This window comes from Nocardiopsis sp. CA-288880 (genome assembly GCF_050955985.1).
GTDB classification, from domain to species: Bacteria; Actinomycetota; Actinomycetes; order Streptosporangiales; family Streptosporangiaceae; genus Nocardiopsis; species Nocardiopsis tropica.
Genome location: NZ_CP192105.1, coordinates 6,205,110 through 6,319,390, shown reverse-complemented (window position 1 = coordinate 6,319,390; position 114,281 = coordinate 6,205,110). Strand labels below are relative to the sequence as shown.

The following is a 114,281-nucleotide window of genomic DNA, read 5'->3' as shown; positions in this document are numbered from 1 at the left end:
CTCCAAGCTCGTCCACGGGGGCCTGCGCTACCTGGCCAGGGGGCAGTTCGGCATCGCCTACGAGAGCGCCCGCGAACGCGACCTCCTCATGCGGGTGACCGCGCCCCACCTGGTCCGCCCCATGCCGATGGTCGTGCCCGTGTACAGGGGGAGCGGCCTGGCCAGGGCGCTGTCCGTGCGCGCGGGCATGGGCATGGGCGACCTCCTGCGCGTGATGGCGGGGACCCCGGGGAGCGTGCTGCCCCGCCCGCGGCTGCTGGACGCCCGCCAGACCCTGCGCCTGCTGCCCGGCGCCGCCAGGCGGGACCTGCTCGGCGGCATCCTGTCCTTCGACGGGCAGCTCGTGGACGACGCCCGGCTCGTCGTCGCGCTGGCGCGCACCGCCGCGCGCGAGGGGGCCAGGGTCATCACCCGCTGCTCGGCCGAGAGCGTGGCCGCCGACGGCGCGGTGCTGAGGGACGCGGCCACCGGCAGGATCATCCCCGTGCGCCCGCGCGCCGTCGTCAACGCCACCGGTGTGCACGCGGGGCTCCTGGACCCCCGCGTGCGGCTCCGGCCCAGCAGGGGCAGCCACCTCGTGCTCGACGGCGCGGCCCTGGGCCGCCCCCGGGCCGCGCTCACCGTGCCCGTCGGCGGGGGTGTCGGCCGCTTCGTCTTCGCCCTGCCCCAGCCGGACGGGCGCGTGTTCGCCGGGCTCACCGACGAACCCGTGGACGGCCCCGCGCCGCACGTCCCCGACGTGCCCGAAGGCGACGTGGACTTCCTGCTCGACCGGTTCAACGGGGCGCTGGAGAACCGGATCGGGCGCGATGACGTCATCGGCGCGTTCGCCGGACTGCGCCCGCTGCTGGAGGGCGTCGGCGACAGCGCCGACCTGTCGCGCGAGCACTCCGTCTCCGTCGCGCCCAACGGGACGGTCACCGTGGTCGGCGGGAAGCTCACCACCTACCGGGCGATGGCGGAGGAGGCCGTGGACGCCGCCGTGCGCGCCCGCCGGCTGCCCGCCGGACCGTGCCGGACGCGCTCCCTGGCACTGGTGGGCGCCGCCTCCCGCGAGGAGCTGGACGCGGTGCGGGCCCCGCGCCGCCTGGTCGAACGGTACGGGACCGAGGCCGTCGACGTCCTGGACGGGGCAGGCGGCGACACCGGCCTGCTGGAGCCGGTCGTGCGCGGTGTCACGGGCGCCGAGTTCCGGTTCGGCGTGCGCCACGAGGGGGCCATGGACGCGGACGACCTGCTGGACCGCCGGACCCGGATCGGGCTGGTCCCGGCGGAGCGGGCCGAGGCGCTGGCAGCGGCGGAGGACGCGGTCGACGCGGCGGTCTGAGGCGCGGAGGGGAGGCGGCCCGGGGGAGGGGGCGGGGCAGGGGCGGGCGGGACGGGCATCCGGGTTCTCGCCACACCCGCGTCCCCTGTCCCGCAGGGGTCTGATCGCGTAAGGTCGTAGCCGTTCCGCGCCGGACCTCCCCCGAACGGCCGCCGGACGCTCCCGCAGCCGCCCCCTCCCGCGGTCCGCCCGTCCACGAACCGCCCCGCCGAAGGAGTCACCCATGCCCACGCTCGTTTCCGTGCCCGCCCTGGCCAAGGAGGAGGACTCCTTCCTCGCGGGTGTCCCGGACGAGTACCGGCACTACTTCAACGGCCGGCCTCCGGTCCCCTTCGCCAAGCGCCACTGGGAGTTCGCCGGGGAGCCCGCCTGCATCCCCCTGGCCCGCGCCTTCCTGGACACCTGCGCGGCGACCAGGGACTCCGAGTTCCGGTACGTGTTCGCGCTGCTGGGGACCGAGCTGGCGACCAACGCCATCCGGCACAGCCGCTCGGGGGAGGCCGGCCAGACGTTCGTGCTCAAGGTGACCCGGGGACCCAACGGCCTGACCCTGGCCTGCCGCGACAACGGCAGGCCGACCAGCTCCCCGTCGGGGGAGGCCGGCCCGCTCAGCGCCGGACCGCTGGCGGGCGACCGGCTCACCGCCGAGAACGGCCGCGGGCTGGCCCTGGTCGACAGCTTCGCCACCGCGTGGGGCGACAACGGGCACCCGAGCATCCGCAAGGTGTGGTTCCACCTGGCCTACGACCTCACCGGCAGCTCCTGGCCCGCGGCCTGACCACGGCCCGGGGGCGGGACCGCGCCGGGCCCCGCCCCCGGAACCCGTGTCGGGGGTCCCGCCCGCCGGGGGGCCTTGCCAGGGCCGTCGCGGGCGTGCCAACATACCGACGAGTAGCGATGGTGGCGCAGATCACGGGACGGCGCGATCCCGGTCCGCCCGGGCCTCCCCGCCCGGAACACCCCAGGCGAGCTCACGTCGGCACCGACACCGAACGCGGTCCGCGACGGCCGGCGCCCCGCGCCGGTCAGTGCCCCCCGACCGCCGAGCCGCCTCCCCCCGCGCGGCCCGATCCCGAGGTGTCCCATGGATTCCGCCATCGCCACGATCGCGCTCCCGGCCGCGCTCGCCGTCATCATGCTGGGCCTCGGACTGAGCCTGACCGTCGGAGACTTCGTCCGCCTCGCCGCACTGCCCGGCACGGTCGCGCTCGTCCTGGGCTGCCAGATCCTCCTCCTGCCCCTGTTCGCCCTCGGCCTGGTCCTGCTCTTCCAGCCGCCCCCGGCCCTGGCGGTCGGCATGATGCTGTTGGCGGCCTCCCCCGGAGGCACCACGGCCAGCCTGTACAGCTACCTGTTCCGCGGCAACGTCGCGCTCAACATCTCCCTCACGGCGCTCAACTCCGTCACGGCGATGGTGAGCCTCCCGCTGATCACCAACCTGTCGATCGCCCACTTCATGGGCGACGGGGACGCGCTCGGGCTCCAGGCCGACAAGGTCCTCCAGGTCTTCGCGATCATCCTGGTCCCGGTCGCCGCGGGCATGCTCGTCCGGGCCCGCGCCGCGTCCTTCGCCCGGCGCATGGAGCGGCCGGTCAAGGCGGCGTCGGTCGTGGTGCTGTTCGGCGTCATCGCCGTCGCGGTCTTCCAGGAGCGCGCCGACCTCGTCGACTACCTCGTCGCCGTGGGCCCGATGGTGCTGCTGTTCAACGTCGCCGGCCTCCTCGCCGGCTACTGGGCGCCGCGCGCCATCGGGACGGGACGGCCCGAGGCGATCGCCTCGTGCATGGAGATCGGCCTGCACAACACGACCCTCTCCCTGGCCATCGCGCTCAGCCCCGCGCTGCTCGACAGCACGGAGATGGCGATCCCCTCGGCCGTGTACGGCGTGCTCATGTTCTTCACCGCCGCCGCCACCGGCATCCTGCTCAACCGGCGGGGCGTCCGCGAGGACGCACGGGCCGCCGGGGGCTGAGGCGCGGACCCGCCGGGCGCGCGGCCCTCACCTGCCGTCGAGGTAGGCGAGCACCGCGCGCACCCGGCGGTGCCCGCTGTCGGACGGCGACAGTCCCAGCTTCGCGAAGATGTTGCCGACGTGCTTGTGCACCGCGTTCTCGGTCACGACGATCCGCTCGGCGATCTCCCCGTTGCCCAGGCCCTCCGCCATCAGCCCCAGCACCTCGCTCTCGCGCCGGGTGAGGGACTCCAGGGGATCCCGGGAGCGCCGTGCCAGGAGCTGCTGGACCACGGCCGGATCCATCACCGTGCCCCCCTCCGCGACCCTGTGCAGGGCGTCCACGAACTCGCTCACCCGGCCCACCCGGTCCTTGAGCAGGTAGCCCACCCCGCCCCGGCCGTCGGCCAGCAGTTCACCGGCGTAGTCGCGCTCCACGTACTGCGACAGCACCAGCACCGGCAGCGCCTCGTGGCGCCGCCGGGCCGCGATCGCCGCGTGGATGCCCTCGTCCCGGAAGTTCGGCGGCAGCCGCACGTCGACGATCGCCAGGTCGGGCCGGTGCCGCTCCACCGCGTCGGCGAAGGCCGGCGCGTCCACGGCGATCTCCACCACCTCGAACCCGCGCGTGGACAGCAGCAGTTCCAGGCCCGCGGACAGCAGTACGTTGTCCTCGGCGATCACGATCCGCACGGCAGCTCCACCTCGACCACGGTCGGCCCGCCCGCCGGGCTCTCCACGCGCACGGTACCGTCCAGGGCGGCCACCCGGCGCCGGATGCCGGTCACCCCGGTGCCGCGGGACTCGTCCACCCCGCCCGTGCCGTCGTCGCGCACCGACACGCGCAGGACGCCGCCGACACGGTCCAGGCGCACGAGGATCTCCTCGGCGGCGCCGTGCCGCACCGCGTTGGTGACCGCCTCGGTGACCACGAAGTACGCGGCGGTCTCCGCCGCCACCAGCAGCGTGCCCAGGTCGCCCACGTCCAGCCGGGTGGTGACCGTGGTGCGGGCGACCAGCGCGCTCAGCGCCCCGGCCAGCCCCCGGTCGGCGAGGATGGGCGGATAGATGCCGCGGATCACCTCGCGCAGCTCCGTCATCGCCTCCTCGGCGCCCTCGTGGGCGTTCTTCAGCAGTGCGGCGAGCCTCGGGTCCTCGGCGAGGGCCTCGCGGGCCACGCCCAGCTGCATCGCGATCGAGACGAGCCGCGCCTGGGTGCCGTCGTGCAGGTCGCGCTCGATCCTGCGCAGCTCCGCACCGTGGGCGTCCACCACCTCGGCGCGGGTCCGGCTCAGCTCGTCCACCCGGGCGGCCAGCAGCTCGGCCCCGGTGGGGGCGAGCAGCCGCAGGTTGAGGCGGGCGTGCGCCTTGGCCGCCGGGACCACGGCCCACCGGAGCAGGACGAACCCGAGCGCCAGCTGCGCGGCCATGAGGAGCAGGGCCGAACCCCAGCCGTCGGCCGGGATCCCCAGGAACTGGAACTCCATGCCCTCGGGGAGCGCCCACCAGAACGGGAACTGCACCGAGGTGACGGGCAGGGAGAGCGCGGCCACGCCCAGGAGGCCGGCGAGCATGCTCACCGCCGTGAACACGGGCATCCACAGCAGCACCCTGCGGGTGGACGGTTCGCGCCACAGCGCGCGGAAACCGGGGGGCCCGGGGTCCGGGAGCTCCGGCACCGGGACCCGGAGCAGGTCCGAGGCCCGCCCCTGGTGCCACGCGGCGAACCTCCCCACGGCGCCCAGCCAGGGCGGCAGCAGCACGAACCCGAGGCCGCCGATCGGCACGGTGAGCACCACGGCCAGGGTCAGCGGCAGAGCCACCAGCACGGCCAGGCCGGAGGCGAAGGCCACCAGGAGGTAGCCGCCCGCCCTCAACGCCCGAGCCCAGACCTCGTTCATCCTCGTTACTCCCCGTTCACGTCGCAACCCCTCGGCAACGATCAGTCTGGGGCATTCCGGAGGCGCCCGGCACTACAGCCAGCCACCCTGTTCCCCCTCCGGGCGCCGGCGGGCGGGCAGGACGCGGCCGGGGTCCGGAGGGGCCGGCCCGGACAACCGATCGACAACGCATGGGCATCTTCGGGGCGAAGACCGGGAAGGACTCCTGAACCGCCGCACCCACGCAGGAAGGAGAGGCCGGTGCCCTTCCCGAACCGCACGTCACTGCCCCGCCCCGTCCACGGGATCTATGTCCGCAACGTCCTCCAGAGCTGCGGCGGCCACTTCGCCGCGGCGTGGGCCGAGGCGGAGCCCCTGCCAGACGGGCACCCCGACGGCTTCGAGTTCGTCAACGCGGTCCCGCCCGTCGGACCCCGGGGTGAGCGCCTCCCCGAGGAGCTGGCGGCGGCCTTCGCCCAGGGCCTGCGGCTGGCATGGCACGCCGGGGACGGCGCCCGACCGGGTATCGTCGCCCTGGTGCGCCTGGTCGACGCCCGCTGGCACCGGGAGGACTCCACGCCCCGGGCCTTCCGGATGACCGGGGAGCTCGCGGCCCTGGAGATCTCCCGCTGCGTGTCCGAGGACCGGGATCCGCGTCCGGTGCTGCGCAGCAGCAGACAGCCCTACCTCCCCTGGGAGCGGAGCATGCTCGGTGTCCTCAGCGACTGACGTCCCCCCGGCCGGTCCGGCCGCCCCCCTCACCGCGCCCGACGCCCCCGTGCCCCCGGCCCCCCGGCGGCCCTGGCCCTCCCTCCGGGCGGAGGGAGGCCCCACCCCCCGGAGGTTCGCGACCGACGCCGCGGCCTCGCTGGTCCACCTGGCCCTCTCCGGCGGCTTGCCCGACCCCCGCGACCTGGGCGCCGACGACCCGCTCCCCTGGGCCCGCCTCGCCCTGGCCGCCCTGATCACGGCCGGGATCCTGCTGCGCTGGCGGCTGCCCGCGGCGTCCTTCTGCACGGTGCTCGCCGCCACGCTCGCCGCCCTGGCCGCCGGATGGACCGCGGAGCCGTTCACCGCGGCCGCGTGGACGCTGTACCCGCTGGCGCTGACCTCGCGGCACGGCTCCTTCCGGCCCCGGCACTGGGCCTACCTCCTGGGGGCGCTCCTCGTGCTGGCGGCCGCGGGCGTGGACCCGGTGCCGCTGGAGGAGCAGGTCCGGGCCCTCGCCGTCGGAGCGGTCCTCCTCGCGCTCTCGTGGCTGCTGGGGCGCTCCGTCCGGGAGCTCCGCGAGCAGGAGGAGCGCGCGGTGGCGGCCGTCGAGCGCGAGGCCCGCACCCGGGAGAGGCTGCGGGTGGCCAGGGAGGTGCACGACGTCGTCTCCCACACCCTGGGCGCCATCGGCATGCGCGCGGGGGTGGCCCGGTACGCGGGCGGGGACGCCGAGGAGCTGCGGTCGGCCCTGGCCGACATCGAGGAGGCCGGCCGGGAGGCGTCGAACGAACTCCGCCGGGTCCTGGGCGCACTGCGCGCCGGCGCCGACGCACCGATGGACCCGCAACCGGGGCTGGACGGGTTGGCCGCCCTGGCGGACACGGCCCGCCGCACCGGGATCGACTGCAGGCTGGAGGTCTCGGGTGTGGAGCGGGTGCCGCCCGCCGTGGCCGTCAGCGTGTACAGGATCGTCCGGGAAGCGGTCACGAACGTCATCAGGCACGCCCCCGGCGGCTCCTGCTCGGTGGTCGTCACCGGGGAAGGGGACGCCGTGGAGGCCGAGGTGACCGACACCGGTCCGGCCCGGGGACGCGTCGGCTCACCGGGAGGGGGCGTCGGCGTGGTCGGCATGCGCGAGCGCGTGGCGGTCCACGGCGGAACCCTCACGGCCGGCCCGCTGCCCGGCGGCGGCTTCCGGGTCCGGGCACGCATCCCCTCCGGTCCCGGCGGCTGAGGGAGCGGCGGACGGCAGGAGGAGGGCGGAGGGGCGGCGCCGTTCCGCGGCCGCCCGGCGTCCGGGACACTGGAGGCGGTGCTCCGCGCCGGAGCCGTGCTCCGGGCCGGACCCCGGCCGGGACGTCCCCGCCGCCCCGAAAGGATCCCGCGGGCGCACACGGGCCCCGACCGCGTTCGCGACACGACGGCCGGAGGACTCATGGGGGAGACCGCACCCGTGCGGATCGTGGTGGCCGACGACCAGGACCTCCTGCGCGGCTCGTTGCGCATGCTCATGGACGGTGACCCCCGGTTCACCGTGGTCGGCGAGGCCCGTACCGGGCGGGAGGCGGTGGACCTGGCGGCCCGCCTCCGGCCCGACCTCGTCCTCATGGACGTCCGCATGCCCGAGATGGACGGGCTGGCCGCCACCCGGGAGATCTGCGCGGCCACCCCGCACACCAGGGTGGTCGTGCTGACCATGTTCGACCTGGACGACTACGTGTACGGCGCCCTGCGGGCCGGGGCCAGCGGATTCCTGCTCAAGAACACCGCCCCCGAGGAACTGCTCCGCGCCGTCCACGTGGTCGCCGACGGGCAGTCCCTGCTCGCCCCCGAGGTCACGGGCCGCCTGATCGCCCACGTCGTGCGCGAGAGGGCCGGGACGGCGCCCGCCGCCTGGGCGCGGACGCCGCTCGCCCCGCGCGAGAAGGAGGTCGTCACGCTCATCGCGCGCGGACTGTCCAACGCCGAGATCGCCGACCGCCTCACCCTCAGCCGCGCCACCGTCAAGACGTACGTGAGCCGACTGCTCGCCAAGCTCGGCGCCCGCGACCGCGCCCAGCTGGTGGTGTTCGCCTACGAGAGCGGGCTCGTCAGGGCCGCCGGCACGGGGGGCGACGTCCTCCCGGGGTGACGTCGGGACTGTCCTCCCCGGGCGGACGCGCCCGGGACCCCTCCGGCCCGACGATGGGTCCCATGATCGAGATACGCGGACTCACCAGGCGCTTCGGCGCCCGGACGGCGGTGGACGGGCTCACCTTCACCGCCCGCCGCGGCCAGGTCACGGGCTTCCTCGGACCCAACGGCGCCGGAAAGAGCACCACCCTGCGGGTGCTGCTCGGACTCGACCGCGCCGACGGGGGGACGGCCCTGATCGACGGGAGGCCCTACGCGGAGCTGCGCCGGCCCGCCACCGCCGTCGGCGCCCAGCTCGACGGGGGAGGAGCGCACCCCGCGCGGACGGCCCGGGCCCACCTCGGGTGGATCGCCAGGGCGAACGGCCTGCCCGCGTCCCGGGTGGGGGAGGTGCTGGAGGGCGTCGGCCTGGGCGGGGCCGCCCGGGCCCGGGTGCGCACCTTCTCCCTGGGGATGGGACGGCGGCTCGACCTGGCCGCCGCCCTCCTCGGCGACCCCGGGGTGCTGGTCATGGACGAGCCCGTCAACGGCCTCGACCCGGAGGGCATCCGCTGGGTGCGGGCGTTCACGCGCGCCCTGGCCGAGGAGGGGCGCACCGTCCTCCTGTCCAGCCACTTCATGGGCGAGATCGCGAGGATCGCCGACCACCTGGTGGTGATCGACGGCGGGCGCCTGGTCGCCGAGGGCCGCCCCGACGAGGTGGCCGCGGGCCACGCCTCCCTGGAGGACGCCTTCTTCGCCCTCACCGGGAGCCCCGGCGGCGCGGACACGGGGTTCGGGCGGTGGCCCGGCGGCAGCGGCGCCGCCCGGGGCGGGGGAGAACGATGATCGACACCGTGCGCGCCGAGGCGTTCAAGCTCCGCACGCTCACCTCGGTCCTGGTCACCTGCCTGGCGACGGCCGCCCTGACGGTCGGGCTGGCGTGGCTGTCGGGATGGTCGGTGGGAAGGGCCCTCACGGACAACCCCGGTCTCCTCGTCGGGGAGGTCGTGCCGGAGCAGTCCGGCTTCGACGCGATCTCCTACGGGCAGGCGGGCATGGTGGTCCTGGGCGTGCTCGCGGTCGGCACCGAGTACACGGGAGGGCAGATCCGCGCCTCCCTGCTGGCCGTGCCGCACCGCCCCCGGCTCCTGCTGGCCAAGGCCGCCGTGGTCGCGGCGGCGGCACTGGCGGTCGCCCTGGCCACCGTGCCCGCGGCCTTCGCGGCCACCCAGGTCGGACTGGGGGAGCACGGGTACCCGCTGACCGGCATGCTCGCCAGCCCCGTCCTGGGCGCGTTGGCGGGAGCGGTCGCGTACTGGGTGCTCCTCGCCCTGCTGGCGGCCGGGATCACCGTCGTCCTCCGCAACACGGTGGTGCCGCTGGTCCTCCTGATCAGTCTGGTGCTGGCCCTGTCCTTCTACCTCTCGATGCTGACCGGCCTGGCGGACCTCCTGCCCGACCGGGCGGGCGCGCAGATGTTCCTGAGGGGCGGCCCCAACAGGACGGACCTGTCCGCGATCGAGGGCGGCGCCGTGATGGCGGCCTGGGTGGCGGGTGTGTGGGCGGTCGCCGTGCCGCTCTTCGCGCGCAGGGCCGCCTGACGGGACGCGGCGCCGGAGCGGGCCCGGGGCGGGCCGGTCCCCGGTCCGCGGGGCGGTGCTCCGGCGCAGCCCTTCCGGGGACTGGCCCGGCGGGCGGCGGCGCGGCCCCCCGCGGACGTCGCCCGCGCCGCAGCACACCCGGGGAAGGCGGGTCCGGCCCGGGGCAGGGGGCGGACGCCGCGGGACGCGGTGCTCAGTCCTGCTCCCCGCCCTCCTCCTCGTCGTCGTCCCGGGTGAGGGAGTCCACGGCGACCGCGACGCTGATCACGAGGGCGGCGTCGCCGCCGATGTCGCTCCGGTGGGTGTTGACGTCCACCGCGTAGGTGTCCCTGACGCGGAACCACTTGCGGGACACGTGCGCGACGGTGCCGTGCTCGTCGGCGATGACGTATTCCTTGCCGAGGAAGTCGCCGGTGACCTCCCAGTCCGGAGCGCCCTCCATGTCCACCACGAGCTTGTCGCGCAGGGGGTTGACCAGGCGTTTGCGCACGGTGGCGACGGTGTCGCCGTCGCGCTCGACGCGCATCTGGTCACGGACCTTGAACAGCTTCTTGCGGATGACGGTGAGGACGTTGCCGTCGGTGTCCTTGAGCTCGAAGGTCGTGCGGATCCGCAGGGCCTTGCCGTCGACGAGGAAGACCTTGCGGTCGTCCTCGTCGGTCACCCAGTAGTCGTCACCGATGTCGAAAACGCGTTCGCGTACCAGGAATTTCATGCCTCGAAGCTAGGGCACGGGGATTCCGCGCACCACCCCGGGCCACGGCCTGTGGACGGCCCGGGGGTCCGCGGCGCCGGAGGGGAGCGCGGTGCGCGGGGGCCGTGGGCGGCGCGCACGCCCTCCGGCCTGCGGCTCCGGGACGGGCGGGCCCATCCGGTTCCCCGTCATCCCAGCGCGGCGCGGTCGCGGACGACGGCGGCCCGGTACGCGGCCACCTCCCGTTCCACGTCCGCGTCGTCCCACCCCAGCGGCGGCGCCACCAGCGCCGCCGCCCCGGGCGCCAGGGCCGCGCCGCCGTCGGGCTCCTCGAGCGCCACCCGGGTGCGCCGGGCGAGCACGTCCTCCAGGGTCCGGGCCCCCTCGTGGGTCACCGCGTACCGGAGTTCCGCCGCCAGGTAGCCCGCCACGGTCGCCCCCAGAGCCGGGTCGCGCCGCACGGTCTCCAGCACCAGCGGCGTCTCGTCGCCGTACCGCAGGAGCATGCGCCGTACGTGGTGCTCCGCGACCCCGTGCCCGGCGGCCGGCGAGGCGGTCCGCCCGGCGGCGCCCCGCCGGTCGCGGGCGCCGACCAGCGGGATCCGCGCGGTCGGGGTCGGCGGCAGCCTCCGGCCCAGCACCCGGCCGACCGCGTCCACCGCGTCCCGTGCCATCAGGCGGTAGGTGGTGTACTTGCCGCCCACGACCGTCACCATGCCGTGGCCGCTCAGCACCGCGTGGTCGCGCGAGAGCGCCGACGTGGCCGAGGTGTCCCTGGAAGCGAGCAGCGGCCGCAGCCCGGCGTGGGCGCCCAGCACGTCCGCCCTGGTCAGCGGGCGGGCGAGGTAGCGGTTGACGTTGCGCAGCAGGTAGTCCACGTCCTCGGCGCCCACACCCGGGGCGGCCCGGTCGCCCTCGTACGCGGTGTCGGTGGTGCCCAGCAGCCACCGCCCGTACCAGCGCCGCAGGATGATCACCGAGTCCTCGGCCCGCGCGATGAGCCCCGTCCGTGAGTCGAAGGCCCCGCTCTCCACCAGCAGGTGCACGCCCTTGGCCGGGCGCACGGCGAAGGCCGGCTCGCCCGCCATGGCCTGGACGTCCGCGGCCCACACGCCGGCGGCGTTGACCACCGAGCCCGCCGACACCTCCAGTTCGCCCCCCTCGGCCGTGCGGACGGCCACCGCGCGCACCCGGCCCCCCTCCACGCGCATCCCCGTGACCCGGGTGTGGCTGAGGACGAGCGCGCCGTGGCCGGCGGCGGTCCTCGCCACGGCCAGGGTGTGCCGGGCGTCGTCCATGCGCCCGTCGTGGTACCGGATGCCGCCGGTGACCACGGAGGCGTCCAGCCCCGGGGCGAGCGCGAGCGTGCCGCGCCGGGACAGGTGCCGGTGCCCGGGGACCCCGGCCCCCCGCCGCCGGGTCAGCGCCATGGCGTCGTAGGCGAGCACCCCCGCGCCGAAGTACGGGCGCTCCCACCAGCGGGTGGTCGGGAGCAGGAAGGGCTCGGCGGCCACCAGGTGGGGCGCGGTCACGCCGATCATCAGGTCCCGTTCGCGCAGGGCCTCCGCGACCAGGGAGAAGTTGAGCTGTTCGAGGTAGCGCAGCCCGCCGTGCGCCGTCTTGCCCGAGCGCGACGACGTCCCGCCCGCCAGGTCCCCGGCCTCGACCAGCAGGACCGACAGGCCCCTGGCCGCGGCGTCGAGCGCGCACCCCGACCCGGTGATGCCGCCGCCGACCACGACCACGTCGAAGTGCCCGCTCCCGGCCCGCGACAGCGCCCGGTCACGGTCGGCGGGGGAGAGCCGGTGCGGTTCAGAGCCCACGGGAGACCTCCGCGTCGTCACCGGCGGGAGAGGGCCGCGGGACCCGCCCGGGGGCGGGGCCCGCCGCGAGGGGCCGCCACAGCGGGCGGGCCGCCTCCAGGTGCGCGAGGTAGCGCCCGTAGCCGTCGTCGTAGTGGGCGCGCAGGGCCGGATCCGGTTCCACGGTCGCGGACGGGGCGGTCCACCCGGCCCGGTCCACCGAGTCGCCCACCGCCGAGAGGACGGCGCCGCGGGCGCCGACCTCGGGGGCGCGCGCCGCCTCCAGCGGTATCCCGAGCACGTCGGCGAAGACCTGGAGCCACGGCAGGGACCGGGAACCCCCGCCGCAGACCAGCAGCCGGTCCGGGGACCCCGCCGTGTCGAAGCAGTGCCGGGCCGCGTAGGCCAGCCCCTCGCACACCGCGCGCACGAGGTCGCCCCGCGAGGTCGTCAGTCTGACCCCCGTGAACTGGCCCGCCGCCCGCGGGTCGACGAACGGTGCGCGCTCGCCCGACGTGGCCAGGTACGGCAGCACCTCCACCCCTCCCGCGCCCGGGGCGCTCTCGGCCAGGGACCGGCCGACGCCCTCCACGTCCATCCCGAGCACGGACAGCAGCCAGTCCACGGACGCCGTGCCCACCATCGCCGGCATCGCCCGCAGCCACCGCCCCCGCTCACCCGTGGAGACGTGGAACCCCGCCGGGGTCCCCCCGGTCTCCAGGCGGTCGACGAGCACCATGCACCCGAGGGTGGTGCCGACGATCATCAGGGCGTCGCCCGGGTCGCGCACGCCCGCCCCCACCGCGCAGGCGGGGAAGTCGAACGGGCCCGAGCTGACCGGGGTCCCCTCCGGCAGCCCCAGCAGGCGCGCGCCGTCGGCGTGCAGCCCGGCGCCGGGCGCGGCCGAGACGGGCGCCAGGAGGCCGCGCCGGCCGGAGAGCCCCGTCAGCTCCAGCACGGTGTCGCTGTACCCCTTCCCGGAGCCGTCGCCGAACGGCATCGAGCTGTCGCTCGCGTCGGTGGCCCGCCTGCCGGTCAGCCGGGCGAACACCGCGTCCTTGCAGTACCCGGCCGTCGCCGCCCGGTCCAGGGACCCGGGTTCGTGCTCGTCGAGCCAGGCCAGCAGGGGCGCCGCGGTGCCGGGGAACATGGTCGTGCCGTTCTCGCGGTAGACCCGCTCGGTCACCCCTGTGCCGTTCCACCGCCGGAGGATCTCCGAGGCGCGCCCGTCCAGCCACGACATGGCGGGGCGCACCTGCCTGTGGTCGGCGTCGGTGAGCCAGCACCCGTCGCCCTGCCCGGTCACCGCCACCAGGTCCGGCGGGGCGCCCACCTCGGCGGCCACGGCGCGGACCACCTCCGACACCCCCGCCAGGACGTGCTCCAGGTCCTGTTCGACCGCGCCGCCCGGCCCGTGGGCCACCGCGAGGCCGCGTCCGCGCACGGCCAGCGCCGTGCCCGTCTCGTCGAACACCACGGCCTTGACCACGGACGTGCCCGCGTCCACCCCGAGGAGGGTCCGCCCGCCGCTCACGGAGCGGCCTCCCCCGGGAAGGCCGGCGCCCCGGGGACGGGCGGGGGGCCGACGGCGTCCGGCGGGCGCCCCGCCGCAGCGTCACCCTCGCCGTCCACGCGTTCGGGGAGCCGCCGGCGGACCCTGGACGGGCGGGCGGGCGCACCCTCACGGAAAGCGGTGGCTTCGTCGAGCGGTCGGGACATGGGACGGGTCTCCTCACGCCGTCGGGGGCTGCGGGAAGTGCCGGTGCTCCGGTGGTTGCGGGAAGCTGCGGGGCGGCCGCCGAGGGGCCCGCGTCCGGCGGGCCCCGGCGGCGTCAGGGCGCGGCCCCCAGGGCCGACCGCAGGTAGGCGCGGGCGTCGTCGTGGTCGGCCGCGACGTGCTCGGCGAGGGCGAGCGCGTCCTCGCCGGGCGGGTAGTCGCGGTTGGGGAGGGCGACGACGCGCATGTGCGCCGCGCCTGCCGCGCGGATGCCGTTGGCCGAGTCCTCCACGGCCAGCGGCACGGCGGTGGACGGGGGGACGCCGAGCCGGCGCAGGGCCTCGGTGTAGACGTCGGGCGAGGGCTTGCCGCGCGCGACCTCCTCGCTGGAGACCGTGGCGGCGAACAGGTCCGCCAGCCCCTCGCGCTCCAGGACGGTGTCGATGACGGGGCGGGCCGCGGAGGAGGCCAGGCCGATCACGGTCGCCGCCGCGGTGTCGGTGAGGAGGTCGCGGGCGCCGGGGAGGAGGGGGCCGCGACCGGCCAGGAGGGCGTCGCGCATGTGCGCGACGCAGGACTCGTACACGTGCTCCGGGTCGACCCGGGCGCCGGTGCGGCCGTGGATCCGCCCGGCCACGTCCCGCGACCACTCGGGGCTGCTCATGCCCTGCACCCGGAGGGTGTCCTCGCGGGACCAGGGCGCGCCGTGGCGCCGGCAGTACACCTCCCAGGACTCCTCCCAGAGGTGCTCGGTCCACACGACGACCCCGTCGAGGTCGAAGACCACCACGGGGCGGTCCACCGGGGTCCCGTGCCCGTCCGGGGAGGGGGGCCCGGTCCGGCCGGAGGGGCCCCGCCGGCCGGGTTCAGCCGTCATCGCCCGCCACCTCCACCGGCACGTCGTGTTCGCGGAGTCGGGCGAGGTGTTCGCGGGGGGTCGCGGAGTCGACGATCACGGACGTGAACCCTTCCAGCGGCAGGAGGCGGTGGAGCGCGCTACGGGTGAGCTTGGAGTGGTCGATGAGCAGGTGGCACCTCTCGGCGGCGGCGACCATCTCGCGTTTGACCGCCACGATTCTGTCCTCCTGGTGGAAGGCGTGGCCCGCCGTCACCGCGGAGGTGCTGACGAAGGCGACGTCGAAGCGCATCGAGCGGATGGCCTCCACACAGGTCGTTCCGAGGAACGAGTCGTGCTGCACGTCGTAGGTGCCGCCGAGCGCGACGACTTGCACGTCCCGCAGCCGGGACAGCTCCGTGAGGGCGTGCAGGTAGTTGGTGGCCACGGTGAGCGGGGCCAGCTCCGCCAGGTGGGGGATGAGGTGCGCGGCGGTGGTGGAGTCGTCGACGAGCACCGACATGCCGGGCTCGACCAGCCCGGCCGCCCGCGCCGCGATGGCGCGCTTGGCGTCGGCGTTGACCCGTCTCCGGTACTCGACGTTGGACTCGAAGGTGCCGCTGGGCTGGGCGGTGGCCACCCCCCGCGCCTTGCGGAGCACCCCCTGGCGCTGGAGCTCGTCCAGGTCGCGGTGGATGGTCATGACCGAGACCCCGAAGCGTTCGGCCAGCTCCTGGGCGGACACCGACCCGCTGTCCAGGACGAGGCCCGTGATCAGGGAGCGCCGGTCCCCCGGCCCCGGGGGCCGTTCGTCCTCGACCCGGTCGTGCTCGCTCGGGTCCGCCTTGGCCGCCACGGTGCGTGTCCCCCGTCGTTCGTCGTCCTGTTGCCGAACATCTCAACCGGGCGGCCGTCGTGTGTCAACCCTCGGTGTGAAGATCACTCGTCGCGACGCGACGGGTGTGGAGTGCTATGCCCCGACGAACTGGGGAACCACCGGAAACCGGCGGGGCCGTCCGTGAACATCACCGACAAACGTGTGACGAACACACCTTGACATGAGAAGAGCGCGGTTCTACGTTGGCCGTCACCACGTCCGAAGGTGAAACAGGTCACACCCCTGTGCGCCTCCGAGCAGAGGATCCGCGGTGCGCGCTGCCGGTTCACCACGCGAAGCTCCCCCCGACCCCGCCGACCGGTGCGACGCCCTCTGGCTCGGCGTCGACCTGGGGACCCAGGGCGTCCGCGCCGTCCTCGTCGACGACCACGGCGCCGTCGTCGGCTCCGGAGAGGCCGCCCTGCTCCGCGACCACCGCGACGGGCCCCGCCACGAACAGGACCCCGAGGAGTGGTGGAGCGCCACCTGCCGGGCCACCCGCGCCGCCCTCGCCGCGCGGGACCCCGGGGACGGGCGCCCGGTCGGCGCCGTCAGCGTCGACGGCACCTCCGGCACCCTCCTGCTCCAGACCGCCGACGCGCTGCCCGTCGGACCGGCCCAGATGTACGACGACGCCCGGGCGGCCTCCCGGACCGCGGCGATCCACGCCCTGGGCGCCGACCACGTCCAGCCCACCTGGGCCCTTCCCCGCCTGGTCGGGCTCGCCCGCGAGGGCCGCCTCGCCCCGGGACTGCTCGTCGCCCACCAGGGCGACCACGTCTCCGGGCGCCTCGCCGGAGCGGCCGTGCCCACCGACACCAGCCAGGCCCTCAAGACCGGCTACGACCCGCGGAGCCTGAGCTGGCCGCACACCCTCGTGGACCGCCTCGGGATCGACCCGGCGGTCCTGCCCCCCGTGGTCGCCCCCGGCGCCACGGTCGGCCACGTCACCGCGGCGGCCTCCCGCGCCTCCGGCATCCCCGAGGGCACCCCCGTCCGGGCCGGCATGACCGACGGCTGCGCGGCCCAGGTCGCCACCGCCGCCCTCGCGCCGGGGCTCTGGTGCTCGTCCCTCGGCACCACGCTCGTCCTCAAGGGCGCCAGCCCCCACCCGCTCTGCGACCCCTCCGGCGTGGTCTACAACCACCGCAACCCGGACGGCGGCTGGCTGCCCGGGGGCGCGTCCAGCACCGGTACCGGACGTCTCGACACCGACCTCGGCGGCCACGACCTCGACCTGCTCACCGCGCGAGCGCTCCGCATCGGCGTCCCCGGCGGAGCCACGTACCCGCTCGCGGGCACCGGCGAACGGTTCCCCTTCGCGGCCCCCGGCGCCCGGGGGTTCGACACCGGCCCCGGGAGCGGTCCGGCGGACCCCGCCGCGCGCCTCAACCGGATCGCGCACGGGCTGGCCTACGTCGAACGCCTCTCCCTGGACGCCCTCGCCGCGCTCGGCGCCGACACCGCGGGACCGGTCACCGCCGTCGGCGGCGCGGTCCGCAACCACTGGCTCACCGCCCTGCGGGCCGACGTCCTCGGCCGCACCGTGCTGGTCCCCGCGCACACCGGGTCGGCTTTCGGCTCCGCCGTGATCGCCCGCGCCCCGGCGGGCCGCCTGGCCGAGACCGCGCGCGCCATGGTCCGCGTCGCCCACCGCTACGAACCCGATCCGTCCCGCGCCGACGAACTCGAACACGGGTACCGGCGCCTCGTCGAGGCCCTCCGCGACCGCGGGTGGCTCGGCGGCCCCCGGACCCCGGAGGGGGCCACGGCATGATCCCCGCGCACACCGAGCTGTCCCTGGTCCGCCACGGCCGCACCGTCTGGCACGCCGAGAACCGGTACGCGGGCAGTTCCGACATCCCCCTCGACCGCACCGGCCGCGACCAGGCACGCGCCCTCGCCCTCTGGGTCGGCGAGCACCCCCACGACGCGGTCGCCTGCTCCCCGCTCGGCCGCGCCAGGGCCACGGCCCTCCCCGCCGCCGCGGCGCTCGGCGTCGAGCCCGTCGTCCTGCGGGACCTCTCCGAGGCCGACTTCGGGCTGGCGGAGGGACTGACCCTCGCCGAGACCGACGCGCGCCACCCCGGCGCGGCGCACGCCTTCCGCGCCGACCCCGCGGCCCACCCGCTCCCCGGGGCGGAGGACCCCGCCGCGGTCGCGGACCGCGTGCGCGCGGCCCTGCGGAGCCTCGCCGACGGGCACCCCGGGCGGCGCGTCCTCGTCGTCGCCCACAACACGGCGCTGCGCCTGGCCCTGTGCTCCTGGCTCGGCATCCCCCTGGCCCACTACCGGCGCGTGCTCCCCCGGCTGGACAACGGCGCCGTCACCCGGCTGCGCGTCCCCGCCGACCCCGCCGAGCCGCCCGCCCTGCTGGCGCTCAACCTCCCGACGCGCCGGGAGACCCGCACGGACCCGCGGACACACGCCTCCCCGGCGGCCCCCCGGCGCCCCTCCGACCCGGCGCATCCGCAGACCTCCGCGCCCCCGGCGCGCCCCGGTCCGGACACGCGGCGGGCCCCCGGCCCCTCCGACTGATCCCCGGCGCGGCCGACCGGCGGCCCCGCCGGACGGCGCCACCCCCCACCACCGACTGGAGAGCACCATGAACCCCAGAAGGAACCGCCGCCCCCCGCGAACCCCCGGAACCCCCTTCCCCGGCCCGCCCGGAGCGCCGGACCTGTCCCGGCGCCGTGCCATGGGCCTCCTGGGCGCGGGCGGCGCGGCCGCGGCGGGAGCGGTCCTGCTGCCCGGGTGCGGACTGGGCACCGGCAGCATCGCGGGCGGCGAGAACGGGGCCGGCGAGGTCACCGGGGCGTTCGACTGGCGCAAGGCCGAGGGCGCCGAGATCTCCGTGCTCCAGACCCCGCACCCCTACCAGGTGGCCTTCCAGCCCCTCCTGGCGCAGTTCACGGAGCTGACCGGCATCACCGTCAACGCCGACCTCGTCGCGGAGGCCGACTACTACACGCGCCTCAACACCGAGCTGGCCAGCGGCGCGGGCAACTACGACGCGTTCATGACCGGCGCCTACTTCATCTGGACCTACGGCCCGCCCGGCTGGATGGAGGATCTTCGCCCCTGGATCGACAACGAGTCCGCCACGAGCGACGAGTACGACTTCGACGACATCTACGAGGGCCTGCGCACCTCCACCTCCTGGGACTTCACCACCGGGAGCCCGCTGGGCACCGGAGGGCAGTGGGCCGTCCCGTGGGGCTTCGAGACCAACGTGATCTGCTACAACAAGGCCGAGTTCGACCGGCGCGGCATCCGGCCCGCGGAGACCTTCGACGAACTCCGCGAACTGGCCGTCGACCTCACGGACCGCTCGGAGAACACCTACGGCCTCGCCTTCCGGGGGTCGCGCTCCTGGGCGACCGTCCACCCCGGGTTCATGACCCAGTTCACGAGGGAGGGCTGCGTCGACTACACGCTGGAGGGCGACCGGCTCGTGGCCGCCATGAACTCGGAGGCCGCCGTCGACTTCACCAGGAAGTGGGTCGACCTCGCGCGCGACGCCGGCCCCACCTCCTGGACCACCTACGACTACCCCGACTGCACCGCCGACCTCGGGTCGGGCACGGCCATGATGGTCTACGACGCGGACTCGGCCACCTACCCCCAGAACATCGCGGGCAACAGCGCCGAGGCGGGCAACCTCGCCTGGCACCCGGGACCGGCCGGACCCGACGGCAACTACGACACCAACCTGTGGACGTGGTCGCTGGCCATGAGCTCCGCCTCCCGCAACAAGCTCGCCGCCTGGCTGTTCATCCAGTGGGCCACGGGCAGGGACGCCCAGAGCCAGGCCGTCCAGACCGGCGAGCTGGGGTTCGCCGACCCCACCCGCGAGTCCGTGTTCGAGGACGCGTTCAAGGCGGGCCTCGGCGAGTTCTCCGGCTACCAGGAGACCTTCGAGAGGGTCATCGACTCCACGAGGATCCACTTCACACCGCAGACGCAGTTCTTCGAGAACACCGAGAACTGGGCGGTGGCGCTCCAGGACATCTACGCGGGCGACGACGCCGGGGAACGGCTCGACGCGCTGGCGCGGGCGAGCACCGACGCGCTCGACACCGAGTGAGGGGGACGAGCACGTGAGCACGACCACCGCACCCCCGGAGGCGGCGGGGGACGGGCCCGGGGGCGGCGCCCCCGTCCGCCGGGTGCCCGCCTGGCGGCGCGGGCTCCGGCCCTACCTGCTGTCCGTCCCCGCCGTCCTCGTCATCGCGGGCATCCTGTACCCGTTCGCCCTGGGCGCCTACTACGCCTTCCTCGACTACGCGGCCGTCGTCCCCGAGCCCGTGTTCGTCGGCCTCCGGAACATCACCGGGACCCTCGGCGACCCGGTGTTCTGGTCCAGCGTGCGCGTGACCGCCGCCTACGCCCTCGCCGCCACGGCCGTCGAGACCGTCCTCGGCGTCGGCATCGCGCTGCTGCTCTTCCGCGCCGGCCTCGTGGGCAGGCTCCTGGAACGCCTGCTGATCCTGCCGCTGATGATCGCCCCGGTGATCGCCGGCGTCATCTGGGGGCTGATGTTCAACCCCCAGTTCGGCGTGCTCAACCACATGCTCGGACTCGGCTCCACCTTCGACTGGCTGAGCGAGGACCGGGCCCTGTGGTCGGTGATGCTGGTCGACGTCTGGATCTTCACCCCCTTCGTCGCGGTCCTCGTCCTGGCGGGGCTCCGCTCGCTGCCCCGGGAGCCCTTCGAGGCGTCCGACGTGGACGGCGCGGGCTGGTTCTACATGTTCCGGCGCCTCATGCTGCCGATGATGTGGCCCTACATCCTCGTCGCCGTGATCTTCCGGTTCATGGACTCGCTGAAGGTCTTCGACCACGTGTACGTGCTCACCGCCGGAGGGCCGGGAGGAGCCACCCGCACCCTCCAGATCGGCGCCTTCCAGAACTCGATCACCAACCTGAACTTCTCCCTCGGCAGCACCTACATGCTGCTGCTGTGGGTGATCGTGTTCATCACCGCCCGCTACCTGGTCGCCGTCCTGGGCCGGGCCCAGCGCCGCGCGGCCGGATCGGAGGACTGAACCGTGACCGCCACCCGCCGACCGGGACGGCGCCGCTTCTCCCCGGCCTCCGCCGGGGCCGACCTCCTGCTGGTCCTGTGGTTCGCCTTCTCACTGTTCCCGATCCTGTGGATGGTCCTGCTGTCCCTCAAGTCCAGGGCGGACCAGACCTCCACCTACTTCGTGTTCACCCCGACCCTGGACAACTTCGCCACCGTCCTGAGCGAGGAGGGGGTCCGCCTCACCAGCGTCGACTTCACCGGGGCGCTGCTCACCAGCCTGGTCACCTCGCTGGGCGCGGTCCTGCTGTCCCTCGCCATCGGCGTCCCGGCGGCCTACGCGGCCGGACGCTGGGCCTATCGGGGGTCCGGGGACATCATGTTCACCATCCTGTCGTTCCGGTTCGCGCCGGAGCTGATGGTGATCGTGCCGCTGTTCGTCATCTACAACCAGCTCGGGCTGTTCGACTCCGACGCCGGCACGATCTGGGTGCTCCAGCTGGTCACCCTGCCGCTGATCGTGTGGATCCTGCGGTCCTACTTCCAGGACATGCCGGAGGAGCTCGAACAGGCGGCCCTCCTGGACGGCTACACCCGCACCCGCGCCTTCCTCATGGTGGCGCTCCCGCTGGTGCGGCCCGGCATCGCGGCGTCGGCGCTGCTGGCGTTCGTCTTCGCGTGGAACAACTACGTGTTCCCGCTGATCCTCACCGGCAGCCAGAACCCCACGGTGACCGTGGCCGTGACCCGGTTCCTCGGCGGCGGCGGGCAGGCGTTCTACAACCTCACCGCCGCGGCCGCGCTCATCGCGGCCCTGCCACCGCTCCTGGTGGCCCTGTCCATCCAGCGCTATCTCGTGCGCGGCCTGTCGTTCGGGGCGGTGAAGTCGTGAGTTCCCTGGAACTGCGCGGGCTCGGCGCCCGCTACGGAAGGAAGACCGCCCTGCGCGGCCTGGACGCGGAGATCGCCGACGGCGAGTTCTTCGTCGTCCTCGGCCCCTCGGGGGCGGGCAAGACCACCACCCTCAAGTGCGTCGCCGGACTCGTGGAGGGGGCCACCGGCGCCGTCCTCATCGGCGGTCGCGACATGACCGGGGTGGAGCCCTACGAGCGCAACGTGGCGATGGCCTTCGAGAGCTACGCCCTCTACCCCCAGAAGACCGTGGCGGAGAACCTCGCCTCGCCCCTGCGCTCCGGACGCCTGGGGACCTGGACGCCCGAGCAGCGCAGCGCGCGCGTCGGCGAGGTCACCCGGACCCTGGGCATCGACCACCTGCTCGGCCGCTATCCGCGCGAGCTGTCCAACGGCCAGCGCCAGCGCACCGCCCTGGGCCGCGTGCTGGTCAGGCCGGCCGACGTCTACCTGCTCGACGAGCCCCTCTCCCACCTGGACGCCAAACTGCGCGCCGCCATGCGGGCGGAGCTCAAGCAGCTCAGCGGGATGGCGCGCACCACGACCGTCTACGTCACCCACGACTACCAGGAGGCCCTGGCCCTGGGCGACCGCGTCGGGGTGCTGCGCGAGGGGCGGCTCGTCCAGGTCGGCACCCCGGCCCAGGTGTGGGAGACCCCGGCGGACGCCTTCGTCGCCCGCACCCTGGGACAGCCCGAGACGAACCTGCTGGAGGCCCGCGTGCACCGAGGACTGGCCACCACCCACGGAGGGGGAGCCACCGTCGCCCTCCCGGAGGAGGCGCACGGCGCTGACGGCGTCCTGCTCGGGCTGCGCCCCCGGGACCTGCGGATCGCCGGACCGTCCGTGCCTCCGGACGGCGCGGGGCGGGAGCTCGTCATGCGCGGCCGGGTCGTCCTGGCCGAACGCCTCGGCCGCTCCCGCGAGCTGAGCGTGGACGTGGCCGGCCAAACCGTCATCACGGTCACCGACGACCCGCGCGTCCGGGAGGGGGACGACGTCGCCCTCGCGGTCGAGTGGGGCCGCGTCCACGTCTTCGCGGGGCGGGCGGGGGACGGGTCCCCGTACCCGCCCCGGGTGGGCAGTGCGCTGCCGGTCGGGGGGACGCGATGACGGCCGCGCCGGACACCGCGCCCCGGGTCGCCAGGAGCCTCACCCTGCGCAACCTGCACAAGACCTACACCGCGCGCGGACGCGAGCCGTTCGCGGCCGTGCGCGGCATCGACCTCGCCGTCGAACCGGGGGAGATGGTCGCCCTCCTCGGCCCCTCCGGCTGCGGCAAGACCACCACCCTGCGCATGATCGCCGGCCTGGAGACCGTGACCTCCGGGGAGGTCCTCATCGGCGACCGCGCGGTCACCGGCCTGCCCCCGGGCAGGCGCGACGTCGGCGTCGGCTTCGAGGGCTACGCCCTCTACCCGCCCCTGTCGGTGCGGGAGAACCTGGCGTACGGGCTGCGCGCGCGGAGGGCCCGCGACGTCGGGCCGCGCGTGGCCGCGATCGCCGAGCGCCTGGAGATCACCGACCTGCTGGACCTGCGCCCCGCCGGCCTCTCCAGCGGCCAGAAGCAGCGCGTGGCCCTGGCGCGGGCCCTGGTCCGCAACCCGCCGGTCCTGCTGCTGGACGAGCCCCTGTCCCACCTGGACGCCGGGCAGCGCCAGCGGGTGCGGCGCGAGCTGAAGGTGCTCCAGCGCGAGTTCGGCTACACGACCATCGTGGTCACCCACGACCAGCTGGAGGCGCTCAGCCTCGCGGACCGGATGGCGGTCATGGACGGCGGTGTGATCCGGCAGTTCGGCACCCCCGACGAGGTCTTCGACGACCCCGCCGACCGGTTCGTCGCCGACTTCGTGGGCGAACCCTCGATCAACCTGGTCGGGGGCACGGTCGCGGACGGCGGCGGGGCCGTCCGCATCGGCGGGGCCGGGACCCTGCCCACGGCCTCCCGCGCCCGTGCGGGCACCCGGGTCCAGGTGGGGCTGCGCCCGCAGGACTGCGAGCTCGTCGGGCGGGGGTCGGCGCGTCCCGCGCTGAGCGCGACCGTCGGCGTGTTCGAGTACCTCATGGAGTTCGGACTGGCCACGGTCGATCTCGCCGGGCAGGACCCGCCGGAGGCGGGAGGAGGGGGCCCGGGCCGGTTCGTCGTCCAGACGCCCGGAGGGGCGTCCCTCGACCCGGGCGCCCCCGTCCTGATCGGGGCACGGCCCGAACACGTCCACCTCTTCGACCCCGGAACGGGGGAGCGACTGCGATGACCCACACCCTTCGCCTGGTCTGCGCCGGGGACAGGTTCATCTCCGCCGACCTGCTCGCCGGGGCGCTGGAGGCCGAACTGGCGGGCGGCGCCCGGCGGCACGGCCTCCCCGCCACGATCGACCGCGTCGACTCCGACTGGCCCACGGCGCCCTTCGCCGACGTGGACGGGGTCAGGGAGGCCTCCGGGGACCCCGCCGCGCTGGCCGCCCTGACCCGGGGCGCGCACGCCCTGGTCACCCACCTGGCGCCGGTCACGCGCGAGGTGGTCGAGGCGGGGCGCGGCACCCTGCGGGTCATCGGCGTGACACGGGGCGGCCCCGTCAACGTGGACGTCGCGGCGGCGGCCGAGGCGTCGGTGCCCGTGGTCCACCTGCCCGGGCGCAACCTGGGCGCGGTCGCCGAGTACTGCGTCGGAACGATGATCTGCGCCATGCGGGGCCTGCCCGACGCCGCGGCCGGGCTGGCGCGCGGCCGGTGGGACGCGGAGGGGTTCCGGTACGAGCGCACCGGCACGGAGCTGAGGGCGGCCACGGTGGGACTGGTCGGGCTGGGGGCGGTGGGGGCGCGGGTGGCCGAACTGCTGGGAGCCTTCGGCGCGACGGTGCTCGCCCACGACCCCTACGCCGACGCCGCGACGGCGCGCCGCGCGGGCGCCCGCCTGGTGGGGCTGGACGAGCTGCTGGCCGGGTCGGACGTGGTGAGCCTGCACGCCCGCCTGACGGAGGAGACCCGCCACATCGTGGACGCGTCGGCGCTCGCGGCGATGAGGCCGGGATCACTCCTGGTCAACACCGCGCGCGGTGAACTGGTGGACGCGGCCGCGCTGGACCGGGCCCTGGAGTCGGGGCACCTGCGCGGAGCGGTGCTGGACGTGTTCGACCCCGAGCCCCCGGCGGCGGGCGACCCGCTGCTGCGGCGCCCGGGGGTCTTCGCCACCCCGCACCTGGCGGGCGCGTCCACCCAGGTCGCGGAGGAGTCCGCGGTCCGGATCGCGCGCGAGGTCGCGGCGGTGCTCACGGGGGGAGGAGCCGGCCGGGACACGTGAGCGCGGACACCGGCCGTCCACAGGCCGCGTCCGGCTCTGGCGCCCCGGCGCCCGCTCCGGTTGACTGGAAGACGGGGGGTCCCCAGGGGCCCGCCTGCTCCGGCCTGCCCGCGCCCGGTCGGCCCGCTCCGGCCCGCCCGGTCGCGCGCCCCGCCCGGTCGCCCGACCCGGGCCCCGTCCGCGCCCCGCACCCGGCGGCCCCCCGGCCCCTGAGCCCCGGCCGCCCTCGTCCGACCGGCCCGCCCGGTCGCGCGCCCCGCCCGGTCGCCCGACCCGGGCCCCGTCCGCGCCCCGCACCCGGCGGCCCCCCGGCCCCTGAGCCCCGGCCGCCCTCGTCCGACCGGCCCGTCCGAAGGAGCGCCCCGTGCCGCTCGCGCCCCACACCCGCCCCGGCCGTCCCCGCCCGCCCGGGGAAGACGGTCCCTCGGAGCTGACCGCGTTCGTCCCGCACCGGCCGCCCCCGCCTGTCCGGGGGTGACGGCCCCCGCGTCGGCGGCGCGCGGCGGCGAGTTCTCCCGCGGGCCCCTCCCGGCTCGGGGCGCGGCCCCGGGCCGCTGACCACGGGCGGGCCCTCCCCGGGAGGCGCCGCCCGTCCGGGAGGGCCGGTCGCGGCGGCCGCGGGACCCCCGCGTCCCCGGTGTGGGACGCCAGGTGCGGGAAGGTAGGAACCAGCCGACCCGAAGGACGTCATGACCTGGCACATGCAACCGATGGCCGCCCTGGACTTCGAGTCCACCGGACTGGACCTGGCCGCCGACCGGATCGTCACCGCCGCCCTGTGGCGGATCGACCCCGGCGCCCGCACCAAGGACGCCACCACCTGGCTGGCCGACCCGGGCATCGAGATCCCCGAGGAGGCCGCGGCCATCCACGGGATCACCACAGAGCACGCCCGCGAGCACGGCCGCCCGGCCGCGGAGGTGGTGGCCGAGATCGGCGCCGCCCTGGAGCGGGCCGTCGTGGAGGGGCTGCCCGTGGTGATCTACAACGCCCCCTACGACCTCGGCCTGCTCTCCGCCGAACTGGAACGGCACGGCTCGGGGGTGAGCCTCTTCGGGCAGCTGCGCGTCGTGGACCCCCTGGTGCTGGACAAGCAAATGGACCCCTACCGTAGGGGCGGACGCAAGCTGGTGGACGTGTGCGCGCACCACGGCGTGCCGCTGGACGAACAGCAGGCCCACGGGGCCTCCGCCGACGCGCTCGCCGCGGCCCGCCTGGCCTGGAAGCTCGCCGCCGCCCACCCCGAGCTGGCCGAGATGGGCGTGGACGACCTGCACGCCGCCCAGGTCGGCTGGAAGGCCGACCAGGCGGCGTCCTTCCAGGCCTATCTGCGGAGGGGGCGGGACCCCGAGGCGGTCGTCGACGGCTCGTGGCCGATCGCCAAGGTCTGAACCCGGACAGCGCGCTCGCCGCGGGGGAGGGGACGCTCCCGCGCGGGCGGTCGGCCCGCCCCTCCCCGCCGGAGACCCGGCCCGGTACGCCGGCCCCGGTCGGCCGGGCCGCGGCCGACCGCCGCCGGCGTGCGGGGCGTGTTCCGCGGACGCTCCGGCAGGGCCCGGCGGACGCGGGCCCGGAAGAATCCACAGCACACGACCTAGCCCCGGGGCGGGACGAAGCCCCAGCCGGTCCGCGCCAGGGACAGCGCCCGCGCCTCCACCACGGCCATGCGCGCCGCACGCTCCCCGCGGTCGGTATGCGCCGCCGCGGCGGTCACCTGGCCCGGCCACTTCCGGTACAGCAGGCCGTGCTCCGCCGTGAACCACCCGCGGCTCACGGCGTCCAGCGCCAGCAGCAGCCCGGTGTCCTCCGACGCCGGGAGCGCCATCCACCCGCCCAGGGCCAGGAGCAGGTCGCGGCGCACACAGAGCGTCGCCGGGTGCACCGGCGCCAGGAAGTCGTGCGCCCGCCAGCTCGACAGGACCGACCCGCGCTCGACGGGACCCTCGGCGGGATCCCCCGGGAAACCCTCGGTGGAGCCGTCGGGCAGCAGGTCCAGGACCGCCGATGCCGCCCACGCGGCCCCCGAGCCGCCCGTCAGCGCGGCGAGGTCCCGGGCCAGGGCCCCGGGCGTCAGCTGGTCGTCGGCGTCCAGGACCTTGACGAACTCGCCCTCCGCCCGGGACAGCGCCAGCGTGCGGGCCATGCCCGCCCGGCCGGGCCGCCCCTGCCCGAAGCTCACCCGGGGGTCGTCGGGCAGGAGGGGACGGACCTCGTCGGTCTCACCGTCCTCCTGGACGACCCACCGCCAGTCCCATCCCCCGGGCAGCCGCTGGTCCGCGAGGGAGCGGTACGCCTCGGGCAGGAACCGGGCGCCCGGCGCGTGGACCGCCGTGACGACGGAGACGATCCCGGGCACGGCTACCACCGCTCCAGCCGCGTCGTGAAGACCGCCTCGGCGCGGTCGCCCGGGAGGACGACCTCGGACCAGTCCACGACCCTGCCCCGCGTGTCGGTGGAGGCCTTCCTGAGCACCATCACGGCGACGCCCTCGCCGAGCCCGAGCTCCTCCGCCTCGTCGGGGGTGGGCGGCCTCGCCGTCACCCTCTCCTCCACGCGGTCCACCTCGACGCCGACGGTGCGCAGCTGGCTCTGCGTGCCCCCCGGCCACGGCTCCGCGGACTCGTCGAGCAGCACGGGCTCGGACTCCAGCAGGTCGACCGGGATGTAGGACGAGGTGAGGCCGAACGGCGCGTCCTCGTCGCGGTGGCGGGTCCGGTAGACGCGCTCCAGCAGCGCGGTCCCCTCCGGCACCCCCAACGCCTCCGCCAGGCCGGCGTCGGCCTCCACCCGCGTGTAGCGGGCGCTGAACACCAGGTCGTCCACCACGGATCCCGTGTCGTTCTCGGTCGCGCCGGTGGAGCGCCGCTCCCTGAGGTCCGTACGCGCCCGGTCCTTCTCCCACTGGTGGCGCTCGTCGTTGCGCAGCACCCCGCGCCGCGGTGCGAGCACCACGGGCCCCCGGCCGGGACGGTCCCCGACCAGGCCCTCGGCGCGGAGGATCACCAGTGCCCCGCGCACGGCCGCCGGGTCCGCGCCGTGGCGCCGGGCCAGCTCGGCCCCGGAGGGCAGGGGTTCCCCGGGGGCGGGGTCCCCGGCCCGGATCCGCCGCCGGAGCTCGCCCGCGAGCCGCTCGTTCGCCCTGTGCCCGACCATGTGTCGCTCACCGCTCCCACCGGCCCCGTGAGGACCGTCACCAGGATTCGGGGACCCCGTCCCCCTGCCAGGCGGGTCCGTTCCCCCCGGGATCCGTCGCCTCCGTGCACGGCCCCGGCCCTGCGGAGGGCGGCGCACCGGGTCGGACGACCTCCCGGAAAAGAAAAAGACCAGCTGGGAACAGTGTTCCCGCTGGTCGTCTCCACTACGGCGCTGACGCGCCCGCGTGCCCCCTGCAGGATTCGAACCTGCGCACCCGGCTCCGGAGGCCGATGCTCTATCCCCTGAGCTAAGGGGGCTGGCTTGCGTGAACAACTGTAGCAGGGGACCGGGGCCCTTCGTCCACCGCTTCGGGACGTGCCGGGGAGGGGCGCGCCGATCGGCGGATTCCGGTGGTGCCGCGTCGCCGCGCGGGGGTAGTGTCACGCCCGTGAACGCCCTACCCACACGGGTTCTCGTCGTCGAGGACGACGACGTGATCCGGGAACTGATCCGCCTCAACCTCGAACTGGAGGGGTTCGAGGTGTTCACCGCCGTGGACGGACGCGACTGCCTCGACCGGGCCGCCCACATCGCCCCCCACGTCATCACGATGGATGTGATGATGCCCCGCATGGACGGCTGGACCGCCGCCGAGCGGCTGCGCGCCGACGCGCGCACCAGGCACTGCCCCATCATCCTGGTCACGGCCCGCACCCAGGCCGACGACCAGCGGCGCGGCGAGCGGATCGGCGTCGACGCCTACGTGACCAAGCCGTTCGACCCCGACGCGCTGATCGACGTCGTCCGCGGCCTCGTCGACGGGGCCGGGGGCCCCGAATGAACCCCGGGCGCCTGGAGGCCGTGCTCCGCGAGGCCGCCGCCCGCGCGTTCGACCTCCCGCCGGACGAGGTGCCGTTCGTGTGGCCGCGGCACGACCAGGCGGACGGGGGCGCCGACGCCGCCACCGCGCTGGCGCCGCGCCTGGTCGGGAAGGTCGCCGCACGGCTCCCCCCGGGCGGGGGGCGCGGCCGGCGCCACCACGTGCTGGTCTCCGGCCTTCTGGCCGCGCAGCTGGAGAGCATGCGCGAACAGGGCCTGGCCGACTTCGCCCGGGTCCTCGGCGACGGGCGCGGCTTCCTCAACATCACCTTCACCGGCGGCCAGAGGGACGCCCTCGTCGCCGAGGCCGCCGACGGCCCCCGCTTCCTCACCGGACGCGACTGGGACGGCGAGGGGGAGTGGCCGCGGACCGCCCTGCACGAGGCGGGGCCGGTGGCCCAGGCCCGCAGGCTCGCCCGGGCCGACGCACGGGGGCGCATCGCCCTGGCCACCGGGCCGCGCACCCCGCCGCCGGGCCCCGGCGCCGCCGAGGTGTCCTGGCGCGACCCCTACCTGGACGGCGACCGCAGCGAACTCCTCACCCCCGCGGCGCGCGTCCTCGGCGCCGTCGGGGAGGACAGCGCGCGCGTCGCCTTCTGCCGGTCGGTCCCCGAACGCCCCCGCGACACCGAGACCACCGGCCGCGACCTGCCGGTCCTGCCCTCCGCCGAGTACCCGGGGGCCTGGGTCCGCCTCACCGACGCCAACCCCGCCTTCCGGCTGCGCCACGCCCACGCCCACGCCGTCACACGCGGGCGCTGGACGGCGGAGGGGGCGCCGCCCCCCGCCGCGTGCCCCGAGCACGCGGCGGCCGTGCGCGGACTCCTCTTCGACGGGCCCGGCGTGCTGGACACGGCCGCGCGCCGAGAGGAACCCCATATCCTGGTGAGATACCTGGAAGCGCTGGCCAGTGCCTACGATGAGTGGCGGGCGTGTCCCCACGCGGCCGCCGGACCGGCGGAGCGGGGCGCCCAGGACCCGGACACGGGCACGGCACTGCCCGCCGCCGTCGCCGGGGTCCTCCGCACCGGGCTCTTCCTGCTCGGGGTGTCAGCTCCCACAAGGCTGTAGACGCCCCGTCGTCCCTCCCGGGGCACACCCGTCCCCATCGTTCCGATCGGGTCGGTGGACAATGGGCCCGGGCCCCGCCGCCGACGGCCCGCCGACCCGCACAGACGTACAGTTCCAGCCGAAAGCCCATCATGAGCCGCTACGCCCACCCCGCCGGATCCCGCCACGCGGAGATCCTGCCGGAGGACAACCCGCCCCTGCCGCCGGAGAACCTCAACGACCTCGACCCCCGGGTCTGGCCGGCGACCGCCCGCCGCTCCGGCGGTGAGGTCGTGGTCGGCGGCGTCGGCGTCCGCGAACTCGCCGCCACGTACGGCACGCCCCTCTTCGTCATGGACGAGGAGGACTTCCGCGGCCGTGCGCGCGACTACCGCACGGCGTTCTCCGACGCCGACGTCTACTACGCGGGCAAGGCGCTGCTCAACAAGGCCGTCGCCCGCTGGGTCGTCGAGGAGGGCCTCAAGCTGGACGTGTGCTCGGGCGGCGAGCTCGCCGTGGCCCTGGCCGCGGGCGTTCCCGCCGAGCGCATCGGCATGCACGGCAACAACAAGTCCGTCCACGAGCTGCGCCGCGCCGCCGAGGCCGGCGTGGGACGGATCATCGTCGACTCCTTCGACGAGATCGAGCGGCTGGAGTCCGTCGCCGCCGGTCTCGGCGTCCGCCCGAAGGTGCTCATCCGCGTGACCACGGGCGTCGAGGCGCACACCCACGAGTTCGTGGCCACCGCGCACGACGACCAGAAGTTCGGCTTCGCGCTGAGCACCGGGGCCGCGGGCGAGGCCGTCCGACGCGTCCTCGACGCGTCCCACATCGAACTCGTGGGCCTGCACTCCCACATCGGCTCGCAGATCTTCGACACCTCCGGGTTCGAGGTGGCCGCCCGCCGCGTCGCGCGTTTCCTCACCGGTGTCCACGAGGACCTGGGCGTCACCCTCGCCGAGCTCGACCTGGGCGGCGGTCTGGGCATCGCCTACACCTCCGGCGACGACCCCCTCGACCCGTCGGCCATCGCCGCGGGCCTGACCGCCATCGTGCGCAGGGAGTGCGAGGACGCGGGCCTGCCGATGCCGCGCATCGCCGTCGAGCCGGGGCGCGCACTGGCGGGCCCGGCCGGGATCACCGTCTACGAGGTCGGTACCGTCAAGGACGTCGAGGGGATCCGCACCTACGTGAGCGTCGACGGGGGGATGAGCGACAACATCCGCACCGCCCTGTACGGCTCGGAGTACACCAGCCAGCTGGTGTCCCGGGAGAGCGACGCGGCTCCCATGCTGTCCCGCCTGGTCGGCAAGCACTGCGAGAGCGGCGACATCATCGTGCACGACCTCTACCTCCCGGCGGACCTGCGGCCGGGGGACCTGGTGGCGGTGGCCGCGACGGGCGCCTACTGCTACTCCATGGCGAGCAACTACAACCATCTGCCCAGGCCGGCCATGGTGGCGGTCAGGGACGGGAGCGCACGCGTCATCGTGCGCAGGGAGAGCGAGGAGGACCTGCTCCGCCTCGACGTCGGCTGAACAGTCCACTCCGGGGCGGCGCCGCCGCCCGAGGCAGGGACACGAGAGAAGTGGGAGTCACGCCCAAATGGCGATGAAGGTGGCGCTGCTCGGATGCGGCGTTGTGGGTTCGGAAGTCGTCCGCCTGGTCAACGAGCAGTCCGAGGAGCTGGCCGCGCGGGTGGGCACGCCGATCGAGATCGGCGGGATCGCGGTGCGTCGCATCGACCGCGACCGCGGGGTCGACCCGGCGCTGCTGACCACCGACGCCACGGCCCTGGTGACGCGTCCCGACATCGACCTCGTGGTCGAGGTGATCGGCGGGATCGAACCGGCCCGCTCCCTGATCCTCGCCGCGGTCAAGTCGGGCAAGTCCGTGGTGACGGCCAACAAGGCACTGCTCGCCGAGGACGGCCAGACCCTGCACAGGGCCGCCCGCGAGGCCGGGGTCGACCTGTACTACGAGGCGTCCGTGGCGGGGGCGATCCCGCTGCTGCGCCCGCTGCGGGACTCGCTCGCCGGCGACCGGGTCCACCGCGTGCTGGGCATCGTCAACGGCACCACCAACTACATCCTCGACCGGATGGACTCCCTCGGCGCGGGCTTCACGGAGTCCCTGGAGGAGGCCCAGTCCCTCGGGTACGCGGAGGCCGACCCCACCGCCGACGTGGAGGGCTTCGACGCCGCGGCCAAGGCCGCGATCCTGGCGCGGCTGGCCTTCCACACCCAGCAGGTGACCGCCGCCGACGTGCACCGCGAGGGCATCACGGGCGTGTCCGCCGGCGACATCGCCAGCGCGAGGGCGATGGGCTGCGTGGTCAAGCTCCTGGCGATCTGCCAGCGCTCGGAGGACGGGGAGTCGGTGGGCGTGCGCGTCCACCCGGTGATGCTGCCGGTCGAGCACCCGCTGGCCAGCGTCAAGGAGGCCTACAACGCGGTCTTCGTCGAGGCCGAGTCGGCGGGCCGCCTCATGTTCTACGGGGCGGGCGCGGGCGGCACCCCCACCGCGAGCGCGGTCCTGGGCGACCTGGTCGCGGTGGCGCGCAACCGGCTCGCGCGCACCTCGGTGGCCGAGGGCGCGCACGACACGGGGCTGCCGGTGCACGACATGGGCCACACCATCACCAGCTACCACGTGGCGCTGGACGTGGCCGACCGTCCCGGTGTGCTGTCCAAGGTCGCGGAGATCTTCGCCGACCACGGGGTGTCCATCAAGAACGTCCGGCAGGAGGGGACGGGCGACGACGCGCAGCTGGTGCTCGTCAGCCACCCCGCCCCCGACGCCGCGCTCAGCTCCACCGTCGAGGTGCTGCGCGGGCACGAGATGGTCCGCGAGGTCGCCAGCGTCATGCGCGTGGAGACCTTCTCGGACTGACCCCCGGCCCGGGGCCGCGACCGTGCGGCCCCGGGCGCGGGACCAGGCCGCGCGGAGCATCCGCGCGGCCTCCGTTCCGCGCCCGCAGATTTCACATGATGAGACGCCAACGACCGCGATTCGAGATAGTATGTGGGGGGTCGTAGACTCGTAGCTGGTCGGGGCCCCGGGGCTCCACAGCGTCCCCGTGGCGACCCCACCGCATCCACCGCGCGTCAAGCGAAGCCGCATCCACCCGAAAGGGACTCAGTCGTGAGCATGGCACGGGCGTGGCGAGGCATCGTCGAGGAGTACCGCGACCGCCTCCCCGTCAACGAGAACACCCCCGTCGTCACCCTCCAGGAGGGCGGCACGCCCCTGCTGCCGGCCACGCGCGTCTCCGAGCTCACGGGCTGCGAGGTCTTCCTCAAGGTCGAGGGGCTCAACCCCACGGGCTCCTTCAAGGACCGCGGCATGACGATGGCCATCTCCAAGGCGGCCGAGGACGGCGCCAAGGCCGTCATCTGCGCCTCCACCGGCAACACGAGCGCGAGCGCCGCGGCCTACGCCATCCGCGCGGGCATGACCTGCGCCGTGCTGGTGCCCCAGGGCAAGATCGCCATGGGCAAGCTCGCCCAGGCGCTCGTCCACGGGGCGCGCCTGCTCCAGGTCGACGGCAACTTCGACGACTGCCTCGAACTGGCCCGCAAGCTCAGCGTCGACTACCCCGTCGCCCTCGTGAACTCGGTCAACCCGTACCGGCTCCAGGGCCAGAAGACCGCCGCGTTCGAGATCGTGGACGCCCTCGGCGACGCCCCCGACGTCCACTGCATCCCGGTGGGCAACGCGGGCAACATCAGCGCCTACTGGATGGGCTACACGGAGTACGCCCGCGACGGGATCTCGTCGCGCAGCCCGCGCATGCTCGGGTTCCAGGCCAGCGGCTCCGCGCCCATCGTCAACGGCGCCCCCGTCACCAGCCCGAGCACCATCGCCACGGCGATCCGCATCGGCAACCCGGCCTCCTGGAAGCTCGCCGAGCAGGCGCGCGACGAGTCCGGCGGCCTGATCGACAAGGTCACCGACCGACAGATCATGGCCGCCTACAAGCTCCTCGCCGCGGAGGAGGGCGTGTTCGTCGAGCTGGCCTCCGCCGCCAGTGTCGCCGGGCTCCTGCAGGCCGTCGAGGCCGGTCGGGTCGCGCGCGGCAGCCGCGTGGTCTGCACCGTCACCGGCAACGGCCTCAAGGACCCCGACTGGGCGCTGGCCGGGGCCTCCTCCGCCACCACCGTCCCCGTCGACGCACTCGCCGCGGCCCAGGCGCTCGACCTCGCCTGAGGCCGATCGCCGTCCACGGCCCCGAGCGCGGCGGACCGGAACCCGCCGCGCGTCCTGTCAGGAGAAAGACCGCAGTGACCCCACCACGCCCCACCGCGGTGTCCGTCCGCGCGCCCGCCACGAGCGCCAACCTCGGCCCGGGCTTCGACGCCCTCGGCCTGGCCGTGCGCCTGTACAACGAGTTCGAGGCGGCCCTCAGGGACGACGGGGAGCTCCGCGTCCGCGTCAGCGGGGAGGGAGCCGGGGAGGTCCCGCTCGACGAGCGGCACCTCGTCGTCCGCGCCATGCGCGAGACCTACGAACGCGCCGGGGAGAAGCTGCCCGGGCTCGACCTGACGTGCGTCAACAACGTGCCGCACGCCCGGGGGCTCGGCTCCTCCTCGTCGGCGATCGTCGGCGGCGTCGCCGCCGCGAGCGCCCTGCTGGGACGGACCGGCCCCGACGGCGGGCCGGACCGGGACGCGATCTACCAGATCGCCGCCGACATCGAGGGCCACCCCGACAACGTGGCCCCCTGCGTCTACGGCGGGTACACGGTCGCCTACCGTGACGGCGGCCGGTGGGGCGCGGTGCGCCTCTCCCCGGACGAGCGGATCCTCCCGGTGCTGTGCGTCCCGGGCGAGCGGCTGTCCACCGAGCGGGCGCGGGGCCTCCTGCCGGAGACGGTGCCGCACGCCGACGCCGCCTTCAACGCCGGGCGCTCCGCGCTGATGACGGCGGCCGTTTGTGGCCACCCCGAAACCCTGTACGCGGCGACCGAGGATCGGCTACACGAGGCCTACCGGGCCCCGGCGATGCCGCGCACCCTCGCCCTCATCCGTGACCTGCGCCGACACGAGGGGCTGCCCGCGGTGGTCTCCGGCGCGGGGCCCACGGTGCTGGTGCTGTGCTCGGTCGGTGCGGGCGCCGCCGGGGCTGATTCGCCGGAAATCATCCGACAGGTTGATTCGATCCGTCGGAGGGCGGGTAATGATTGGGACATACGCCCCCTACACGTTGAGCCGGAGGGGTGCGGTCCCCATCTCCCCATCCGTAGCACCTGTGTCGAGGAATAGCCGTGGCCTCTGGTGATGTTAGGCTAGGTGAAGCACCGGATGCCCCGTTGCGGGGCGAGTGCTCATCCGCCACAGCGGCTTCCGCATCCCATACTCCGATGGTCCGATCTCACGACCACTCGGAAGCGGCGGCCAACGTGTCGAGTCAGCGGTTCTCCCGCGACTGTGCCAACGTCATCGAAGTCCACTCCTCCTCGGATGAGTGTGTCACCACGGTTGACGGGCATCACCACCGAGCCATCCGCCCCGACGTCTGGCTGTACCCAGAGCCCGCCGCGATTGGGTAGGGGACCGTCTTCACACCGGTTTCCGACATCCACGTGGGGCAAGCCCTACCCGGCCCCTGCCGGTTCGCACCACCGGGCCGGCCGATCAAGCAATCCGCTGACGGCCGAAGCCCGCTCCTTGGGAAGGACCCTTAGTGAGCGACACCACCGAACTCCACACGGACGCGGCGGTCGACAGCAAAGCCTCCACCGGCGCCTCCGCAGCGGAGGCTGGCGATGGCGCGCCCACAGGTGCGTCGTCCAGGTCCCGCACGGCGTCGCGCGGTACCGGGCTCGCGGCTCTGAAGCTCCCCGAGCTCCAGAAGCTCGCCTCCAGCCTGGGCATCACCGGTACGGGGCGCATGCGCAAGAGCGACGTCATCGCCGCGATCGAGACCAAGCAGGGCGGCCCCGTGGGCGGCCCGGCGAAGGTCAAAACCGCAAAGAAAGCCGACACGGCTCCCAAGGCCGGTAAGGTCGAGGCAACCGACGGCTCGATCGAGGCCCAGACCCCCGACACGGCGAGCACGGACGAAGCCCCGCGTCAGCGCGCGGCCGACCGGCCGTCGGACCAGGCCGTGACCGACCCCCAGGGTGGACGGGGCGACAAGTCGTCCCGCAACCGGCGTTCGTCCCGCAGGCGCGGAGACGAGGCCGGCGACCAGGCCAGGTCGGTGGACGGCGCCGACTCCTCTACCTCCGCGAGCAGCGTGACCAAGACATCCAGTACCCCCCAGAAGAACGGCCCCGACTCCGCCGAGGACCGTGACAACAGGTCCGGGCAGGGTCGCGAGCGCCAGCGCAACCGCCGCAACCGCAACCGCGGTGGCGACGACCAGAACGCCAACGGCAGTGCCCCGCAGCAGGGCGGAGGCGGTCAGAACCAGGGCCAGAGCCAGGGGCGTGACCGGGACCGCGACAGGGACCGCGACCGCGACCGTGGCCCCGGAGGCGACGACGACGACTTCGGCGGACGCCGCCGGGGACGCCGCCGGGACCGCCGGGACCGCCGCGGACGAGGCGGGGGCCAGGAGCCGGAGCCGGTGATCGGCGAGGACGACGTCCTGCTGCCCGTCGCGGGCATCCTGGACATCCTGGACAACTACGCCTTCGTTCGCACCACCGGCTACCTGCCCGGCCAGAGCGACGTGTACGTCTCCCTGGCCCAGGTGCGCAAGCACGGCCTGCGCAAGGGCGACCACATCATCGGCGCCGTCCGCCAGCCCAAGGACGGGGAGCGCCGGGAGAAGTTCAACGCCCTGGTGCGCCTGGACTCGGTCAACGGCATGTCGCCGGACCAGGCCCGGGGCCGCCAGGAGTTCTCCAAGCTCGTCCCGCTGTACCCCCAGGAGCGCCTGCGCCTGGAGACCGAGCCGCACATCCTCACCACGCGGATCATCGACCTGGTGGCGCCCATCGGCAAGGGCCAGCGCGGGCTCATCGTCTCCCCGCCCAAGGCGGGCAAGACGATGGTGGTTCAGGCGATCGCCAACGCGATCACCGAGAACAACCCCGAGTGCTACCTGATGGTGATCCTGGTCGACGAGCGGCCCGAGGAAGTCACCGACATGCAGCGCACGGTCAAGGGCGAGGTCATCCACTCGACCTTCGACCGCCCCGCGGAGGACCACACGGTCGTCGCCGACCTGGCCATCGAGCGTGCCAAGCGGCTCGTCGAGATGGGCATGGACGTCGTCGTCCTGCTGGACTCCATCACCCGCCTGGGCCGCGCCTACAACCTGGCCGCCCCGGCGAGCGGGCGCATCATGTCCGGTGGTGTGGACTCCACCGCCCTCTACCCGCCCAAGCGCTTCTTCGGCGCGGCCCGCAACATCGAGGGCGGCGGCTCGCTGACCATCCTGGCGACCGCGCTGGTCGAGACCGGATCGCGCGCCGACGAGGTGATCTTCGAGGAGTTCAAGGGCACCGGCAACATGGAGCTCAAGCTCAACCGGAGCCTCGCGGACAAGCGGATCTTCCCGGCCGTGGACGTCGACGCCTCCAGCACCCGCAAGGAGGAGATTCTGATGTCCTCGGAGGAGCTGGGCGTCGTCTGGAAGCTCCGCCGGGTGCTGCACGCGCTCGACACCACCCAGGCGATCGAGCTGCTCCTGGACAAGATGAGGGAGTCCAAGAGCAACGCGGAGTTCCTGCTCCAGATCCAGAAGACCACCGTGGGCCCGGAGCGCTGACCCCGGCCCGCCCGTGACGCCGACGGCCCCCTCCCGCCAGGGAGGGGGCCGTCGTGTGTGCCGGGGGTGTTCTGGGGAGGGCGGGGACGGAGGGGCCCACGTGTTCCGCATAGCGGGATCCCGGGGCCGAGAAACGAAAAAGATCACCGGTGTGTCTCGGATCACAGAGGGGGGATGGTCCGACCGCCGACACCGGCCTATCGTCGCGGGGTCGAGTGCACCACCCCCGTTCCAGGGAGCAGTCCGCATGGACAACCTCGCCCTGCTCAGCCTTCTGGCGCTCACCCCCGTCCTGCTGGTCGGAGTCCTCCTCGTCGGCTTCCGCGTCCCCGCCATGTACGCGATGCCCGCCGGGTACGCCGTCGTCGTGGCCGTCGCCGTCCTCGCCTGGGAGACCGACTGGCGGTCGATCGCCGCGTCCACGATCCAGGGGCTCATCCTCGCCGCCGGACTCCTGTACATCATCTTCGGCGCGCTCCTCCTGCTCAGCACCCTCACCAAGAGCGGCGCCATCGCCACCATCCGCTCCACGTTCACCGACATCACCCCCGACCGCCGGGTCCAGGCGATCATCATCGGCTGGCTGTTCGGCAGCTTCATCGAGGGGGCCTCCGGGTTCGGCACGCCCGCAGCCGTCGTGGCGCCCCTCCTGCTGGCCCTGGGCTTCCCCGCCATGGCCGCCGTCATGGTCGGCCTGGTCATCCAGAGCACGCCCGTCAGCTTCGGCGCCGTCGGCACCCCCATCCTCGTGGGCGTCGCCGGGGGCCTGGAGGGATCGCCCGAGGTCGCCGAGCGTGCCTCCGCGCTCGGCCTGGCCGTGCCGGAGTTCATCGGCCACATCGGGTTCCAGACCGTCCTCCTGCACGCCGTCGCGGGCACCCTCGTGCCCCTGATCATCTGCTGCATGCTCTGCGGCTTCTACGGCGGCGGGCGGCGCTTCTCCGACGGCCTCGCGGTGTGGAAGTTCGCTCTCTTCTCCGCCTTCGCCATGACCGTCCCCTCCGTCCTGTACAACTACTTCCTCGGTGTGGAGTTCACGAGCCTCCTCGGCGGGCTGACCGGCCTGGTCGTCGTCGTGCTCGCCGCGCGCAAGGGCTTCCTCATGCCGGAGCGGGCCTGGGACTTCCCGCCGCGCGGGGACTGGCTGGCCCGCTGGAGCGGCAATATTGCCCCGGGCGAGGGCGACACCGTCCTCGCCGACGACCGGCGCATCGGCTTCCTGCGCGCCTGGACCCCCTACCTCCTCGTCGCCGTGCTGCTTGTGGCCACCCGCACCGTCGAACCCCTCAAGGCGTGGCTGTCCGGCATCACCGTCGGCGCGACCGACATCCTCGGCACCCCCGTCGCGCAGGCGGTCGAGCCCCTCTACTCGCCGGGGGCGACCTTCGTCCTCGTCTGCCTGGTGACCTGCGTCCTGCACCGCATGAGCGCGCGCCAGGTGGCCGACTCCTGGAAGGCGGCCGGATCGCAGCTGGCCGGCGCCGCCGTCGCGCTGCTCTTCGCCGTCCCCCTCGTCCGCGTGTTCATCAACACCGGCGCCGAGTTCGGCGCAACCGCGATGGAGAGCATGCCCCTGACCCTGGCCGCCGGCGCAGCCGAGCTGGGCGGCGCCACGTGGCCGCTCTACGCGCCGTGGATCGGCGCCCTGGGCGCGTTCGTGGCGGGCTCCAACACCGTCTCGAACCTCATGTTCTCCCTGTTCCAGTTCTCGACGGGGGAGCGCATCGGCATCCCGCCGGAGACCGTCGTCGCCACGCAGGCCGTCGGAGGGGCCGCGGGCAACATGATCACCGTCCACAACGTGGTCGCCGCCTCCGCGGTGGTCGGCCTGGCCGGCAGGGAGGGCGACCTCATCCGGCAGACGATCCTGCCGATGGCCTACTACGTCCTCCTGGCCGGGTCGGTCAGCTACGTGTTCGTCTACGGGTTCGGGGCCAACGCCGGAACGGCCGTGCTCGCCCTCCTCCTGGCGACCCTGGCCGCGCTGGTGCTCCTGATGCGCCGGGCGGACTCCGCGGCGGCGTCCCGGACCCCGCGGGACGCCGCCCCCGGGCCAGGGGGGAGGGGGACGGAATAGACACTGGTCCCGGCATCGTTATCGGTCTGGCAAACTGGTACCGGGGTAACGGCCCGCCTTCTTCCGGCAGGGCCCGCCGCCCCTGACTACCTGGATCGCCGCGACACCGGTTCGCGCATGACCCACCACGCCGACCACCCGCCGGGTGGCGCGGCTTGGCATGCGTCCGGCGGTCGCGCCCCTGATGAGGAGAACACCATGAAGGCCGACATTCACCCCGAGTACGTCACCACCGAGGTGACCTGCACCTGCGGCGCCCACTTCGTCACCCGCAGCACCGTGGGCGGGGGCAAGATCCGTGCCGAGGTGTGCTCCGAGTGCCACCCGTTCTACACCGGCAAGCAGAAGATCCTCGACACCGGCGGCCGCGTCGCCCGCTTCGAGAAGCGCTTCGGCAAGCGCAAGTAGCGCCGCCCCTGTCCCGTGGCGCCGCCGACGCGGCTCCACGGGACCAGGTTGGCCCCCGAGGGGGAGACGGACACACAAGACGGGGACGTGGCAGAAGTGAAGCTGGATGACCTGCTGGGGGAGTACTACGAGCTGGAACAGCAGCTCGCCGACCCCGAGGTGCACGCCGACCAGACCAGGGCGCGCACGCTGGGCAAACGCTACTCACAGCTCACCCCGATCATCGAGGCCTACCGCGCGCTCAAGGAGGTCGAGAACGACATCGACGCCGCGCGCGAGCTCGCCGCCGAGGACTCCTCCTTCGCCGAGGAGGCCGACCGCCTGACCGAGGAGGCCGAGCGGCTCACCGAGCGGCTGCGCGTCCTCCTCGTCCCGCGCGACCCCTCCGACGACAAGAACCTCATCATGGAGGTCAAGGCCGGAGAGGGCGGCGAGGAGTCGGCCCTGTTCGCCGGTGACCTGGTCCGCATGTACCTGCGCTACGCCGAACGCCAGGGCTGGAAGACCGAGGTCATCGACGCCACCCACTCCGACCTGGGCGGCTACAAGGACATCACGATCGCCTTCAAGAACAAGGGCACCCCCGAGCCGGGGGCCGGCGTCTGGCCGATGCTCAAGTTCGAGGGCGGCGTGCACCGCGTCCAGCGCGTCCCGGTCACCGAGTCCCAGGGCCGCATCCACACCTCCGCCGCCGGTGTGCTGGTCGTCCCCGAGGCCGAGGAGGTGGAGGTCGAGATCCACGCCAAGGACCTGCGGATCGACGTCTACCGCTCCTCCGGGCCCGGCGGCCAGAGCGTCAACACCACCGACTCGGCGGTCCGCATCACCCACCTGCCGACCGGCATCGTCGCCTCCTGCCAGAACGAGAAGAGCCAGCTCCAGAACAAGGAGCAGGCCATGCGCATCCTGCGGGCCCGCATCTACGCCGAGGCCCAGGCCAGCGCGGACGCCGAGGCCTCCGCCGAGCGCAAGAGCCAGGTCCGCACCGTGGACCGCTCCGAGCGCGTGCGCACCTACAATTTCCCCGAGAACCGCATCTCCGACCACCGTGTCGGCTTCAAGGCCTACAACCTCGACCAGGTCCTCGACGGGGAGCTGGACGGGGTCGTCAAGGCCCTCGTGGACGCGGACACCAAGGAGAGGCTCGAAGCCGCCCAGTCATCATGAACCTGCTACTCGACGAGGTCGCCCGCGCCACGCTCCGGCTGGCCGAAGCGGGCGTCGCCTCACCCCGCACCGACGCCGAGGAACTCGCGGCGTTCGTGCACGGTGTGCGTCGAGGTGAGCTGCACATGGTGGCCGACGCCGACTTCGACGCCCGCTACTGGGAGTGCGTGTCCCGCAGGGAGGCGCGCGAACCCCTCCAGCACATCACCGGCCACGCCTACTTCCGCTACCTGGACCTCCAGGTCGGCCCCGGGGTGTTCGTGCCCCGGCCCGAGACCGAGATCATGGTCGACTGGGCGATCGAGACGCTGCGGGCCATGGACGTCGCCGACCCCCTGGTCGTCGACCTCGGCACGGGGTCGGGCGCCATCGCGATCTCCATCGCCCAGGAGGTGCCCCGGTCGCGGGTGCACACCGTGGAGATCGACCCCGTCGCCCTGGGGTGGGCCCGCCGCAACATCGACTCCAGCGGGCACGCCGACCGCGTCACCTCCCACCACGGCGACATGCGCACGGCGCTGCCCGAGCTGAACGGCCGCGTCGACCTCCTCATCAGCAACCCCCCCTACGTCCCCACGCGCGGCTCCGGCGCCATCCCGCCCGAGGTGCGCGACTACGACCCCGCCCCGGCCCTGTGGTCCGGCGAGGACGGCCTCGACATGATCCGCGAGCTGGAGGCGGTCGGCCGCAGGCTGCTCCGCCCCGGCGGGGCGATGGCCGTCGAGCACCACGACGGCCAGGGCATCGACATCCCCTGGCTGTTCCCCGAGGACAACGGCTGGCGCGACGTCCTCAACCGCAAGGACATGGCCCGCCGCGACCGCTTCGTGGTCATGCGACGTGCCGACGGGGACGGCTGACGAGGCCGCGCCCCACCCCCGTATCCCCGTCGGACCGCTCAACCCGGTCGACCCCGTTCGAGAATGAGGTGAACGCAGGTGAGCCGCATCTACGACTGCGCGGACGAGACCGCCCGCAAGGACGGCATCGCCGACGCCGCGTCCGCGGTACGCCGAGGTGAACTGGTGGTGCTGCCCACGGACACCGTGTACGGCATCGGCACCGACGCCTTCAGCCCCGCCGCGGTGGCGAACCTGCTCGCCACCAAGGGGCGCGGCCGCGACATGCCGCCGCCGGTCCTGGTCGGTTCGATGCGCGCCGCGACCGCCCTCATCGAGGACCTCGGCAACCACGGCCGCGACCTCATGGAGGAGTTCTGGCCCGGCCCGCTGACCCTCGTGTGCACCGCCACCCCCAGCCTGTCCTGGGACCTCGGCGACACCAAGGGCACGGTGGCCGTCCGGATGCCGATGGACCCCGTCGCCCTCGAACTCCTCAAGGAGGTCGGGCCCATGGCGGTGAGCAGCGCCAACAAGTCGGGCCTGCCCGCCGCCACGCGGATGGAGGAGGCGCTGGAGCAGCTCGGTGACGAGGACGTCGCCGTGTACCTGGACGGCGGGGAGACCGACTCCCCGGTCGCCTCGACCATCGTCGACCTGACCTACGCCGTGCCGCGGGTGCTGCGGTCCGGCGCCATCTCCATCGAGCAGCTGCGCGCGGTGTGCGGCACCGTCATCGGCGAGCTGCGCCAGGGCCGCATGAAGCCGGTCAGGGAGGACGAGGTCGCCAAGGCCGGCGAGGCCGCCAAGGCGAGTCGCAGGGCCGCGTCCCGGCCCGAGGCGCCCGCCGCCGCGGGGACCGCGGGTGCGGACCCGGCACAGGACTCCGGGGACGGGGCCTCCGAGGGCACGGCCTCCGGGAGCGGAGCCCCGGCGGCCGGCGCGGACACGGAAACCGCCCCCGGCGGCGACCGGACGCCCGGCGGCGGCACCGCCGCGGGACAGGACGGCAGGACCCCCGAGACGGGGCAGCTCCCCGACGGCGACCGTTCCGAGAACTAGAGGGGCCAGGCCGTGCGAGAGTACGCGCTCACCTTCGTCATCGCCGCGGCGGTGACGTACCTGCTCGTGCCCCTGGTGCGCAAGTTCGCCATCAGGATCGGCGCCACCCCGCCGGTGCGCGACCGCGACGTGCACACCGAGCCCATCCCGCGCCTGGGCGGGCTCGCCATCTACGGGGGGTTCGCGGCGGCCCTGCTGATCTCCGCGCAGCTCCCGCACCTGCAGAACGTCTTCGTCGCCGACACCTGGCTGGGGCTCCTCCTCGCGGGCGGCCTCATCACGGTCATCGGGATCATCGACGACCGCTGGGGGATGGACGCGCTCAGCAAGCTGGCCGGCCAGGTCGTGGCCGCCGGCATCCTCGTCGCCAACGGCGTGCAGCTGCTGTGGCTGCCGCTGCCCGGCACCCAGCTGTCCCTGGGGCCGTGGCTGGGCGCGATGGTGTCGATCCTGCTCATCGTGGTGACCATCAACGCGGTCAACTTCGCCGACGGCCTGGACGGGCTGGCGGCGGGCATCGTCGGCATCTCCTCCCTGGCGTTCTTCGCGTACTACTACGTGGTCGCCGTCGAGCAGGGCTTCGTCCGCCAGTCGTATCCGGCGATGATCGCGATCATCCTCGCGGGCACGTGTGCGGGCTTCCTCTTCCACAACTTCCACCCGGCCAGGGTGTTCATGGGCGACACCGGCTCGATGCTGCTGGGACTGCTGCTCACCTCGATCACCATCACGGTGACCGGCCAGTTCGACGCCAACACCGCACGTGAGGAGTTCAACTCCGGCGGGCTCGTGGTGTTCCTGCCGATCGCCCTGCCGCTCCTGGTGATCGCCCTGCCGCTGGCCGACCTGGTGCTCGCCGTGCTGCGGAGGACCCTCGCGGGCAAGTCCCCCTTCGCCCCGGACCGCGGCCACCTCCACCACCGCCTGCTGGACATGGGCCACAGCCACATGCGGGCCGTCCTCCTCATGTACCTGTGGGCGGGGATCGTGGCGTTCGCCGCGGTCTCCCTGTCGGTGTTCGACTCCCCGGTGATCGTCCTGACGGTCACCGCGCTGGTCGCCACGTGTGCTGTCGGCCTCATCGCCCTGCCCCGCCTGCGGCGCCGGGGCCTCCTGCCGTGGGACCGCAAGGACCGCGTTAAGACGGGGGCAGGTCACGATTCGCCATCTGATGCCTGAGAGGGCGCCGGCATTCGGGACCAAGGTCTCGGAAGGCGGCGGCGGTGACCTGCGGAGGCAGAGGCCGGATCGGTGTGGTGAAGGTGACACAGGCCCCGGAGGACGCCCGGAACGGGCGTTTTGCGGGGCGTTAAGGTCGCGTTAAGGAACCCCCGGATTCAGCACCGATAACCTTGTGATAGCTTTCACGAGCAGGTACCCACTGAACCCCTACGGAGCTTTGTGATGCAGGAACACGACGCCCGGATCCTCCGTGGCGCCGCGCTTCCCAGCGCTGCGTGCGGGCTCCTGGCCATTGCGGTCTCCGCGCTCCTCGCCGGCGTCCCGGGAGCCCTCAGCTCCCTGTTCGCCGTGGTGATCGTGCTCGGCTGCTTCGGGCTGGGGCAGTGGGCCGTCCTCATGATCACGCGCCGCAACAAGGACCTCTTCCTGGCGGCGAACATGCTCGGCTTCGTCGTCAAGATGGCGGTGCTGGGCATCATCCTCGTCACCCTCGGCCGCAGTCCCCTCGTCGAGGACCTCAGCAGTGCAGCCTTCGTCTACAGCGCCCTGGCGGTCGTGCTCGCCTGGCTGGGCGGCCAGACGTGGGCGATCTCGAAGGCCAAGATCCTTCACGTGACCCCGAACGAGGGTTCGGAGAACGCGTGATGGGGTGCCCCGTTGCAGCCCGTCGGGAAGGGCGTATTACCCTGAACCTCGGCAGGCGGACGGCCCCGTTCCCGCCAAGGCCCACATGCTATATTCCGGAGCGAGATGAGCAGCGAACCAGCCAGAAAATCGGAGAAGCGCACGCCCTCGGCACCGCGCGAGTCCGACGGCTGGGCACTCTTCTCCACTCTGCTCTCGGGCGTGCTCGTCTGGAGCGCGATCGGCTGGGCCGCGGACAAGCTCCTGGGGATCCAGGCGCTCTTCCTGCCCATCGGGGCGGTTCTGGGCATGGTCGGCGCGATCTACGTGATCGTCGTCAAGACCCGCCAGGTCTGAACCCTCCCGCCAGTCCGGCGTCGACGATCGTGCGACGACGCTCTGTAACAACCATCAACGAGGCTTTCTTGCGTCACGACGAAAGGATTCGCCGTGAGTGCTGACGTGCGCATTCTCGCGGCCGAACCGAATTGCCACCTGTTCGGTGACAACGGTTGCGGGTTCACGCCGCCCACTATCGGGATGTTCTTCCCGGAACCGTGGTTCGCCAACATCCCCCTCAGCGCGGGCATCGACCTGTACCTGGTCCTGCTTCTCGTCGCCGTCGGTGCTGTCCTGCTTCTGTGGTCGTGGTTCAGCAAGAAGCTGAGCCTCGTCCCTGGTCGCAGGCAGAGCGTCGGCGAGATGCTGGTCCTGTTCATCCGGGACCAGATCACCCGCCCGACGATGGGTGCCAAGGGCGACCGGTTCATCCCGTTCATGACCGGTGTCTTCACGCTCATCCTGGCCATGAACTTCACGGGGCTGATCCCGGGCATGCTCCCGGTCAACAGCAACCTGGCCTTCACCGCCATGTTCGCCGGGGTCATCTACGTGATGACCATCGTGATCGGCATCCGCAACCAGGGCGGCTGGGGCTACTTCCGGAACCAGATCTTCCCGCCCGGGATGCCCAAGGCGATCTACATCCTGGTCACCCCGATCGAGATCCTCTCGGTCTTCCTGATCCGCCCGGTCACGCACGCCCTGCGTCTGTTCGCGACCATGTTCGCGGGCAGCCTGCTGCTCGCCGTGTTCGCCTACGGCGGCTGGTACATGCTCAACCTGACGGCCGAGCCCCTGCTGGTCGGTGTCTCGCTCCTCTTCTCGGGCGCGGCGCTGTTCGGCTACCTCGCCTTCTTCGTCTTCGAGATCGTGATCATGCTCGTCCAGGCGTTCATCTTCACGCTGCTGGCGAGCCTGTACATCAACCAGTCGCTCGAAGCGGCCCACTAGACCCCCTTCCCCTCCTGCGCGGCCGACCGGCCGTGCCAGGGGCGAGAAGAACTGACCCGTCCACACCGGCGAACTGACCAATTGCGACGAGCAACGCCGGACGTCGAGTAAAGGGAAACATCAATGGACATCGCTGCGATCACCGGCAACATCAACACCATCGGCTACGGCATCAGCGTCATCGGCGCCGGTATTGGTGTCGGTATCGTGTTCGGTCTCGGCATGCAGGCCATCGCCCGCCAGCCCGAGGCCCGCGGCCCGCTGCAGACCAACATCTACCTCGGCTTCGCCCTCATCGAGGCCCTGGCGATCCTTGGCTTCGTCCTCGCCTTCGCCGCTCCCCAGGGCTAGTCGAACTTGCCAACCGTTTTCTGATGGCAACTGACGCGAAGGAGGGCTGACCATGTTGGTGGAGTTGGCAGCCGATTACAACATTCTGCGGATCGACTGGGTGAAGTTCACCTTCGGTGCGATCGCGCTCGCCGTGGTCTACTTCTTTGTGGCCCGCAAGGCGGTTCCCAAGGTGATGGCGGTCCTCGACGAGCGTCATGACGCCATCGAGGGCGGCATCGAGCGGGCCAAGCGCGCCGAGGCCGAGGCCGAGGAGATCCGCCAGCAGTACCGCGAGAAGCTCGAGGAGGCGCACCGCGAGTCCGCCCAGGAGCTCGAGCGGGCCAAGGAGCAGCGGGCGGCGATCATCGCCGAGGCGCGCGAGGAGGCCCAGGCCGAGGCGCGCCGCATCGTCGAGGCGGCCCACGCCCAGATCGAGGCCGACCGCCAGCAGGCCATGGTGCAGCTGCGCGGTGAGATCGGCGGCCTGTCCGCCGACCTGGCCGGTCGCATCGTGGGTGAGACCCTCAGCGACAGCGCCGTCCAGAACCGCGTCATCGACCGGTTCCTGGACGAGCTGGAGCAGAGCCAGAGCACGCGGCAAGCAGAGGTGCGCTGATGCGTGGTATCAGCCGCACGTCGCTGGTCGAGGTGACCCGGCGCCTGGACGAGAACGTCCTGGCGTCGGCCGGCACCGCGCAGAGCGGTGTCTCCCTGGGCAGCGAGCTCTTCGAGGTCGTCGCCCTTCTCGGGAGCCAGCACTCGCTCCGCCGGTGGCTCGCCGACCAGGCGAACCCGGCAGAGCGCAAGACCGAGCTGATCGGCGAGCTGCTGGAGACCAAGGTCTCCCCGTCCACGGTCATCGTGGCCGGCGACGTGGTCTCGGCGAAGTGGTCCGGTCCGCGCGACCTCGTGGACGCGATGGAGCGGATGGCGGTCTACGCGACCGTCGCCGCGCTCCAGAACGCCTCGGCGCTCGACGAGCTGGAGGACGAGCTGTTCCGCTTCCAGCGGATCGTCGCCGCCCAGCCCGAGCTGCGCGACGCCCTCACCCGTGAGGGGGTCGCCCCCGAGCAGCGCCTCTCCCTCCTGGAGAGCCTGCTCTCGGGCAAGGTGAACGCCGCGACGCTGACGCTGGTCGGCGAGGCGGTGACCCGACCCCGGCGACGTACGCTGGAGCAGGCGCTGGACCACTTCGGGGGACTCGTCTCGGAGCGCGCCAAGCGCTACGTGGCCGTCGTCCGCAGCGCCGTCCCCCTGAGCGAGAGCCAGCAGTCCCGGCTCGGGGCCGCGCTCTCGCGCGCCTACGGCCGCGACATCCACCTCAACACCGAGGTCGTCCCCGAGATCGTGGGGGGCCTGTCCATCCAGGTGGGTGACGAGGTCATCGACGGGACCATCGCCGGGCGTATCGCCGAGGTCCAGCGCCGCCTGGCCGGCTGACAGTACGCAAGGCAAGCACGCACGGCGCCAGCCCGGCGCCATTTGAGAGCAAGGACAACGTAGAGATGGCGGAGCTGACGATCCGGCCGGACGAGATCCGGGACGCGCTACAGCGCTTCGTCCAGTCGTACGAGCCTGAAGCCACCCGCGCGGAAGAGGTCGGTACCGTCACCTACTCCGGTGACGGCATCGCCCGCGTCGGTGGCCTTCCCTCGGCGATGGCGAACGAGCTGCTGAAGTTCGAGGACGGCACCCTCGGTCTGGCCCAGAACCTTGAGGTCGGCGAGATCGGTGTCGTCGTGCTGGGCGACTTCACCAGCATCGAGGAGGGGCAGAAGGTGCGTCGCACCGGCCAGCTCCTCTCGGTGCCGGTGGGTGACAACTTCCTCGGCCGTGTGGTGGACCCCCTGGGCGCCCCCATCGACGGCAAGGGTGAGATCGAGTCGACCGAGCGGCGTGAGCTGGAGCTCCAGGCCGCCTCGGTGATGGAGCGCAAGCCGGTCCACGAGCCGCTCCAGACCGGTATCAAGGCGATCGACTCGATGACCCCGATCGGCCGCGGCCAGCGCCAGCTGGTCATCGGCGACCGTCAGACCGGCAAGACCGCGGTCTGCATCGACGCGATCATCAACCAGAAGGCCAACTGGGAGTCGGGCGACCCCGACAAGCAGGTGCGCTGCATCTACGTCGCGATCGGTCAGAAGGGCTCGACCATCGCGGGTGTGCGCGGCGCCCTCGAAGAGGCCGGCGCGATGGAGTACACCACGATCGTCGCCTCCCCGGCGTCGGACGCGGCCGGCTTCAAGTACCTGGCCCCCTACACCGGTTCGGCCCTGGGCCAGCACTGGATGTACGAGGGCAAGCACGTCCTCATCGTCTTCGACGACCTCACCAAGCAGGCCGAGGCCTACCGTGCGGTGTCGCTGCTGCTGCGCCGCCCGCCGGGCCGTGAGGCCTACCCCGGTGACGTCTTCTACCTGCACTCCCGTCTCCTGGAGCGCTGCGCGAAGCTCTCCGACGAGATGGGCCGCGGATCGATGACGGCGCTGCCGATCATCGAGACCAAGGCGGGCGACGTCTCGGCGTACATCCCCACCAACGTCATCTCCATCACCGACGGCCAGGTCTTCCTGGAGTCCGACCTGTTCAACCAGGGACAGCGTCCGGCCATCAACGTCGGTGTGTCGGTCTCCCGTGTCGGTGGCGCGGCGCAGACCAAGGCGATGAAGAAGGTCTCCGGCACCCTCCGTCTGGGCCTGGCCCAGTACCGCGAGCTCGAGGCCTTCTCCGCCTTCGGCTCGGACCTGGACTCCGTCTCCAAGCAGCAGCTGGAGCGCGGCGCCCGTCTGATGGAGCTCCTCAAGCAGGGCCAGTACTCGCCCTACTCCATGGAGCAGCAGGTCGTGTCGATCTGGGCCGGCACCACCGGCCGCGTCGACGACGTCCCGGTCGAGGACGTCCGCCGCTTCGAGGACGACTTCCTGGAGCACCTCGGCCGCGAGCACGCCGGCGTCCTGGAGACGATCCGGGACACCGGCAAGTTCGAGTCCGAGACCGAGAAGTCGCTCGACCTGGCCCTGGAGAAGTTCAAGCAGGGCTTCCAGACCTCCGCGGGCACCCTCCTGGGCACCGAGGCCGAGGCCGAGGCGCTCTCCGAGGAGAAGGTCGGCCAGGAGACCATCAAGGTCGCCAAGGGCGGGAAGTAACCCATGGGTGCACAGCTTCGCGTCTATCGCCGGAGGATCCGCTCGACGAAGTCGATGGCGAAGATCACCCGCGCGATGGAGCTCATCGCCACGACGCGCATCACCAAGGCGCAGCGTGCGGCTGAGGCTGCTGGGCCCTACGCGCGGGAGATCACCCGGGCGGTCTCGGCCCTGGCCAGCCGGGTGTCGGACCACCCGCTGCTGACCGAGTCCGAGAACCCGACCCGCGCTGCCGTCCTGGTCATCACCAGTGACAAGGGCCTGGCCGGCGCCTTCTCCGCCAACGTGCTGAAGGAGGCGGAATCCCTCACCCAGCTCCTCCGGGAGCAGGGCAAGGAGGTTCTCACCTACATGGTGGGCCGCAAGGGCGTGGCCTTCTACAAGTTCCGCGATCGTCCGATCGAGGCGCAGTGGGAGGGCTTCACCGAGCGTCCGACCTACGCGCACGCCCAGGAGATCGGCTCCGCCCTCATTGAGAAGTTCCTGGCGGACACGTCCGACGGCGGCGTCGACGAGATCCACGTGGTCTCCACGGAGTTCGTCTCGATGCTGACCCAGCGGGCCGGCACCGTCCGCGCGCTGCCGCTGGAGGTCGAGGAGAGCGACGAGAGCGAGCTCGAGGCCGCCCACGGAAGTGAGCCGCTGCCGCTGTACGAGTTCGAGCCGTCCGCGGAGGAGGCGCTGGACGCCCTGCTCCCGCAGTACGTGACCAACAGGATCTACTTCGCGCTCCTCGACGCCTCCGCCTCCCAGCAGGCGTCCCGCCGTGCGGCAATGAAGGCCGCCACGGACAACGCCGAGGACCTCGTCAAGAACCTGGGACGCCTGGCCAACCAGGCGCGCCAGGCCGAGATCACCAACGAACTCAGTGAGATTGTCGGCGGTGCCGACGCCCTCTCCGCTGCCAGCGCAGGAAGTGAGTAGCAAAAGTGACTGCGACAGTTGAAGAGACGGCTGGGGCTGGCACCGCCACCGGCCGTATCGCCCGGGTGACCGGGCCGGTCGTCGACGTGGAGTTCCCCGTCGGCTCCCTGCCCGCCATCTACAACGCCCTGCACACCGACGTGACCGTCGGCGGCAAGGCCAAGACCATCACCATGGAGGTCGCCCAGCACCTGGGTGACAACCTGGTGCGGACCATCTCCCTGGCCCCGCAGGACGGCCTCGTCCGCGGCGCCGAGGTGCGCGACACCGGTGCGCCCATCAGCGTGCCCGTCGGCGACCTCGTCAAGGGCCACGTGTTCAACACCCTGGGCGAGCCCCTGGACGTGTCGGCGGAGGAGCTCGGCGTCACCGAGCGCTGGCCGATCCACCGCAAGGCCCCGTCCTTCGACCAGCTCGAGTCCAAGACCGAGATGATGGTCACGGGCATCAAGGTGATCGACCTCCTCACCCCGTACGTGCGCGGTGGCAAGATCGGTCTGTTCGGTGGCGCCGGTGTCGGCAAGACCGTGCTGATCCAGGAGATGATCACCCGTATCGCCCGCAACTTCGGCGGTGTGTCCGTGTTCGCCGGCGTCGGCGAGCGCACCCGTGAGGGTACGGACCTGTTCCTGGAGATGGACGAGATGGAGGTCCTCCAGGACACCGCTCTCGTCTTCGGCCAGATGGACGAGCCCCCGGGCACCCGTCTGCGGGTCGCCCTGTCCGCTCTGACGATGGCGGAGTACTTCCGCGACGTCCAGAACCAGGACGTGCTCCTCTTCATCGACAACATCTTCCGTTTCACCCAGGCGGGCTCCGAGGTCTCCACGCTGCTGGGCCGCATGCCCTCGGCCGTGGGCTACCAGCCCAACCTGGCGGACGAGATGGGTCAGCTCCAGGAGCGGATCACCTCGACCCGCGGTCACTCGATCACCTCGATGCAGGCGATCTACGTGCCCGCGGACGACTACACCGACCCGGCGCCGGCGACCACCTTCGCCCACCTGGACGCGACGACCGAGCTCTCCCGCCCGATCTCGCAGAAGGGCATCTACCCGGCGGTGGACCCGCTGACGTCCACCTCCCGCATCCTCGACCCGCAGTACGTGGGCGAGGAGCACTACCAGGTGGCGCAGCGCGTCAAGGAGATCCTCCAGCGGAGCAACGACCTCCAGGACCAGATCGCCATCCTCGGTATGGACGAGCTGTCCGAAGAGGACAAGATCGTCGTGAACCGCGCCCGCCGCATCGAGCGCTTCCTGTCGCAGAACATGTTCGTGGCGGAGAAGTTCACCGGTACCCCGGGCGTGTTCGTCCCCCTGGAGGAGACCATCGCCTCCTTCAAGGGCCTGTGCGACGGTGAGTACGACCACCTGCCCGAGCAGGCCTTCCTCGACGTCGGCAACATCGACATGGCGGTCGAGAAGGCCAAGCAGCTTCAGGGCTAGAACCGCGCGAAGCGTCCGTTCAGGGTGGTGGCGGGCGACGGGCGGGACAGTTTCTCCGGCCGGGCCGGTCCCGAACGACAACACGTCGGGGCCGGCCCGGCCGAACCCACCCGCTAGCCGAGGAGTTTGTGGCAGTGTCGAAGAAGCTTTTCGTCGAGATCGTCTCGCCCGAACGTGAGATTTGGGCCGGCGAGGGCGACATGGTCATCGCGAAGACCGTCGAGGGCGAGATCGGTGTCCAGCCCGGGCACATCCCGGTGCTCTCGCTGCTGGCCCACGACGCCGTCGTTCGCGTACTGGGTGCGCGGGAGACCGGAGAGGTCCGGGCCGCCGCGCACAGCGGGTTCGTCTCGGTCTCGGGCGAGGGTCGTGTCTCCATCCTCGCCGAGACCGCAGAGCTCGCCGAGGACATCGATGTGGACCGTGCGCGCACGGCGCTGAAGAACGCGACCGAGGCCGGCGACACCGTCGCCCTGGGCCGCGCTCGCAGCCGCCTGCGCGCTGCTGGCGAGGACGTCGCCTAGCGAACCGGGACGGCGGAACGGCAGTGGGCATGGAACGACCGCTTCCCGCTCAGGTGGGGCCGGGCTCCTGGCTGGGGTCCGCGCAGTGGGTGTTCTTCGCCCTGCTCTTCGTCTTCCTCGCGGTGGTGCTCGCCGTCACCGTGCGCCGCTGGGTACTCGTCCAGCGGGGCGGCGCGGTCGAGTGCTACCTGCGCACACCGGGCGGGCGGGGCCGCCGGGGCTCCTGGCGCATCGGCTTCGGCCGGTACGGAACGGAGAACCTCGGCTGGTTCCCCATCTTCTCCCTGAGGCCGCGGCCGACAGTGTTCCTGTCGCGCCGCGGCCTCGTCGTCGTGGGGAGGCGTGTCCCGAGCGGAGAGGACACCGAGCACCTGCCCGTGGACGTGACCGTCGTCCGGATCGGCTGGGCCGCCGAGGACGGCAGCGAGCCCCGGGACGCGGTGTACGAGATCGCCATGAGCGAGAGCGCTCTGACGGGGTTCCTGTCCTGGCTGGAGTCGATGCCCCCGGGGACGCAGTGGGAGGCGTGACCCCGAGAGGGTTCACATCCGCCCCGTGCTGTGCCTAGCATGGCCGCATGATCGTCGCATTCTCTGTCTCTCCGCTCGGGGCCGGCGAGTCCGTCGCCCCCGCCGTCGCGCGGGCCGTGAAGGTCGTACGCGAGAGCGGGCTGCCCAACGAGACCACAGCCATGTTCACCAGCGTCGAGGGCGAGTGGGACGAGGTGATGGACGTCGTCAAGCGGGCCGTCGCCGCCGCGGGCGAGGGGTCCTCGCGCGTGTCCCTCACCCTCAAGGCCGACATCCGCGAGGGCGTCTCGGACGGCCTGCACAGCAAGGTCGAGGCCGTCGAACGGGAACTCGGCGACTCCTGAGGCTCCCGGGTCCTTCCGCGGAACCGGTCGGACACGGCAGGATGCGGTTCCATGGCCACTTCCCGATTCCGCGTCCTGTTGCCGGTCCTCCTGGCGCCCCTGCTCGTCGGCTGCTACGCGTCCGGCGGCCACGTCGGCGCTGTGGCCACGGGCCACTTCACCGCCCAGCACCGCTTCCCGGTCGTGATCGTCACCTGGTGCGGTGACGACCCGCCCCGCCAGATCGACCTGGCGGGGGAGTCCCGGAGCCTGCACCTCGTCGCCACCCGCGAGTTCGGGGGGAGCGAGCTGGAGGTCGACCTGGCCGCGCCGGGGGAGGACTGGGAGATCCTCGACGAGGACGGCAGGGCCGTCTACAGGATGGGCCCGGAATCCCCGGACGAGGAGTACACCCTCGGCGTGGGGTCGGCCGAGGCGGAGCCGGGGGAGCCCGCCGAGCATGACATCGGGACGCTCACCTTCACCACCGGGGCGCTGGCCGCCGAGCAGGGGGTGTACACGGAGGCCGACGGCGCCTCCGCCGCCGCGGCCGTCCCGCAGGAGGAGTTCCCGCCCGAGTGCTGAGACGGCCTGGACGCGGCCCGGGGCGTGGTCCGAGGATGCTGGCGGCGGGCTCGGCGCTTGCGCCGCCGCCGCGGGCCCGGAGCGGTCCTAGCGTTCGCCCCCGGGCTTCCAGAGCACCTCGTCACCCTCGTCCGCCACGTACCGGCCGAGGATGAACAGCAGGTCGGAGAGACGGTTGAGGTACTGCGCTGTGAGCGGGTTGACCGTGTCGCCGTGCTCCTCGACGGCGGCCCACACGCTGCGCTCCGCACGGCGCACCACGATCCGAGCCGTGTGCATCAGCGCCACAGTGGGGGAGCCCCCGGGGAGGATGAAGCTGCGCAGGGTGGGAAGACCGGCGTTGTAGTGGTCGCAGGCCTCCTCCAACCGGGTGACGTACTCGGGGAGGACCCGCAGCGGCGGGTACTCCGGGTCCGGCACGATCGGCGTGGAGAGGTCGGCTCCCAGGTCGAACAGTTCGTTCTGCACCCGACCGAGCAGGGCGCGCACGTCCCCGGGGACGTCCCCCAGGGCCAGCGCGACGCCGATGGCCGCGTTGGCCTCCTCCGTGTCGGCGTACCCGACGAGGCGCGTGTCGTTCTTGCCGGTCCTGCTCATGTCGCCGAGGGCCGTCGTGCCGGCGTCGCCGGTACGCGTGTAGATCTTCGACAGAACGACCGGCTTGTCCTTGTCCCGTGTGGTCATGCCCCCAGCCTAGTGCGGCGGGCCCGCGGCACACCGGGCGCCGCCGTCCCCCGGTCGCGGCCCGTCCGGGAGGCGGAACCGTCGGCGGGCACGGGCGCACCGGGTCGGGGCCCGCTCGCACCGGCGCCGCCTCCCCGGGCCCGCCGGGGGTCGACCGGAAGCGCTGCCCCGGGCGGCGGGCGGGTACCCGCGCCCCCGTTCGTCACGGAGGATAACTGTTCAGTATCAAGGGGTGAAGGTGATGCACCTCACTGATACATTGGGGCACGAGGAAGCTACTCAACGTAGTTTCCGGTGGTGTTCTACGCGTCAAGTCCCGGGTGGGAAGAGGGGGCCACCCGGGGCCGCCGCGCAGGGGGAGGCACCGCGAGGGGCGGGCGGCGTGAAACCGGGGGGTTCACACCGCCCGCCCCCATGTGCGGCGGGGCCCGGAGCCCCCACGGGGACCCCGGGCCCGTCTGCCTAGCGGAGCCAGGCGTCTCCCGTGCGCGGCAGCTCGGCCGGTGCGGAGGACCTCAGCACACCGTTGACCGGCAGGGTGCTCTCGGCGAAGAACTCCACGCCGTGGGCGCCTGCGGCCGACAGCTCCGCCACCGAGTCCCAGTCGATGTGCTCCATCGTGTCGTCCGCCGTGTGGTAGTACGGGTCGAAGGCATCGCCGGCGGTGCCGCCGTACCACTCGGCCTGCTCCTCGCTCTTGATGCCGTCGGCGCCGCTGAACAGCCCCCCGGACGGGATGCCGGACTCCATGAAGGCCCTGTAGTCGCTGCGCCCGCTCAGCACGCCGGGCTCGCTCACCTGGTCCTGCGAGGCGAAGTAGTCCGCGAAGACCTTGGCGATCGCCCCGGACCCGGAGGGGGCTCCCGAGGAGTCGGGCAGCTCCATGCCGCCGTCGAGGACGAACCGGCCGTAGTTGTGCGAGCCGATCATGTCGAAGTTGAGGTAGAGGGCGATGTCCTCCAGCTGCTGCTCCGTCAGGTCCGCCACGTACTCGGTCGACCCGACCAGGCCCTCCTCCTCGGTGCCCCAGAAGGCGAACCGGACCTTGTTGTTCGGGTCGGCCTGCTCGGCGAGGCGGATCGCGGTCTCCAGCACGAACGCCGTGCCGCTGCCGTTGTCGTTGATACCGGGGCCGTCCTCGACGCTGTCGAGGTGGGCGCCCACGACCACGACGTTGTCGTCGCGGCCCTCCGCCGTCTCGGCGAGGACGCTGTAGGAGCTCTCGGCGGAGACGGTGGCGTCCACCTTCACCCGGAGTTCGAGCCCGTCGGCGGCGATCAGGTCGGCGCCCGTCAGCCCGGACACGCCCACGGCCGGGATGGCCGAGACGGTCTCTATGGTGCCGAGGAAGACCTCGTCCGCGTTGTTCACCACGACGGCGGCGGAGGCGCCGGCGTCGGCGGAGTTCTGGACCTTCTCGGAGAAGGGGCAGGTGCCCCGCACGGTGATCGCGACCGCGCCCTCGGGGAAGCCCGCGAAGTCGTCGGGGGAGCACCCGCTCGCCGTGCTGTCGGCGTTGACGGCGACGGCCGGGGCGGTGACGTCACCGGAGCCGGAGTAGCTCATGGGGACGTAGTCGACATCGGCCTCGTAGACGGCCTCGCCGGGCGCGGTCTGCGCCAGGACGGAGGGCGACTGCTCGCGCCAGAGCTCGTAGTCGTATTCGTGCCGGGACGTCTCGTACCCCGCGCGTTCGAGCTGGTCCTCGACGTACAGGGCGGCGACGTCGTAGCCGGGGGTGTTCGTCGCCCGGTTGCCGCCGTTGTACTCGGCGATGGTGTCCAGGTTCTCCATGTGCTCCCGCACGGCGCCGGCGGTGACCAGGTCGGCGAGGCCGTCGGGCTCGCTCTCGGCGTGGGCGGGGCCCGACGCCAGGGCCCCGGAGGCCATGAGGACGGCGGCGAAGCCCGCTGCGGCGGTGCGCCCGCCGGGCCGGGGGGAGGAGGGGGATGCCAAGGCGGACGCTCTGCCGAGCGTGGCCCGTCGGTGTGTGGGGCGCAACGGTCTTCCTCCGGAGTGCGGGGGGTCCACCGCTCCGCGGCATGGGGGATGGACACCTCTGGTGGGTGAAGTTTCGCTGCAGCCTGTCACCAGAACGGTGTTCCCGGCAAGGAGTGACGAGCCTGATTGCCACAATCAGCCACGCAACTTACGCGTTCGGTGCGCACTGTGCCCGTGGCGGAGTCCCGGAGGGGCCGATCGTCCAGCGGCCGGCCCCCGGGACGCGGCTCAGTCCTCGTCGCCCCGGTCGCGCTTGCGCTGGTGCTTGCGGCGCTTGTAGACCACGCCCACGCCGGCCATGATCGCGAGGCCGCGGATGTGCACGATCGGCGCGTCCGGGTCCACCACGCTCGGCGGATCGCCGCCCTCGGTGCCGAAGCCGCCCATGATCGGCAGCCCGTGGACGCGCACCTGGATGTCGTCGGGGACCTTGATCTCGATCCCGGCCATCACGCAGCCGGTCCAGATCGTGGTCTCGCGGTGGACGAACCGCGCCTCGCGCAGGTCCAGTTCGACGCCGCCCATGAGGGAGAGCGCGAAGAAGTTCTTGGGTACCACCCACGCCCCGGCGCGGTCGGAGCCGCCCATCACGGCCACGGCGGCGGTACTGGTCGGGGCCTCCCGGGGGGTGACCCGGCCGCTGCCGTAGATCGGGCGGGGCGAGCGGAAGTCGCCGGAGACGGGGGTCAGGGAGGAGGGGCCGCCGTCGGTCGCGGGCAGGTCCTCCGTGAGGGGGACGAGCTCGCCGATGGTCTTGGCGCGGTAGACCGCGTCCAGGCGCTCGCTGTGCTCGTCGGGGTCCAGGCGGCCTTCGGCCAGGGCTTCGCGCAGGCGGTGCGCGACGGAGTCGCGGTCGGCGTCGGAAGCGCGCAGCCGACCGTGCTCGGGGGGATTGGCGTCGTTCATCGGGTCCACCATATGACGATTCTTTCCCGGCGGCACGCGTGTGCCATCCGGGAGGAGCCCTGAGCCGACCCTGAAGCGCCCCCTCCCCCCGGAGTCACCGGTCCGGGAGCAGCCCGCGGCGGATCGCCCGGGAGACGGCCGCCGTGCGGTCGCCCACGCCGAGCTTGTCGTACACCCGCATCAGGTGGGTCTTCACCGTCGTCTGGCTGATGTGCAGGGCGCGGCCGATGGCCGCGTTGGTGCGGCCCTCGGCCGCCAGGCGCAGTACCTCCGTCTCGCGGGGTGACAGGACGGAGGCGGGAGGGGCGTCCCGCTGCCGCATCCCGGACAGGAGCTTGCCCGCGACCCGGCCGGTGAGCACGGTCTCCCCGCGGGCCGCGGCGCGGACCGCGTCGGCCAGGGCCGCGCGCGGGGTGTCCTTGAGCAGGTAGCCGGTGGCGCCCGCCTCGACGGCCCGCAGGATGTCGCCGTCGGTGTCGTAGGTGGTGAGCACCAGGACGTGCGCGCCGGGGTGGTCGGCGGTGATGCGCTCGGTGGCCGAGACCCCGTCGCCGCCGGGCATGCGCAGGTCCATGAGGACCACGTGGGGGGAGAGCGCGGCGACCAGGGCCAGGGCCTCGGGACCGGAGGCCGCGTCGCCGACCACGCTGATGTCCGGCTCGGCGCCGAGCATGCCGCGGATCCCCTCGCGGACCACCGGGTGGTCGTCGACCAGCAGGACGCGGATCACGGTATGCGCTCCTCGTGCGTCTCATGGGCCGGGGGATCGGTGAGGGTTCGGCCGGGGACGGAGGCCCCCGCCGAAGGGAGGGACATGCGGACGGTGGTCCCGGAGCCGGGGGCGGCCTCGACGTCCAGGGTCCCGCCCACACTCGCCGCCCGGTGCCCCATGTTGGCGAGACCGCGGCCCGCGGAGACCTCGCCGGGGACGAATCCGCGTCCGTCGTCGGAGACGGTCAGTTCGACGCACGCCTCCGTGTAGCCCAGGACCAGCTCGACACGGCGGGCCCCGGAGTGTCTGCGCACGTTGGACAGTGCCTCCTGCGCGGTGCGCAGCAGGCAGATCTGCAGGTCGTTGGTGAGCGGCACCGGTACGCCCTCCACCCTGGAGCGCGCGGTGGCGGCGAGTTCGTCGCCGAGCCGCGCGGTGATCCTCGCCAGGACCGCCTCGAGGTCCCCGGCGGCGAAGGGCGCCGGTTGGCGCGCCGCCACCATCGCCCGCGCCTCCGCCAGGTTCTCCGCGGCGGTCTCGCGCATCAGCGCCAGGTGGCGGCGCGCGGTCGCGGGATCGGAGTCCAGCTCCGACTCCACCGCCTGGGTGAGGGCGACGATGCTGGTCAGTCCCTGCGCCAGGGTGTCGTGCATCTCGCGGGCGAGGTGTTCGCGCTCCACCATCGCACCGGACTCCTCCGACAGCCTGACCGCCTCGGAGCGGCTCGCGCGGAGCTCGGCGATCAGCTCGGACCGTTCGTAGCTCTGCTCCACGATCAGCTCGAACCACCGCCCGAACCACAGGGCGTATCCGACGATCGCGCCGTTGATCAGCACGGTGACCAGGACCGTGTTCCACTCCTCCGTGCCGGCCAGCCCCCGTACCGGTCCCGGCAGCAGCAGGACGACCGCCACCGTGGGGACGGCCACCGCGGACCCGCACGTCATGAAGCAGAGCGGGGCGACGGCGATGAGCATGAAGGTCAGGTCCGGGTTGAGGAGCACCGCGGGCAGGATGCACAGGAGGAGGAGCGCGCTCAGCACCAGCGAGCGGGGCCGGTCCCAGTCGGAACCGTCCAGGAGGAGCAGCCTCCTGCCGTACGCGTAGTAGACGACGATGACGCCCGCTGTCAGGGACGCGGGCAGCCAGCGCCCGTCGGGATCGCCGCTCACCAGGGCGAGCAGAACCATGCCGAGCATCGTGCTGGTGAAGTACAGGTCCCACCAACCACCCAGGTCCCACGCGTGCCTCTCGCCACCGGGATCCTTTCCGACGGCGGGCCGCCCGTCGCCGTCCGCGCCCCCGTCGCCGGCCTGCTCGGCGACAGCCTCGGCCACGTCGCTCACCCGTCCCTCCGCGTCTTCCACCGGAACGTCACCAGTGCCAGGACCAAGCCCACCACACACCACGCGCCCAGGGCCAGGGCCACCCGGGGGAGGTCCCAGGACCCGCCGGGTTCGAGCACGGCCATCTCCTCCGGGAAGAACCCGGCCCGCATCCCCCGGGCCATCCACAGGAGGGGAAAGAGGCCTGCCGCGTCCACCACCCAGTCGGGCAGGGCCACGACCGGCACGAAGACGCCCGACGTGAACTGCAGGACGAGGAAGGGCACGACCACCACGGCGGAGGCCGCCTGCGCGGACCGGGCCAGTGAGCTGACCGCGATCCCGAGGAGGGCGCACGAGACGGTGCCGAGGACGAGGACCCACGCCAGGGTGGCCCACGACGCGGCGTCGGAGGGCAGCCGCGCGCCGAAGCCCAGGACGGCGACGCCCAGCAGGAGGGCCGTCTGGCCGAACGACAGGAAGGCCACCAGCACGGTCTTGCCGACGAAGTAGGCGCTCGGCGGCATCGGCGTGCCGCGCAGGCGGCGCAGTCCGCCGTTCTCGCGCTCAGCGGCGATGCCGGTGCCCAGGAGCTGGAAGCTCACCGACATGAGGCCCATGGCGATCATGCCCGGCAGGTAGTGGTCGACGGCGGGCATGCCCATGTCGAACATGCCGTCGAAGACGGACGCGAACAGGACCAGGATCAGAGCGGGCAGGCTGAACGTGAAGACCAGGCTCTCCCACTCCCGGCTGAACGACCGGATCTCGACCAGTCCCCGGGACAGGCCGATCCGCAGGGCGCCGGGCAGCCGCCGGGCGCGCCCCGGTCCGGAGGGGGCCGGGCCGGGGACCGGCGCGGTGTCGGTGCTCATACGGTGCTCCTCCCGGCGGCGTCCGTGCCGCCGTCCCGTCCGATCAGTTCCAGGTAGGTCTCCTCGAGGGTGGGGCGGTGCACGCTCAGCCCCGGCACCTCTCCGCCGAAGCACGCGGACAGCTCGCGCACGACCCGGGCCGGCTCGTCGGTGGCGGTCTCGCGCCGCCGCCCCTCGACGGTCCAGCGCACCGTGGCCCGCGCGGAGGCCCGTCCGCCCAGGGTGGCGGGGTCGCCCAGGGCCCTGACCCGCCCGCGCGCGATCACGCACACGCGGTCGGCGAGTGCCTCCGCCTCCTCCAGGTAGTGGGTGGTCAGCACGATGCTGGTCCCCCCGTCGGCGAGCTCGCGGACGAGGGACCAGAAGTCCCTCCTGGCCTGCGGGTCGAACCCCGTGGTGGGCTCGTCCAGGAACAGGAGTTCGGGACGGCCCACGATGCCGAGGGCCACGTCCAGCCGGCGGCGCTGTCCGCCGGACAGGGAGGAGGGCAGCGCCTCGGCCTTCTCCGCCAGGCCGACCCGCTCGACCACCTCCCCGGGGTCGTGGCTCACGGGGTAGTAGCCCGCGAAGTGACGGACCAGGTCGCGTACCGGGAGCGCGGGAACCTGGGTCTCCTGCTGCCAGACGACGCCGATCCGCGACCGCCACACACGCCCGGCCGTGCCCGGGTCCTCGCCGAGGACGCGGACGGCGCCGCCGTCCCTGTGCCGGAAGCCCTCCAGGATCTCGACGGTGGTGGACTTCCCCGCGCCGTTGGGGCCGAAGAACGAGAACACCTCGCCCCGGTGCACGGTGAGGTCGACGCCCGCCACGGCCGTGACGTCCCCGTATCCCTTGGTGAGGCCGCGTACCTCGATCGCTTCTCCGCTCATGGGACCGACTCTTCCGGCCCGGGGCCGCCGGGGGTATCGGCCGCCGGGCCGCCGGGGGTCCTCCGATCGGACGACGGCGGGGCGGGCACGGCGGAGGCCCCCGGCGGGTGTCGCCGGGGGCCTCGGGGAGCCGGGTGGGGTCCGGCGCCGCGGGCGGCGGCCGGGAGGGGGTCAGAACAGGCGCAGGACGTCGGGCTCGATACCGCGCAGCGCGTCGTAGTCCAGCACCACGCAGGAGATGCCGCGGTCCTCGGCCAGGACGCGGGCCTGGGGTTTGATCTCCTGAGCCGCGAAGACGCCGCGCACGGGGGCGAGCTGCGGATCCCGGTTGAGCAGTTCCAGGTAGCGGGTGAGCTGCTCGACGCCGTCGATGTCGCCCCGGCGCTTCAGCTCGACGGCCACCGTGGCGTTGCCCGCGTCGCGGCACAGGATGTCGACCGGGCCGATCGCCGTCGGGAACTCGCGGCGGATGAGCGTGTAGCCCTCGCCCAGCGTGGTGATGTGCTCGGCGAGCAGTTCCTGGAGGTGGGCCTCGACGCCGTCCTTCTGGAGGCCGGGGTCCTTGCCGAGCTCGTGGGAGGTGTCGTGCATGACCTCCTCGACGGTCAGCACCAGCTTCTCGCCGGACTTGCCGTGGGTGACGGTCCACAGGTCCGGCCCGTCCTCGACGGTCTCCTCACGGAGCTTGCACGGCGGGTTCATCCAGTTCAGCGGTTTGAACGCCCGGTCGTCGGCGTGGATGGACACGCTCCCGTCGGCCTTGATGAGGATCAGCCGGGGAGCCATGGGCAGGTGTGCGGTGAGCCGGCCGACGTAGTCGACGCTGCACCGAGCGATGACGAGACGCACGAAACGCCACGTTACCGCCTCCGGCGGGCGGGCGGACCCGAACCGACCTCCCCCCCCCCGGGAGCGGCCGCCCCGGGCGGGTCCGGTGCCCTCCTCCCCGAGCCCGGGACCGGACGCGGCCGGGGCGCGCCGGAGGCGGGGAGCGCCTCGGCGCCGGCGCGGCCGGCGCCGCCCGCGGCACGCAGTGCCCGCCCGGGGCATCCCGTGCGCCGTCCACGGGGTCCCGCCCTTTAGTCTTGGGCGTATGGTGCAGGAATTTGACAAGGTCGGTGTCGTCGGACTCGGCGCGATGGGCGCGGGCATCGCAGAGGTGTTCGCCCGCGCGGGGTTCAACGTCATCGGGGTCGAGATCGACCAGGCCGCCGTCGACCGCGGCCGCAGTCACATGGACAAGTCCCTCTCGCGGGCGGTCAGCAAGGGCAAACTCACCGAGGAGGAACGCTCCGGGATCGACGCCCGCCTGACGTTCACCACCTCGCGGGAGGATCTCGCCGACGCGGACTTCGTCGTCGAGGCCGTCCCCGAGCGGATGGACGTCAAGAAGGACGTCTTCGCGGACCTGGACAGGATCTGTCCGCCCGGGACGATCCTGGCCACCAACACGTCGTCCCTGTCGGTCACCGAGATCGCGGCGCTCACCGGACGGCCCGAGAAGGTCGTCGGTCTGCACTTCTTCAACCCGGCGCCGGTCATGGCGCTGGTCGAGGTGATCACCACGGTGTCCACCGGCGAAGAGACCGTCGACGTGGTCACCGAGGTCGCCAAGCGCATCGGCAAGACGCCCGTGGCGGTCGGGGACCGTGCAGGGTTCGTCGCCAACGCGCTGCTCGTGCCCTACATCAACGACGCCGTCCGCCTGTACGAGCGGGGGATCGCCACCCGCGCGGAGATCGACGCCGCCGCCCGGAAGGCCGCGGACCTGCCCATGGGGCCGCTCGCCCTCGCCGACCTGGTCGGTCTGGACGTGTGCCTCGCCGTCATGGACGTCCTGTGGGAGGAGAACCGCGACCCGCGCTTCACCGCCTCGCCGCTGCTGCGCCGCATGGTCGCCGCGGGACAGCTGGGCCGCAAGACCGGCCTGGGCTTCCACGAGGGCCGCTCCGAGGAGCCGGAGCCCCGGGCCGCGAGCCGCTACGCCGAGATGGTCCGGGACGAGGAGACCCTCGACCTCGGGGAGATCCTCATCGCCCCGCAGATCGACGACGCCCTGCGCATGATCGGCGACGGCTACGCCTCGGCCAAGGACGTCGACACCGCGATGCGGTTCGGCTGCGGTTACCCCAAGGGTCCGACCGAGCTCCTGGCGGACCGCGGCGCGGAGTCCGTGGTCACCACCCTGATGGCGATGGGCGAGTACAGCCTGACCACGATCGCGGTGCCCGCGCCGCTCCTGATGGACCAGCTGCCCGACGCCGAGGAGGGGCAGGGCCACGGCGGCGGCTGCGCCTGCCACGGCTGATCCTCTCCGGGCCCGCTCACGCGGTGGCCGCCGTCGCCGGTGTGACGGCGGCCACTGCCGTTTCTCTCCTACCCTTGACGGTGTGAGCCCGCGACGAAACTCCCCCCGCCGCAAACCCACCCGGGGCCGTGACTCCTCCGGTGGGGTCCCCGACGAGGACGCGCTCATGCTGCGCGTCACCGGCGGGCAGCGCCGCGAGGCCGGCCCGGACGGGGAGTGGGTCACACGCCGTATCCCCGGGGCGTCCGCCGTCAAGGCCTACCGGTGCCCCGGCTGCGCGCAGGAGATCCCGTCCGGCATGCCCCACGTGGTGGCCTGGCGCCCCTACGGCGACGGCGGGGACCGGCGCCACTGGCACTCCTCCTGCTGGGACCGGCGTTCGCACCGCTCCCCCCGGGCCCCGCGCCGCTGAGCCCGGCCGCCCGGCGGGCCCGACCCCGGTCCGCCCGGCCCCGGCGCGCACACCCCGCCCCGGTCCGCGTCCCGCGGGTCCGCGTCGGCGGACCCGCCGCGCGGGGCGCCCACCCACCCAGGAGACGAGGAGCCATGGAGATTCGAGCCACCACGGTGCTGCCCGCCGTGCGACGACCCATCACCCTGCACACCGCCGACGGCCTGGAGCTGGTCGGTGAGCTGGCCCTGCCCGAGGACCGGGCCCCGGTGGCCACGCTGGTGTGCCTGCACCCGCTGCCCACCGCCGAGGGCATGATGGACAGCCATGTCCTGCGCAAGGCGTCCTTCCGGCTCCCCGCCCTGGCCGGCGTCGCGGTGCTCCGGTTCAACACGCGCGGCACGACGTCGCGCCACGGCACCAGCCAGGGCGAGTTCGGCGAGGGCGAGACCGAGCGCCACGACGTGGTCGCGGCCATCGAGTTCACGGAGTTCGAGGGCCTGCCCGAGCCCTGGCTGCTCGGCTGGTCCTTCGGCACCGAGCTGGCCCTCAAGTGGGGCGCCGACCCGCAGGTGCGGGGCGCCCTCCTGCTGTCCCCGCCGCTGCACCGCGCCGACGAGTCCGACATGGAGGCGTGGGCCGAGACCGGCAAGCCGGTGGTGGCCCTGGTCCCCGAGCACGACGACTACCTGCGCCCGGCCGAGGCCAGGGAGCGGTTCAAGCCGCTCACGCAGGCCGAGGTGATCGGTGTGGACGGGGCCAAGCACCTGTGGGTGGGCGAGCCGTACGTGCGCCGGGTGCTCGACGAGATCGTCAGAAGGGTCAGCCCGGAGGCGTACCCGCTGCCGACCGAGTGGGACGGCCCCTACGAGAAGGACGTCCGCACCCTCGGGTAGGAGCGGACCCCGCCGGGGAGATGAGTCGTACGTCTCCCCGTGGGGGCGTTCTCGATCCCGGGGGCCTCTTGAGTCACATCGACCCCTGAGGCTGCTCTGGTCCCGGTGGTCACGTCGGCCTCGGCCTGCGCGGGCTCGGACGGACGGGCGGAGCGTGCCGTCACCGCCGGCCGCGCGGCAGGTCACCGGCCTTCGACGGCGAAGGGCCCGCCTCCCCGGGGGGAGGCGGGCCCTTCCCTGTGCTCACCGGCTCCGCACGGGGCGGGGACGCGGCGGCCGCGGTGCGGCCCGAGCGCTACTCCTGCCACCAGTCCTCGTCGTCGGCGCCCTTGCCGGAGTGCGCCGGCTGCTTGGTCTCCTCGACCGCGGCGGGCTCCTGGTGGGCGATCGCGGCGGGGGCCGGGGCGGCGGGGGCGACCGGGGCTGGAGCCGGGGCGGCGCCGCCACCGAGCAGCTGGCGCAGCTGCTGGAGGTGCGACTGGATGCTGTCGCGCTGGCGGTTGAGCTCGTCGACCTCCTTGCGGGCGGCCGTCATGATCCGGTTGGCCTCGGCCTTGGCGTCGCTGAGCTGGTGCTCCGACTTCGACTTGGCCTCGGCCTCGATCTGCGAGGCGTTCTTCTTGGCGTTGCCGACCAGCTGCTTGGCGTGGTTCTCGGCGTCGCGGCGGGTCTGCTCCGCCTGCTGGCTCGCCTTGGTGGCGCGCTGCTCGGCGCTGGAGGCCCGCTCCTCCGCCTCGTTGACCATCTTCTGGGTGGCGGCCTGGGCGGCCGCCAGGCGCTCGGCGTCCTGGCGCTCGGCCTCGGCGCGGCGGTCGGCCAGCTGGAGCTCGAACTGGTCCTCGGTCTCGGTGCGGCGGGCCTCGGACTCGGCGAACGCGCGCTCGGCGTTCTTGCGCAGCTCCTCGGCCTGGCTCTTGGCCGACTGGATGGTCTCGTCGCGCTCGCGCTTGGCGGCGGCACGGGCCTGGGCGCACTCGCGCTCGGTGGTCGTGCGCAGCTTGGCGATCTCGCCCTCGAAGGTGGCGCGCTTCTCGGCGATCTCGTGGTCGACCGCGGAGCGCTTCTTCTGGACCTCGCGCTCGGTGGTGGAGGCCAGCTCGTCGGCCTCGCGGCGGGCCGTGGTGCTGATCTCCTCGGCCTCGGCCTCGGCGGTCTGCCGCAGCTCGTCGGCCTCGCGCTGGGCGAGGGTCCGGACCTCGGTGGCCTCGGACTCGGCGGCCGCGCGCATCTCGGCGGCCTCGATCTTGGCGGCCGAGCGGATGTCGTTGGCGTCGATCTGCGCGCTCTGGACCAGCTCGTTGGCCTGCTCCTCCGCGAGGCGCAGCAGCTCCTCGATCCGCGAGCCCAGGCCGGAGTAGGAGGGGCGCTCCCGCTCCTGGAGCTGACGGTTCTTGGAGGTGAGCTCGGCCTTGAACTTCTCGATCTGCTTGCTGTTCTGCTTGACCTCGTTGCGCAGGCCGTCCAGGTAGTCCGTCACCTGGGTGCGGTCATAGCCACGCAGCACCACGTCGAATTCGGGCGGGGTGTTGTCTTCGTCGAAGATGTTGTTGAGCTGGGTGTCAATGTTGTTTGACGGCATGTGGCGGAATCCTGAACGGGTGCGAGACGGCTAACTTGCAAACGGACCGGGGACGACATGGGGGCGGTGGCGCCGTCCCCGGTGGACGGGCGTGTCCGGAGGGGGTGCGCGAACCGGGGGGCGGTGGACCGGTGCGGCGGGCTGGCAGCCCCTGACCGCCTCCGATGTCGTCCGCGTACGCCATGCCATCACGACACGGCGGCACGGTGTGACGGCCGACCCGGCTCGACCACCGGACTGCAAGACATGGACCAGCTCCGGAAAACAAATCCGGCAGCTAGCCGACTTTATCAAGCGTGGAACCCCTGGGAAGAGGGTTTCGTGTAACTTCCGCCGGGGTCGGAGGTCAGCCGTGCGGCTGGAACACAAGATGTGATGTGTCCGGAACGCCCCTGTGACGTCGTTTCGGAACTGCGTCCGCATCAGTGCGCGGTTTGCACCAACTCCGTGAGCACGCCCCCGTTGTCCTTCGGATGGAGGAAGACGATCCTGGACCCGGCCGTTCCGGCCCGGGGCTCGGGGTTCAGCACACGCACCCCGCGTGCGCCGATCCCCTCGGCGCTCCGCGCGACGTCGGACGTGCCGAAGGCGATGTGGTGCACCCCCTCACCGTGGCGTTCCAGGAACTTCGCGACCGGGGAGTCGTCGCGGGTGGGTTCGAGCAGTTGCAGATACGTGGCGCCCCCGTCGTCCGTGCCGTTGATCCGGAGCATGGCCTCGCGGACGCCCTGTTCCTCGTTCACCTCCTCGTGCTCCACCTCGAAGCCGTAGGTCCGCCTGTAGAACGCGATGGACGCGTCGAGGTCGCGGCACGCGATCCCCACGTGGTCGAGGCGGGTGAGGCCGGGGAACGCGCTGGCCGGGCCGGGTACTTCGCCCATGTCGTGAACCTCCCGAGGGTCGAGGACGGCGGTGTGGGTATCGTTGCAGACCAGGTGCGTCACCCATCACTTGGAGGCCAGTTACGATGCCCGGTTCCGTCATCGTCGGTGGGGCGCGTACCCCCACCGGCAGACTCCTCGGCTCCCTCGCCGGGTTCTCCGCCGCCGACCTCGGCGGCTTCGCCGTCAAAGCCGCCCTGGAACGCGCGGGCATCAGCGGCGAACAGGTCGGATACGTGGTCATGGGACAGGTGCTCCAGGCCGGCGCCGGGCAGATCCCGTCCCGCCAGGCCGCCGTCAAGGCGGGCATTCCCATGAGCGTGCCGTCGGTGACGATCAACAAGGTCTGCTTGTCGGGCCTCGACGCGATCGCCCTCGCGGACCAGCTCATCTCGGCGGGCGAGTTCGACGTGGTGGTGGCCGGGGGCATGGAGTCCATGACCAACGCCCCGCACCTGCTCCCCAAGTCCCGCAAGGGCTACAAGTACGGGTCGATCGAGGTCCTGGACGCGACCGCGCACGACGGTCTGACCGACGCCTTCGAGGGCGACTCCATGGGCGCCTCCACGGAGCGGCACAACGCCAAGCTCGGCATCGGCCGCCGCGAGCAGGACGAGTTCTCGGCCCGCTCGCACCAGCGGGCCGCCGCAGCGGCGGAGGCGGGCTACTTCGACGCGGAGATCGTCCCCGTGGAGATCCCCCAGCGCAAGGGCGACCCGGTCGTGTTCGCCGCCGACGAGGGCGTGCGGCCCGGCACCACGGCGGAGGGGCTGGGCAAGCTGCGCCCGGCCTTCGACAGCGAGGGCACCATCACGGCGGGCTCGTCGTCCCAGATCTCCGACGGCGCCGCCGCGGTGGTCGTGATGAGCCGGGCCAGGGCGGAGGAGCTGGGCGTCCCGGTCCTCGCCGAGATCGGCGCGCACGGGAACGTCGCGGGCCCGGACAACTCGCTGCACTCCCAGCCGTCCAACGCGATCCGGCACGCGCTGGCCAAGGCCGGGAGGTCCGTGGAGGAACTGGACCTGATCGAGATCAACGAGGCGTTCGCCGCGGTGGGCCTGCAGTCCACCAGGGACCTGGGCGTCTCCGAGGACATCGTCAACGTGAACGGCGGCGCGATCGCGATCGGCCACCCGATCGGCGCCTCCGGCGCCCGCATCGCGCTGCACCTGGTCCACGAGCTGCGCCGCCGCGGAGGCGGGTTCGGCGCCGCGGCCCTGTGCGGGGGCGGCGGCCAGGGCGACGCCCTGCTGTTCACGGTCCCCGCCGAGTAGCGGGCCCGGCCCCGGGCGCCCCGTGCGCCGCAGGGGCCGGACGCCCGTCCCCCCGGCCCGCGCGCGGTCCCGGGCGACCCCCGGCCGCCCGCGTGGCGGATCCCGGCGGGGGCGGCGCGTCCGAAGACACTGTTTCGAAGACACACCGCGCCCGGGGGAGCCCCGGAGCGCGCGACGCACCCGACAGCGGCGGGGCGGGGGCCACGAGCCCTCGCCCCGTCCTGCTCCTGCCGACACCTAGGAGTCCCATGCACGCCCCCCAGCTGGTCGAACGGGTCCGGGGAGGTGACCGCCGGGCACTGGCCCGCGCGATCACCCTCGTCGAGAACGGCGCCGAGGAACTGAGCGCGATCATGGCGGGCCTGGCCCCCGGCACCGGGCGCGCGAGGGTGGTCGGGTTCACCGGCTCGCCGGGCGTGGGCAAGTCCACGACCACGAACGCCGTCGTGCGCGCCGTGCGGGCCAAGGGCCTGACCGTGGCCGTCCTGGCGGTGGACCCCTCGTCCCCGTTCACGGGGGGCGCCCTGCTCGGCGACCGCGTGCGGATGCAGGAGCACGCCACCGACCCGGGCGTGTACATCCGCTCCATGGCCAACAGGGGCCACCTGGGCGGGCTGTCCTGGGCCACCCCCCACGCGCTGCGGGTGCTGGACGCCGCCGGGTTCGACGTGATCCTGGTCGAGACGGTGGGCGTGGGCCAGGCCGAGGTGGAGATCGCGGGCCGGGCCGACACGACCGTGGTGCTGTCCGCGCCCGGCATGGGGGACGCGGTGCAGGCGGCGAAGGCCGGAGTGCTGGAGGTGGCCGACGTGTTCGCCGTGAACAAGGCGGACCGGGACGGGGCGAGGGCGACCCTGCGCGAGCTGCGCCAGATGGTCGCGATGAAGGACCGCGCCGACGACGAGTGGAAGCCGCCGATCGTCTTGACCGTCGCGGCGGAGGACGAGGGCATCACCGAGCTGTGGGAGCGGGTGGAGGAGCACTTCGCCCACCTGGAGGCGACCGGAGGGCTGGCCGGGCGCCGGCGCGCCCGGGCGAGGGACGAGGTCCAGGCGATCGTGCTGGAGCGGCTGCGCTCCCGTCTGGGCGGCCTCGGGGAGGAGGCCGGCCTGGACGCGCTCGCCCGGGAGGTGGCCGAGGGGCGGAGCGACCCGTACGCCGCGGCCGAGGCGCTGTTGGAGGAGCTCGGGGCGTAGGGCGCGCGGGGCGGACGCCCGCCCCGCCGTGCGGGGGCCGTCCGACACGGCCGGGCGCGGCCGCCCGGGGGCGGTGCTGCGGCCGGGCGGCGTCGGTGGGGCGCCGCCCGGGGGGAGCGGCGACGGGGCCGCCGCGGACGGCTGTCCGCGGCGGCCCCGCCCGGCCCCGGCCGGGGGGCGGGCCCTGTCGGTTCCGGTGCGGGCCGGGGTCAGCCGGCCAGCGCTGTGTCGATGGCGTTCATGAGGCTGCCGTTCGCGTCGTCGCCGTCGACGGACCAGATCATCACTCCGCCGAGGCCGTTGGCCTGGGCCCAGTCGGTCTTCTGGGCCATGGAGATCTCGTCGTCGTAGTTCCAGAAGGTGGAGCCGTTGTAGAGCCAGGCCGTCCCGGCCGCGTTGTCGCGGTGCAGCTGGTACCCGGTCAGGTTCTTCAGGAGCTTCCAGTCCTGGATGCCCTGCTCGTAGCGGCCGGGCGCGGGTCCGGTGGCGGACTGGAAGAGCCCGTCGCCGTTCGGCCCGGGGGCGACCCCGGTCCATCCCCGGCCGTAGAAGGGGACGCCGAGGACCATGTCGGCCGGGTTGACGCCGCGGTCGATGTACGCCTGGACCGTGGTCTGCGTGGAGTAGACGTCGGGACCGGGGTCGGCGGCGTCGGCCACGAGGTTCGACTGGTGGTTGGCGGTGTTCTCCCAGGCGCCGTGGTAGTCGTACCCCTGGACGGTGATGAAGTCGAAGTCGGCCATGAGCGGCTGCATCTCGAAGCCGAGGTCGATCTTCCTGGGGTCGGCCGGCATGAAGGAGGTCAGCTCGTAGGGGCGGCCGGTCTCGGCGGTGAGGGCGTCCAGCTGGGTGCGGAACTCGGAGACGAGGGCGGTGAAGTTCTGCTTGTCCTCCGGGCGCACCGTGTTGTGCTCGTGCCCGGCGGATCCGGGCCACTCCCAGTCGAGGTCGATGCCGTCGAAGACGCCCTGGGCGGCGCCGGGGCCGCCCGCTCCGTCGAAGAGCGGCAGGTTGCCGCGCAGGAACTGGTCGATGCAGGACGAGACCATGCGCTCCCGGGACGCGGGGGTCCGGACGGCGTCGGAGAAGTGCTGGGACCAGGTCCAACCGCCGAGGGAGATGTGCACCTTGAGGTTGGGGTTGCGCTCCTTGAGCTTGCGGAGCTGGTTGAAGTTGCCGCGCAGGGACTGGTTCCAGGTGTCGGCCACGCCGTCGACGCTCTGGTCGGCGGTGAAGGAGCGGCCGTAGTCGGCCCAGGCGTCGCCCTGGCCCAGCTGGTTGGCCATGAAGCACTCACCGTTGGCGTTGACGTTGCCGAACGCGTAGTTGATGTGGGTCAGCTTGTCCGCGGTGCCCGAGGTCTCCAGGTTCCGGACGAGGTAGCCCCGGTCGTAGATCCCCCACTGGGTGAAGTAGGCGACGCGGCGTTCCTGCGGCGGGTCGGTGGGTCCGCCCCCGGCGTCGGTGGTGGCCGTCACGGCCGCGGTCTCCGGGCCCCGGTTGTTGGAGCTGTCGTAGGCGCGCACCGTGAACGAGTGCTGTGTCGCGGGAGTCAGCCCGGTGACGGTCGCGGAGTTGGCGGTGACGGCACGGACGACCTGTCCGCCGGAGAGGACCTCGTATCCCGTGACGGCGACGTTGTCCGTCGCCGCCTGCCAGCCCAGGGTCACGGTGGTGGAGGTGGTGCCGGTGACGGTCAGCCCCGCCGGGGCGGTGGGCGGCTCGGTGTCGGGCGCTCCGGGCTCGCCGGAGCAGCTGTTGCCGTTGATCAGGCAGTTCACGGGGGCGGTGTCGCCGCCGCCGTGGGTGCCGTTGAACCCGATGGAGTAGCTGCCGCCGGCCGGGACGTCGGCGCCCCAGGAGGGCGGGGTGAGGGTGTGGGTCCCGCCGGACCGGGCCAGGGTGGCGTTCCACAGGGACGTGATGGCGGTGCCGGAGGGGAGCCCGAACTCGACGGACCAGTCGGTCAGGCGGGTGCCGGACGTGTTGGAGATGGTGATCTGTCCGCCGTAGCCGGTCTCCCAGCGGCTGGTCTCCACGTAGGTGACCGTGACGCCGGCGGTGTTCGCGGCGGCGGGGGTGGCGGACAGGGCGAGGGGGACGGCGATGACGGCGGCCACGAGTGCCGCGAGGCGGTTCCTGAGTCGTCGTGCTCTCACTGGTTGCTCCTGGAGCGTGAGCGGTGTGGGGGGTGCCGTTCGCCGTGGGAGTGTCTCGGGCGGCGCTCGGCCGGGGGTGTGCGCCCAGGGAGTGCGGTGATCGGAGCTGACAGGGACCGGGGCGGGGGTGCGCGTGAGCGGTGGCGTGTGCGTGGCAGGGGCATGGCGGGTCCTCCCGCTGGGGGTGGAGGAGGGGTGGGGGAGGGGCCGGCGCGGACCGTCGCACATCGGTCCGCGCCGGCCGTGGCGGCGGTGCTCCCCGGATCAGAGCACCGACGCCGCCCGGTCCCGGTCCGGGGGCGCCGGACCGGGGGTTCGAGGGGTCAGTCGACCAGCGCCGCGTCGATGGCCGCCATGAGGCTGCCCTCGGCGTCGTCGCCGTCGATGGACCAGATCATCACGCCGCCCATGCCCTGGGCCTGGGCCCAGTCGGTCTTCTGGGCGACCGCGGTCTCGTCGTCGTAGGTCCAGAGGGTCCGGCCGTCGTAGAGCCAGGCCGTCCCGGCCTCGTCGTTGCGGTACAGCTCGTAGCCCTCGTCGGTGAGTCCGCGGAGGACCTTCCAGTCCTCGGTGCCCGTGCCGTGGGTGCCCTGCGCGGGGCCGGTCGCGGGCTGGAAGAGGCCGTCGCCGTCGGGGCCGGGTTCCACGCCGGTCCAACCCTGTCCGTAGAAGGGGATGCCCAGGACCAGCTTGGCCGGGTCGACCCCGCGGTCGATGTAGGCCTGGTGGATGAGCTCGGCGGAGATGACCGGCTCGGGGTCGCGGGCGTCGGTGACGAGGTTGGACTGGTGGTTGGTGACCGACTCCCAGGTGCCGTGGTAGTCGTAGCCCTGGACGGTGACGAAGTCGAAGTTCGGCATCAGCTCGTCCAGCTCGAAGCCGGCGTCCAGGCGCCAGCCGCCGGCGGGCAGGAAGGCGGTCAGCTCGTAGTGGCGGTCGTCCTCGGCGCCGAGCTCGTCCATCTGGTCGCGGAACTCCTGCACGAGGGCGGTGAAGTTCTCCTTGTCCTCCGGGCGGACGACGTTGTGCGGGTTGCCGTCGGAGCCGGGCCACTCCCAGTCGAGGTCGATGCCGTCGAAGACGCCCTCGGCGGCGCCCTCGCCGCCCGCGCCGTTGAGCTCGGGGAGGTCGCCCCGGAGGTAGAGGTCGATGCAGGAGCTGACGAGCTTCTCGCGGGACTCCGCGGTCAGCGCGGCGTCGGAGAAGTGGCGCGACCACTCCCAGCCGCCGAGGGAGATGCTGACGGCCAGCTCGGGGTACTGCTCCTTGAGCTCGAGGATCTGGTTGAAGTTGCCGCGCAGCGGCTGGTCGGGGTCGTCGGCGACGCCGTCGACGCTCTGGTCGGCGGGGACGGGGTGGCCGTAGTCGGCGAGGGCGTCGCCCTGGCCCTCCTCGTCGGTCATGACGCACTCGCCCTCGGCGCTGACGTTGCCGAAGGCGTACTGGACGTGCGTGAGCTTCTCGGCGCTGCCGCTGTCGACGAGGTCGCGGACGTGGTAGTCGCGCTCCCTCGGTCCCCACTGGGTGAAGTAGGCGACGGAGTAGCTGTCGTGGGAGGGGCCTTCGCCGCCGGAGCAGGGCGAGCCGTTGACGAGGCAGCCGACGGGGTCGGTGCCTCCGTCGGCGTGCAGGCCGTTGAAGCCGAAGGAGTACTCGCCGCCGGCGGGGACGGTGGCGCCCCAGCGCGGCGGGGTGATCGTGTAGCCCCCGGCCGTGCCCGCCAGGCTCGCGTTCCACAGTTCGTGGATGCGGCTGCCGTCGGGCAGCGCGAACTCGACGGTCCAGTCGCTCACGGGGGTGTCCGAGGCGTTGTGGACGGTGATCTCACCGGTGTAGCCGGTGTTCCAGCGGGCGGACTCGACGTAGGTGACCGTGAGGTCGGAGGCGTCGGCCTCCTCTGCGGCGGCGGTGGAGGGTGCCGCCGCCAGTGGGGCGGCCAGCACTGCTGCGGCGAGGGCCGCGAGCAGGGTGCCGGAACGTCGTGCTCTCACGTCGGGAGATCTCCTGGTCATGAGCTGGGGGCGGGGGGAGGACCGTCGCACCGCGGAGCGGGTGGGATGGGCTGCGGCCGGTCGGTCGGAGGGTGCCTGCGCGGTCTTCCGGCAGGGGTGGTCCACGAGCGAAGTGAGGTCCTGGAAATCGTTCCGGTGCCTCTGACGTGGGGGGATAAATTTTTAGGAAACTTAACTAATAATTACGGGTGGCGTCAACGGCCTCCCGGGAACTTTCTGGAGAGAATCCGCCGCGGTTTCGGGTTTTCCGAGTTGGAGGGGTGGACCGGCCTCCCGGGGCGCCCGTGTCCCCTTGTGGCCACCGGAATCCATTGACTCCGCGTCGTGCGGATGCTAAGGCGGGTGGTCGGCCCTCGTGGGGGACGGCGCCCTCCGGGTACGCCCTAGAGTGACGGCGTGGGAAACCCGTTGAATCTTCCGTTCGACCCGATCGAGCGCGCACACGACAACTGGACGCGCAGATGGGGTGCCTCGCCCGCGATGGCGGCGGTCACCTCGGTCATGCGCGCGCAGCAGATCCTGATCGGCGAGCTGGACGGCGCCCTCAAGCCGTTCGGTCTGACCTTCGCCCGCTACGAGGCGCTCGTCCTGCTCACGTTCAGCGCCTCCGGTTCCCTGCCCCTGGGCAAGATCGGTGAGCGCCTGATGGTGCACCCGACCAGCGTCACCAACACCATCGACCGGTTGGAGGGGCAGGGCTTCGTGCGCCGCCGCCCCAACCCGAGCGACGGCCGCGGCGTGCTGGCCGACATCACCGACACCGGGCGCGCCGTCACCGAGGAGGCGACCCGGGCACTGCTGGGCATGGACTTCGGGCTGGGCTGCTACTCCGACGAGGAGCTGTGGCGCATGCACGAGACGTTCACCAAGCTCAGGGTGGACTTCGGCGACTTCCCCGAACCCGTGTCCGGGGCCGCCGAGGGCCGCTGAGCCGCCCGCTCCGGGTGGGGCGCCGCAGGTGTCGTCCCTGTACATATTTAGTTGGACGTCCTACTATTTCGTCATGGCGAACACCACGAGCGACCCCACCGACGGCGGCGGGGCCGAGGAGATCGAGGCCGGGCGCGAGCGCTGGCAGCGCCGCTACGACTCCGCGCGCACACGCGACGCCGACTTCACGTCCCTGTCCGGGCGCCCCCTGCAGCCGGTCTACGGGCCCGCGCCCGGGGCCGAGGCGCCCGGCTTCGAGCGCGTCGGCTGGCCCGGCGAGTTCCCCTTCACGCGCGGACTCCACTCCACGGGCTACCGGGGGCGGGCGTGGACCATCCGCCAGTTCGCCGGCTTCGGCAACGCCCGCCAGACCAACGAGCGCTACAAGATGATCCTGGCCTCCGGCGGCGGCGGGCTCTCGGTCGCGTTCGACATGCCCACCCTCATGGGCCACGACTCGGACTCCCCCCACGCCCTGGGAGAGGTCGGCCACTGCGGGGTGGCGATCGACTCCGTGGCCGACATGGACCTGCTCTTCGACGGCATCCCCCTCGGCGCCACCACGACCTCGATGACCATCAGCGGCCCCGCCGTCCCGGCGTTCTGCATGTACCTGGTCGCCGCCGAGCGCCAGGGCGTCGACATCCGCACCCTGAACGGCACGCTCCAGACCGACATCTTCAAGGAGTACATCGCCCAGAAGGAGTGGCTGTACCCGCCGGAGCCCCAGCTGCGGCTCATCGGCGACCTCATGGAGTACTGCGCGGAGCACATCCCCGCGTACAAACCGCTGTCGGTGTCGGGCTACCACATCCGCGAGGCCGGGGCCACGGCCGGGCAGGAGCTCGCCTACACGCTCGCCGACGGCTTCGGCTACGTCGAGCTCGGCCTCTCGCGGGGGCTGGACGTGGACGCGTTCGCGCCCGGGCTGTCGTTCTTCTTCGACGCGCACATCGACTTCTTCGAGGAGATCGCCAAGTTCCGGGCGGCCCGGCGCATCTGGGCGCGCCGCCTCAGGGACGTCTACGGCGCCCGCACGGAGAAGGCCCAGTGGCTGCGGTTCCACACCCAGACGGCCGGCGTCTCCCTCACGGCCCAGCAGCCCTACAACAACGTGGTCCGGACCGCGGTCGAGGCCCTCGCCGCGGTGCTCGGCGGCACGAACTCCCTGCACACCAACGCCCTGGACGAGACCCTGGCGCTGCCGACCGAGCAGTCCGCCGAGATCGCCCTCCGCACCCAGCAGGTGCTCATGGAGGAGACGGGCGTCGTCAACGTGGCCGACCCGCTCGGCGGCTCCTGGTACCTGGAGGCGCTCACCGACGAGCTGGAGGCCGAGGCGGAGCGGATCTTCGCGGAGATCCTGCGGATGGGCGGCGGGGAGGGGGCCGAGCACGCGATCGGCCCGATGACCTCCGGCATCCTCGCCGGGATCGAGAACGGCTACTTCAGCTCGGAGATCGCCGAGTCGGCCTTCCAGTACCAGCAGGCCCTGGAGAAGGGCGACAAGCGGATCGTGGGGGTCAACTGCCACACCGGCACCGTCTCCGGCGAACTGGACATCCTCCGGATCAGCCACGAGGTGGAGCGCGAGCAGAAGCGCGAGCTGGCCGAGCGCCGGTCGCGCCGCGACGGCGCCGCCGTGGACGCGGCGCTGGCGGCCCTCCTGGAGGGGGCCCGCGCGGACGACCGCAACCTCATCCCCCTCATCGTGGACGCCGCCAGGGCCGAGGCCACGATGGGCGAGATCTGCGCGGCGATGGGGGAGGAGTTCGGGACCTACACCGAGGACCCGCGCTTCTGAGACCGGGCTCCCACGACCCGCACGGGCCCCGCCGGAACCCTCCGGCGGGGCCCGTCGTTCGTCACGCGGGGGCAGGAGGGGAGGCCCGCCCCCGGGACGTGTTCGGCCGAACACGGCCCGGCCCCTTCGCGGGCGGTCCACGCCCTCCCCGCGGATACGGCAGGATGGAAGCATGCAGCCTTCGGACTTTTCACCGAACAGTGCCGTTGACCTCGGCGCGCGCAAGGCGGCCATGGAACGCGAGGCCAAACAGCGTGCGGCGGAGTCGGCGGGTCGATCCAACCCCTACGCCTTCGACGTCGACGAGTCCTCCTTCCAGGCCCAGGTCCTCGAGCGGTCCATGACCGCTCCCGTCGTGCTGGCCGTCCTCGCCGGCTGGTCCGACCAGTCCAAGCAGTTCGAGGACGTCCTGGACAAGCTCTCGGCGGCCTCCGGAGGGAACTGGTTCCTCGCCAAGGTCGACAGCGACGCGAGCCCCCAGCTGGTCCAGGCCCTCCGGGTGCCCACGGCCCCGATGATCATCGTGGCCGTCCAGGGGCAGCTCCTGCCCGGCCCGGCGGGCCCGGCGACCGAGGAGCAGCTCACCGGCTGGCTCACCGAGGCGTTCGCCGCCCTCCAGGAACAGGGCGCGCTGCCCCCGGGCCACCCCGGAACCCTCGCGGGGGAGCCGGGGCCCGAGGACGCCGCCGGCGCGCAGCCGGAGGCGCCCCAGGGCCGCCCGGTGGACGCCGAGGCCCAGGAGGCCCTGGACCGGGGCGACTTCGACGCCGCCGCGGCCGTCTACGCCAAGGCCGTCGAGGCCGACCCGGGCGACACCGAGTCCAGGAGCAAGCTCGCCCAGGTGCGCCTGGTGGGGCGCCTCCAGGAGATCGACCCGGACGCCGCCCGCGCGGCCGCCGACGCCGACCCGGCGGACGTGGACGCGCAGACCACCGCGGCCGACATCGACATGTACGGAGGCAAGTTCGAGGACGCCTTCGACCGCCTCGTCGCCACGGTCAGGGTGACGCGCGACAAGGACCGCGACCGGGCGCGCCAGCACCTGCTGGGGTTGTTCGACCTGCTGCCCCCGGGCGACCCGCGTGTGAGCGCGGCCCGGCGCAAGCTCACCTCCGCGCTGTTCTGAGGACGGCGCGGAGGAGCGGTCCGCCCGTTCCGGCCCCGGTCGCTCCGACCGGGGCCGGAACGGGCGGACCCCGGCGGGTTCCGTCCGGAACCGGCCGCGGAGTCGCGCCGACAGGTCCGGGTGCCGCGGAAAGCCGGCGCTTTCTTGCGCGGACGATCACGGGTGGTCCGCCGCCGCCTGGGTAAAGAGTCCGCAAGAGGCGGGCCGGCACGGCCCGCGGGTCGACCCGGCAGGTGTCCCATGGCGAGCGACGACGACCCCCGCAGGACCGGCGAGCCCGTGGTCACGATCTCGGCCACCTACGGCGCGGGAGGCAGCGCGGTGGGGCCGGCCGTCGCCGCACGGCTGGGCGTGGCCTTCCTCGACCGCGCGATCCCCAGCGCGGTGGCGGCCCAGATCGGCTGCTCCCTGGACGAGGTCCTCCAGCGCGACGACCGCGCCCCCGGAGGGCTCGAACGCCTCCTCGCCAGTGCCGCGCGCCTTCCCACCGTCACGCTGGGAAGCGTCGACACCGCCTTCATCGGCACCACCGACGAGGAGGGGCGCCTCCTCTACGACCACGAGTTCGTGGAGCAGACCGAACTCGTCATCGGCGAGGTCGCCCACAGCGGCGGCGTCGTCCTCGGGCGCGCCGGGGCCGTCGTCCTCGCCGACCACCCCGCCGCCCTGCACGTGCGCCTGGACGGCGACCGCGACGCGCGCCTGCGCAGGGCCCGCGCCCTGTGGGAGGCGGGCGACCGGGAGGAGTGCTCCGGGCACGGCTGGGGGGAGGGCGTGCCCACTCTGCGGCTGCTGGACGACAACGACCGCGCCCGGGCCTCGTACGTGCGCCGCTTCTACCGCGCCGACCCCGCCGACCCGCGCCACTACCACCTGGTCCTGGACACCTCGGCGCTGTCCCTGGAAGCCTGTACCGACCTCGTCGTGAGGGCCGCCGAGGACCGGGCGGCCCCCGCCGGGGGGCTCCCGCCCCAGTCCGGCCGACGCCCCGACGACACTTCTGATTCGTCGTAATTTGTGCGATTTTTTACCATCGCGGTAATTGTCACCTTGTACTGACGGTGGGCGCTTGACTCAGGTAAGGTAAGGCGACTTGGTTCCGGGTCCCGACCAGCCCCCACCCGCAACCGAGGTCCGCGTGCGGCCGCCACCACGGTGGGACCGCGCGAACCGGACACGCAGGACACCCTCGCCCCGTACACGGGCGGGACGCGAGCGCCGCCCCGCGCACGCGCCTACCGCACCGGGCCCCGGCCGGGCCGCGGGAGCGCGGCGCGGCCCCGCGGCGGGAGGGTCCCCCGACGCCGGCAGCGCGTCCCTGTGAGGGGCCGTCCGCGTGCCCGACGGGCGCACAACACCGAGCCAGAGCCGAGGAGCAACACGTGGCCACCCTTCCCAGCGTTTCGTACTCCATCACCGTCCGCCTCGAACTCGACGCTGGGGGCAGCGCTGTCGGCAGCCTCACCAACGCCGTCGAGCAGGTGGGCGGCATGATCACCGCGCTGGACGTGGCCGCGGCCGGGCACGAGCGCATCCGCATCGACGTCACCTGCGCCGCCCGCGACACCGAGCACGCGCAGGCCATCGTCGACGCGCTGGGCGCCGTCGAGGGCGTGGTCGTCCACAAGGTCAGCGACCGGACCTTCCTCATGCACCTGGGCGGCAAGATCGAGATGAAGTCGAAGGTGCCGCTGCGCAACCGCGACGAGCTCTCCATGGCCTACACCCCCGGCGTCGCCCGCGTCTCCCAGGCCATCGCCGCGAACAAGGACGACGCCCGCCGCCTGACCATCAAGCGCAACAGCGTCGCCGTCGTCACCGACGGGTCCGCCGTCCTGGGCCTGGGCAACATCGGCCCCGAGGCCGCCATGCCCGTCATGGAGGGCAAGGCCGCCCTGTTCAAACGCTTCGCCGACATCGACGCCTGGCCCATCGCCCTGGACACCCAGGACGTGGACGAGATCGTCCGCACCGTCCAGGTGATCGCCCCGGGGTTCGGCGGGATCAACCTGGAGGACATCTCCGCGCCCCGCTGCTTCGAGGTCGAGGCCCGCCTGCGCGAGCTGCTCGACATCCCCGTCTTCCACGACGACCAGCACGGCACCGCCATCGTCGTGCTCGCCGCCCTGCGCAACGCCCTGCGCGTCGTCGGCAAGAAGCTCGGCGAGGTCCGCATCGCCATGTCCGGCGCGGGCGCGGCCGGCACCGCCATCCTCAAGCTCCTCATGCACGCCGGTGCCCGCGACATCATCGTCAGCGACGTCCGCGGCGCGGTGCACACCGGGCGCGACGACCTGGACCCCAACCTCCGTTGGATCGCCGAGCACACCAACCCCGAGGGCTACAGCGGCGACCTCCGCGGCTCCGTCGCCGGAGCGGACGTCTTCATCGGCGTCTCCGCCCCCAACCTGCTCGAGGGCGAGGACATCGCCGAGATGAACGACGACTCGATCATCTTCGCGCTGGCCAACCCCGACCCGGAGGTGGACCCGGAGGTCGCGCACCTGCACGCCTCCGTCGTGGCCACGGGCCGCAGCGACTACCCCAACCAGATCAACAACGTCCTGGTCTTTCCCGGCTTCTTCCGCGGGCTGCTCGACGCCCAGAGCCACCACGTCACCTCCGACATGATGGTCGCCGCCGCCGAGGCCCTCGCCGACGTCGTCAGCGAGGACGAGCTGGGCCCGAACTACATCATCCCCAGCGTGTTCCACTCCGACCTGTCCACCCACGTGGCGACCGCGGTGCGCGAGGTCGCCCAGCGCGGGCTGCGCGACCAGGTCCAGTGACGCCGGACCCGGGGGCGGCGCCCCGCGGGAGGGAGCGGTGGACCCGGGCGTGTAACGGCCTGGGAACACGGGCGGATCGGCGGCTGTTGCGGGGTAGAGGTGCAGCATGGACCAGTCGACTATGACCGGGCGGCTCCTGGTGGCCGCCCCCCTCCTCCAGGAGGACTCCTTCCGCCGCTCGGTGGTGTTCGTCGTGGACGACACGGCCGACGGCACGCTCGGGGTGATCCTCAACCGCCCCCTGGGTATGGCCGTGGACGAGGTCGTCACCGACTGGGGCGCCTATGCGAGCGAACCGGCGGTGATGTTCTCGGGCGGCCCCGTCGGGGCCGACTCCGGGATAGCCCTGGGCGCGGCCGGGGTCGGGGAACCGCCTCCGGGCTGGTCGCCGCTGGAGGGCCTCGCCCCGGGGCTGGGCCTGGACGCGGTCGGCGTGGTGGACCTGGACGGGCCCCCGCAGGTGCTCGGGACTGCCCTGGGAGCGTTCCGCGTGTTCGCCGGCTACGCCGGGTGGAGCGAGGGCCAGCTCCGGGAGGAGATCGACGAGGGCGCGTGGTTCGTGGTCGACGCGGTCGCCTCGGACGTGTTCACCACGTCCCCCGAGGGCCTGTGGGCCCGGGTGCTGCGGCGCCAGGGCGGGCGGATGGCGCTCCTGTCCACCTACCCGGACGACCCCACCATGAACTGAGCGCCCACCGGTGTGGGTGCGGCACCCTATACCGTGGAACGCAGACGTCGAAAGGTGTGAGGCACGATGGCGATGGACATCCTCAACAAGGTCCTTCCTGACAGCGAGACCAGGCCGGACATCTCCCACGACAGCGGGGACCGGGAGCGGTTCGCCCACTACGTGCAGAAGGACAAGATCACCGAGAGCGCCGTCACCGGCAACCCCGTGATCGCCCTGTGCGGGAAGGTCTGGGTCCCCAACCGGGACCCCAAGAAGTTCCCGGTGTGCCCCGACTGCAAGAAGGCCTACGAGGAGATGATGAAGTAGGACGTCTCCACGTCGCCTCCACGCGGTGGGCGCCACACGGAAGGCCTCGGCACGCGAACGCGCCGAGGCCTTCGTGCTCTCCGCGGGTCCTCGGCCGCTGCGCGCGTGCCCCCGCTCTCCGGCGAACGCGCTCCGCGGCCTCCAGGGCCCCGCGGGCGCCCGGTCCGGGCCCGCTCAGGGGCTCAGGTCCGGGCGCCCGCCCCGCGGCTCCGGGGTCAGGCGGCGTCCTCGGGGACCGGGGCGCGGCGCCTGCGGGCGGCGTACACGGCCGTGCCGCCGGCGGCCACGGCCACCGCGGCCGCGGCGAGCAGGCCCGTGAGGGCGGCGCCGGTGTTGGGCAGGCCGGGGTTGTCGCCGCCGCCGTCACCCCCGCCGTCGCCCGGACCGCCCGGACCGCCGGGGCCGCCCCCGGCTCCGTCGCCGCCGCCCGGGACCGTGACGTCCTCGTCCACGCTCACCGTCAGGGCGACCGGGTCCAGCGCCACCCCCTCGGCGTAGAAGTCCGCGAAGGCGGGCACGCCCTCGGCGGTCAGGGAGGCGGGGATCGGGTCCCAGCTCAGGACGCCGTCCTCGAGCTCGTACTCCACCCCGGACAGGTCCAGGTCGGCGAACGCGACGTCCTCGTAGGAGACGAGCTCCTCGCCGGCGAGCGACTTGCTGACCACGTCGGCGTACAGGACGCCCGCGCCGTCCTCGATCTCCACGCGGGGGTCGCTGACCGTCATGTGCAGGAGCGGGTCGGCCCCGTCGTACACGTGGCCCTCGAAGACGACGGTGCCCTCGAAGCCGATGTCGGCCGTGGACGCGGACAGGTCCACCTCGCCGCTGCCGTTCGTGAACGCGTAGGTGCCGTCCCCGTTCGTCGTCGCGCCGTTCCCGGTGCTGATCTCACCGTGGGCGATGTTGCCGGTGATGTAGTTGCGGAAGGACTCCTTCACCCCCCAGTCCGCGCGGCCGTTGTGGACGGTCAGCGGGCCCTCGGGGTCCGTGGGGTCGACGGGGTCCGTCGGCTCCCCGGTGGGGTCGGTCGGCTCCTCGGTGGGCTCCTCCTCGGCGGTGAAGGAGACCGGCGTCCACACGTCCTGGTCGCGGTTGGCGATGTCGGTGTGGTCGTTGAAGACCGCCACGTAGCACTGCGACTCGACGCAGTCGTAGGTGGTGCCGTCCTTGTCGTAGGAGCCGGTCACCGCCACCTCGGTACTGAAGGCGCCGTCCTCGCCCGGGGCGGTGGCGCCGCGCAGCCACACCGCTCCGGTGTAGTGGGCCGGGAAGGAGTCGGCCGACCGCGGGAGGGCGGTCAGCGCCGCGTAGACGCCCTGGCCCGGGCGGAAGCCGGTGCCCTCGAGGGTGACGGTGTCGCCCGCGGGGTCCAGGCCGGAGTCCGGGGCCACGGTGACCCGGGGGGCGGGGTCGGGCCCGCCCGGGTCGGTGACGTCCGCGATGCCGGCGGTGAAGGACAGCGGGTCCATCGGGGACCCGGCGGCGTAGAAGTTCGCGAACGGCTCGACCGCGTCGGCGTGCAGGGTGCCCGCGGCGGAGGTGAAGGCGATCTCCTCGCCCTCGACGGTCAGCTCGGCGCCGGTCAGCTCGGCGACCGCGACCTCTCCGTACTCGACCAGGTCGCCCGGGGGCAGGTTCGGGTCGGCGCCGCCGAACTCGCGGCTGGTCACGTCGGCGTACACCGTGGCGGCGTCGCCGTCGAACACCACGCGCGGGTCGGAGACCCGGACCTCCAGGACGGGGCCCCGGCCGTAGTCGTGGCCGCTGAAGACGACGGTTCCGGCGAAGTCCACCTCACCGGAGGCGTCCTCCTTGGACACCGAGCCGCCCGCCGTGGGGAAGTCCACGGTTCCGTCGGCCAGCACCGTCGCACCGCCGGAGGCCTCGTAGCCGCCGTGGGCGATCGGCCCGGAGATGTAGTTGCGGAAGGACTGCTTCACGCCCCAGGCGGCCGAGCCCCCCTCGAGGGGCACGGTCTCGTCGGCGGAGGCCGGCGCCGCGGCGACGGCGAGCGAGGCGCCGAGGGCGGCGACGCCCGCGTAGGCGGTGAGGGCGCGCAGGACCCGGCGGGCTCTGCCCGGGGCTCCGCTCCCGCCGGTCGTGGTCGTGGTCATGGGATTCGTCGGTCCAATCGTGAGGGGGATGGGTGGAGGGGGCGGCCCCGGCGCGTGCCGGGGGCCGGCGGGTCGGCGGCCCGTGCCGAGCGGGGGCGGCGGGGCCCGCCGGTGGGGGGTCTGGGGGCGGTCAGCCGGCGGCCGGATCCGTCGCGGTGCCGTTCCCGCGCCGGCGGCGCGTGGCGAACAGGGCCGCGGCGCCCGCCAGGGCGGCCACCGAGGCGGCCAGGACGAGGCCGTGGAGCCCGGCGCCGGTCCGGGGGAGCCGGCCGGGGGAGCCGTTCCCGCCGTCACCGTCTCCTCCGCCTCCGGAGGTCCCGGCTTCGCCGCCTCCGGAGTTCCCGGCTTGGCCGCCGGAACCGGAACCGCCGTCGCCCGAGCCCGAGCCCGAGCCGAAGGAGACCGGGACGAACACGTCCTGGCTGCGGTCGCTCGACCGCGTGTGGTCGTTGCGGGTGACCACCGCGCACTCCGTGCCGGAGGCGGTGCAGTCGGTGTTCTCGTCACCGGCCCGGACCTCGAGCTGGACGCTGAAGCCGCCGTCGGCGCCGCTGCCGGTGTAGGGGGTGGTCAGTCCCTCGCCGTAGGGCGGGGGGTTGCTGGAGACCCACACCGATGCGCCGCCGGAGCCGTCCATGTCCACGCCGCCGATGCACGGTCCGGGGGCCTGCGCCGGGCCGGCCGAGCTGGTGTCGCACAGGGCGACGTAGACGCCCTTGGAGGTGTCGTAGCCGGTGCCGGTGACCGTGACGGTCTCACCGTCCGGGGCGAGCCCCGAGGTCCTGGAGACGGTCAGCGCGGGGGTGCCGGGCTCCCGGGGGGCGGGGGCCCGGGGGGCGGCGGGCCGGGCCCGCGGCTCTGCCCGCGGGAGCGTCCCGGGAGCCGTCTCCGGGACGGCGGCCGTGGCGGCGAAGGCCACCGGGACCCGGCCCACCACGACCGGGGCGGAGGGAGCCGCCGGGACGGCCTCGGAGACGCCCGTCCCCGCGCCGGGGGAGGCGGTCGGCGCGGACCCGCCGGTGTCCCCGGAAGCGTCCTCCCCGGTGTCCCCGCCCGTGTCCCGCGCCGGGTCGGGTGCCCGGGTCCCCCCGGCGGCCGCGCCCGCGTCCCCGGCGGGGGCGAGCTCCAGGAGGCGGATCTCGAACGGGTCCTCCTCCGCGTCCAGGCCGGCCACGGCGGCGAACCCCGCCCCGGTGTCGAGGGCGACCGTGAAGGTTCCGCGCGTGCCGACCTCGACCGTCACCGCGTTGCCGTCGTCGGGGACGGCGCCGTCGTCGGCGGAACGGGTGTCCGCGGACCCGGCCGGCACGGCCCAGGTGGCGACCTCGACCAGTGAGCCGGGTGCGTGGCCGATCCCGGAGACGGTGACGGTGTCGCCCTCGGGGTCGAGGCCCCCGGTCCGGTCCACGGTGGTGACGCGGGGGTGGCCGTGTTCCCCGTCCTGGGACGGGACGGGTTCGGCGAGCGCCGCCGCCGGAACCGTCGTGGACAGCACCGCCGCGACGGCGGTGGCTGCGAGGGGCGGGACGAGCCCGCGGCGCCGCCCGTGGCCGGGGCGGGGGGAAACCGCTGCTTGCATCAGAGGCCTTCGCTTCGTGCGGGGCGGTGGGAGACCGCCCTCCGCGTGAGGTGGGGGAAGTTCTTTAGGTTACGCTTACCTTTGTGAAGTGAGCCTTGCCTAACTCGAAGTCCGCGCCGGAACAGTTGAACACCGAAGCATCAGGCTTGTCAAGATGATGACGAAGTGTCATATAAAGGGCGTTGTCGCCTCCCCGCTCCCGGGCGACACCCGCCCGTGCACCCGGCACACGGACCACCGAAAGCGACCCCCATGCCACTCGCCGACGCGCGGCGCCGCCCGCGCGGACACCGCCCGCACGCACGATCCGTCCCGGCCCTCGCCGCGGCCTGCGCCCTCGCGCTGGCCCTGGCCGGCTGCGCCGTGGGAGGAGGCGGTGCGCCCGAGGACCCCTCGCGGGGGGACGGCGCCGCCGACATCCCCGACTTCTCCGAGAACCGCCTCCAGCCGCTGGAGGGCGCCGGGGAGCCCGAGCTCCCCGTCACCGTCGACTCCGTCGTCCTCGATCCGTATCGCACGAGCTCCGACCCCCTGGAGTACGAGCAGGTCGGGGTCGACGACGTCAGCCGCATCCTCCCGCTCACCGGCAGCCTCGCCGAGATCGTCTTCACGCTCGGCCTCGGCGACAACGTGGTCGGCCGCGACGTCGCCGCCACGTTCGAGGAGGCCGCCGGCCTCCCCGTCGTCAGCGAGGGGCACGAGGTCTCCGCCGAGAGCGTCCTCGCCCTCGAACCCACGGTGATCCTCGCCGACACCCAGACGGGCCCGTCCGAGGCCGTCGAGCAGATCCAGAGGTCCGGGGTCCCCGTCGTCATCGTCGAGGAGGCCTGGTCCGTCGACGAGATGTACCCGCGCTTCGAGCGGGTCGCCGAGGCCCTCGGGGTCCCCGACGACGGCGCTGCCCTGTCCGAGCGCACGCGGGCGCAGATGGCCGAGGTCCGGGAGGACGCGGACGGCTCCGGCGACGGCCCGCTCGTGGCCTTCCTCTACCTGCGGGGCACGGCCGGGGTCTACCTCCTCGGCGGCGAGGGCTCGGGCGCCGACGCCGTGCTCGCCGAGGCCGGCGCGCGCGACGCCGGGGTCGAGATGGGCCTGACCGCACCGTTCACCCCCATCACCACGGAAGCCCTCATCGCGGCCCAGCCCGACGTGCTCCTCGTCATGACCAAGGGCCTGGAGTCCGTGGGCGGCGTCGACGGGCTCGTCGAGATCCCCGGCGTCGCCCAGACACCGGCCGGCGCGGCACGGGCGGTCGTCGACTTCGAGGACGGCGTCCTGCTCAACTTCGGCCCCCGCACGCCGCAGGTCGTCGCGGCCCTCGCGGACGAACTCGCCGCGGTCGGGGCGGAGGGGGAGGGCCGGTGACCGCCCCCGACACCACAGCCCCCGGGCGGGTCCGCGGGGACGGCGGCCCCCCGCCGGAGCCCGGGGGGCGCGCCGCACGCCGCCTCCGGGCCGTGCTCCTGCTGGCCGCGCTCGGCACGGGCCTGGTCGCGGTCTCGCTCGTCGCGGCCGGTGCCGGCGCCTACCCCGTGCCCGCCGACCAGGTCGCCTCCTCGATCCTGCACGCGGTCGGGCTGGAGGTCGGCACGCCCCCCGACCGGATCGGCCGGACCGTCCTGTGGGACGTGCGCTTCCCCCGCGTCGTCCTGGCGGTCATGGTCGGCGCCGCCCTCGGCGCCGCCGGGGCCATGATGCAGGGGATCTTCGGCAACCCCCTCGCCGAGCCCGGCGTCATCGGCGTCTCCTCCGGCGCGGCGGTCGGCGCGATCGCGGTCATCTTCACGGGCCTGACCGTGCTCGGCCACTGGACGATCATCGCCGCGTCGTTCGTGTTCGGCCTGGCCACGACCCTGTTCGTGTACGTCTTCGCGCGCTCGCGCGGCCGCACCGAGGTCGTCACCCTGCTCCTCACGGGCATCGCCGTCAACGCCGTGGCGGGAGCGGCCATCGGCCTGATGACCAACTTCTCCCAGGACGCCGAGATCCAGACCATCACCTTCTGGCAGCTCGGCAGCGTCTCCACCGCCACCTGGTCCAAGGTCGCCGCCATCGCCCCGTGCCTCCTGGCGGGACTGGCCGTGATCCCCCTCTACGCCCGGCGCCTCGACCTGCTCGCGCTCGGCGAGGGGCCCGCCCGCCACCTGGGCGTGGACGTCGAGCGCATGCGCCTCGTCCTCATCTGCGCCCTGGCGCTGCTCACCTCGGCCGCCGTCGCGTTCGCGGGGATCGTCGCGTTCGTCGGCCTGGTCGTCCCGCACATCATCCGCATGGTCACAGGTCCCGGGCACCGGGTCCTGCTGCCCGCCAGCGCGCTCGGCGGAGGGCTCCTCCTGCTCGCCGCCGACCTGCTCGCCCGCACCGTCGCCGCCCCCGCCGAGATCCCCCTCGGCGTGGTCACCGCCGCCCTCGGCGGGCCGTTCTTCTTCTACCTTCTGCACCGCACCCGCGCCAAGCAGGGAGGATGGTCGTGAGCACCCTCCCCCGTCTGCGCCGGCGGATCTCCGCCGCCGTCGCCCCCCTGTCCCGTCCCCCCGCGCTCCCCGTCCGCGCCGCGACCGGCTCGGAGGTGGTCCGCGCCGAGGGGGTCACCGTCCGCCGGGGCGGACGCGCCCTCCTGGACGGGGTCGACCTCACGGTGCGCGCCGGAGAGCTCCTGGCCCTGGTGGGACCCAACGGGGCCGGCAAGTCCACCCTGCTCGCCGCCCTGTCCGGCGACGTCGCCGGCGGGCCCGCCCGGGGGGAGGCCGACGAGGGCGCCGTGCTCCTCCTCGACCGGCCCCTGCCGGAGTGGACCCCGCCACAGCTCGCGCTGCGGCGGGCCGTCCTCCCGCAGGAGGCGTCGGTCAGCTTCCCGTTCCCGGTCGCCGAGCTCGTCGCCATGGGCCGGGCGCCCTGGGCGGGGCTGTGCGCTCCCGGCGCCGACGACGCCGCGGTCGCCGCGGCCATGGACGGCACGGGCATCGCCCACCTGGCCGGACGCCGGTTCCCCACGCTCTCCGGGGGAGAGCGGGCCCGGGTGATGCTCGCGCGGGTCCTCGCCCAGGACACGCAGGTGCTGATGCTCGACGAACCGACGGCGGCCCTGGACATCAGGCACCAGGAACTCGTACTGTCCATCGCGCGTCAGATCTCGGAGGGCGGTGGTGCGGTTATCGTGGTCCTGCACGATTTGGGGCTTGCGGCGGCCTACGCCCATCGTGTGGCGATACTCTCCGGAGGACGGATCGCCGCGCAGGGAGCCCCCGCCGACGTGTTCACCGCGTCCCTGCTCGGCAACGTCTACCAGCACGAGGTCGAAGTCCTGCCGCACCCGCGTACCGGGGTCCCGCTGGTCGTGCCCCTCCGGTAGGTGTCCGGCGCACATGAGAGCGTCCACAGGAGTAGGTCGTATTGGTGTCCACAACTGAACGGCAGCCACACGAAGAGCCCCCGTACGAGCGGCGGGAGGGGCGTGGACGGAGCGCGGGCGGCCGACGCCGCCGGGCGCCCCGGCCCAGGGCCACCCCGGGAGACGTCGTGCGCGGCTTCGTCCGGTTCGTCGGCGAGATCCTCCTGACGGCCGGTCTGCTCATGCTCTTCTACGCGGGGTACGAGGTCTACGGCTCCCAGTGGGAGACCGACCGCGAACAGCAGGGCCTGGCGGACGGGCTGAACGAGGCGTGGGCGGCCACGGCGGAGGAGGCCGGGCCGGACTCCGAGCCGCTGCCCGGCAGCGCCGACAGCCGCCTCTACATCCCCAGCCTCGACCTGGACTGGGTCGTGGTCAACGGCACCACCCCCGACGACATCCGCTACAGCCCCGGCCACTACACCGAGTACCCCAGCAGCGCGGGCGGCGCGGGCAACTACGCGATCGCCGCCCACCGGACCCCGGGCCTGTTCTGGGACATGGACCTGCTGGACAACGGCGACGTGCTGGTCCTGGAGGACGGGGAGAACTTCTACACGTACGAGGTCTTCCAGGAGGAGACGGTCCTGCCCACCGACGTGTGGGTGATCGAGCCGGACCCGTTCGACGACGTCGAGGGGGCGGGCGAGGGGGAGCCCGAGCGGTCCCTGATCACGCTGACCACCTGTGCGCCGAAGCTGAACAACACGCACCGGCTCATCGTCTGGGGTGAGCTGGTCGAGACCACGCCCAAGTCCGAGGGGATGCCCGACTCGATCGCGCACATGGCCCCCGAGACCGCCGAGGCCGAGTAGGGGTAACGCGAATGTACGGTCTGATCTGGCGCATCCTGCCCGGCCCCTGGGCCTCCAAGTTCATCATGGCGGTCGGCCTGCTGGCCGGCGCCGCGGCGCTCCTGTGGTTCTTCGCCTTCCCGGCGATCTCCCCGCACATGCCGTTCAACGACGGCGCCGTCGACACCCAGGGCGTCGGCGCGGGCGGGGAGGCGGGCACGGGAGAGGTCTCCGAGGACCCGGGGGCCGAAGGGCTCTCCGGGGAGGCGGAGGCCCCCGGGGCAGGGGGCTGACGTCCGCCCGGGCCCGGCCCCGGGCCGGGCCCGGGGCCCCGCGGGCGGCGGGGGGACGCGGCGCGTCCGTGTGGGCGGCACCACTGGCGGGGCTCCCGGTCCGGTCCGCCACGACCGCTAACCTCTAGCAGGTGAGCAACGGGGGACGGTTCTGAGAATGACGGTGACGCAGACCACTACGGAGGACCGCCTGCGCGGGCTCCGCGCTTGGCAGCGGGAGGCGTTCGAGGAGTACTTCCGCCGGGAGCCGCGCGACTTCCTCGCCGTGGCGACCCCCGGTGCGGGCAAGACGACCTTCGCGCTCACCCTGGCCACGGAACTCCTCCACCGGCACGCGGTGAGGGCCATCACCATCGTGTGCCCCACCGAGCACCTCAAGAAGCAGTGGGCCGAGGCCGCCGCCCGGTTCGGCATCGCCATCGACCCCGACTTCAAGAACGGCCAGGGGGCGCTCGGCCGCCAGTACATCGGGGTGGCCGTCACCTACGCGCAGGTCGCCGCGCACCCGATGCTGCACCGCAACCGGACCGAGGCGCGCAAGACGCTCGTGATCTTCGACGAGGTCCACCACGCGGGCGACGCCCTCTCCTGGGGCGACGCCGCGCGCGAGGCCTTCGACCCGGCGACCAAACGGCTCTCCCTCACCGGCACCCCCTTCCGCTCCGACATCAACCCCATCCCCTTCGTGGACTACGTCCCCGACGCGGCGGGGGTGCGCCGCTGCTCGTGGGACTACAACTACGGGTACGGCCCTGCCCTGGAGGACGGGGTCGTGCGCCCCGTCATCTTCATGGCCTACTCCGGTGAGATGCGCTGGCGCACCCGCGCCGGGGACGAACTCGCGGCCCGGCTCGGGGAGCCCCTCACCCAGGACGCCCTCTCCCAGGCCTGGCGCGCCGCGCTGGACCCCAAGGGCGACTGGATCAAGCGCGTGCTCCAGGCCGCGGACCGGCGCCTGACCGAGGTCCGCAAGACGCACCCCGACGCGGGCGGCCTGGTCATCGCCACCGACCACGAGAACGCCCGCGCCTACTCGCGCATCATCCGGCAGATCACCGGCAAGGGCGCGACCGTGGTGCTCTCGGACGACCCCACGGCCTCCCGGAAGATCTCCCGTTTCGCCGTGGGCGACGACCGGTGGATGGTCGCGGTGCGCATGGTGTCGGAGGGGGTCGACGTGCCCCGGCTGATGGTCGGCGTGTACGCCACCTCCACCAGCACGGCCCTGTTCTTCGCCCAGGCCATCGGCCGCTTCGTGCGCGTGCGCCAGCGGGGCGAGGTGGCGTCGGTGTTCCTGCCCTCGGTGCCGACCCTGCTGGAGTACGCGGGCGAGATGGAGCGCGAGCGCGACCACGTGCTGGACAAGCCGCCGCCCGGTGACGACGAGTACCCGGAGGAGGACCTCCTCAAGGAGGCCAACCGCAAGCGGGACAGCCCGGACGCCGGCGAGGAGCTGCCGTTCGAGACGATGGAGTCGGCGGCCGAGTTCGACCGCGCCCTCTACGACGGGGCCGAGTACGGCGGTGTCCCGGGCTCCTCCGAGGAGGAGGACTTCCTGGGGCTGCCGGGCCTGCTCGACCCGCAACAGGTCTCCCAGCTCCTGCGCAAGCGCAAGGCCGACATCCGCGCGGGTGAGCGCAGGGCGAAGAAGGACGACCCGGCCGAGGAGGAGGGCCCCACCCACGAGGTCGTGGCGGAGCTGCGCCGCGAGCTCAGCGGGCTGGTGGGCGCCTGGCACCACCGGACGGGCAAGCCGCACGGGGTCATCCACAACGAGCTGCGCCGCGCGTGCGGGGGCCCGCCGGTGGCGCAGGCCTCCCCGACCCAGATCCGCGAGCGGATCGCCAAGCTCCGCACCTGGGCGGTCGGGGGCAAGTAGTCCCGGTTGTCCCGAAAAGGGCAAACACTTCGTCAGTGTGCGCACGGCTCCTGTGCCGAACGTGCGTGTTTGATTACATTCCGTGATGTGAATCGACGAAGCTCTCGCGGCGGCACAGCCGCGCTCTGGACCGGACTGCTCATGTGCGGTCTCGCTCTGACCGGGACGGTCGCGGGCCTGCCGTCCGAACCGGCCGGGGCCGAGACCGCCCGGACCCTGGCCCCGGGGGAGGAGGGCGCCCTCCCGGAGGAGTGCCCGCCGGGCCGCGCCGTCCAGGCCGCCCGCGTGAGCGATCCCGACGCGGCGGTGCCCGAGGGAGAGGGAGGGGAGCTCACCCCGCAGCAGGCCGAGGACTACGACAGGCGGTTCCGCGAGGCCCTCGTGCCCCTGCGCGGCCAGGAGATGCAGGCGCCCCAGAGCGTGCCGGTCGTGGTGCACGTCATCTCCGCCGAGGACGGCCGGGGCGACGTGCCGCAGGCCCGTGTCGACGACCAGGTCGAGGTCCTCAACACCGCCTTCTCGGGCGGCTACGGGACGGACGGCGCCGACACCGGTTTCCGCTTCGAGCTGTCCGAGACCACCCGCACGGTGAACGACACCTGGTTCACCCGGTTCGACGAGTACCGCGACACGATCCGGGCCGAGCTGCACCGGGGCGGCGCCGGGACGCTCAACGTCTACACGGCCCAACTGGGGACGGGGCTGCTCGGGTACTCCTCCTTCCCGCAGGACTACGAGGCGGCGCCCGAGCAGGACGGGGTCGTGCTCGCCCACGACACCCTGCCCGGCGGAGGCCGTGAGGGCTTCGACCTCGGCCACACCGGCACCCACGAGGTCGGCCACTGGCTGGGGCTGTTCCACACGTTCCAGAACGGGTGCGCCTCGCCCGGGGACTACGTGGACGACACCCCCTACGAGCGCGAGGCGGCGTCCGGCTGCCCGGTCGGCAGGGACTCCTGCCCCCGCAAGAAGGGCGACGACCCCGTCACCAACTTCATGAACTACAGCGACGACGGCTGCATGACCCACTTCACCGAGGGGCAGGCCCGGCGCATCGTCGAGCACTGGGCGGCCTTCCGCTCCTGACCCGGCGGTCCGGGCGACCGCGTCCGGCGCCCCGGGGCATGCGCCCCGGGGCCCCGGACACCGCACCGGCCCGGAGGGGGAGGGGCCCGGACCGGGGACGGCCGCCGGGAGGACCTGTACGGGGGAGCGCCCCCGAACGCCGCTAGGCTGAGGGCATGGCAGCGAACACCTACCTGACCGGCATCAAGCCCACCGGGGATTTCCACCTGGGCAACTACGTCGGCGCGATCAAGCCCGCCCTGGCCGCGGCCCGTGAGTACGACACGTACTACTTCGTCGCGGACTACCACGCGCTCAACACCGTCAAGGACGCGGCCGAGCTCCGCCACAGCATCCGGTCGGGCGCTGCCACCTGGCTCGCGTGCGGCCTCGACCCCGAGCGCACGGTCGTCTACCAGCAGTCCAAGGTCCCCGAGACCTTCGAGCTCACCACCATCCTGAGCGCCCTCACCCCCAAGGGCCTCATGAACCGCGCGCACGCCTACAAGGCCGCGCGGGACCGCAACACCGCGGCGGGGAACAGCGACCTGGACGCCGGGGTCAACATGGGGCTGTTCAACTACCCCATCCTCATGGCCGCCGACATCCTGGTCATGGAGGGCACGCACGTGCCGGTCGGCCGCGACCAGTCCCAGCACATCGAGTACACGGCCGACATCGCCGGGTACTTCAACCACCGCTTCGGCGAGGAGTACGCCTTCCCGGTCCCCAAGGGCGTCATCGACGAGGGCGACGGCAGCATCCTGCCCGGCACCGACGGCCGCAAGATGAGCAAGTCCTACGACAACCACATCCCGCTGTTCCTGCCGGAGAACAAGCTCAAGAAGGCCATCCGCCGCATCCCGACCGACTCCACCCCCGTGGAGGATCCCAAGGACGCCGACGGCTCGGTGCCCTTCCAGCTCCTGGCCCACTTCGCCGACGCCGACAAGGTCGCCGACGTCCGGCGGCGGCTGGAGGCCGGCGGCATGGGCTGGGGCGAGCTCAAGAACGAGCTGTTCGAGGCGGTCAACGCCGAACTCGGCCCCAAGCGCGAGCGCTACGACCAGCTGATGGACGACCCCTCCGAGATCGACGCGATCCTGGAGGCCGGTTCCGCGCGCGCCCGCGAGCGTGCGCGCGCCACGATCGACCGGGTGCGCGCCGCCGTCGGCGTCGCCTGACGCGCGACAGGCACGGGGGCGGCGCGCCGCGCCGCCCCCGCCCGTGCGTCAGCCCACCAGCGGCTCGCCCTCCAGCTCCACCCCGGCCGCGCGCAGCCGCTCCAGCGCGGTCGCCACGGTGTCCCCGGACACACCCGCGGTGAGGCCGAGCAGGACCCGCGTGCGCAGGCCCTCGGCAGCCGCGTCCACCGCCGTCGCGCGGACGCAGTGGTCGGTGGCAATCCCCACCACGTCCACCTCGTCCACCCCCCGTTCGCGCAGCCAGTCGGCCAGCCGGGTCGTCCCGTCCCCCGCGGTCCCCTCGAAACCGCTGTAGGCCGCCGTGTACAGCCCCTTGCTGAACACCTCCTCGGCCAGCGAGGCGTCGAACGCCGGATGGAACTCGGCCCCGGGCGTCCCCGCTTCGCAGTGCCGGGGCCAGCTGTCCACGAAGTCCGGGTTCTCGGAGAAGTGCGCGCCCGGGTCGATGTGGTAGTCGCGGGTCGCCACCACGTGGTCGTAGGAGTCGGCGTTGGCCCGGGCGTGGCCGGTGACGGCGGCCGCCGTCCGCTCGCCGCCCCTCACCCCCAGGCTCCCGCCCTCGCAGAAGTCGTTCTGGATGTCCACCACGATGAGTGCCCTGGTCATCCCGGCACCCCTTTCTCGCGTCTGTCGGTCAGGTCTCGGAACTCGGGGGCCGGTCCCCCGGAACGGCTCAGTGGAAGACCGTCGGCAGCGCGGCCTCGCCCCGCGACATCCGCAGCGCCTGCTCGGGAAGCTCGGCGACCGTCGCGCGGTGCCGCTCCCTCGCGTCGTGGACGCTCTCCTGCCCCACCACGACGCCCTCGGACACCAGGGGCCGCAGCAGCGGACGCAACCCCACGCCCGAAGACGGGTCGTGGGGGAACACCTCCTCCGCCACGGCGGTCCCCTTGTCGTCCAGGCGTCGCGACGCCCACTTGCGGCCGCCCCGGCTGGGCTTGCCCACCGAGCGCTTGGCCACCGGTTCCAGAGGGGCGTCCGGCTCCAGGCCGCGGGCCCGCGCCACCAGCTTGTACACGAGGGACACCGTCGGCGCCCCCGACCCCGTCACCAGAGAGGTACCCACCCCGTAACCGTTCACGGGCGCCACGGCCAGGGCCAGGATCGAGTACTCGTCCAGGTCGCCGGTCACCACGATGCGGGTCCCGGTCGCACCGAGTGCGTCCAGCTGCGCGCGCACCCGGGAGGCGGTCGCGCCGAGGTCGCCGGAGTCGATGCGCACCGCGCCCAGCTCCGGGCCGGCCAGTTCCACGGCGGTGGCCACCGCCCGCTCCACGTCGAACGTGTCCACGAGCAGTGTCGTCCCCGTGCCCATGGACTCCAACTGGGCCTTGAACGCGTGCCTCTCGCTGTCGTGCAGGAGCGTGAACGCGTGCGCCGCGGTGCCGCCGGTCGGCACCCCGTAGGTACGCCCCGCCTCGAGGTTGGAGGAGGTCGCGAACCCGCCCACGTACGCGGCGCGCGCCGAGGCGACGGCCGACCGCTCGTGCGTGCGGCGCGAGCCCATCTCGATCAGGGGGCGGTCGCCCGCCGCGGCCGACATCCGGCTGGCGGCGGAGGCGATGGCGCTGTCGTGGTTGTACACCGACAGCGCCAGGGTCTCCAGGATCACGGCCTCGGCGAACGTGCCCTCGACCACGAGGATGGGGGAGCCGGGGAAGTACGCCTCCCCCTCGCCGTAGCCCCATACGTTCCCGGAGAACCGGTAGTCGGCCAGCCACGCGAGCGTGCGGTCGTCCACCACCCCGTTGTCGGAGAGGAAGTCCAGTTCCCCGGTGTCGAACCTGAACCTCTCCAGGAGGTCGAGGAAGCGGCCGGTCCCGGAGACGATCCCGTACCGCCGCCCCTCGGGGAGGCGCCGGGCGAACATCTCGAACACCGACCGACGCGGGGCGGCGCCGCTGTGCAGGGCCCCCTGGAGCATCGTCAGTTCGTAGTGGTCGGTGAGCAGCGCGCTGCTGCTGTCGTCGCTCATGGGCACGAGCCTAATCCGTGTGCGATGGGCCACGGAGGCCGCCCCACCAGCCCCGGAACGGCGGGGCCTCCCGGGTCCGCTAACAATACCCATTCGGTTGGTAGGGAAGAGGATGCGGGTACCCTGGTCGCATGCTGAGGATTGATCGCCCGATCTACGACAAGATCGTCTCCCACGCCCGTCGCGACCACCCGGACGAGGCGTGCGGCGTCGTGGCCGGACCCGAGAAGTCCGACCGCCCCGAGCGGTTCATCGAGATGGCCAACGCGGAGCGGTCACCGACCTTCTACCGGTTCGACTCCCTCGAACAGCTCAAGGTCTGGCGGGAGATGGACGACCGGGACGAGGAGCCCGTCGTGATCTACCACTCCCACACCGCCACCGAGGCCTACCCCTCGCGCACCGACATCTCCTACGCGTCCGAGCCCGGCGCGCACTACGTGCTCGTCTCCACCCGTGAGCCGGACACCGTCGAGTTCCGGTCCTACCGGATCGTCGACGGCGAGGTCACCGAGGAGCCGGTGGAGATCACCGGTACCGGCGCCGGCCGGTAGGCGCCGCGTCTCGCGGGCCCCGCCCCGGAATGGCCGCGAGACGTCCCCTGTTGGAAATGAACGCACACCAACCACCGCGAAGGAAGTCACTCTTCATGGCCATCGAGGTCCGCATCCCCACCATCCTGCGCAACCTGACCGACGACGCCAAGGTCGTCGAGGGGTCCGGCGCCACCCTCGAAGAGCTGTTCACCGACCTGGACGGCCGCTACCCGGGCATCGGCGAGCGCCTGGTGGAGGACGGCAAGCTGCGCCGCTTCATCAACGTGTACCTCAACGACGAGGACGTGCGTTTCGTCGGCGGCCTGAAGGCGGAGCTCTCCGACGGCGACAGCGTCACCGTCCTGCCGGCCGTCGCCGGCGGAAGCCGCTAGGCCGGGCATGCGCTACGACTCCCTGCTCGACTCCCTCGGGGGCACGCCGCTCGTCGGCCTGCCGAGCCTCTCGCCCTCGCCCCGGGTCCGGCTCTGGGCCAAGCTGGAGGACCGCAACCCCACGGGCTCGATCAAGGACCGCACCGCGTTCTTCATGATCGAGCAGGCCGAGAAGGACGGCCTGCTGTCCCCCGGCTGCACCATCCTGGAGCCGACCTCGGGGAACACCGGCATCTCGCTGGCGATGGTCGCCAAGCTGCGTGGCTACCGCATGGTCTGCGTCATGCCGGAGAACACGTCGGCGGAGCGCAGGCAGCTGCTCGCCATGTGGGGGGCCGAGGTCCACTACTCCGAGGCGGCGGGCGGGTCCAACGAGGCCGTCCGCGTCGCCAAGGAGATGGCGAAGGAGCACCCGGACTGGGTGATGCTCTACCAGTACGGCAACCCGGCGAACGCGCGGGCCCACTACGAGACCACGGGCCCCGAGATCCTCGCCGACCTGCCGGGGATCACCCACTTCGTGGCCGGTCTCGGTACCACCGGGACCCTCATGGGAGCGGGGCGCTACCTGCGCGAGCAGCGGCCCGACGTCCGGATCGTCGCGGCCGAGCCCCGGTACGGCGAACTGGTCTACGGGCTGCGCAACCTCGACGAGGGCTTCGTCCCGGAACTGTACGACGAGTCGGTGCTCACCACCCGCTTCTCGGTCCCGGCCGAGGCGGCGCTCCGGCGCACCCGCGAGCTCCTCGACCGGGAGGGCATCTTCGCCGGGATCTCCACCGGCGGCGCCCTGCACGCCGCGCTGGGCGTGGCCGCGAAGGCGGAGAAGGCGGGCGAACGCGCCGACATCGCCTTCGTCATCGCCGACGCGGGGTGGAAGTACCTGTCCACCGGCGCCTACGAGGGCACCCTGGAGGAGGCGGAGGACCGGCTCGACGGCCAGCTCTGGGCCTGAGGCGTCCGACGCCTCCCGGCCGCCGGCCCGGAAGGCGGTGAGGGCCGGCACCCACGATGGGTGCCGGCCCTCTTGCTGTTCTGAACACGCCCGAAACACGCCCTGAACAAACAAGACAGAAAGCGTCAAAGTGTGTGAAAAATTCACACGTGACCGAGGTCGCGTGAGACGCGGGACACATTTTGTACCACCCGGGCGGGCATTGGGGTAGACCCGTAACAACGGGACATCCGCAGAACCAGCCGCCATCCGCACTCCTCACCACACGCCTGGGGTGCCACGGACGCCGCGCGGCCCATCGAGAAGGCGACGACGACGTGCGACTCACGATTATCGGGTCCTCGGGGAGCTTCCCCGGGCCGGACAGCCCGGCCTCCTGTTACATGCTGGAGGCGGACGGCTACCGCCTCCTGCTCGACATGGGCAACGGCGCGCTCGGAGCACTCCAGCGGTACATCGACATCTACTCCGTCGACGCCGTCTACCTGAGCCATCTGCACGCCGACCACTGCTTCGACCTGTGCTCCTACTGGGTGGCGAGGATGTTCCATCCCGAGGGCGCCAAGCCCCGCATCCCGGTCTACGGGCCCAGGGGCGTGGCCGACCGCGTCGCGGAGGCGTACGGGCTCGAACCGGATCCGGGCATGACCGAGGTCTTCGACTTCCACGAGCTCGTCCCCGGCGCCCTGGAGATCGGCCCCTTCACCGCCCGGGTCGACTACGTCAACCACCCGGTGGAGGCCTTCGGCATCCGCCTGGAGCACGGCGGCGCGTCCATGGCCTACTCGGGGGACACCGGCGTCTGCGACTCCCTGGTCGAACTCGCGACCGACACCGACCTGTTCCTGTGCGAGGCGGCCTTCCAGGACCACCTGGAACACCCCAAGGACATGCACCTGACGGGCAGCGAGGCGGGCGACCACGCCAACCGCGCGAGGGCCCGCGAACTGCTCCTCACCCACCTCGTTCCGTGGAACGACGACGAGGTCACCCTCGCGGAGGCCAGCTCCACCTTCGCGGGGCCGATCGGCCTGGCGCGCAGCGGCCAGGTGCACGCGATCGGCGGCTGACCGGCCGGCGGAACGCGTCGGGCGTCGCACAGGAGGGGCATTCGTGCCCACCAGCACCGCCGGACCCTCCTCGGATATACGCTCTTGGCATGGCCCGACCTGACGGACGCGTTCCGACCCAACTCCGCCCCGTGACGATCACCCGCAACTGGCTGCGCCAGGCGGAGGGCTCCGCACTCATCGAGTTCGGGGACACCCGCGTACTGTGCGCCGCCACAGTCGAGGACGGGGTCCCCCGCTGGCGCCGGGGCACCGGCGAGGGGTGGGTCACCGCCGAGTACGCGATGCTGCCCCGCGCCACCGACACCCGCGGGGCGCGGGAGTCGGTCCGCGGGAAGATCGGCGGCCGCACCCACGAGATCTCCCGCCTGATCGGCCGCTCCCTGCGCGCCGTCGTGGACTTCAAGGCGATGGGCGAGCACACCATCACCCTCGACTGCGACGTCCTCCAGGCGGACGGGGGGACCCGCACCGCCGCCATCACCGGCGCGTACGTGGCGCTGGCCGACGCCATGAAGTACCTGCGCAAGCGCCGCAAGCTCAAGAACAACCCGCTGACCGGCTCCCTGTCGGCCGTCAGCGTCGGCGTGGTCCAGGGCCAGCCCAGGCTGGACCTGAACTACCTGGAGGACTCGGTCGCCCAGACCGACATGAACGTCGTCCTCACCGGGGACGGCAGGTTCGTCGAGGTGCAGGGGACCGCCGAGGGGGAGCCGTTCGACCGGGACCTCCTCAACCAGCTGCTCGACCTCGCGGCCGCCGGCTGCGAGGAACTGACCGCGATCCAGAAGAAGGCACTGGCCGAGTGACACCGATGAACAGCGTCGGCACCCGTATCGGCGGTGTCCCCGGAGGAGGGGGAACCGTGAAGCTCGTACTGGCCACACGCAACGCCAAGAAGGTTCCGGAGATGCGCGCGATCCTGGCCGAGGCCGGCCTGGACGCGGAGGTGCTGTCGCTCGACGCCTTCCCGGACGCGCCCGAGGTGCCCGAGACGGAGCCCTCGTTCATCGGGAACGCACTGCTGAAGGCGCGCGCGATCGCCGCGCACACGGGGCTCCCCGCCGTCGCCGACGACTCCGGACTGGCCGTCGACGAGCTGAGGGGGATGCCCGGGGTGCTCTCCGCCCGCTGGGCCGGCCGCTTCGGCGAGGGGGACCAGGACCGGGCCAACCTCGACCTCGTCCTCGACCAGCTGGCGGACACCCCGGCGGAGCGCCGCGGCGGCGAGTTCGTGTGCGCGGCCGTGCTGGTGATGCCCGACGGTACCGAGGTGGTCGCCGAGGGGGTGCTCCGCGGCAGGCTGGCGCGCGAGCGCCGGGGGGACCACGGCTTCGGGTACGACCCGGTCTTCATCCCCGAGGGGGAGACGCGCACCACGGCGGAGCTCACCCCGGAGGAGAAGAACGCGATCAGCCACCGGGGGATCGCCTTCCGGCAGCTGGCCAAGGACCTGGCGGACATGGTCTGACCCCGCCGGTCCCGTGCTGACCAGGGGCGGCGCCAGGGCTTCCGGCCCGGGCGCCGCCTCCGCCGTTCCGGGACCGCGGGGCCGCTGCCGGGGGTCGCGCGAAGGTGCGGTCCCCGCCGTGGAAAAAAACTCGGCCCCCTGTGTTTGGCCGGGGGTGTGCAGGGGCAGGACAGTCGTTGCCTGACAAGCAAGCCGTGACAGACACACGATCGCGAGGATCGGGTGGTCCGGCAGGCGCGGACCAGCGGGCGGGCCCGAGGGGGTCGGCCGACGCGGAACGCTCGTGGACATCGGGTTCCCCCCGGACGCGGGCCGGTTTGACGCCGCCGGGGTAGTTGCCTACACTCGATCGAGTCGCTGCGGGACGGCGAGGATCTTTCTTCGGATCACTCGGAACCGGGCCGCGATCCGACAATCCTCCTCCTGAGTACCTTGGTCCGAGCATGCGCTCGGAGCGTGTAGGCTCAGGGAGTTGCCTCGAAAGAGGGAAAACCGGGTTCTTTATCCCGATCAGGTGCGCAGAAAAACCTCAGGGTTTGGAAGCGCAAATGCGAAAAACCGCCGATTTGGCGGGGCGCGGAACACCTGATAAAGTAAAGACACAACAAAGCGGAAACGTAGACGCCTTCCACGGAAGAGCAGACAGTCGAAAAGGCTGGCGCTTGTACGGGAAGAGCGGTTGTTTCTTGAGAACTCAACAGCGCGTGTTTGATTTTCTTTAAGCCATGTTTGTTTTGGCCCCGTCACCCGAACAGTGGTTCGGTGTGAAGGGTTCCTTTGATTAATCGGGGCAACCCGGTTGGTCAGGATTACTTCTAGGTTTATCCGCCCCAGGCCGACCCCTGGTCGCCGGGACGGATGGTATGACCTTTATGGAGAGTTTGATCCTGGCTCAGGACGAACGCTGGCGGCGTGCTTAACACATGCAAGTCGAGCGGTAAGGCCCTTCGGGGTACACGAGCGGCGAACGGGTGAGTAACACGTGAGCAACCTGCCCCTGACTCTGGGATAAGCGGTGGAAACGCCGTCTAATACCGGATACGACACACCGCCTCATGGCGGTGTGTGGAAAGTTTTTCGGTCAGGGATGGGCTCGCGGCCTATCAGCTTGTTGGTGGGGTAACGGCCTACCAAGGCGATTACGGGTAGCCGGCCTGAGAGGGCGACCGGCCACACTGGGACTGAGACACGGCCCAGACTCCTGCGGGAGGCAGCAGTGGGGAATATTGCGCAATGGGCGAAAGCCTGACGCAGCGACGCCGCGTGGGGGATGACGGCCTTCGGGTTGTAAACCTCTTTTACCACCAACGCAGGCTCCCAGTTCTCTGGGGGTTGACGGTAGGTGGGGAATAAGGACCGGCTAACTACGTGCCAGCAGCCGCGGTAATACGTAGGGTCCGAGCGTTGTCCGGAATTATTGGGCGTAAAGAGCTCGTAGGCGGCGTGTCGCGTCTGCTGTGAAAGACCGGGGCTTAACTCCGGTTCTGCAGTGGATACGGGCATGCTAGAGGTAGGTAGGGGAGACTGGAATTCCTGGTGTAGCGGTGAAATGCGCAGATATCAGGAGGAACACCGGTGGCGAAGGCGGGTCTCTGGGCCTTACCTGACGCTGAGGAGCGAAAGCATGGGGAGCGAACAGGATTAGATACCCTGGTAGTCCATGCCGTAAACGTTGGGCGCTAGGTGTGGGGACTTTCCACGGTTTCCGCGCCGCAGCTAACGCATTAAGCGCCCCGCCTGGGGAGTACGGCCGCAAGGCTAAAACTCAAAGGAATTGACGGGGGCCCGCACAAGCGGCGGAGCATGTTGCTTAATTCGACGCAACGCGAAGAACCTTACCAAGGTTTGACATCGCCCGTGGACCTGTAGAGATACAGGGTCATTTAGTTGGTGGGTGACAGGTGGTGCATGGCTGTCGTCAGCTCGTGTCGTGAGATGTTGGGTTAAGTCCCGCAACGAGCGCAACCCCTATTCTATGTTGCCAGCACGTTATGGTGGGGACTCATAGGAGACTGCCGGGGTCAACTCGGAGGAAGGTGGGGACGACGTCAAGTCATCATGCCCCTTATGTCTTGGGCTGCAAACATGCTACAATGGCCGGTACAATGGGCGTGCGAGACCGCAAGGTGGAGCGAATCCCTAAAAGCCGGTCTCAGTTCGGATTGGGGTCTGCAACTCGACCCCATGAAGGTGGAGTCGCTAGTAATCGCGGATCAGCAACGCCGCGGTGAATACGTTCCCGGGCCTTGTACACACCGCCCGTCACGTCATGAAAGTCGGCAACACCCGAAACTTGTGGCCTAACCCTTCGGGGAGGGAATGAGTGAAGGTGGGGCTGGCGATTGGGACGAAGTCGTAACAAGGTAGCCGTACCGGAAGGTGCGGCTGGATCACCTCCTTTCTAAGGAGTCTTTGAAGATCAGCCTCTTCCTATGGCTGGTCGGACTCGTAAGTGGACCCGTTCGGGCCGGTCTTCGGATCGCCTGTTTTCGGGAGTGGCTTTAGAGAATCAGGCTTTGCCTCCGGCGACTAGAAGCGTCGGGGGGCGCGCTGTTGGGTGTCTGAGGAAGCAACCTCGACCATCTGGCTCTCCCTTGCGGGGGGCGGGTGGTCGGTTTGTTTCCCGCGGACCGCCCCGAGGAACTCTTCTTCGTTGCGGGTGGGTGCACGTGAGTGTGCCGGCCGGTGGTGGGGGATGTGGTGCGAGGGTGTGCGGTTGGTGTTTTGACTTGTGAATAGTGTGCGCGAGCATCTTGTTATCTGTAGTGGCCAAGTGATAGTGGCACACGGTGGATGCCTTGGCATCAGGCGCCGATGAAGGACGTGGGAGGCCGCGATAGGCCACGGGGAGCTGTCAACCGAGCTTTGATCCGTGGGTGTCCGAATGGGGAAACCTAGCCCGAGTTGTGTCGGGTTGCCGCTACCTGAATGTATAGGGTAGTTGGTGGTGACGCGGGGAAGTGAAACATCTCAGTACCCGTAGGAAGAGTAAACAACAGTGATTCCCCTAGTAGTGGTGAGCGAACGGGGAAGAGGCTAAACCGTGCGCGTGTGATAGACGGCAGTCGTTGCGTGTGCGGGGTTGTGGGATGCATCTTTCCAGGTCTGCCGATCTGGAGCGCTGAGTGATTCTTTTAGCTGAATCCGTTGGGAAGCGGAACCGTAGTGGGTGAGAGTCCCGTAGGTGAAGGAAGAGTCTAGGCGTTGGTGTTCTCCCGAGTAGCGCGGAGCCCGTGAAAGTCCGTGTGAATCTGGCAGGACCACCTGCTAAGCCAAAATACGTCCTGATGACCGATAGTGCACTAGTACCGTGAGGGAAAGGTGAAAAGTGCCCCGGTGAGGGGTCGTGAAATAGTACCTGAAACCGTGTGCTGTCAAGCCGTCAGAGCTGGAGCTTGTCTTTGGTGATGGCGTGCCTTTTGAAGAATGAGCCTGCGAGTCATGGTGTGTGGCGAGGTTAACCCGGGTGGGGTAGCCGTAGGGAAACCGAGTCTGAATAGGGCGTTTGAGTCGCATGCTGTGGACCCGAAGCGGAGTGATCTACCCATGTCCAGGGTGAAGCGGGGGTAAGACCTCGTGGAGGCCCGAACCCACCAGGGTTGAAAACCTGGGGGATGAGGTGTGGGTAGGGGTGAAAGGCCAATCAAACTCCGTGATAGCTGGTTCTCCCCGAAATGCATTTAGGTGCAGCGTCGCGTGTTTCTTGCTGGAGGTAGAGCTACTGTTTGGCTGATGGGCCCTACAAGGTTACTGACGTCAGACAAACTCCGAATGCCGGTTAAGTGAAGCGCGGCAGTGAGACTGCGGGGGATAAGCTTCGTAGTCGAGAGGGAAACAGCCCAGATCATCAGCTAAGGCCCCTAAGCGTGTGCTAAGTGGGAAAGGTTGTGGAGTTGCTGAGACAACCAGGAGGTTGGCTTAGAAGCAGCCATCCTTTAAAGAGTGCGTAATAGCTCACTGGTCAAGTGGTTCTGCGCCGATAATGTAGCGGGGCTTAAGCACACCGCCGAAGCTGTGGATGCCAACCTTGTGTTGGTGTGGTAGGGGAGCGTCGTGCATCCGGTGAAGCTGCCGAGTGATCGTGTGGTGGAGGGTGTGCGAGTGAGAATGCAGGCATGAGTAGCGAAAGCAACGTGAGAAACGTTGCCGCCGATTGACTAAGGGTTCCTGGGGCAGGTTAATCCGCCCAGGGTGAGTCTGGACCTAAGGCGAGGCCGACAGGCGTAGTCGATGGATAACGGGTTGATATTCCCGTACCCGTGCACGAGCGCCCAGTATCGAATCAGGTGATGCTAACCACGCCGGCTCCTTATGGGACCTTCGGGTTCTGTTTGTGGCTGGTCTGGGATCCGAGCTTGTAGTAGGTAAGTGATGGGGTGACGCAGGAGGGTAGCTCTACCCGGCGGTGGTTGTCCGGGGGTAAGCGTGTAGGCTGGGGGGTTGGCAAATCCGCCTCCCGTGAAGGCTGAGACGTGATGCCGAGCCGTTTTCGGTGAAGTGAGTGATCCCATGCTGTCGAGAAAAGCCTCTAGCGAGTTCGTGTGTGGCCAGTACCCTAAACCGACGCAGGTGGTCAGGTAGAGAATACCGAGGCGTTCGGGTGAACCATGGTTAAGGAACTCGGCAAATTGTCCCCGTAACTTCGGGAGAAGGGGAGCCCTGTCTGGTGATGGCCTTTGCGGTCTGAGCTGGGTGGGGTCGCAGATAGCGGGGGGAAGCGACTGTTTATTAAAAACACAGGTCCGTGCGAAGTCGTAAGACGCTGTATACGGACTGACGCCTGCCCGGTGCTGGAACGTTAAGAGGACCGGTTAGTGGGAGTTCGCTCCTGCGAAGCTGGGAATCTAAGCGCCAGTAAACGGCGGTGGTAACTATAACCATCCTAAGGTAGCGAAATTCCTTGTCGGGTAAGTTCCGACCTGCACGAATGGCGTAACGACTTCCCCACTGTCTCAACCATGGGCCCGGTGAAATTGCACTACGAGTAAAGATGCTCGTTTCGCGCAGCAGGACGGAAAGACCCCGGGACCTTCACTATAGCTTGACATTGGTGTTTGGGATGGTTTGTGTAGGATAGGTGGGAGCCGGTGAAGCTGTCACGCTAGTGGCGGTGGAGGCGTTGGTGAAATACCACTCTGACTGTTTCGGGCATCTAACCTTGGACCGTGATCCGGTTCGGGGACAGTGTCTGGTGGGTAGTTTAACTGGGGCGGTTGCCTCCCAAAGAGTAACGGAGGCGCCCAAAGGTTCCCTCAGCCTGGTTGGTAATCAGGTGTTGAGTGTAAGTGCACAAGGGAGCTTGACTGTGAGACGGACGTGTCGAGCAGGAGCGAAAGCTGGGACTAGTGATCCGGCACCGGCGTGTGGAAGCGGTGTCGCTCAACGGCTAAAAGGTACCCCGGGGATAACAGGCTGATCTTCCCCAAGAGTCCATATCGACGGGATGGTTTGGCACCTCGATGTCGGCTCGTCGCATCCTGGGGCTGGAGTTGGTCCCAAGGGTTGGGCTGTTCGCCCATTAAAGCGGCACGCGAGCTGGGTTTAGAACGTCGTGAGACAGTTCGGTCCCTATCCGCTGTGCGCGTTGGAGACTTGAGAAGGGCTGTCCCTAGTACGAGAGGACCGGGACGGACGAACCTCTGGTGTGCCAGTTGTCCTGCCAAGGGCATGGCTGGTTGGCTACGTTCGGGAGGGATAACCGCTGAAAGCATCTAAGCGGGAAGCTTGCTTCGAGATGAGGTCTCCTGCCTCCTTTGAGAGGGTAAGGCTCCCTGTAGACGACGGGGTTGATAGGCCGGGTGTGGAAGCCCTGTGAGGGGTGGAGCTGACCGGTACTAATAGGCCGAGGGCTTGTCCGCTGCAGATAATTGGATGTTCGCGCACACTTGTTCACACGGTTTTCCGCTGTGGGATTCTCCTTGCCAGGGGTTGTGGTGGGTTGAGGGTTTTGTGGTGGTGTTGGTTTCCGTGGTGGTTATTGCTGGAGGGTCACACCCGGTCTCTTTCCGAACCCGGTCGTTAAGTCTCCTTGCGCTGATGGTACTGCCCTGTGGTGGGGTGGGAGAGTAGGTCGCTGCCACGGTTTTTTGTGGGGAGGGGGTCGCCTTGTGGGCGGCCCCCTCCTTTTTTGTGCCCAGGCTTGTGCGTTTGTGAAAAGAATGGCCGGAGGTGTCGGAGGGAGGACGGCCTCTGTGTTCTTCCTGTGTGCTTCCGCGTTTCCGGGAGGCAGGGGGGCCTGTCCGTTTCCGACGGTGGGAGAATTCCCGTATGACGAAGACAATCCCCGCGGACCTCCTGGCCGCCGCAGAGGAAGCCAAGGGCTTCATGCCCACCGACGAGGGCACGCTCCTCTTCGAGACGGCGGTCCGGTACTCCGCGGTCGGCCCCGTCGTGGAGATCGGGACGTACTGCGGCAAGTCCACGATCTTCCTCGGGGCGGCCGCACGCGCCACGGGCACGAAGGTCCTGACGGTGGACCACCACCGGGGCTCGGAGGAGCACCAGGAGGGCTGGGAGTACCACGACGCCTCGCTCGTGGACGCGCTGACCGGCAGGTTCGACACCCTTCCGCACTTCCGCCGCACGATCACCCGCGCCGGCCTGGACGACGAGGTCATCGCGGTCGTCGGCCGGTCCTCCGAGGTCGCGGCCGTGTGGGGCACCCCGCTCGGGATGGTCTTCATCGACGGCGGGCACAGCGAGGAGGCCGCGCAGGACGACTACGCCGGCTGGAGTCCCCACGTCGCCGTGGGCGGGGCCCTCGTCATCCACGACGTGTTCCCGGACCCCGCGGACGGCGGACGTCCGCCGCACAACATCTACCTCAGGGCGCTGGAGTCCGGAAGGTTCGAGGAGGTGCGCGCCCTCGGGTCGATGCGCGTCCTCGAACGCGTCGCCTGACCGCTCCCGGTGCCCCGGACGGGGGCGTGCTCCGGGGGCACCGCCCGCGCCGCGGAGGTGGCGCGGTTCCCGGAGTACGCGGAACTGTCGCGGACATGAGAAAGTGAGTCATTCAACAACTGGCCCGAAACACGCTTGGCGAGGGTAAGCCCTCGGTAAGAAGTGACAGCGCCGTAACGGATTCGACCTCGACCTGGTTACGGGCGGGTATCGTTGCGTGGAGGGCGGAGCGATGGTGGCGTTATTCCCCTCATTACCGCTTCGCTCCTGACTCGAACTGAACGATCAGGGGCACTCGCGCGTCAAACACAAGGACGGCACGGTGCCGGACGTGATTTGCCATGGGGGCGGGGAGCTGAGCGAGAGCACACACGGCGAAGGCGGGGCGGATGGACAGCGTCCCGAGGAGCACACGCCGGAAGTAAAAGACACCTCTGCCGAAGAGCTGTCCAGCAAGAACATTTCTGAGAGTGGCGCGCCCGCCGCACAGGGTGGTGAAACCGAGTCCCCCGACGACGCCGACGAGGCGCAGGGCGGAACGGGCGAGCAGCCGGAGCCGGAGTTCATCAGCCCGATCACCTTCAAGACCAGCGGCACGTTCTTCCGGGAGCGGGTCGCGCAGACCCTCGCCGAACAGGGTTACGACGATCCCGACCTGACGGAGGGGTCCTCGTCCGCAGGGGCGGGCGAAGACGGCTCCGACCGGGCCCCGTCGTCCCCGGGCGAGGGTACCGCGCACGCGGTCGACGCCTCGGGCGAGGACGTGCCGGGGACGGATGACGCGGTCGACGCCGGGGAGGCCCCCACTCCTCCGGACGCTCGCACCGTGTCCTCCGAGGCCGCGCAGGAGGGTCCCACCCCGAGGACCGAGGCCTTCCCCGTGCCGCAGGACGCGGCCGACGGCGCGACCGGCGCCGAAGGCGGGGAGTCCGCCGACGCCGTGGTCGTCGCCGGGGATCCCGGCCCCCGTGCTTCGTGGCCCGCCGACCGGGCGTCCGCCGCGGAGTCGGCCCCCCTGTACGGGGACGAGCTCCCGGCGCCCGGAGCCGTCGCTCCGGACAAGACCGAGGCGGAGAGGATCGACGAGTCCTCCGCCGCCGAGACCGCCGCGCTCTGGCCCGCGCCGCGCCGCCTCTCGGACTACGTGACCGACGAGTCCGGTGCGGGTGAGGGAGACCGGGGCACGCACGGGTCCTCCGCTTCGGTGGGCGCCGGCGCACTCGGCGCCGCGGGTGCCGCCGCGGCCGCCGGAACCGCCGCCGGCGCTCCCGGCGAGTCGCCCGGGGGGCGGTCCGGCGGCCAGGACCCCACCGGGGCCTCGGCCGCGCACGGTTCGGGCGGCAAGGGCGGTTCCAACGGCCCCGGGGGCCCCAAGGGCCCCGCCGGGCCCGGCGGTACGGGTCCTGGCGGCCCCAAGGGCCCTGGAGACCCGAAGGCGGCCAAGGGCGAGAAGGCCAAGAAGCCCCTGTGGTGGCGGATCCTCCGGGTCTTCCTCATCGTCACGGGCCTGTTCGTGATCCTCGGCGCCGCCGTGTTCGCGTTCTTCTACGCCACGGTGGAGGTGCCCGACGCGGCCCAGGCCGAAGCCCTCGAACAGGGGTCGACCTTCTACTTCGCCGACGGCGAGACGGAGTTCGCGTACCGGGGCACCGACCGCGAGCCCGTCACCTATGACGAGATGGTGGCCGGCGGCGACCACATCGTGGAGGCCGTCATCTCCGCCGAGGACCGCGGCTTCTGGGAGGAGCCCGGGGTCTCGATCCGGGGGACGACCCGGGCCGTGTGGTCCACCGTCACCGGGCAGCAGGTCCAGGGCGGCTCCACGATCACCCAGCAGATGGTCCGCAACTACTACGAGGGCATCTCCCGGGAACAGACGATCTCCAGGAAGATCCAGGAGATCATCATCTCCATCAAGGTCGACCAGAGCGAGTCCAAGGAGTGGGTGATGGAGCAGTACCTCAACACCATCTACTTCGGACGCAACGCGTACGGCATCCAGGCGGCGGCCCAGGCGTACTACCACAAGGACGTCGACGAGCTCACGCCCGAGGAGGCGGCGTTCCTGGCCGCGGCGATCCAGCAGCCGACGCCGTTCGGCGAGGCCGACGTGGAGACCACCCCCGAGATGGAGCAGCGCTGGCGCTACGTCGTCAACGGTCTGGTCGTCACCGAGGCCATCACCCAGGCCGAGGCCGACGCGATGGAGTTCCCCGCCCCCGAGCCGGAGAAGCCCATGGAGGGCAACGACCTCAGCGGGTACCGGGGGTACATGTACGAGGCCGTGATGCGGGAGATGGCCGACCTCGGCTACACCGAGGACCAGATCAACCGCCAGGGCTACTCCATCGTCACGACCTTCGACGAGGAGCTGATGGAGGCCGCCTACGAGACGGTCGAGGCGTCGATCCCCCCGGAGGCCCTGCCCGAGGGCGTCAACGTCGGCCTGACCACGATCGACCCCGCCACGGGCGAGGTCCTGGCCTTCTACGGCGGCCACGACTACTACGAGAACCAGTACGACAGCGCGCTCCTGGGCGGGGCGCAGGCCGGATCGGCCTTCAAGCCCTACGTGCTGGCCACCGCGCTGGAGGAGGGGTACAGCCTCCGCAGCATCGTGAACGGCAGCGGCCCGCGCAGCATCGCCGGCTCCACGATCCAGAACGCCGGCAACGCGCCGGGCGGCCCCATGGACCTGGTCCAGGCCACCCGGGTCTCCAACAACCTCGGCTACGTCGAGCTGACGATGGAGACCGGCTACGAGAACGTCCGGGACACCGCCTACGCGGCGGGGCTCCCCGACGGGAGCATCCTCGACAACCAGCTCGTGCCCACCATGGCCCTGGGCGTCTCCACGGTCCGCCCGGTCGACCAGGCCAGCGGTTTCGCGACCTTCGCCAACGGCGGGGAGCACGTCGAGGCGCACGTGGTCAAGGAGATCATCGACACCGAGGGCGAGGATCTGCGCCCCGAGGTCGAGAGCACCCGGGCGCTGGAGGAGTCCACCGCGGCCGACGTCACCCATGCGCTCCGGCAGGTGATCGAGGGGGGCACGGGTTCGTCCGCCAACTTCTACACGCACCCGGCGGCGGGCAAGACCGGTACCACCGACAACAGCGTCGCGGCCTGGTTCGTCGGGTACACGTCGCAGCTGTCCACGGCCGTGGGCGTCTACAACCAGAACAACCAGAGCTTCAGCATCCCCGGGTACGACATCTCCGGCGGCGGTGTGGCCGCGCCCATCTGGCGCGACTACATGCGCAGGGCGATGGAGGGGCGCGAGGTGGTCCAGTTCCCGGAGCCGGCCTTCGCCGGATCCACGCAGTACTGGGCTCCGGACCCGTCCACCCAGGAGCCGGAGGCTCCCCCGCAGGGCGAGGAGCAGCCGGAGCAGCCCGCCGACCCCGAGGTGCCGACGGACCCGGAGGAACCGGGGATCCCGGAGCAGCCCGAGGTGCCGACGGACCCCGAGCAGCCGGGGATCCCGGAGCAGCCGGATCCCGGCGGAGGCGGCGAGGTCCCGCCGCCGGGCGGGGGCGAGGAGACGCGCCGGTCCGAGGAGTGGGGCATCCCCTAGCGGAGCGGAGGCCCCGCGCAGGCACGGCCCGGGCGTCCGCGGGGTTCCGGAGGCGCCGCAGGCGGGTTCGCGGGGCACGGGCCGACCCGCCGCAGGCGCCGGGGGTGCCCGCGCTGCCGGGCGCCCCCGGCGGCCCCACGGCACAGGGACCGAGGCGAAGGCCCGGAACAAGGCACAGCCCCGGCGGTGGACACCGCCGGGGCCGTGCTGTGCCGCCCTCCCGTCCGTACGCGGACGCGGGCAGGGCGCGGCCCCGCTACCGGACCGCGGGCTCCTCGTCCCAGGTGTGCAGGAACACCCGGGACCCCGGCGTGGTCCCGGTGAGGGCGTCCACCGCCAGGATCACGGCGGCCGACGTCCACGTGCTGCGCTCCACGGGCCAGCGCACCTGTTCGGCGAACTGGTAGCCGGTCCAGTAGACCCCGTCGTCGGGGTCGCGCAGGTGCTGGACGTCCCGCATGACGCGGACGCCCCCCTCGACGTCCCCCACGGCGGCCAGGGTGAGCACCAGCTCCGAGGACTCCGCCGCGGTCACCCACGGCTGGTCGCTCACGCAGCGCACCCCCAGCCCCGGCATGACGAAGGTGTCCCAGCGCTCCACGATGCGCTCCTTGGCAGCGGCACCGCGGACGGCCCCGCCCAGGACGGGGTAGAACCAGTCCATGGAGAACCTGCTGCGGTCCGAGAACAGGTCCTCCCGCTCGTTGATCAGCGTCGCCAGCCGGTCGGCCGCGGCCGACCACTCGGGCCGGTCGCGGCCCAGCCGCGCGCCCAGGGCGACGCCGCACCGCAGGGCGTGGTGCACGCTCGCGCACACCGTCAGCAGGGCGTGGTCGCCGGGCGAGCCGTCCTCCGAGCGCGCCCACAGGATCTCGCCGTGCTCGCCGCGCAGCCCGAGGACGAACTCCAGGCCGCTCTCGACCACGGGCCAGGTCCGTTCGGCGAACCCGGTGTCGCCGGTGACGAGCAGGTGGTGGAACAGGCCCACCGCGGGGTAGGCGGCGTGGTTGGCCTCGCGCAGCTCCGTGACCGGTACGCCCTGCCGGAACTTGGCGGGCCAGCCGCCCTCCGGGTGGCGGGTCCGCTCCAGCCACAGGTAGGCGCGCCTCGCGGCCTCACCGTGCTCCGGCACGCTCAGCCCGGTGACGGTCAGCGCCATGGCGCACTCCACGTGGTCCCACACGTCGGTGTGGCCCCCGGGGAACCAGGGGATCGCGCCGTCCTCCTCCTGGCTCCGCGCCAGGTAGTGGGCGGAGCGGTGCAGCTGCTCGGCGCTGAGCACGCCGGGCAGGCGCAGGGTCCCCTCCGGGGCGGGTGCGGTGGCGGGCGGGGCGGCCATCAGGCGGCGTGCGGCTTGCGCACGTACACGACCACGCTCTTGCCGATGACGGGGTTGAGGAGGCGTTCGGCGATCCGGGTCACCTTCGGGGCCTGGAGCATGTCCCACACCAGCATGTCGTGGTAGGCCTTGGCGAGGGGGTGGTCGTCGTTGTCCGTGCCCACCGCGCACTTGATCCACCAGTACGGTGCGTGCAGGGCGTGCGCGTGGTGGTGCGGGCCGATCTCGAACCCGGTGGCCTTGAGCTTGGCCTCCAGCTCGGCGCGCGTGTAGATGCGGATGTGCCCGCCCTCGTTGGTGTGGTACTGCTCGGAGAGGGCCCAGCAGAGGCGTTCGGGCAGGAAGCTCGGAACCGTCACCGCGGCGATCCCGCCCGGTCTCAGCACCCGGAACAGCTCCTTCATCCCGGCGGTGTCGTGCGGGATGTGCTCGAAGATCTCGGCGGCGACCACCCGGTCGAAGCTGTCGTCGTCGAAGGGCATGTCGAGGGCGTCGCCCTTGACGGTCTCGGCACTGGCCTCCTCGGGGGCCTCCCCCTCGTGGCGCATCGCCGCGAACATCGTCTCGACCTCGGCGAGGTCGCCGACGTTCTGGTCGAAGGCCACGACGTCGGCCCCGCGGCGGTAGGCCTCGAAGGCGTGCCGGCCGCCGCCGCAGCCCAGGTCGAGAACGCGGTCGCCCGGTCCGACGGGGAACAGGTTGAAGTCGACGGTGATCAGTGGAGGCTCCCTAGGTGGTGCGGACGCGGGTGGTGGTGCGCGCGGCCCGCCGGGTCAGGCGCCGTTCGCGCGGGCCCGCGCGGGCGCGGGACGGGTGTCGTCGGCGGGGCGGCCGCCCCTGACGAGGTCGATGGTGGAGGCGTACCTCCGCGCGGTCAGCTCGGCGACCGCGCGCCAGGTGAAGCGCTCCTGGACGCGCTCCCAGGCGGCGGCGCCCATGCGCCCGCGCTCGGCGCCGTCGTCGAGCAGGGCGGCGATCGCGTCCGCCAGGACCTCCGGGTCTCCCGGGGGGACGAGCCGTCCGGCGTCGCCGTCGGTTCCCACGACCTCAGGCAGAGCCCCGGCGTGGCTGGCGACCAGGGGGGTGCCGCAGGCCATGGCCTCCACGGCGGGCAGGGAGAAGCCCTCGTAGAAGGACGGGACCACGGCGACCTGGGCGCTCGCGATCAGCTCGGCCAGCTCCGTGTCGTCGATGCCGCTGACGAACTCGACGCGGTCGCGCAGGCTCAGCTCGTCCACCAGCCGGTCGGTGGGGCCGCCCGGCCGGGGCCTGCTGACGACGGTCAGGGAGACGTCGCGTTCGGTGGCGAGCTCGGACACGGCGCGCAGGAGGACCGCCACGCCCTTGAGCGGGCTGTCGGCGCTGGCCGTGCACACGATGCGGCCGGGGACGCGCTCCAGCTCGGGGCGCGGGTGGAAGTAGCGGGTGTCCACGCCCAGGGGGGTGACCTCCATGGCCGCAGGGTCAACCCCGAACTCCCTGGCGATGTCCTCCGCCGAGGACCGGGAGGGGACGAGGATGGGGTCGAGCCTGCGGGCGACCCGGGCCTGCATCCCCACGAACCCGTACCAGCGGCGCTTGGAGAGCTTCTGGAGGCCCTTGGCCTCCTCCAGTTCGATCCTGCGGTCCACGCTGATGGGGTGGTGGATGGTGGTGACGAGGGGGAGGCCGGCGGACTTGATGCCGAGCAGGCCCCAGCCCAGCGTCTGGTTGTCGTGGACGACGTCGAACTCGTCCAGCCGCCGGCGCAGTTCGCGGTTGGCGCGCAGGGAGTACGTGAGGGGTTCGGGGAATCCGGCGGTCCACATGGTGGCGACCTCCAGGACGTCGATCCAGTCGCGCCACTCGCGCACGGGCGGGGCGACGAACGGGTTGGCGTCGTTGTAGAGGTCCAGGGAGGGGACCTTCTCCAGGGTGACGCCCTCGTCCAGGACCGGGTAGGGCTGGCCGGAGAAGACGGTGACCTCGTGGCCCAGGGCGGCCAGCTCCCGCGACAGGTGGCGGACGTACACGCCCTGTCCTCCCACGT

98 protein-coding genes, 1 tRNA gene, 3 rRNA genes and 1 pseudogene (2 of these 103 cut by a window edge) are annotated in these 114,281 nt (G+C 72.3%); 74 read left to right on the top strand and 29 right to left on the bottom strand.

The features are described 5' to 3' along the window. From ACQPYD_RS27270 to ACQPYD_RS27260, 3 genes are all read left to right on the top strand, one after another. On the top strand, positions 1–1,327 hold the 3' portion of the coding sequence (locus ACQPYD_RS27270) for a glycerol-3-phosphate dehydrogenase/oxidase (protein WP_433698298.1). The gene continues 209 nt to the left of window position 1, outside the view; the window shows 1,327 of its 1,536 coding nt (coding positions 210–1,536); its start codon lies beyond the left edge, outside the window; it ends in the stop codon at positions 1,325–1,327. Positions 1,328–1,550: 223 nt separating this feature from the next. Continuing rightward, positions 1,551–2,105, top strand: a complete 555-nt coding sequence (locus ACQPYD_RS27265) for an ATP-binding protein (RefSeq protein WP_433698297.1) — start codon at positions 1,551–1,553, stop codon at positions 2,103–2,105. Between the two features lie 306 nt (positions 2,106–2,411). Next, on the top strand, positions 2,412–3,299 hold the full coding sequence (locus ACQPYD_RS27260) for a bile acid:sodium symporter family protein (protein WP_433698296.1): 888 nt from the start codon (positions 2,412–2,414) through the stop codon (positions 3,297–3,299). A 27-nt stretch (positions 3,300–3,326) separates the two neighbouring features. On the opposite strand, the gene ACQPYD_RS27255 is transcribed toward ACQPYD_RS27260, so the two are convergent. Beyond that, positions 3,327–3,971 (bottom strand): LuxR C-terminal-related transcriptional regulator, encoded by a 645-nt coding sequence (locus ACQPYD_RS27255; protein ID WP_433698295.1) that lies wholly within the window; start codon positions 3,969–3,971, stop codon positions 3,327–3,329. Continuing rightward, entirely contained in the window at positions 3,959–5,179 is a 1,221-nt protein-coding gene (locus ACQPYD_RS27250) for a sensor histidine kinase (protein WP_433698294.1), read from the bottom strand. The genes ACQPYD_RS27255 and ACQPYD_RS27250 overlap by 13 nt, the downstream gene beginning before the upstream one ends. 240 nt (positions 5,180–5,419) lie before the next feature. Here ACQPYD_RS27250 and ACQPYD_RS27245 point away from each other — a divergent pair, with 240 nt between their 5' ends. The 5 genes from ACQPYD_RS27245 to ACQPYD_RS27225 all read left to right on the top strand — a co-directional run bounded on the left by ACQPYD_RS27245 (position 5,420) and on the right by ACQPYD_RS27225 (position 9,585). After that, complete coding sequence (locus tag ACQPYD_RS27245) at positions 5,420–5,887, top strand: hypothetical protein (RefSeq protein WP_433698293.1); 468 nt, start codon at positions 5,420–5,422, stop codon at positions 5,885–5,887. Then, positions 5,871–7,103, top strand: a complete 1,233-nt coding sequence (locus ACQPYD_RS27240; protein WP_433698292.1) for a sensor histidine kinase — start codon at positions 5,871–5,873, stop codon at positions 7,101–7,103. Before ACQPYD_RS27245 ends, ACQPYD_RS27240 begins: the two co-directional genes overlap by 17 nt. Before the next feature lie 201 nt (positions 7,104–7,304). Further along, a complete protein-coding gene (locus tag ACQPYD_RS27235; RefSeq protein ID WP_433698291.1) occupies positions 7,305–8,000 on the top strand; it encodes a response regulator in 696 nt (231 codons plus the stop codon). A 62-nt stretch (positions 8,001–8,062) separates the two neighbouring features. Beyond that, entirely contained in the window at positions 8,063–8,830 is a 768-nt protein-coding gene (locus tag ACQPYD_RS27230) for an ABC transporter ATP-binding protein (protein WP_433698290.1), read from the top strand. Next, positions 8,827–9,585 carry an ABC transporter permease gene (locus ACQPYD_RS27225; RefSeq protein ID WP_433698289.1) on the top strand — a complete coding sequence of 253 codons (759 nt, stop codon included), beginning with the start codon at positions 8,827–8,829 and terminating at the stop codon, positions 9,583–9,585. The genes ACQPYD_RS27230 and ACQPYD_RS27225 overlap by 4 nt, the downstream gene beginning before the upstream one ends. Positions 9,586–9,778: 193 nt before the next feature. Here the strand turns inward: ACQPYD_RS27225 and ACQPYD_RS27220 are convergent, their stop codons facing one another. The 5 genes from ACQPYD_RS27220 to ACQPYD_RS27200 all read right to left on the bottom strand — a co-directional run bounded on the left by ACQPYD_RS27220 (position 9,779) and on the right by ACQPYD_RS27200 (position 15,489). Next, positions 9,779–10,300, bottom strand: a complete 522-nt coding sequence (locus tag ACQPYD_RS27220) for an LURP-one-related/scramblase family protein (RefSeq protein WP_330158692.1) — start codon at positions 10,298–10,300, stop codon at positions 9,779–9,781. A gap of 167 nt (positions 10,301–10,467) precedes the next feature. Continuing rightward, entirely contained in the window at positions 10,468–12,102 is a 1,635-nt protein-coding gene (locus ACQPYD_RS27215; RefSeq protein WP_433698288.1) for a glycerol-3-phosphate dehydrogenase/oxidase, read from the bottom strand. Continuing rightward, positions 12,092–13,615, bottom strand: a complete 1,524-nt coding sequence (locus ACQPYD_RS27210) for an FGGY family carbohydrate kinase (RefSeq protein WP_433698287.1) — start codon at positions 13,613–13,615, stop codon at positions 12,092–12,094. Before ACQPYD_RS27210 ends, ACQPYD_RS27215 begins: the two co-directional genes overlap by 11 nt. Before the next feature lie 298 nt (positions 13,616–13,913). Next, positions 13,914–14,675 (bottom strand): HAD family hydrolase, encoded by a 762-nt coding sequence (locus ACQPYD_RS27205; RefSeq protein WP_433698286.1) that lies wholly within the window; start codon positions 14,673–14,675, stop codon positions 13,914–13,916. Continuing rightward, positions 14,665–15,489 carry a DeoR/GlpR family DNA-binding transcription regulator gene (locus tag ACQPYD_RS27200; protein WP_433698285.1) on the bottom strand — a complete coding sequence of 275 codons (825 nt, stop codon included), beginning with the start codon at positions 15,487–15,489 and terminating at the stop codon, positions 14,665–14,667. The genes ACQPYD_RS27205 and ACQPYD_RS27200 overlap by 11 nt, the downstream gene beginning before the upstream one ends. A gap of 292 nt (positions 15,490–15,781) precedes the next feature. Between ACQPYD_RS27200 and ACQPYD_RS27195 the strand changes: the two genes are divergently transcribed. The 9 genes from ACQPYD_RS27195 to ACQPYD_RS27155 all read left to right on the top strand — a co-directional run bounded on the left by ACQPYD_RS27195 (position 15,782) and on the right by ACQPYD_RS27155 (position 26,140). Further along, positions 15,782–17,287, top strand: a complete 1,506-nt coding sequence (locus ACQPYD_RS27195) for an FGGY-family carbohydrate kinase (RefSeq protein WP_433698284.1) — start codon at positions 15,782–15,784, stop codon at positions 17,285–17,287. Further along, a complete protein-coding gene (locus tag ACQPYD_RS27190) occupies positions 17,284–18,048 on the top strand; it encodes a histidine phosphatase family protein (RefSeq protein ID WP_433698283.1) in 765 nt (254 codons plus the stop codon). The genes ACQPYD_RS27195 and ACQPYD_RS27190 overlap by 4 nt, the downstream gene beginning before the upstream one ends. Positions 18,049–18,115: 67 nt before the next feature. Beyond that, positions 18,116–19,597 carry an extracellular solute-binding protein gene (locus ACQPYD_RS27185; protein WP_433698282.1) on the top strand — a complete coding sequence of 494 codons (1,482 nt, stop codon included), beginning with the start codon at positions 18,116–18,118 and terminating at the stop codon, positions 19,595–19,597. A 13-nt stretch (positions 19,598–19,610) separates the two neighbouring features. Beyond that, entirely contained in the window at positions 19,611–20,558 is a 948-nt protein-coding gene (locus ACQPYD_RS27180) for a carbohydrate ABC transporter permease (RefSeq protein ID WP_433698281.1), read from the top strand. 3 nt (positions 20,559–20,561) lie between these two features. After that, a complete protein-coding gene (locus ACQPYD_RS27175) occupies positions 20,562–21,428 on the top strand; it encodes a carbohydrate ABC transporter permease (RefSeq protein WP_330158701.1) in 867 nt (288 codons plus the stop codon). Then, positions 21,425–22,561, top strand: coding sequence for an ABC transporter ATP-binding protein (locus ACQPYD_RS27170; RefSeq protein ID WP_433698280.1), 1,137 nt, complete (start codon positions 21,425–21,427; stop codon positions 22,559–22,561). The genes ACQPYD_RS27175 and ACQPYD_RS27170 overlap by 4 nt, the downstream gene beginning before the upstream one ends. Further along, complete coding sequence (locus ACQPYD_RS27165) at positions 22,558–23,703, top strand: ABC transporter ATP-binding protein (protein WP_433698279.1); 1,146 nt, start codon at positions 22,558–22,560, stop codon at positions 23,701–23,703. The genes ACQPYD_RS27170 and ACQPYD_RS27165 overlap by 4 nt, the downstream gene beginning before the upstream one ends. After that, positions 23,700–24,749 (top strand): NAD(P)-dependent oxidoreductase, encoded by a 1,050-nt coding sequence (locus ACQPYD_RS27160; protein ID WP_433698278.1) that lies wholly within the window; start codon positions 23,700–23,702, stop codon positions 24,747–24,749. Before ACQPYD_RS27165 ends, ACQPYD_RS27160 begins: the two co-directional genes overlap by 4 nt. 689 nt (positions 24,750–25,438) lie before the next feature. Beyond that, positions 25,439–26,140, top strand: coding sequence for an exonuclease domain-containing protein (locus ACQPYD_RS27155; protein ID WP_433698277.1), 702 nt, complete (start codon positions 25,439–25,441; stop codon positions 26,138–26,140). Between the two features lie 203 nt (positions 26,141–26,343). On the opposite strand, the gene ACQPYD_RS27150 is transcribed toward ACQPYD_RS27155, so the two are convergent. The 3 genes from ACQPYD_RS27150 to ACQPYD_RS27140 form a co-directional block, all read right to left on the bottom strand. Continuing rightward, positions 26,344–27,114, bottom strand: coding sequence for a glycosyltransferase family 2 protein (locus ACQPYD_RS27150; RefSeq protein WP_433698276.1), 771 nt, complete (start codon positions 27,112–27,114; stop codon positions 26,344–26,346). Then, positions 27,108–27,902, bottom strand: coding sequence for a GntR family transcriptional regulator (locus ACQPYD_RS27145; RefSeq protein WP_433698275.1), 795 nt, complete (start codon positions 27,900–27,902; stop codon positions 27,108–27,110). Before ACQPYD_RS27145 ends, ACQPYD_RS27150 begins: the two co-directional genes overlap by 7 nt. 227 nt (positions 27,903–28,129) lie before the next feature. Beyond that, a tRNA-Arg gene (locus ACQPYD_RS27140) sits at positions 28,130–28,201 on the bottom strand. Positions 28,202–28,332: 131 nt separating this feature from the next. Between ACQPYD_RS27140 and ACQPYD_RS27135 the strand changes: the two genes are divergently transcribed. The 26 genes and pseudogenes from ACQPYD_RS27135 to ACQPYD_RS27010 all read left to right on the top strand — a co-directional run bounded on the left by ACQPYD_RS27135 (position 28,333) and on the right by ACQPYD_RS27010 (position 54,000). Continuing rightward, complete coding sequence (locus ACQPYD_RS27135; protein WP_433698274.1) at positions 28,333–28,725, top strand: response regulator; 393 nt, start codon at positions 28,333–28,335, stop codon at positions 28,723–28,725. Further along, the gene (locus ACQPYD_RS27130) at positions 28,722–29,834 is read left to right on the top strand and encodes a DALR anticodon-binding domain-containing protein (RefSeq protein ID WP_433698273.1); all 1,113 of its coding nucleotides are present in this window, start codon (positions 28,722–28,724) and stop codon (positions 29,832–29,834) included. The genes ACQPYD_RS27135 and ACQPYD_RS27130 overlap by 4 nt, the downstream gene beginning before the upstream one ends. A gap of 131 nt (positions 29,835–29,965) precedes the next feature. Further along, positions 29,966–31,351, top strand: a complete 1,386-nt coding sequence (gene lysA, locus ACQPYD_RS27125; RefSeq protein WP_433698272.1) for a diaminopimelate decarboxylase — start codon at positions 29,966–29,968, stop codon at positions 31,349–31,351. Between the two features lie 67 nt (positions 31,352–31,418). Further along, the gene (locus tag ACQPYD_RS27120) at positions 31,419–32,705 is read left to right on the top strand and encodes a homoserine dehydrogenase (RefSeq protein WP_267946349.1); all 1,287 of its coding nucleotides are present in this window, start codon (positions 31,419–31,421) and stop codon (positions 32,703–32,705) included. 258 nt (positions 32,706–32,963) lie between these two features. Beyond that, positions 32,964–34,022, top strand: coding sequence for a threonine synthase (gene thrC / locus ACQPYD_RS27115; RefSeq protein ID WP_433702146.1), 1,059 nt, complete (start codon positions 32,964–32,966; stop codon positions 34,020–34,022). A gap of 98 nt (positions 34,023–34,120) precedes the next feature. Beyond that, positions 34,121–35,058 (top strand): annotated as a pseudogene (gene thrB, locus ACQPYD_RS27110) (homoserine kinase). A 440-nt stretch (positions 35,059–35,498) separates the two neighbouring features. Then, positions 35,499–37,535, top strand: a complete 2,037-nt coding sequence (rho, locus tag ACQPYD_RS27105; RefSeq protein WP_433698271.1) for a transcription termination factor Rho — start codon at positions 35,499–35,501, stop codon at positions 37,533–37,535. A 247-nt stretch (positions 37,536–37,782) separates the two neighbouring features. Then, complete coding sequence (locus ACQPYD_RS27100) at positions 37,783–39,612, top strand: L-lactate permease (RefSeq protein WP_433698270.1); 1,830 nt, start codon at positions 37,783–37,785, stop codon at positions 39,610–39,612. Positions 39,613–39,810: 198 nt separating this feature from the next. Further along, positions 39,811–40,020, top strand: a complete 210-nt coding sequence (gene rpmE, locus ACQPYD_RS27095; RefSeq protein WP_267946346.1) for a 50S ribosomal protein L31 — start codon at positions 39,811–39,813, stop codon at positions 40,018–40,020. A gap of 96 nt (positions 40,021–40,116) precedes the next feature. Then, complete coding sequence (gene prfA, locus ACQPYD_RS27090) at positions 40,117–41,187, top strand: peptide chain release factor 1 (protein WP_267950498.1); 1,071 nt, start codon at positions 40,117–40,119, stop codon at positions 41,185–41,187. After that, positions 41,184–42,047 carry a peptide chain release factor N(5)-glutamine methyltransferase gene (gene prmC, locus ACQPYD_RS27085; protein WP_267946345.1) on the top strand — a complete coding sequence of 288 codons (864 nt, stop codon included), beginning with the start codon at positions 41,184–41,186 and terminating at the stop codon, positions 42,045–42,047. The genes prfA and prmC overlap by 4 nt, the downstream gene beginning before the upstream one ends. Positions 42,048–42,125: 78 nt before the next feature. Then, a complete protein-coding gene (locus ACQPYD_RS27080; protein WP_433698269.1) occupies positions 42,126–43,088 on the top strand; it encodes an L-threonylcarbamoyladenylate synthase in 963 nt (320 codons plus the stop codon). A gap of 12 nt (positions 43,089–43,100) precedes the next feature. Next, complete coding sequence (locus ACQPYD_RS27075) at positions 43,101–44,267, top strand: glycosyltransferase family 4 protein (protein WP_267946343.1); 1,167 nt, start codon at positions 43,101–43,103, stop codon at positions 44,265–44,267. Positions 44,268–44,492: 225 nt separating this feature from the next. After that, complete coding sequence (locus ACQPYD_RS27070) at positions 44,493–44,915, top strand: hypothetical protein (RefSeq protein ID WP_433698268.1); 423 nt, start codon at positions 44,493–44,495, stop codon at positions 44,913–44,915. 105 nt (positions 44,916–45,020) lie between these two features. Continuing rightward, positions 45,021–45,251: an AtpZ/AtpI family protein gene (locus tag ACQPYD_RS27065; protein ID WP_433698267.1), complete on the top strand. Its 231-nt coding sequence runs from the start codon at positions 45,021–45,023 to the stop codon at positions 45,249–45,251. Between the two features lie 105 nt (positions 45,252–45,356). Further along, complete coding sequence (atpB, locus tag ACQPYD_RS27060) at positions 45,357–46,187, top strand: F0F1 ATP synthase subunit A (protein ID WP_433702145.1); 831 nt, start codon at positions 45,357–45,359, stop codon at positions 46,185–46,187. Between the two features lie 123 nt (positions 46,188–46,310). After that, entirely contained in the window at positions 46,311–46,538 is a 228-nt protein-coding gene (gene atpE, locus ACQPYD_RS27055) for an ATP synthase F0 subunit C (protein ID WP_267946340.1), read from the top strand. A 55-nt stretch (positions 46,539–46,593) separates the two neighbouring features. Continuing rightward, positions 46,594–47,136: a F0F1 ATP synthase subunit B gene (locus ACQPYD_RS27050; protein WP_433702144.1), complete on the top strand. Its 543-nt coding sequence runs from the start codon at positions 46,594–46,596 to the stop codon at positions 47,134–47,136. Then, positions 47,136–47,960: a F0F1 ATP synthase subunit delta gene (locus tag ACQPYD_RS27045; RefSeq protein WP_433698266.1), complete on the top strand. Its 825-nt coding sequence runs from the start codon at positions 47,136–47,138 to the stop codon at positions 47,958–47,960. Before ACQPYD_RS27050 ends, ACQPYD_RS27045 begins: the two co-directional genes overlap by 1 nt. Positions 47,961–48,025: 65 nt before the next feature. After that, complete coding sequence (gene atpA, locus ACQPYD_RS27040) at positions 48,026–49,666, top strand: F0F1 ATP synthase subunit alpha (RefSeq protein ID WP_433698265.1); 1,641 nt, start codon at positions 48,026–48,028, stop codon at positions 49,664–49,666. Positions 49,667–49,669: 3 nt separating this feature from the next. After that, a complete protein-coding gene (locus tag ACQPYD_RS27035; protein ID WP_267946337.1) occupies positions 49,670–50,590 on the top strand; it encodes a F0F1 ATP synthase subunit gamma in 921 nt (306 codons plus the stop codon). Between the two features lie 5 nt (positions 50,591–50,595). Next, complete coding sequence (gene atpD, locus ACQPYD_RS27030; protein ID WP_267946336.1) at positions 50,596–52,038, top strand: F0F1 ATP synthase subunit beta; 1,443 nt, start codon at positions 50,596–50,598, stop codon at positions 52,036–52,038. 134 nt (positions 52,039–52,172) lie between these two features. After that, a complete protein-coding gene (locus ACQPYD_RS27025; protein WP_267946335.1) occupies positions 52,173–52,562 on the top strand; it encodes a F0F1 ATP synthase subunit epsilon in 390 nt (129 codons plus the stop codon). A 29-nt stretch (positions 52,563–52,591) separates the two neighbouring features. Further along, positions 52,592–53,092, top strand: a complete 501-nt coding sequence (locus ACQPYD_RS27020) for a DUF2550 domain-containing protein (protein WP_330159131.1) — start codon at positions 52,592–52,594, stop codon at positions 53,090–53,092. 47 nt (positions 53,093–53,139) lie between these two features. Then, entirely contained in the window at positions 53,140–53,436 is a 297-nt protein-coding gene (locus ACQPYD_RS27015) for an MTH1187 family thiamine-binding protein (protein WP_267946333.1), read from the top strand. A 51-nt stretch (positions 53,437–53,487) separates the two neighbouring features. After that, entirely contained in the window at positions 53,488–54,000 is a 513-nt protein-coding gene (locus tag ACQPYD_RS27010) for a hypothetical protein (RefSeq protein WP_433698264.1), read from the top strand. An 87-nt stretch (positions 54,001–54,087) separates the two neighbouring features. Here ACQPYD_RS27010 and ACQPYD_RS27005 read toward each other — a convergent pair whose 3' ends face one another. The 8 genes from ACQPYD_RS27005 to nucS all read right to left on the bottom strand — a co-directional run bounded on the left by ACQPYD_RS27005 (position 54,088) and on the right by nucS (position 62,224). Further along, positions 54,088–54,684: a cob(I)yrinic acid a,c-diamide adenosyltransferase gene (locus tag ACQPYD_RS27005; RefSeq protein ID WP_267946331.1), complete on the bottom strand. Its 597-nt coding sequence runs from the start codon at positions 54,682–54,684 to the stop codon at positions 54,088–54,090. A 462-nt stretch (positions 54,685–55,146) separates the two neighbouring features. Then, on the bottom strand, positions 55,147–56,574 hold the full coding sequence (locus tag ACQPYD_RS27000) for a M28 family peptidase (protein ID WP_433702143.1): 1,428 nt from the start codon (positions 56,572–56,574) through the stop codon (positions 55,147–55,149). Positions 56,575–56,913: 339 nt separating this feature from the next. Next, a complete protein-coding gene (locus ACQPYD_RS26995; protein ID WP_433698263.1) occupies positions 56,914–57,603 on the bottom strand; it encodes a DUF1707 SHOCT-like domain-containing protein in 690 nt (229 codons plus the stop codon). Between the two features lie 82 nt (positions 57,604–57,685). Further along, on the bottom strand, positions 57,686–58,321 hold the full coding sequence (locus ACQPYD_RS26990) for a response regulator transcription factor (RefSeq protein WP_433698262.1): 636 nt from the start codon (positions 58,319–58,321) through the stop codon (positions 57,686–57,688). Further along, complete coding sequence (locus ACQPYD_RS26985; protein WP_433698261.1) at positions 58,318–59,649, bottom strand: sensor histidine kinase; 1,332 nt, start codon at positions 59,647–59,649, stop codon at positions 58,318–58,320. Before ACQPYD_RS26985 ends, ACQPYD_RS26990 begins: the two co-directional genes overlap by 4 nt. After that, positions 59,646–60,503 (bottom strand): ABC transporter permease, encoded by an 858-nt coding sequence (locus tag ACQPYD_RS26980; RefSeq protein WP_433698260.1) that lies wholly within the window; start codon positions 60,501–60,503, stop codon positions 59,646–59,648. Before ACQPYD_RS26980 ends, ACQPYD_RS26985 begins: the two co-directional genes overlap by 4 nt. Continuing rightward, a complete protein-coding gene (locus ACQPYD_RS26975) occupies positions 60,500–61,375 on the bottom strand; it encodes an ABC transporter ATP-binding protein (RefSeq protein WP_433698259.1) in 876 nt (291 codons plus the stop codon). Before ACQPYD_RS26975 ends, ACQPYD_RS26980 begins: the two co-directional genes overlap by 4 nt. Positions 61,376–61,546: 171 nt before the next feature. Beyond that, positions 61,547–62,224 (bottom strand): endonuclease NucS, encoded by a 678-nt coding sequence (nucS, locus tag ACQPYD_RS26970; protein ID WP_267946325.1) that lies wholly within the window; start codon positions 62,222–62,224, stop codon positions 61,547–61,549. A gap of 244 nt (positions 62,225–62,468) precedes the next feature. Here nucS and ACQPYD_RS26965 point away from each other — a divergent pair, with 244 nt between their 5' ends. The 3 genes from ACQPYD_RS26965 (at position 62,469) to ACQPYD_RS26955 (ending at position 64,970) form a co-directional block, all read left to right on the top strand. Next, on the top strand, positions 62,469–63,683 hold the full coding sequence (locus ACQPYD_RS26965) for a 3-hydroxybutyryl-CoA dehydrogenase (RefSeq protein ID WP_433698258.1): 1,215 nt from the start codon (positions 62,469–62,471) through the stop codon (positions 63,681–63,683). An 82-nt stretch (positions 63,684–63,765) separates the two neighbouring features. Continuing rightward, positions 63,766–64,095 carry an ATP/GTP-binding protein gene (locus tag ACQPYD_RS26960; RefSeq protein ID WP_267946323.1) on the top strand — a complete coding sequence of 110 codons (330 nt, stop codon included), beginning with the start codon at positions 63,766–63,768 and terminating at the stop codon, positions 64,093–64,095. 134 nt (positions 64,096–64,229) lie between these two features. Continuing rightward, positions 64,230–64,970: an alpha/beta hydrolase gene (locus ACQPYD_RS26955; RefSeq protein WP_433698257.1), complete on the top strand. Its 741-nt coding sequence runs from the start codon at positions 64,230–64,232 to the stop codon at positions 64,968–64,970. Between the two features lie 295 nt (positions 64,971–65,265). Here the strand turns inward: ACQPYD_RS26955 and ACQPYD_RS26950 are convergent, their stop codons facing one another. Beyond that, positions 65,266–66,549, bottom strand: coding sequence for a DivIVA domain-containing protein (locus ACQPYD_RS26950; RefSeq protein ID WP_433698256.1), 1,284 nt, complete (start codon positions 66,547–66,549; stop codon positions 65,266–65,268). A 422-nt stretch (positions 66,550–66,971) separates the two neighbouring features. Beyond that, entirely contained in the window at positions 66,972–67,430 is a 459-nt protein-coding gene (mce, locus tag ACQPYD_RS26945; protein WP_433698255.1) for a methylmalonyl-CoA epimerase, read from the bottom strand. A gap of 86 nt (positions 67,431–67,516) precedes the next feature. Here mce and ACQPYD_RS26940 point away from each other — a divergent pair, with 86 nt between their 5' ends. After that, positions 67,517–68,704 carry an acetyl-CoA C-acetyltransferase gene (locus tag ACQPYD_RS26940; protein ID WP_433698254.1) on the top strand — a complete coding sequence of 396 codons (1,188 nt, stop codon included), beginning with the start codon at positions 67,517–67,519 and terminating at the stop codon, positions 68,702–68,704. A gap of 248 nt (positions 68,705–68,952) precedes the next feature. Beyond that, entirely contained in the window at positions 68,953–69,900 is a 948-nt protein-coding gene (gene meaB / locus ACQPYD_RS26935; protein WP_433698253.1) for a methylmalonyl Co-A mutase-associated GTPase MeaB, read from the top strand. A gap of 209 nt (positions 69,901–70,109) precedes the next feature. Here the strand turns inward: meaB and ACQPYD_RS26930 are convergent, their stop codons facing one another. Together ACQPYD_RS26930 and ACQPYD_RS26925 are read right to left on the bottom strand one after the other, a co-directional pair. Continuing rightward, on the bottom strand, positions 70,110–72,059 hold the full coding sequence (locus ACQPYD_RS26930; RefSeq protein ID WP_433698252.1) for a glycosyl hydrolase family 18 protein: 1,950 nt from the start codon (positions 72,057–72,059) through the stop codon (positions 70,110–70,112). Between the two features lie 323 nt (positions 72,060–72,382). After that, positions 72,383–74,050, bottom strand: a complete 1,668-nt coding sequence (locus ACQPYD_RS26925) for a glycosyl hydrolase family 18 protein (protein WP_433698251.1) — start codon at positions 74,048–74,050, stop codon at positions 72,383–72,385. Between the two features lie 429 nt (positions 74,051–74,479). Here ACQPYD_RS26925 and ACQPYD_RS26920 point away from each other — a divergent pair, with 429 nt between their 5' ends. The 7 genes from ACQPYD_RS26920 to ACQPYD_RS26890 all read left to right on the top strand — a co-directional run bounded on the left by ACQPYD_RS26920 (position 74,480) and on the right by ACQPYD_RS26890 (position 81,717). Continuing rightward, positions 74,480–75,001: a MarR family transcriptional regulator gene (locus ACQPYD_RS26920; RefSeq protein ID WP_267950494.1), complete on the top strand. Its 522-nt coding sequence runs from the start codon at positions 74,480–74,482 to the stop codon at positions 74,999–75,001. A 73-nt stretch (positions 75,002–75,074) separates the two neighbouring features. After that, positions 75,075–76,805 carry an acyl-CoA mutase large subunit family protein gene (locus tag ACQPYD_RS26915; protein WP_433698250.1) on the top strand — a complete coding sequence of 577 codons (1,731 nt, stop codon included), beginning with the start codon at positions 75,075–75,077 and terminating at the stop codon, positions 76,803–76,805. Between the two features lie 172 nt (positions 76,806–76,977). Then, on the top strand, positions 76,978–77,931 hold the full coding sequence (locus ACQPYD_RS26910) for a co-chaperone YbbN (protein ID WP_433698249.1): 954 nt from the start codon (positions 76,978–76,980) through the stop codon (positions 77,929–77,931). Positions 77,932–78,171: 240 nt separating this feature from the next. Beyond that, positions 78,172–78,945 (top strand): AAA family ATPase, encoded by a 774-nt coding sequence (locus tag ACQPYD_RS26905; RefSeq protein WP_433698248.1) that lies wholly within the window; start codon positions 78,172–78,174, stop codon positions 78,943–78,945. Between the two features lie 368 nt (positions 78,946–79,313). Beyond that, complete coding sequence (locus ACQPYD_RS26900; protein ID WP_267946312.1) at positions 79,314–80,720, top strand: NAD-dependent malic enzyme; 1,407 nt, start codon at positions 79,314–79,316, stop codon at positions 80,718–80,720. 106 nt (positions 80,721–80,826) lie between these two features. Further along, positions 80,827–81,408: a YqgE/AlgH family protein gene (locus ACQPYD_RS26895; protein ID WP_433698247.1), complete on the top strand. Its 582-nt coding sequence runs from the start codon at positions 80,827–80,829 to the stop codon at positions 81,406–81,408. Positions 81,409–81,474: 66 nt separating this feature from the next. Continuing rightward, on the top strand, positions 81,475–81,717 hold the full coding sequence (locus tag ACQPYD_RS26890; RefSeq protein ID WP_267946310.1) for a DUF3039 domain-containing protein: 243 nt from the start codon (positions 81,475–81,477) through the stop codon (positions 81,715–81,717). 215 nt (positions 81,718–81,932) lie between these two features. Here ACQPYD_RS26890 and ACQPYD_RS26885 read toward each other — a convergent pair whose 3' ends face one another. After that, entirely contained in the window at positions 81,933–83,831 is a 1,899-nt protein-coding gene (locus ACQPYD_RS26885; RefSeq protein ID WP_433698245.1) for an HtaA domain-containing protein, read from the bottom strand. Positions 83,832–83,961: 130 nt separating this feature from the next. Then, positions 83,962–85,410 (bottom strand): LPXTG cell wall anchor domain-containing protein, encoded by a 1,449-nt coding sequence (locus ACQPYD_RS26880; RefSeq protein ID WP_433698244.1) that lies wholly within the window; start codon positions 85,408–85,410, stop codon positions 83,962–83,964. 252 nt (positions 85,411–85,662) lie between these two features. Between ACQPYD_RS26880 and ACQPYD_RS26875 the strand changes: the two genes are divergently transcribed. The 8 genes from ACQPYD_RS26875 (at position 85,663) to ACQPYD_RS26840 (ending at position 94,016) form a co-directional block, all read left to right on the top strand. Beyond that, a complete protein-coding gene (locus ACQPYD_RS26875) occupies positions 85,663–86,775 on the top strand; it encodes a heme/hemin ABC transporter substrate-binding protein (protein ID WP_433698243.1) in 1,113 nt (370 codons plus the stop codon). Next, positions 86,772–87,884 carry a FecCD family ABC transporter permease gene (locus ACQPYD_RS26870; protein ID WP_433698242.1) on the top strand — a complete coding sequence of 371 codons (1,113 nt, stop codon included), beginning with the start codon at positions 86,772–86,774 and terminating at the stop codon, positions 87,882–87,884. Before ACQPYD_RS26875 ends, ACQPYD_RS26870 begins: the two co-directional genes overlap by 4 nt. Beyond that, positions 87,881–88,762 (top strand): heme ABC transporter ATP-binding protein, encoded by an 882-nt coding sequence (locus ACQPYD_RS26865; protein WP_433698241.1) that lies wholly within the window; start codon positions 87,881–87,883, stop codon positions 88,760–88,762. Before ACQPYD_RS26870 ends, ACQPYD_RS26865 begins: the two co-directional genes overlap by 4 nt. 41 nt (positions 88,763–88,803) lie before the next feature. Next, a complete protein-coding gene (locus tag ACQPYD_RS26860) occupies positions 88,804–89,616 on the top strand; it encodes a class E sortase (protein WP_433698240.1) in 813 nt (270 codons plus the stop codon). An 11-nt stretch (positions 89,617–89,627) separates the two neighbouring features. Then, the gene (locus ACQPYD_RS26855; RefSeq protein WP_433698239.1) at positions 89,628–89,888 is read left to right on the top strand and encodes a hypothetical protein; all 261 of its coding nucleotides are present in this window, start codon (positions 89,628–89,630) and stop codon (positions 89,886–89,888) included. 157 nt (positions 89,889–90,045) lie between these two features. Beyond that, positions 90,046–91,767, top strand: a complete 1,722-nt coding sequence (locus ACQPYD_RS26850) for a DEAD/DEAH box helicase (protein ID WP_267946303.1) — start codon at positions 90,046–90,048, stop codon at positions 91,765–91,767. Positions 91,768–91,908: 141 nt separating this feature from the next. After that, the gene (locus ACQPYD_RS26845) at positions 91,909–92,853 is read left to right on the top strand and encodes a zinc metalloprotease (RefSeq protein WP_433702142.1); all 945 of its coding nucleotides are present in this window, start codon (positions 91,909–91,911) and stop codon (positions 92,851–92,853) included. Between the two features lie 155 nt (positions 92,854–93,008). Then, entirely contained in the window at positions 93,009–94,016 is a 1,008-nt protein-coding gene (locus tag ACQPYD_RS26840) for a tryptophan--tRNA ligase (protein WP_433698238.1), read from the top strand. Between the two features lie 48 nt (positions 94,017–94,064). Here the strand turns inward: ACQPYD_RS26840 and ACQPYD_RS26835 are convergent, their stop codons facing one another. Then, entirely contained in the window at positions 94,065–94,643 is a 579-nt protein-coding gene (locus tag ACQPYD_RS26835) for a nicotinamidase (RefSeq protein WP_433698237.1), read from the bottom strand. A 67-nt stretch (positions 94,644–94,710) separates the two neighbouring features. Further along, on the bottom strand, positions 94,711–96,012 hold the full coding sequence (locus tag ACQPYD_RS26830; RefSeq protein ID WP_433698236.1) for a nicotinate phosphoribosyltransferase: 1,302 nt from the start codon (positions 96,010–96,012) through the stop codon (positions 94,711–94,713). Positions 96,013–96,143: 131 nt separating this feature from the next. Between ACQPYD_RS26830 and ACQPYD_RS26825 the strand changes: the two genes are divergently transcribed. From ACQPYD_RS26825 to ACQPYD_RS26775, 11 genes are all read left to right on the top strand, one after another. After that, positions 96,144–96,566: a Mov34/MPN/PAD-1 family protein gene (locus ACQPYD_RS26825; RefSeq protein WP_433698235.1), complete on the top strand. Its 423-nt coding sequence runs from the start codon at positions 96,144–96,146 to the stop codon at positions 96,564–96,566. Positions 96,567–96,661: 95 nt separating this feature from the next. Continuing rightward, on the top strand, positions 96,662–96,940 hold the full coding sequence (locus tag ACQPYD_RS26820; RefSeq protein WP_267946297.1) for a MoaD/ThiS family protein: 279 nt from the start codon (positions 96,662–96,664) through the stop codon (positions 96,938–96,940). A gap of 7 nt (positions 96,941–96,947) precedes the next feature. Continuing rightward, positions 96,948–97,895, top strand: a complete 948-nt coding sequence (locus tag ACQPYD_RS26815; RefSeq protein ID WP_433698234.1) for a PLP-dependent cysteine synthase family protein — start codon at positions 96,948–96,950, stop codon at positions 97,893–97,895. Between the two features lie 317 nt (positions 97,896–98,212). Beyond that, the gene (locus ACQPYD_RS26810; protein ID WP_267946295.1) at positions 98,213–98,965 is read left to right on the top strand and encodes an MBL fold metallo-hydrolase; all 753 of its coding nucleotides are present in this window, start codon (positions 98,213–98,215) and stop codon (positions 98,963–98,965) included. Positions 98,966–99,096: 131 nt separating this feature from the next. Further along, positions 99,097–99,774, top strand: coding sequence for a ribonuclease PH (gene rph, locus ACQPYD_RS26805; protein WP_433702141.1), 678 nt, complete (start codon positions 99,097–99,099; stop codon positions 99,772–99,774). Positions 99,775–99,830: 56 nt separating this feature from the next. Next, positions 99,831–100,436, top strand: a complete 606-nt coding sequence (rdgB, locus tag ACQPYD_RS26800) for an RdgB/HAM1 family non-canonical purine NTP pyrophosphatase (RefSeq protein ID WP_355011103.1) — start codon at positions 99,831–99,833, stop codon at positions 100,434–100,436. Between the two features lie 869 nt (positions 100,437–101,305). Next, positions 101,306–102,837 (top strand): 16S ribosomal RNA (locus ACQPYD_RS26795). Between the two features lie 365 nt (positions 102,838–103,202). After that, positions 103,203–106,295, top strand: a 23S ribosomal RNA gene (locus ACQPYD_RS26790). A 107-nt stretch (positions 106,296–106,402) separates the two neighbouring features. Beyond that, positions 106,403–106,518 (top strand): 5S ribosomal RNA (gene rrf / locus ACQPYD_RS26785). Together the 16S, 23S and 5S rRNA genes form the textbook arrangement of a ribosomal RNA operon. A 185-nt stretch (positions 106,519–106,703) precedes the next feature. Then, on the top strand, positions 106,704–107,336 hold the full coding sequence (locus tag ACQPYD_RS26780; RefSeq protein ID WP_433698233.1) for a class I SAM-dependent methyltransferase: 633 nt from the start codon (positions 106,704–106,706) through the stop codon (positions 107,334–107,336). Between the two features lie 322 nt (positions 107,337–107,658). Next, on the top strand, positions 107,659–110,913 hold the full coding sequence (locus ACQPYD_RS26775; protein ID WP_433698232.1) for a transglycosylase domain-containing protein: 3,255 nt from the start codon (positions 107,659–107,661) through the stop codon (positions 110,911–110,913). A gap of 256 nt (positions 110,914–111,169) precedes the next feature. Here ACQPYD_RS26775 and ACQPYD_RS26770 read toward each other — a convergent pair whose 3' ends face one another. The 3 genes from ACQPYD_RS26770 to ACQPYD_RS26760 form a co-directional block, all read right to left on the bottom strand. Then, complete coding sequence (locus ACQPYD_RS26770) at positions 111,170–112,252, bottom strand: prenyltransferase (protein ID WP_433698231.1); 1,083 nt, start codon at positions 112,250–112,252, stop codon at positions 111,170–111,172. Continuing rightward, positions 112,252–112,914 carry a class I SAM-dependent methyltransferase gene (locus ACQPYD_RS26765; RefSeq protein ID WP_433702140.1) on the bottom strand — a complete coding sequence of 221 codons (663 nt, stop codon included), beginning with the start codon at positions 112,912–112,914 and terminating at the stop codon, positions 112,252–112,254. Before ACQPYD_RS26765 ends, ACQPYD_RS26770 begins: the two co-directional genes overlap by 1 nt. Before the next feature lie 111 nt (positions 112,915–113,025). Beyond that, on the bottom strand, positions 113,026–114,281 hold the 3' portion of the coding sequence (locus tag ACQPYD_RS26760; protein WP_433698230.1) for a glycosyltransferase family 4 protein. 94 nt of this gene lie beyond the right edge of the window; 1,256 of the gene's 1,350 nt are visible here — the last part of the coding sequence; the start codon falls outside the window, past its right edge; it ends in the stop codon at positions 113,026–113,028.

What these genes read in the sequence shown, in the direction of transcription:
- ACQPYD_RS27265 (WP_433698297.1), top strand. Translation starts at nt 1,551, where the DNA reads ATGCCCACGCTCGTTTCCGTGCCCGCCCTGGCCAAGGAGGAGGACTCC.
- ACQPYD_RS27260 (WP_433698296.1), top strand. Translation starts at nt 2,412, where the DNA reads ATGGATTCCGCCATCGCCACGATCGCGCTCCCGGCCGCGCTCGCCGTC.
- ACQPYD_RS27250 (WP_433698294.1), bottom strand. Translation starts at nt 5,179, where the DNA reads ATGAACGAGGTCTGGGCTCGGGCGTTGAGGGCGGGCGGCTACCTCCTG.
- ACQPYD_RS27235 (WP_433698291.1), top strand. Translation starts at nt 7,305, where the DNA reads ATGGGGGAGACCGCACCCGTGCGGATCGTGGTGGCCGACGACCAGGAC.
- ACQPYD_RS27230 (WP_433698290.1), top strand. Translation starts at nt 8,063, where the DNA reads ATGATCGAGATACGCGGACTCACCAGGCGCTTCGGCGCCCGGACGGCG.
- ACQPYD_RS27225 (WP_433698289.1), top strand. Translation starts at nt 8,827, where the DNA reads ATGATCGACACCGTGCGCGCCGAGGCGTTCAAGCTCCGCACGCTCACC.
- ACQPYD_RS27220 (WP_330158692.1), bottom strand. Translation starts at nt 10,300, where the DNA reads ATGAAATTCCTGGTACGCGAACGCGTTTTCGACATCGGTGACGACTAC.
- ACQPYD_RS27205 (WP_433698286.1), bottom strand. Translation starts at nt 14,675, where the DNA reads ATGACGGCTGAACCCGGCCGGCGGGGCCCCTCCGGCCGGACCGGGCCC.
- ACQPYD_RS27190 (WP_433698283.1), top strand. Translation starts at nt 17,284, where the DNA reads ATGATCCCCGCGCACACCGAGCTGTCCCTGGTCCGCCACGGCCGCACC.
- ACQPYD_RS27185 (WP_433698282.1), top strand. Translation starts at nt 18,116, where the DNA reads ATGAACCCCAGAAGGAACCGCCGCCCCCCGCGAACCCCCGGAACCCCC.
- ACQPYD_RS27165 (WP_433698279.1), top strand. Translation starts at nt 22,558, where the DNA reads ATGACGGCCGCGCCGGACACCGCGCCCCGGGTCGCCAGGAGCCTCACC.
- ACQPYD_RS27160 (WP_433698278.1), top strand. Translation starts at nt 23,700, where the DNA reads ATGACCCACACCCTTCGCCTGGTCTGCGCCGGGGACAGGTTCATCTCC.
- ACQPYD_RS27155 (WP_433698277.1), top strand. Translation starts at nt 25,439, where the DNA reads ATGACCTGGCACATGCAACCGATGGCCGCCCTGGACTTCGAGTCCACC.
- ACQPYD_RS27145 (WP_433698275.1), bottom strand. Translation starts at nt 27,902, where the DNA reads ATGGTCGGGCACAGGGCGAACGAGCGGCTCGCGGGCGAGCTCCGGCGG.
- ACQPYD_RS27130 (WP_433698273.1), top strand. Translation starts at nt 28,722, where the DNA reads ATGAACCCCGGGCGCCTGGAGGCCGTGCTCCGCGAGGCCGCCGCCCGC.
- lysA (WP_433698272.1), top strand. Translation starts at nt 29,966, where the DNA reads ATGAGCCGCTACGCCCACCCCGCCGGATCCCGCCACGCGGAGATCCTG.
- ACQPYD_RS27120 (WP_267946349.1), top strand. Translation starts at nt 31,419, where the DNA reads ATGGCGATGAAGGTGGCGCTGCTCGGATGCGGCGTTGTGGGTTCGGAA.
- thrC (WP_433702146.1), top strand. Translation starts at nt 32,964, where the DNA reads ATGGCACGGGCGTGGCGAGGCATCGTCGAGGAGTACCGCGACCGCCTC.
- ACQPYD_RS27100 (WP_433698270.1), top strand. Translation starts at nt 37,783, where the DNA reads ATGGACAACCTCGCCCTGCTCAGCCTTCTGGCGCTCACCCCCGTCCTG.
- rpmE (WP_267946346.1), top strand. Translation starts at nt 39,811, where the DNA reads ATGAAGGCCGACATTCACCCCGAGTACGTCACCACCGAGGTGACCTGC.
- prmC (WP_267946345.1), top strand. Translation starts at nt 41,184, where the DNA reads ATGAACCTGCTACTCGACGAGGTCGCCCGCGCCACGCTCCGGCTGGCC.
- ACQPYD_RS27070 (WP_433698268.1), top strand. Translation starts at nt 44,493, where the DNA reads ATGCAGGAACACGACGCCCGGATCCTCCGTGGCGCCGCGCTTCCCAGC.
- ACQPYD_RS27065 (WP_433698267.1), top strand. Translation starts at nt 45,021, where the DNA reads ATGAGCAGCGAACCAGCCAGAAAATCGGAGAAGCGCACGCCCTCGGCA.
- atpE (WP_267946340.1), top strand. Translation starts at nt 46,311, where the DNA reads ATGGACATCGCTGCGATCACCGGCAACATCAACACCATCGGCTACGGC.
- ACQPYD_RS27045 (WP_433698266.1), top strand. Translation starts at nt 47,136, where the DNA reads ATGCGTGGTATCAGCCGCACGTCGCTGGTCGAGGTGACCCGGCGCCTG.
- atpA (WP_433698265.1), top strand. Translation starts at nt 48,026, where the DNA reads ATGGCGGAGCTGACGATCCGGCCGGACGAGATCCGGGACGCGCTACAG.
- ACQPYD_RS27035 (WP_267946337.1), top strand. Translation starts at nt 49,670, where the DNA reads ATGGGTGCACAGCTTCGCGTCTATCGCCGGAGGATCCGCTCGACGAAG.
- ACQPYD_RS27020 (WP_330159131.1), top strand. Translation starts at nt 52,592, where the DNA reads ATGGAACGACCGCTTCCCGCTCAGGTGGGGCCGGGCTCCTGGCTGGGG.
- ACQPYD_RS27015 (WP_267946333.1), top strand. Translation starts at nt 53,140, where the DNA reads ATGATCGTCGCATTCTCTGTCTCTCCGCTCGGGGCCGGCGAGTCCGTC.
- ACQPYD_RS27010 (WP_433698264.1), top strand. Translation starts at nt 53,488, where the DNA reads ATGGCCACTTCCCGATTCCGCGTCCTGTTGCCGGTCCTCCTGGCGCCC.
- ACQPYD_RS27005 (WP_267946331.1), bottom strand. Translation starts at nt 54,684, where the DNA reads ATGACCACACGGGACAAGGACAAGCCGGTCGTTCTGTCGAAGATCTAC.
- ACQPYD_RS27000 (WP_433702143.1), bottom strand. Translation starts at nt 56,574, where the DNA reads ATGGCCTCCGGGGCCCTGGCGTCGGGCCCCGCCCACGCCGAGAGCGAG.
- ACQPYD_RS26995 (WP_433698263.1), bottom strand. Translation starts at nt 57,603, where the DNA reads ATGGTGGACCCGATGAACGACGCCAATCCCCCCGAGCACGGTCGGCTG.
- ACQPYD_RS26980 (WP_433698260.1), bottom strand. Translation starts at nt 60,503, where the DNA reads ATGAGCACCGACACCGCGCCGGTCCCCGGCCCGGCCCCCTCCGGACCG.
- ACQPYD_RS26975 (WP_433698259.1), bottom strand. Translation starts at nt 61,375, where the DNA reads ATGAGCGGAGAAGCGATCGAGGTACGCGGCCTCACCAAGGGATACGGG.
- ACQPYD_RS26965 (WP_433698258.1), top strand. Translation starts at nt 62,469, where the DNA reads ATGGTGCAGGAATTTGACAAGGTCGGTGTCGTCGGACTCGGCGCGATG.
- ACQPYD_RS26955 (WP_433698257.1), top strand. Translation starts at nt 64,230, where the DNA reads ATGGAGATTCGAGCCACCACGGTGCTGCCCGCCGTGCGACGACCCATC.
- ACQPYD_RS26950 (WP_433698256.1), bottom strand. Translation starts at nt 66,549, where the DNA reads ATGCCGTCAAACAACATTGACACCCAGCTCAACAACATCTTCGACGAA.
- mce (WP_433698255.1), bottom strand. Translation starts at nt 67,430, where the DNA reads ATGGGCGAAGTACCCGGCCCGGCCAGCGCGTTCCCCGGCCTCACCCGC.
- ACQPYD_RS26940 (WP_433698254.1), top strand. Translation starts at nt 67,517, where the DNA reads ATGCCCGGTTCCGTCATCGTCGGTGGGGCGCGTACCCCCACCGGCAGA.
- meaB (WP_433698253.1), top strand. Translation starts at nt 68,953, where the DNA reads ATGCACGCCCCCCAGCTGGTCGAACGGGTCCGGGGAGGTGACCGCCGG.
- ACQPYD_RS26915 (WP_433698250.1), top strand. Translation starts at nt 75,075, where the DNA reads ATGGCGAACACCACGAGCGACCCCACCGACGGCGGCGGGGCCGAGGAG.
- ACQPYD_RS26910 (WP_433698249.1), top strand. Translation starts at nt 76,978, where the DNA reads ATGCAGCCTTCGGACTTTTCACCGAACAGTGCCGTTGACCTCGGCGCG.
- ACQPYD_RS26905 (WP_433698248.1), top strand. Translation starts at nt 78,172, where the DNA reads ATGGCGAGCGACGACGACCCCCGCAGGACCGGCGAGCCCGTGGTCACG.
- ACQPYD_RS26895 (WP_433698247.1), top strand. Translation starts at nt 80,827, where the DNA reads ATGGACCAGTCGACTATGACCGGGCGGCTCCTGGTGGCCGCCCCCCTC.
- ACQPYD_RS26890 (WP_267946310.1), top strand. Translation starts at nt 81,475, where the DNA reads ATGGCGATGGACATCCTCAACAAGGTCCTTCCTGACAGCGAGACCAGG.
- ACQPYD_RS26885 (WP_433698245.1), bottom strand. Translation starts at nt 83,831, where the DNA reads ATGACCACGACCACGACCGGCGGGAGCGGAGCCCCGGGCAGAGCCCGC.
- ACQPYD_RS26880 (WP_433698244.1), bottom strand. Translation starts at nt 85,410, where the DNA reads ATGCAAGCAGCGGTTTCCCCCCGCCCCGGCCACGGGCGGCGCCGCGGG.
- ACQPYD_RS26875 (WP_433698243.1), top strand. Translation starts at nt 85,663, where the DNA reads ATGCCACTCGCCGACGCGCGGCGCCGCCCGCGCGGACACCGCCCGCAC.
- ACQPYD_RS26855 (WP_433698239.1), top strand. Translation starts at nt 89,628, where the DNA reads ATGTACGGTCTGATCTGGCGCATCCTGCCCGGCCCCTGGGCCTCCAAG.
- ACQPYD_RS26850 (WP_267946303.1), top strand. Translation starts at nt 90,046, where the DNA reads ATGACGGTGACGCAGACCACTACGGAGGACCGCCTGCGCGGGCTCCGC.
- ACQPYD_RS26845 (WP_433702142.1), top strand. Translation starts at nt 91,909, where the DNA reads ATGTGCGGTCTCGCTCTGACCGGGACGGTCGCGGGCCTGCCGTCCGAA.
- ACQPYD_RS26840 (WP_433698238.1), top strand. Translation starts at nt 93,009, where the DNA reads ATGGCAGCGAACACCTACCTGACCGGCATCAAGCCCACCGGGGATTTC.
- ACQPYD_RS26835 (WP_433698237.1), bottom strand. Translation starts at nt 94,643, where the DNA reads ATGACCAGGGCACTCATCGTGGTGGACATCCAGAACGACTTCTGCGAG.
- ACQPYD_RS26830 (WP_433698236.1), bottom strand. Translation starts at nt 96,012, where the DNA reads ATGAGCGACGACAGCAGCAGCGCGCTGCTCACCGACCACTACGAACTG.
- ACQPYD_RS26825 (WP_433698235.1), top strand. Translation starts at nt 96,144, where the DNA reads ATGCTGAGGATTGATCGCCCGATCTACGACAAGATCGTCTCCCACGCC.
- ACQPYD_RS26820 (WP_267946297.1), top strand. Translation starts at nt 96,662, where the DNA reads ATGGCCATCGAGGTCCGCATCCCCACCATCCTGCGCAACCTGACCGAC.
- ACQPYD_RS26815 (WP_433698234.1), top strand. Translation starts at nt 96,948, where the DNA reads ATGCGCTACGACTCCCTGCTCGACTCCCTCGGGGGCACGCCGCTCGTC.
- ACQPYD_RS26780 (WP_433698233.1), top strand. Translation starts at nt 106,704, where the DNA reads ATGACGAAGACAATCCCCGCGGACCTCCTGGCCGCCGCAGAGGAAGCC.
- ACQPYD_RS26770 (WP_433698231.1), bottom strand. Translation starts at nt 112,252, where the DNA reads ATGGCCGCCCCGCCCGCCACCGCACCCGCCCCGGAGGGGACCCTGCGC.